The sequence below is a fragment of the Afipia sp. OHSU_II-C1 genome (assembly GCF_000497575.1).
Taxonomy (GTDB): domain Bacteria; phylum Pseudomonadota; class Alphaproteobacteria; order Rhizobiales; family Xanthobacteraceae; genus Afipia.
The window spans coordinates 1-113034 of record NZ_APJI01000030.1 but is presented as its reverse complement, the minus strand read 5'-3'; the positions used below and the strand labels follow the sequence as shown (position 1 = coordinate 113034).

Annotated in this window: 113 protein-coding genes, 3 tRNA genes and 2 pseudogenes; 40 read left to right on the top strand and 78 right to left on the bottom strand. The window is 60.4% G+C overall.

Annotation, left to right across the window (positions count from 1 at the left end; genetic code table 11):
* A partial coding sequence (locus tag I554_RS0125110) for a TetR/AcrR family transcriptional regulator (protein ID WP_152527645.1) occupies positions 1-738 on the top strand: 738 nt, incomplete at its 5' end.
* A gap of 441 nt (positions 739-1179) precedes the next feature.
* Here the strand turns inward: I554_RS0125110 and I554_RS0125105 are convergent.
* On the bottom strand, positions 1180-2220 hold the full coding sequence (locus I554_RS0125105; RefSeq protein ID WP_244432859.1) for an iron-containing alcohol dehydrogenase: 1041 nt from the start codon (positions 2218-2220) through the stop codon (positions 1180-1182).
* Between I554_RS0125105 and I554_RS0125100 the strand changes: the two genes are divergently transcribed.
* The gene (locus I554_RS0125100; protein WP_024576242.1) at positions 2219-2608 is read left to right on the top strand and encodes a hypothetical protein; all 390 of its coding nucleotides are present in this window, start codon (positions 2219-2221) and stop codon (positions 2606-2608) included. The two genes, I554_RS0125105 and I554_RS0125100, sit on opposite strands and share 2 nt — an antisense overlap.
* Before the next feature lie 75 nt (positions 2609-2683).
* Here I554_RS0125100 and I554_RS27445 read toward each other — a convergent pair whose 3' ends face one another.
* The 13 genes from I554_RS27445 to I554_RS0125030 all read right to left on the bottom strand — a co-directional run bounded on the left by I554_RS27445 (position 2684) and on the right by I554_RS0125030 (position 15825).
* Complete coding sequence (locus I554_RS27445; RefSeq protein WP_155848259.1) at positions 2684-2824, bottom strand: hypothetical protein; 141 nt, start codon at positions 2822-2824, stop codon at positions 2684-2686.
* A 131-nt stretch (positions 2825-2955) separates the two neighbouring features.
* Positions 2956-4155 (bottom strand): ABC transporter substrate-binding protein, encoded by a 1200-nt coding sequence (locus I554_RS0125085; RefSeq protein WP_024576241.1) that lies wholly within the window; start codon positions 4153-4155, stop codon positions 2956-2958.
* Between the two features lie 53 nt (positions 4156-4208).
* Positions 4209-5189: a zinc-dependent alcohol dehydrogenase family protein gene (locus I554_RS0125080; RefSeq protein WP_244432860.1), complete on the bottom strand. Its 981-nt coding sequence runs from the start codon at positions 5187-5189 to the stop codon at positions 4209-4211.
* A gap of 23 nt (positions 5190-5212) precedes the next feature.
* Entirely contained in the window at positions 5213-6190 is a 978-nt protein-coding gene (locus I554_RS0125075; protein ID WP_024576239.1) for a polysaccharide deacetylase family protein, read from the bottom strand.
* A gap of 66 nt (positions 6191-6256) precedes the next feature.
* Positions 6257-6709, bottom strand: a complete 453-nt coding sequence (locus I554_RS0125070) for a carbon monoxide dehydrogenase subunit G (protein WP_024576238.1) — start codon at positions 6707-6709, stop codon at positions 6257-6259.
* Positions 6706-9129 carry a xanthine dehydrogenase family protein molybdopterin-binding subunit gene (locus I554_RS0125065; protein ID WP_024576237.1) on the bottom strand — a complete coding sequence of 808 codons (2424 nt, stop codon included), beginning with the start codon at positions 9127-9129 and terminating at the stop codon, positions 6706-6708. The genes I554_RS0125070 and I554_RS0125065 overlap by 4 nt, the downstream gene beginning before the upstream one ends.
* Entirely contained in the window at positions 9126-9611 is a 486-nt protein-coding gene (locus I554_RS0125060) for a (2Fe-2S)-binding protein (RefSeq protein ID WP_024576236.1), read from the bottom strand. The genes I554_RS0125065 and I554_RS0125060 overlap by 4 nt, the downstream gene beginning before the upstream one ends.
* 1 nt (position 9612) lies before the next feature.
* On the bottom strand, positions 9613-10482 hold the full coding sequence (locus tag I554_RS0125055; RefSeq protein ID WP_024576235.1) for a xanthine dehydrogenase family protein subunit M: 870 nt from the start codon (positions 10480-10482) through the stop codon (positions 9613-9615).
* Positions 10479-11192, bottom strand: a complete 714-nt coding sequence (locus I554_RS0125050) for an ABC transporter ATP-binding protein (RefSeq protein ID WP_024576234.1) — start codon at positions 11190-11192, stop codon at positions 10479-10481. Before I554_RS0125050 ends, I554_RS0125055 begins: the two co-directional genes overlap by 4 nt.
* Complete coding sequence (locus I554_RS0125045; protein WP_024576233.1) at positions 11179-12939, bottom strand: branched-chain amino acid ABC transporter ATP-binding protein/permease; 1761 nt, start codon at positions 12937-12939, stop codon at positions 11179-11181. The genes I554_RS0125050 and I554_RS0125045 overlap by 14 nt, the downstream gene beginning before the upstream one ends.
* Positions 12936-13808: a branched-chain amino acid ABC transporter permease gene (locus I554_RS0125040; RefSeq protein WP_192817720.1), complete on the bottom strand. Its 873-nt coding sequence runs from the start codon at positions 13806-13808 to the stop codon at positions 12936-12938. Before I554_RS0125040 ends, I554_RS0125045 begins: the two co-directional genes overlap by 4 nt.
* Before the next feature lie 32 nt (positions 13809-13840).
* The gene (locus I554_RS0125035) at positions 13841-14971 is read right to left on the bottom strand and encodes an ABC transporter substrate-binding protein (protein WP_024576231.1); all 1131 of its coding nucleotides are present in this window, start codon (positions 14969-14971) and stop codon (positions 13841-13843) included.
* Between the two features lie 68 nt (positions 14972-15039).
* Positions 15040-15825, bottom strand: coding sequence for a cyclase family protein (locus I554_RS0125030; RefSeq protein WP_024576230.1), 786 nt, complete (start codon positions 15823-15825; stop codon positions 15040-15042).
* 171 nt (positions 15826-15996) lie between these two features.
* Between I554_RS0125030 and I554_RS0125025 the strand changes: the two genes are divergently transcribed.
* Both I554_RS0125025 and fahA read left to right on the top strand, forming a co-directional pair.
* The gene (locus I554_RS0125025) at positions 15997-16764 is read left to right on the top strand and encodes a TetR family transcriptional regulator (protein WP_051358605.1); all 768 of its coding nucleotides are present in this window, start codon (positions 15997-15999) and stop codon (positions 16762-16764) included.
* Positions 16761-18065 carry a fumarylacetoacetase gene (gene fahA / locus I554_RS0125020; RefSeq protein ID WP_024576228.1) on the top strand — a complete coding sequence of 435 codons (1305 nt, stop codon included), beginning with the start codon at positions 16761-16763 and terminating at the stop codon, positions 18063-18065. Before I554_RS0125025 ends, fahA begins: the two co-directional genes overlap by 4 nt.
* 577 nt (positions 18066-18642) lie before the next feature.
* On the opposite strand, the gene I554_RS0125015 is transcribed toward fahA, so the two are convergent.
* From I554_RS0125015 to I554_RS0124955, 13 genes are all read right to left on the bottom strand, one after another.
* The gene (locus I554_RS0125015) at positions 18643-19041 is read right to left on the bottom strand and encodes a holo-ACP synthase (protein WP_024576227.1); all 399 of its coding nucleotides are present in this window, start codon (positions 19039-19041) and stop codon (positions 18643-18645) included.
* A 6-nt stretch (positions 19042-19047) separates the two neighbouring features.
* On the bottom strand, positions 19048-19440 hold the full coding sequence (locus tag I554_RS0125010; RefSeq protein WP_024576226.1) for a hypothetical protein: 393 nt from the start codon (positions 19438-19440) through the stop codon (positions 19048-19050).
* Positions 19437-20435 carry a nucleotide kinase domain-containing protein gene (locus I554_RS0125005; protein WP_024576225.1) on the bottom strand — a complete coding sequence of 333 codons (999 nt, stop codon included), beginning with the start codon at positions 20433-20435 and terminating at the stop codon, positions 19437-19439. The genes I554_RS0125010 and I554_RS0125005 overlap by 4 nt, the downstream gene beginning before the upstream one ends.
* Before the next feature lie 134 nt (positions 20436-20569).
* The gene (locus I554_RS0125000; protein ID WP_024576224.1) at positions 20570-21295 is read right to left on the bottom strand and encodes a hypothetical protein; all 726 of its coding nucleotides are present in this window, start codon (positions 21293-21295) and stop codon (positions 20570-20572) included.
* Positions 21295-21888: a hypothetical protein gene (locus I554_RS26100; RefSeq protein ID WP_024576223.1), complete on the bottom strand. Its 594-nt coding sequence runs from the start codon at positions 21886-21888 to the stop codon at positions 21295-21297. The genes I554_RS0125000 and I554_RS26100 overlap by 1 nt, the downstream gene beginning before the upstream one ends.
* A 14-nt stretch (positions 21889-21902) precedes the next feature.
* Complete coding sequence (locus I554_RS26095) at positions 21903-22709, bottom strand: hypothetical protein (protein WP_024576222.1); 807 nt, start codon at positions 22707-22709, stop codon at positions 21903-21905.
* A gap of 9 nt (positions 22710-22718) precedes the next feature.
* Complete coding sequence (locus I554_RS0124985; protein WP_192819833.1) at positions 22719-23345, bottom strand: C1 family peptidase; 627 nt, start codon at positions 23343-23345, stop codon at positions 22719-22721.
* 5 nt (positions 23346-23350) lie between these two features.
* Complete coding sequence (locus I554_RS25870; protein ID WP_024576220.1) at positions 23351-24370, bottom strand: ImmA/IrrE family metallo-endopeptidase; 1020 nt, start codon at positions 24368-24370, stop codon at positions 23351-23353.
* Entirely contained in the window at positions 24363-24719 is a 357-nt protein-coding gene (locus I554_RS0124975; protein WP_024576219.1) for a helix-turn-helix transcriptional regulator, read from the bottom strand. The genes I554_RS25870 and I554_RS0124975 overlap by 8 nt, the downstream gene beginning before the upstream one ends.
* Before the next feature lie 7 nt (positions 24720-24726).
* The gene (locus I554_RS0124970; protein WP_024576218.1) at positions 24727-25101 is read right to left on the bottom strand and encodes a hypothetical protein; all 375 of its coding nucleotides are present in this window, start codon (positions 25099-25101) and stop codon (positions 24727-24729) included.
* A 213-nt stretch (positions 25102-25314) separates the two neighbouring features.
* Positions 25315-25935, bottom strand: coding sequence for a hypothetical protein (locus I554_RS0124965; RefSeq protein WP_024576217.1), 621 nt, complete (start codon positions 25933-25935; stop codon positions 25315-25317).
* 29 nt (positions 25936-25964) lie between these two features.
* Positions 25965-26252, bottom strand: a complete 288-nt coding sequence (locus I554_RS0124960; RefSeq protein WP_024576216.1) for a hypothetical protein — start codon at positions 26250-26252, stop codon at positions 25965-25967.
* Between the two features lie 442 nt (positions 26253-26694).
* Complete coding sequence (locus I554_RS0124955) at positions 26695-27066, bottom strand: hypothetical protein (RefSeq protein WP_152527646.1); 372 nt, start codon at positions 27064-27066, stop codon at positions 26695-26697.
* Between the two features lie 206 nt (positions 27067-27272).
* Here I554_RS0124955 and I554_RS0124950 point away from each other — a divergent pair, with 206 nt between their 5' ends.
* The 4 genes from I554_RS0124950 (at position 27273) to I554_RS0124935 (ending at position 30145) form a co-directional block, all read left to right on the top strand.
* Complete coding sequence (locus tag I554_RS0124950; protein WP_024576214.1) at positions 27273-27866, top strand: site-specific integrase; 594 nt, start codon at positions 27273-27275, stop codon at positions 27864-27866.
* 86 nt (positions 27867-27952) lie between these two features.
* Positions 27953-28906, top strand: coding sequence for a hypothetical protein (locus I554_RS27710; RefSeq protein ID WP_244432858.1), 954 nt, complete (start codon positions 27953-27955; stop codon positions 28904-28906).
* Between the two features lie 213 nt (positions 28907-29119).
* Positions 29120-29734, top strand: a complete 615-nt coding sequence (locus tag I554_RS25865) for a hypothetical protein (protein WP_034473632.1) — start codon at positions 29120-29122, stop codon at positions 29732-29734.
* Positions 29735-29815: 81 nt separating this feature from the next.
* Positions 29816-30145 carry a DUF3768 domain-containing protein gene (locus I554_RS0124935; RefSeq protein ID WP_024576211.1) on the top strand — a complete coding sequence of 110 codons (330 nt, stop codon included), beginning with the start codon at positions 29816-29818 and terminating at the stop codon, positions 30143-30145.
* Here I554_RS0124935 and I554_RS0124930 read toward each other — a convergent pair whose 3' ends face one another.
* A complete protein-coding gene (locus I554_RS0124930) occupies positions 30146-30436 on the bottom strand; it encodes a helix-turn-helix transcriptional regulator (protein ID WP_244432857.1) in 291 nt (96 codons plus the stop codon).
* Positions 30437-30496: 60 nt separating this feature from the next.
* On the opposite strand from I554_RS0124930, the gene I554_RS0124925 reads away from it, so the two are divergent.
* Both I554_RS0124925 and I554_RS0124920 read left to right on the top strand, forming a co-directional pair.
* Positions 30497-30931, top strand: coding sequence for a hypothetical protein (locus I554_RS0124925; RefSeq protein ID WP_024576209.1), 435 nt, complete (start codon positions 30497-30499; stop codon positions 30929-30931).
* Positions 30932-30982: 51 nt separating this feature from the next.
* Entirely contained in the window at positions 30983-31360 is a 378-nt protein-coding gene (locus I554_RS0124920; protein WP_024576208.1) for a hypothetical protein, read from the top strand.
* Between the two features lie 113 nt (positions 31361-31473).
* On the opposite strand, the gene I554_RS0124915 is transcribed toward I554_RS0124920, so the two are convergent.
* Positions 31474-31854 (bottom strand): hypothetical protein, encoded by a 381-nt coding sequence (locus I554_RS0124915; RefSeq protein WP_152527647.1) that lies wholly within the window; start codon positions 31852-31854, stop codon positions 31474-31476.
* Between the two features lie 1142 nt (positions 31855-32996).
* Between I554_RS0124915 and I554_RS0124905 the strand changes: the two genes are divergently transcribed.
* The 3 genes and pseudogenes from I554_RS0124905 to I554_RS26090 form a co-directional block, all read left to right on the top strand.
* Complete coding sequence (locus I554_RS0124905) at positions 32997-33542, top strand: hypothetical protein (RefSeq protein ID WP_024576206.1); 546 nt, start codon at positions 32997-32999, stop codon at positions 33540-33542.
* A 248-nt stretch (positions 33543-33790) separates the two neighbouring features.
* Positions 33791-34138 carry an excisionase gene (locus I554_RS27705; protein ID WP_244432856.1) on the top strand — a complete coding sequence of 116 codons (348 nt, stop codon included), beginning with the start codon at positions 33791-33793 and terminating at the stop codon, positions 34136-34138.
* Positions 34135-34935, top strand: a pseudogene (locus I554_RS26090) (tyrosine-type recombinase/integrase); the annotation flags it as partial. The gene I554_RS27705 and the pseudogene I554_RS26090, both read left to right, overlap by 4 nt.
* A 176-nt stretch (positions 34936-35111) precedes the next feature.
* Here I554_RS26090 and I554_RS0124890 read toward each other — a convergent pair.
* From I554_RS0124890 to I554_RS0124865, 6 genes are all read right to left on the bottom strand, one after another.
* Positions 35112-35187, bottom strand: a tRNA-Ile gene (locus I554_RS0124890).
* 64 nt (positions 35188-35251) lie between these two features.
* Complete coding sequence (locus I554_RS0124885) at positions 35252-36511, bottom strand: adenosylmethionine--8-amino-7-oxononanoate transaminase (RefSeq protein ID WP_024576204.1); 1260 nt, start codon at positions 36509-36511, stop codon at positions 35252-35254.
* Positions 36511-37149 (bottom strand): dethiobiotin synthase, encoded by a 639-nt coding sequence (bioD, locus tag I554_RS0124880; RefSeq protein ID WP_024576203.1) that lies wholly within the window; start codon positions 37147-37149, stop codon positions 36511-36513. Before bioD ends, I554_RS0124885 begins: the two co-directional genes overlap by 1 nt.
* Positions 37146-38276, bottom strand: a complete 1131-nt coding sequence (locus tag I554_RS0124875) for an 8-amino-7-oxononanoate synthase (protein ID WP_024576202.1) — start codon at positions 38274-38276, stop codon at positions 37146-37148. The genes bioD and I554_RS0124875 overlap by 4 nt, the downstream gene beginning before the upstream one ends.
* 54 nt (positions 38277-38330) lie before the next feature.
* The gene (panD, locus tag I554_RS0124870; RefSeq protein ID WP_024576201.1) at positions 38331-38678 is read right to left on the bottom strand and encodes an aspartate 1-decarboxylase; all 348 of its coding nucleotides are present in this window, start codon (positions 38676-38678) and stop codon (positions 38331-38333) included.
* 91 nt (positions 38679-38769) lie between these two features.
* A complete protein-coding gene (locus I554_RS0124865; RefSeq protein ID WP_024576200.1) occupies positions 38770-40005 on the bottom strand; it encodes an MFS transporter in 1236 nt (411 codons plus the stop codon).
* Positions 40006-40298: 293 nt separating this feature from the next.
* Here I554_RS0124865 and flhA point away from each other — a divergent pair, with 293 nt between their 5' ends.
* Complete coding sequence (gene flhA / locus I554_RS0124860; RefSeq protein WP_024576199.1) at positions 40299-42431, top strand: flagellar biosynthesis protein FlhA; 2133 nt, start codon at positions 40299-40301, stop codon at positions 42429-42431.
* A 301-nt stretch (positions 42432-42732) separates the two neighbouring features.
* On the top strand, positions 42733-42942 hold the full coding sequence (locus I554_RS0124855) for a hypothetical protein (protein ID WP_024576198.1): 210 nt from the start codon (positions 42733-42735) through the stop codon (positions 42940-42942).
* Between the two features lie 132 nt (positions 42943-43074).
* Here the strand turns inward: I554_RS0124855 and I554_RS0124850 are convergent, their stop codons facing one another.
* The 4 genes from I554_RS0124850 to fliI all read right to left on the bottom strand — a co-directional run bounded on the left by I554_RS0124850 (position 43075) and on the right by fliI (position 46743).
* Positions 43075-44061 (bottom strand): anti-sigma factor, encoded by a 987-nt coding sequence (locus tag I554_RS0124850; RefSeq protein WP_024576197.1) that lies wholly within the window; start codon positions 44059-44061, stop codon positions 43075-43077.
* A 1-nt stretch (position 44062) separates the two neighbouring features.
* Positions 44063-44611, bottom strand: a complete 549-nt coding sequence (locus tag I554_RS0124845; RefSeq protein ID WP_024576196.1) for a sigma-70 family RNA polymerase sigma factor — start codon at positions 44609-44611, stop codon at positions 44063-44065.
* A 280-nt stretch (positions 44612-44891) separates the two neighbouring features.
* Positions 44892-45311, bottom strand: coding sequence for a flagellar export protein FliJ (gene fliJ / locus I554_RS0124840; protein ID WP_006021878.1), 420 nt, complete (start codon positions 45309-45311; stop codon positions 44892-44894).
* Positions 45312-45417: 106 nt separating this feature from the next.
* Positions 45418-46743, bottom strand: coding sequence for a flagellar protein export ATPase FliI (gene fliI / locus I554_RS0124835; protein ID WP_024576195.1), 1326 nt, complete (start codon positions 46741-46743; stop codon positions 45418-45420).
* 367 nt (positions 46744-47110) lie between these two features.
* Between fliI and I554_RS0124830 the strand changes: the two genes are divergently transcribed.
* Positions 47111-47812, top strand: a complete 702-nt coding sequence (locus I554_RS0124830; protein ID WP_006021880.1) for a response regulator transcription factor — start codon at positions 47111-47113, stop codon at positions 47810-47812.
* Between the two features lie 204 nt (positions 47813-48016).
* Here the strand turns inward: I554_RS0124830 and chrA are convergent, their stop codons facing one another.
* The 8 genes and pseudogenes from chrA to I554_RS0124790 form a co-directional block, all read right to left on the bottom strand.
* Positions 48017-49354: a chromate efflux transporter gene (gene chrA / locus I554_RS0124825; protein WP_051358610.1), complete on the bottom strand. Its 1338-nt coding sequence runs from the start codon at positions 49352-49354 to the stop codon at positions 48017-48019.
* A 59-nt stretch (positions 49355-49413) separates the two neighbouring features.
* Positions 49414-50244 (bottom strand): sulfurtransferase/chromate resistance protein, encoded by an 831-nt coding sequence (locus tag I554_RS0124820; protein ID WP_024576193.1) that lies wholly within the window; start codon positions 50242-50244, stop codon positions 49414-49416.
* A 132-nt stretch (positions 50245-50376) separates the two neighbouring features.
* Positions 50377-51246 (bottom strand): protein-glutamate O-methyltransferase CheR, encoded by an 870-nt coding sequence (locus I554_RS0124815; protein ID WP_024576192.1) that lies wholly within the window; start codon positions 51244-51246, stop codon positions 50377-50379.
* Positions 51243-52418, bottom strand: coding sequence for a chemotaxis response regulator protein-glutamate methylesterase (locus I554_RS0124810; RefSeq protein WP_024576191.1), 1176 nt, complete (start codon positions 52416-52418; stop codon positions 51243-51245). The genes I554_RS0124815 and I554_RS0124810 overlap by 4 nt, the downstream gene beginning before the upstream one ends.
* 54 nt (positions 52419-52472) lie before the next feature.
* Positions 52473-52838, bottom strand: coding sequence for a response regulator (locus I554_RS0124805; RefSeq protein ID WP_024576190.1), 366 nt, complete (start codon positions 52836-52838; stop codon positions 52473-52475).
* A gap of 72 nt (positions 52839-52910) precedes the next feature.
* Positions 52911-53381, bottom strand: coding sequence for a chemotaxis protein CheW (locus tag I554_RS0124800; RefSeq protein ID WP_024576189.1), 471 nt, complete (start codon positions 53379-53381; stop codon positions 52911-52913).
* An 11-nt stretch (positions 53382-53392) separates the two neighbouring features.
* A pseudogene (locus tag I554_RS25860) lies at positions 53393-56117 on the bottom strand (hybrid sensor histidine kinase/response regulator).
* 187 nt (positions 56118-56304) lie between these two features.
* Positions 56305-56952, bottom strand: coding sequence for a histidine phosphotransferase family protein (locus I554_RS0124790; RefSeq protein ID WP_024576188.1), 648 nt, complete (start codon positions 56950-56952; stop codon positions 56305-56307).
* 163 nt (positions 56953-57115) lie between these two features.
* Here I554_RS0124790 and cysQ point away from each other — a divergent pair, with 163 nt between their 5' ends.
* Positions 57116-57940, top strand: a complete 825-nt coding sequence (cysQ, locus tag I554_RS0124785) for a 3'(2'),5'-bisphosphate nucleotidase CysQ (RefSeq protein WP_024576187.1) — start codon at positions 57116-57118, stop codon at positions 57938-57940.
* Here the strand turns inward: cysQ and I554_RS0124780 are convergent.
* Positions 57934-58431 carry a YHS domain-containing (seleno)protein gene (locus I554_RS0124780; protein WP_024576186.1) on the bottom strand — a complete coding sequence of 166 codons (498 nt, stop codon included), beginning with the start codon at positions 58429-58431 and terminating at the stop codon, positions 57934-57936. The genes cysQ and I554_RS0124780 overlap by 7 nt on opposite strands.
* Positions 58432-58552: 121 nt before the next feature.
* Here I554_RS0124780 and I554_RS0124775 point away from each other — a divergent pair, with 121 nt between their 5' ends.
* The 3 genes from I554_RS0124775 (at position 58553) to I554_RS0124765 (ending at position 60760) form a co-directional block, all read left to right on the top strand.
* A complete protein-coding gene (locus I554_RS0124775) occupies positions 58553-59122 on the top strand; it encodes a DUF1134 domain-containing protein (RefSeq protein ID WP_024576185.1) in 570 nt (189 codons plus the stop codon).
* A 146-nt stretch (positions 59123-59268) separates the two neighbouring features.
* The gene (locus I554_RS0124770) at positions 59269-60564 is read left to right on the top strand and encodes a hypothetical protein (RefSeq protein ID WP_024576184.1); all 1296 of its coding nucleotides are present in this window, start codon (positions 59269-59271) and stop codon (positions 60562-60564) included.
* A gap of 121 nt (positions 60565-60685) precedes the next feature.
* Positions 60686-60760 (top strand) — tRNA-Val (locus I554_RS0124765).
* Between the two features lie 45 nt (positions 60761-60805).
* Here I554_RS0124765 and I554_RS0124760 read toward each other — a convergent pair.
* The 4 genes from I554_RS0124760 to I554_RS0124745 form a co-directional block, all read right to left on the bottom strand.
* On the bottom strand, positions 60806-61921 hold the full coding sequence (locus I554_RS0124760; RefSeq protein ID WP_024576183.1) for an acyltransferase: 1116 nt from the start codon (positions 61919-61921) through the stop codon (positions 60806-60808).
* Positions 61922-62028: 107 nt separating this feature from the next.
* Complete coding sequence (locus I554_RS0124755; RefSeq protein WP_024576182.1) at positions 62029-62190, bottom strand: Flp family type IVb pilin; 162 nt, start codon at positions 62188-62190, stop codon at positions 62029-62031.
* A 165-nt stretch (positions 62191-62355) separates the two neighbouring features.
* Positions 62356-62574 (bottom strand): hypothetical protein, encoded by a 219-nt coding sequence (locus tag I554_RS0124750; protein WP_024576181.1) that lies wholly within the window; start codon positions 62572-62574, stop codon positions 62356-62358.
* 76 nt (positions 62575-62650) lie between these two features.
* Positions 62651-64195: an acetolactate synthase large subunit gene (locus tag I554_RS0124745; RefSeq protein ID WP_024576180.1), complete on the bottom strand. Its 1545-nt coding sequence runs from the start codon at positions 64193-64195 to the stop codon at positions 62651-62653.
* Between the two features lie 287 nt (positions 64196-64482).
* On the opposite strand from I554_RS0124745, the gene I554_RS0124735 reads away from it, so the two are divergent.
* Positions 64483-65055 (top strand): L,D-transpeptidase, encoded by a 573-nt coding sequence (locus I554_RS0124735; protein ID WP_024576179.1) that lies wholly within the window; start codon positions 64483-64485, stop codon positions 65053-65055.
* Positions 65056-65184: 129 nt separating this feature from the next.
* Entirely contained in the window at positions 65185-65994 is an 810-nt protein-coding gene (locus I554_RS0124730; protein WP_024576178.1) for a DUF2927 domain-containing protein, read from the top strand.
* Positions 65995-66117: 123 nt separating this feature from the next.
* On the opposite strand, the gene I554_RS0124725 is transcribed toward I554_RS0124730, so the two are convergent.
* Together I554_RS0124725 and I554_RS0124720 are read right to left on the bottom strand one after the other, a co-directional pair.
* Positions 66118-67290 carry an isovaleryl-CoA dehydrogenase gene (locus I554_RS0124725; protein ID WP_024576177.1) on the bottom strand — a complete coding sequence of 391 codons (1173 nt, stop codon included), beginning with the start codon at positions 67288-67290 and terminating at the stop codon, positions 66118-66120.
* Between the two features lie 213 nt (positions 67291-67503).
* Positions 67504-68985, bottom strand: a complete 1482-nt coding sequence (locus I554_RS0124720; protein WP_024576176.1) for a PAS domain-containing methyl-accepting chemotaxis protein — start codon at positions 68983-68985, stop codon at positions 67504-67506.
* Positions 68986-69216: 231 nt separating this feature from the next.
* On the opposite strand from I554_RS0124720, the gene I554_RS0124715 reads away from it, so the two are divergent.
* From I554_RS0124715 to I554_RS0124695, 5 genes are all read left to right on the top strand, one after another.
* Positions 69217-70488, top strand: a complete 1272-nt coding sequence (locus I554_RS0124715; RefSeq protein ID WP_024576175.1) for a cytochrome P450 — start codon at positions 69217-69219, stop codon at positions 70486-70488.
* Positions 70489-70558: 70 nt separating this feature from the next.
* Entirely contained in the window at positions 70559-71824 is a 1266-nt protein-coding gene (locus I554_RS0124710; RefSeq protein ID WP_024576174.1) for a cytochrome P450, read from the top strand.
* 130 nt (positions 71825-71954) lie between these two features.
* Positions 71955-73121 (top strand): acyl-CoA dehydrogenase family protein, encoded by a 1167-nt coding sequence (locus I554_RS0124705; protein WP_024576173.1) that lies wholly within the window; start codon positions 71955-71957, stop codon positions 73119-73121.
* Between the two features lie 224 nt (positions 73122-73345).
* Entirely contained in the window at positions 73346-74464 is a 1119-nt protein-coding gene (locus tag I554_RS0124700) for a CaiB/BaiF CoA-transferase family protein (RefSeq protein ID WP_024576172.1), read from the top strand.
* Positions 74461-75315, top strand: a complete 855-nt coding sequence (locus I554_RS0124695) for a MaoC family dehydratase N-terminal domain-containing protein (RefSeq protein WP_024576171.1) — start codon at positions 74461-74463, stop codon at positions 75313-75315. Before I554_RS0124700 ends, I554_RS0124695 begins: the two co-directional genes overlap by 4 nt.
* Positions 75316-75469: 154 nt before the next feature.
* Here the strand turns inward: I554_RS0124695 and I554_RS0124690 are convergent, their stop codons facing one another.
* Together I554_RS0124690 and I554_RS0124685 are read right to left on the bottom strand one after the other, a co-directional pair.
* The gene (locus I554_RS0124690; protein ID WP_024576170.1) at positions 75470-76267 is read right to left on the bottom strand and encodes an SDR family oxidoreductase; all 798 of its coding nucleotides are present in this window, start codon (positions 76265-76267) and stop codon (positions 75470-75472) included.
* A gap of 81 nt (positions 76268-76348) precedes the next feature.
* Complete coding sequence (locus tag I554_RS0124685) at positions 76349-77050, bottom strand: hemolysin III family protein (RefSeq protein WP_024576169.1); 702 nt, start codon at positions 77048-77050, stop codon at positions 76349-76351.
* Positions 77051-77250: 200 nt separating this feature from the next.
* Here I554_RS0124685 and I554_RS0124680 point away from each other — a divergent pair, with 200 nt between their 5' ends.
* The 3 genes from I554_RS0124680 to I554_RS0124670 all read left to right on the top strand — a co-directional run bounded on the left by I554_RS0124680 (position 77251) and on the right by I554_RS0124670 (position 80134).
* Positions 77251-78720 carry a YcjX family protein gene (locus I554_RS0124680; protein ID WP_024576168.1) on the top strand — a complete coding sequence of 490 codons (1470 nt, stop codon included), beginning with the start codon at positions 77251-77253 and terminating at the stop codon, positions 78718-78720.
* Positions 78717-79760, top strand: a complete 1044-nt coding sequence (locus I554_RS0124675) for a TIGR01620 family protein (protein WP_024576167.1) — start codon at positions 78717-78719, stop codon at positions 79758-79760. The genes I554_RS0124680 and I554_RS0124675 overlap by 4 nt, the downstream gene beginning before the upstream one ends.
* 119 nt (positions 79761-79879) lie before the next feature.
* Complete coding sequence (locus I554_RS0124670; RefSeq protein WP_024576166.1) at positions 79880-80134, top strand: hypothetical protein; 255 nt, start codon at positions 79880-79882, stop codon at positions 80132-80134.
* A gap of 33 nt (positions 80135-80167) precedes the next feature.
* Here the strand turns inward: I554_RS0124670 and I554_RS0124665 are convergent, their stop codons facing one another.
* A complete protein-coding gene (locus tag I554_RS0124665; protein WP_024576165.1) occupies positions 80168-81733 on the bottom strand; it encodes a glycosyltransferase family 39 protein in 1566 nt (521 codons plus the stop codon).
* A 186-nt stretch (positions 81734-81919) separates the two neighbouring features.
* Between I554_RS0124665 and I554_RS0124660 the strand changes: the two genes are divergently transcribed.
* Both I554_RS0124660 and I554_RS0124655 read left to right on the top strand, forming a co-directional pair.
* The gene (locus I554_RS0124660; RefSeq protein ID WP_024576164.1) at positions 81920-83659 is read left to right on the top strand and encodes an adenylate/guanylate cyclase domain-containing protein; all 1740 of its coding nucleotides are present in this window, start codon (positions 81920-81922) and stop codon (positions 83657-83659) included.
* 159 nt (positions 83660-83818) lie between these two features.
* Positions 83819-84019 (top strand): cold-shock protein, encoded by a 201-nt coding sequence (locus tag I554_RS0124655; protein WP_006021915.1) that lies wholly within the window; start codon positions 83819-83821, stop codon positions 84017-84019.
* A gap of 73 nt (positions 84020-84092) precedes the next feature.
* Here the strand turns inward: I554_RS0124655 and htpX are convergent, their stop codons facing one another.
* Positions 84093-84998: a zinc metalloprotease HtpX gene (gene htpX / locus I554_RS0124650; RefSeq protein WP_024576163.1), complete on the bottom strand. Its 906-nt coding sequence runs from the start codon at positions 84996-84998 to the stop codon at positions 84093-84095.
* 241 nt (positions 84999-85239) lie between these two features.
* Here htpX and I554_RS0124645 point away from each other — a divergent pair, with 241 nt between their 5' ends.
* Entirely contained in the window at positions 85240-86481 is a 1242-nt protein-coding gene (locus I554_RS0124645; RefSeq protein ID WP_024576162.1) for a multidrug effflux MFS transporter, read from the top strand.
* On the opposite strand, the gene I554_RS0124640 is transcribed toward I554_RS0124645, so the two are convergent.
* The 9 genes from I554_RS0124640 to I554_RS0124595 form a co-directional block, all read right to left on the bottom strand.
* On the bottom strand, positions 86478-86711 hold the full coding sequence (locus I554_RS0124640) for a hypothetical protein (protein WP_034461609.1): 234 nt from the start codon (positions 86709-86711) through the stop codon (positions 86478-86480). The genes I554_RS0124645 and I554_RS0124640 overlap by 4 nt on opposite strands.
* A gap of 119 nt (positions 86712-86830) precedes the next feature.
* Positions 86831-87670 carry a hypothetical protein gene (locus I554_RS0124635; RefSeq protein WP_024576160.1) on the bottom strand — a complete coding sequence of 280 codons (840 nt, stop codon included), beginning with the start codon at positions 87668-87670 and terminating at the stop codon, positions 86831-86833.
* Positions 87671-87796: 126 nt separating this feature from the next.
* Entirely contained in the window at positions 87797-89422 is a 1626-nt protein-coding gene (locus I554_RS0124630; RefSeq protein ID WP_024576159.1) for an NADP-dependent glyceraldehyde-3-phosphate dehydrogenase, read from the bottom strand.
* Between the two features lie 296 nt (positions 89423-89718).
* Complete coding sequence (locus I554_RS0124625) at positions 89719-91044, bottom strand: ABC transporter substrate-binding protein (protein WP_024576158.1); 1326 nt, start codon at positions 91042-91044, stop codon at positions 89719-89721.
* 310 nt (positions 91045-91354) lie between these two features.
* Positions 91355-92062: a hypothetical protein gene (locus I554_RS0124620; protein ID WP_024576157.1), complete on the bottom strand. Its 708-nt coding sequence runs from the start codon at positions 92060-92062 to the stop codon at positions 91355-91357.
* A gap of 8 nt (positions 92063-92070) precedes the next feature.
* The gene (locus I554_RS0124615; RefSeq protein ID WP_024576156.1) at positions 92071-92529 is read right to left on the bottom strand and encodes a hypothetical protein; all 459 of its coding nucleotides are present in this window, start codon (positions 92527-92529) and stop codon (positions 92071-92073) included.
* A gap of 3 nt (positions 92530-92532) precedes the next feature.
* The gene (locus I554_RS0124610; RefSeq protein WP_024576155.1) at positions 92533-93396 is read right to left on the bottom strand and encodes a ParA family protein; all 864 of its coding nucleotides are present in this window, start codon (positions 93394-93396) and stop codon (positions 92533-92535) included.
* Positions 93397-93588: 192 nt separating this feature from the next.
* Positions 93589-93663, bottom strand: a tRNA-Glu gene (locus I554_RS0124600).
* A gap of 148 nt (positions 93664-93811) precedes the next feature.
* Positions 93812-94144 carry a hypothetical protein gene (locus tag I554_RS0124595; protein ID WP_024576154.1) on the bottom strand — a complete coding sequence of 111 codons (333 nt, stop codon included), beginning with the start codon at positions 94142-94144 and terminating at the stop codon, positions 93812-93814.
* Here I554_RS0124595 and I554_RS0124590 point away from each other — a divergent pair.
* Entirely contained in the window at positions 94143-95150 is a 1008-nt protein-coding gene (locus I554_RS0124590; protein WP_024576153.1) for an RluA family pseudouridine synthase, read from the top strand. The two genes, I554_RS0124595 and I554_RS0124590, sit on opposite strands and share 2 nt — an antisense overlap.
* 219 nt (positions 95151-95369) lie before the next feature.
* Positions 95370-96269, top strand: coding sequence for an RNA polymerase sigma factor RpoH (rpoH, locus tag I554_RS0124585; RefSeq protein WP_024576152.1), 900 nt, complete (start codon positions 95370-95372; stop codon positions 96267-96269).
* Positions 96270-96533: 264 nt separating this feature from the next.
* Here the strand turns inward: rpoH and I554_RS0124580 are convergent, their stop codons facing one another.
* The 5 genes from I554_RS0124580 to I554_RS0124560 form a co-directional block, all read right to left on the bottom strand.
* Positions 96534-96881 (bottom strand): hypothetical protein, encoded by a 348-nt coding sequence (locus tag I554_RS0124580; protein ID WP_024576151.1) that lies wholly within the window; start codon positions 96879-96881, stop codon positions 96534-96536.
* 488 nt (positions 96882-97369) lie between these two features.
* Positions 97370-98008, bottom strand: coding sequence for a hypothetical protein (locus I554_RS0124575; RefSeq protein WP_024576150.1), 639 nt, complete (start codon positions 98006-98008; stop codon positions 97370-97372).
* 435 nt (positions 98009-98443) lie between these two features.
* Positions 98444-99418 carry a tripartite tricarboxylate transporter substrate binding protein gene (locus I554_RS0124570; RefSeq protein ID WP_024576149.1) on the bottom strand — a complete coding sequence of 325 codons (975 nt, stop codon included), beginning with the start codon at positions 99416-99418 and terminating at the stop codon, positions 98444-98446.
* A gap of 173 nt (positions 99419-99591) precedes the next feature.
* Positions 99592-100086, bottom strand: coding sequence for a hypothetical protein (locus I554_RS0124565; protein ID WP_051358611.1), 495 nt, complete (start codon positions 100084-100086; stop codon positions 99592-99594).
* Between the two features lie 37 nt (positions 100087-100123).
* Positions 100124-100423: a hypothetical protein gene (locus tag I554_RS0124560; protein ID WP_024576147.1), complete on the bottom strand. Its 300-nt coding sequence runs from the start codon at positions 100421-100423 to the stop codon at positions 100124-100126.
* 366 nt (positions 100424-100789) lie between these two features.
* On the opposite strand from I554_RS0124560, the gene I554_RS0124555 reads away from it, so the two are divergent.
* Entirely contained in the window at positions 100790-101008 is a 219-nt protein-coding gene (locus I554_RS0124555; protein ID WP_024576146.1) for a hypothetical protein, read from the top strand.
* A 174-nt stretch (positions 101009-101182) separates the two neighbouring features.
* On the opposite strand, the gene I554_RS0124550 is transcribed toward I554_RS0124555, so the two are convergent.
* The 3 genes from I554_RS0124550 to I554_RS0124540 form a co-directional block, all read right to left on the bottom strand.
* Positions 101183-101815 carry a formyltransferase family protein gene (locus I554_RS0124550; protein WP_024576145.1) on the bottom strand — a complete coding sequence of 211 codons (633 nt, stop codon included), beginning with the start codon at positions 101813-101815 and terminating at the stop codon, positions 101183-101185.
* 4 nt (positions 101816-101819) lie between these two features.
* Complete coding sequence (locus I554_RS0124545; protein ID WP_024576144.1) at positions 101820-103409, bottom strand: hypothetical protein; 1590 nt, start codon at positions 103407-103409, stop codon at positions 101820-101822.
* A gap of 250 nt (positions 103410-103659) precedes the next feature.
* Positions 103660-104952 carry an adenylosuccinate synthase gene (locus tag I554_RS0124540; RefSeq protein WP_024576143.1) on the bottom strand — a complete coding sequence of 431 codons (1293 nt, stop codon included), beginning with the start codon at positions 104950-104952 and terminating at the stop codon, positions 103660-103662.
* 221 nt (positions 104953-105173) lie between these two features.
* Here I554_RS0124540 and I554_RS0124535 point away from each other — a divergent pair, with 221 nt between their 5' ends.
* The 4 genes from I554_RS0124535 (at position 105174) to I554_RS0124520 (ending at position 108674) form a co-directional block, all read left to right on the top strand.
* Positions 105174-106103, top strand: coding sequence for a DMT family transporter (locus I554_RS0124535; protein ID WP_024576142.1), 930 nt, complete (start codon positions 105174-105176; stop codon positions 106101-106103).
* A 119-nt stretch (positions 106104-106222) separates the two neighbouring features.
* Positions 106223-107170 (top strand): DMT family transporter, encoded by a 948-nt coding sequence (locus tag I554_RS0124530; protein ID WP_024576141.1) that lies wholly within the window; start codon positions 106223-106225, stop codon positions 107168-107170.
* A gap of 126 nt (positions 107171-107296) precedes the next feature.
* Positions 107297-108289, top strand: coding sequence for a tripartite tricarboxylate transporter substrate binding protein (locus tag I554_RS0124525; protein WP_029659477.1), 993 nt, complete (start codon positions 107297-107299; stop codon positions 108287-108289).
* A gap of 70 nt (positions 108290-108359) precedes the next feature.
* Entirely contained in the window at positions 108360-108674 is a 315-nt protein-coding gene (locus I554_RS0124520; protein ID WP_024576139.1) for a GIY-YIG nuclease family protein, read from the top strand.
* A gap of 69 nt (positions 108675-108743) precedes the next feature.
* On the opposite strand, the gene I554_RS0124515 is transcribed toward I554_RS0124520, so the two are convergent.
* From I554_RS0124515 to I554_RS0124505, 3 genes are all read right to left on the bottom strand, one after another.
* On the bottom strand, positions 108744-110432 hold the full coding sequence (locus tag I554_RS0124515; protein WP_024576138.1) for a methyl-accepting chemotaxis protein: 1689 nt from the start codon (positions 110430-110432) through the stop codon (positions 108744-108746).
* Positions 110433-110633: 201 nt separating this feature from the next.
* Positions 110634-112322, bottom strand: a complete 1689-nt coding sequence (locus I554_RS0124510; RefSeq protein ID WP_024576137.1) for a methyl-accepting chemotaxis protein — start codon at positions 112320-112322, stop codon at positions 110634-110636.
* 162 nt (positions 112323-112484) lie between these two features.
* Positions 112485-113034: ACT domain-containing protein (locus I554_RS0124505; RefSeq protein ID WP_024578201.1), on the bottom strand; the 550-nt coding region annotated here is incomplete at its 5' end.

Here is a 113034-nt window from a genome sequence, read left to right as displayed (position 1 = left end):
TCATCTGAAGTTACTATTATTATCGAACGGGTGTTAGATTTTTATTATCGAACGATCGTTAGAAAATCAAGCACTGAGAAGAAGAGGTCCTCCATGGCATCGACGACACTGGCCAAGGCCAAAAAAGCCAAATCGAGCAACAAGATGCCAGGTGAAAAGCAGAAGCTGACAAAGGGCGAGCAGGCGCGGGAGCGAATAATTTCTGTCGCCGAGGCGCTCTTTAACAAGCAGGGATTCGACGGAGCGTCGATGCGCGACATCGCGGCCGCCGCCGAAATGCAGCCCGCTTCGATGTACTATCATTTCGACTCAAAGGAGGAATTGCTCTGGGCCGTCTGGGAGAAAGGCGGAGTGGAACTGCTCAGCCGCGTGAACGATGCCATCGCGCTGAAAACCGATCCATGGCAGCGGATGGAAACAGCGTGCATTGCGCATATTACCGGTCTGCTCGACTGGCGGCGCGCAAATCAGGTCCTGTTCGTAATGCCTCCCTGGCACTATCCGGAAAGCATAAAGGCTAGGGTCATTTCCCTGCGCGATGAATACGAAAAGATCTTCACGGATCTGATCGAGGAACTCCCGCTGCGTCCCAAGGTCGATAAACGCTATCTCCGCCTTACGTTGATCGGGGCCCTCTCCTGGTCGTTATTCTGGTACAAGAAGGATCGCGACACGCCGGCATCGATCGCAAGGCAGATTCTCGTCATGCTCCGAACCGGCGTTGATAAACCGAGCTAAATCTGATGCGCCCTATTTCACCAAGCGACCGCGATGAAATCAAATTAGCCGTCCAGCATCGACACGGTTCTCGCCGAAGGCGCACACACCAATGTCGCTTCTAACATCGAGGATGTTCTCGATCGTATAGCGCTTGTCCCACAGTCGGTTTTCTTGGAGCGCAATTTCTCGCCTCTTCCCGCGCTGAAAGGATGGCGTTCGAGTAGATAGCAAACACCGTCAAACGTTGCTCGACAAGCTCTGCTGGCAACGGATCATTCGTTTCAAATGGACAGGGCAAGCGATATATCCAGCGTTCCATTTGTTATTGAGAGCTGCTCCAGGACGCATTCCATAACGGCTCATTATGCGAAGTGAGCTAACGCTGCTTTACATCTCTGGACTGATAAGCTTTCCGCTATTTCCTTTTCAGTGTGATTCCGTAGTCCCTGCCTGACTCCTTCACGCCGCCAGCTTCAAGATTTCTACGATATCGTGCGGCCCTTTGATTGGACGCGGATTTGAACGTGTGAACACCGACAACATCGCGTTCTCGCCAATGAGATTGAATTTGTCTTCGCTGACGCCGACGTCCGCCAGCCGCCCGGGCAGACCAAGTCGCCGGATGAAAGCCGCAAATGCCTCACTCGCGCTACTTTCCGGCGAGCGAAATGCTTCCGCCAGCTTTTTCTGTGCATTGACGGTGGCAGGCTCATTATACCGCAGTACGCTAGGCATCATCACCGCTGTACAGAGGTAATGCGGAACTTCGCACGTTCCGCCGAGCACATGCCCGATGGCGTGGCTTGCACCCATCAGCACACGTGACTGAAGTCCGAAAGCTGACATCCACGATCCGAACTGGCAAAGCTGTCTGGCCTCGAGATCGTCTGGATTATCCTTGCTCTTAAGTAAGCCGTCATAGAGATAGCGCAATCCGCCAAGGCACGCGCTTTCCACCAGCGGGTTGCCATTGACCGAACAAACCGCCTCGATGCCGTGATCCATTGAACGTGTTCCAGAGCCGAGCCACAATCGCTCTGGCGTATGTCGCGTCAATTCGGGGTCGAGAATGATCGAGCGAGGCATCATGAGGGGATGATGGAAGATCTGCTTTAGTTTACGCCGTGTATCGGTCACGAGCGTGCCAGCGTTATACTCGCCTCCCGAAAGTGTGCTCGGAACGGCGATCATTCGAACCTTGGGATTGCGAAAAGGTCCCGGACGTGGCCCCTGTGGGGTTGAAACAACTTCAAAACCATCGAGGCCCGATTCTTCAGTAATCTGGTGCTCGATGCACATCAGAATGATCTTCGCAGCATCAACCACGGAGCCGCCGCCCACCGCGACCACAAGGTCAGCCTTGAGGTCAAGCGCCCGCGCGGCTCCAGCAACAGCGGAGGTCCGCGTGGTGTGCTGAGGGACTTCATCGAAAGTCCCGGCGTAGCGGTCGCCCAGTTCATTGCGGATCTTCTCGATCTCGTCGGTGGTGGTGTTCGTCATGGATGCCAAACGTGAGCAGTCCTTGACCATGGACGAATTCATTTCGGATTACCTCTCGGACGAAGCGCGGAAAGCGCTGGGTTCGACCTGCCCTGCAGCAGCCCTAGCTGGCGAGGTGGTGCGACAGTCCGAGGCCGTTAAGCAGGTATTTGCGGATGGCCTCGATCGCATGATTGTTTCAGTCGCCAACCGATTGCCCGACACACCTGACACGCGAAGCGAGGCGGTGGATTTGGTTTGCCGTATGCTTGGCGCACTGGTGCTCGCCCGAGCGATGCCGATATCAAGCGGTTTGGGCGACGAGCTTCTGACAACAGCGATGGCACGCTGCAAGCAAAGCGCCGCAGCTTTCAATCACCATGCGGCTCAACCCAGAAGCGAGGACTAAACGTCTTTCGTGCCTTGTCACCGTGGGGACAGATGATCTCGTGCATATTTCCCAGCCCAAGGTACGTAGCAACAGCTAGTCATTCGGAAATTTGGCGAAGTGAATCAAAGCTTGCCAGCCTTCTTTCTGGGCCATGGCGGTGAAACAGTCATTTACGCGTTGGCGGTGGTCGCCCTTGCCTTCATGATCTGCCCCAGCCTGCGTCTTGCGATCCATTCTGCGGTCTTCCAGTCTTGCGATGGCGGCTCTTGCCCGCGATCCCCGAATTCGTATCGACGCGTGGCGTGAGACCAAGCATGAAAAGACCGCGTTCGACGCGGAATGCTGACACTAGGCTCTGATCTCTCTCACTTCTTCACAAGGGGGCATCGCGAAAGTGAAAGCGGCTGGAAAGCCTGATCTCCGGGGATAGTCTCCAGAAGCTTGTAATTATCCCACTTCCCCTTCGAATCGGACGGCGACTTGACCTCGAAGAGATACATGTCGTGGATCATTCTGCCATCCTCGCGAATGTATCCGTTCTTGGCGAACATGTGGTTTATGCGTACCCGTTTCATCTCCACCATCACGGCGTCTGAATTAGTCGCTCCCGCTTTCTTCACTGCGTTCAGATAGGTCAAGACTGACGAATAAATTGAAGCTTGCGCCGACGTCGGCTTGCGCCCGATCTTGGCTTCGAAGCGCTTCGAGAACGCGCGCGTTTCGTCGTTCATATCCCAGTAAAAAGCTTCAGTGACGAGCAGTCCTTGGGACGTTTGCAGGCTCAGGCTCTCGATGTCGGTGATGAACGCGAGCAGGGCCACAAGCTTCTGATTTTTGGTGATGCCGAACTCAGCCGCCTGCTTGATCGCGTTGATCGTGTCGCCACCGGCATTTGCCAGGCCGATGACCTTCGCTTTCGATGCCTGCGCTTGCAAGAGAAAGGACGAAAAGTCCGCCGTATTCAGCGGATGACGCACACGCCCGACGATTTTGCCTCCGCCATCAATCACAACGGCCGATGCGTCCTTTTCCAGATCGCTGCCGAAGGCGTAGTCGGCAGTCAGGAAGAACCAGGTATTGTAGCCTTGCTTAAGAGCGGCGAGCGCTGTGCCATGAGAAAGGGCGCAAGTATCGTAGTTGTAATGCACGGTATAAGGACTGCATGCCTCATTCGTGAGAGTGACTGCGCCCGGACCGCTGAGCATAATGATTTTCTTTCGCGATCTGGCGACTTCGTTCGCGGCGAGGGCGGTCGCCGAGGCGGCGACATCGACAAGCGCTTCTACCCCTTGATTATCGAACCATTCGCGCGCGGTGGCCCCCGCGATATCCGCCTTGTTCAAATGATCGGCAGAGAGCAGTTCAACCTTGCGCCCGAGGACTTCGCCGCCAAAATCGTCAATGGCCATTTGCGCGGCCTTGACGCTGCCGTCTCCCGTGATGTCCGCGTAAAGGCCGGACATGTCGAGAATGGCCCCAATCTTGAGAGGAGCCGGATCTTGAGCGAGGACGGCGCTTGATGCAACCATCGCAACCGCCGTAACAAAGGTCCGTATCTTTAGCATAACCTGTTCTCCTGAATAATTGACTGTAAGGCAAGCGCATCGCGCGCGTTAAATTAAATAGACCCGTTCGGCGCTACGAGAATTTTTCCAGCGTGCCGCGACCGCTGGGCGTGGGCGATCGCGCGTCCGATATTCTCGATCGGATACACCTGCTCGATCGGAATCTTGAAATCGAACCGATCGAGATCCTCGATGATCTCCTTGTAGAGCGACCGGATGCGGTCTTCCGAAAGGACGTCCAGATGACGGCCGAGAATGAAGCCCCTCATGTGAATGTTTCGGTATACGAGTTCGGAGGGAGCAATCGTAATGGCATCTCCGGACATTGACCCGTAGATACAAAGAGTGGCTCCGGGCGAAAGGCAGCTCGCCAATCTGGCGGTTGCGCTTCCTGCAACCGCATCGATGCCGAGGCGAAGATCAGCGCCTCGAAGGACGTCATGCACCTGCGCAACCAGATTACCGTTGTCGATAAGGCAGACATCGGCTCCCAGCTTGTACAGCGTCGGGAATGCGTCTTCCGAGCGGACAACGTTGATGGTGCGAATCCCGCGGCTGCGCGCCAACTTGATGGCGAGTTGACCGACCGATGAATTCGCGGCGTTCTGGATAACCCAGTCCCCTTCCTTCAGTTCAACAAAGTCCTCGAGAAGTAGCCGTGCGGTAGGTGGGTTGATCCGCAACATAGCAGCCTGACAAGGATCAATTCCGGCGGGAAGCACGACGACACGATTGGATTTGACCCGGCGTTTCTGGGCCCAGTTCTCGCGGTCCAGGTTGATCACAAGGTCGCCGACTTTTACAGAGCTTACGAATGATCCGACGGCGGTGATCCTGCCGACGCATTCCGCACCGGGGGTTGCTGGCAATGGAGGCTTGAGTCGATAGCGTCCCCGACAGAAAGAGATATCGGCGGGATTGATGGGAAAGGCGAGGACATGAAGAACGACCTCGTCGCCGTCGGGGACTCCCACATCCTCGACTTCCACACACTCAACCACTTCCTCAGGTTCGCCATAGGCGTTGACCACCACTTTCTTCAATGTCTGCTCTCGCTCTAATACGCCTTCGGAACGTAGGCTCCGCCGACTTCGTCGCAGATGCCTTTGAATACCTTAGTCATGACCTCAGGCCGAGAGAGGCCGGTCATCGGGGAAATCCTCTCGATTTCGTCGATTGCCGCCGGCGGGCATTCGTCTAGTCTTAACTTTCGAACTTCCGCCCACTTCTGGATATGATTGAGAAACCTAGCCGTAATCAAAGGCACTGGCCTCTGGTTTACGGGATCAGATATCGCCTGATCCAACCCGACGAACTCGACACCCCCCATCGCGAAACCATCGAGGATCCGATCAATGCACTCGGCAGCAAGGGGAGTTGCGTGAACAAGCCAGATGTAGATAGGGTCGTGGCCGAACATCGCTCTGGCCGCAGCAGACTGAATTCTGAGTTGTTGCCAGGCAGTTTTCGAAAAGACTTTTCGAATGTGCTGAAGCGCGGCGACATCATGAGCCAAGCTTGCACGATAATGCGCTGGCAGGAATTCCGTGTCGTAAAACCAAACGCTGATGGGAGCCGTTCGATAGTCGGCTCTGGTCAAATAAGAAGAAACCTCATCAAATTTCGCCTGGGTATTACCCCAGTTGTCCATCGCATAGCGAAAGAACCGAGTCGGAGATTGGCGCGACCATCGATCAATAATGCTTTCGGTCTTCTCGATGTCTCGAATGTAATGATCCGCTTCTGTCCAATTCAAGTTGGCATGATAGTGCGTGTGGTTCGAGATGTAGTGACCTCGTTCGACCCACGCATCAAACACCTTGAGCAGATCATTATCGCTGTCGGCCGGAGCAGTACCGGAAAAGGCGTAGACACCATGGACCGCGTGTCTTGAGAACGCCCCGGTGAGAGCCTTGCTGACCGAATACGGAGAATGCCCGGGGGCCCAAGGTATTCCCTTCCATAGGAGCAAGTCGTCCACCGTTATCGCAAGTCGTATCTTGCCTGCAGGAGAGAACGGCGCAATTGGCTCCATGGTATCTGCTTCCTACCAGTGTAAAATCCTCGTCGACGCAATCGATGCGAGGCAAAAATCCAACGACTATTCCGCGGCTTCCTTCGAGCAAACGTCCTGAAGCGTGTCGAAAAAGCTGTCGATGTTGCGCTCCACGATGCTCCGGAACAGTCGTTCGCCGAGCGATGCCAGCTTGCCTCCGATATTGACATCCGCCTCGTAGCTGAGGCGACTGCCGCCGTCGCTCGACTGAACCCGGACCAGCGCGCGGCCTTTCGCGAAGCCAGCCACGCCACCCGACCCCTCGCCCGTCAAACGACAGGCCGACGGCATCTCGCTTTCGTCAATGGAAACCTGTCCGGAAAATCTCGCCTTCACGGGCCCGATCTTCGCGACCATGGTCGCGCGATAGGTTTGTCCGTCGGCGCGTTCGAGATCTTCGCATCCTGGAATACATGCCTTCAGCGTGGCGGGATCAAGAGCCAGACGCCAGACCACGGCGGGATCCACCGCAATGATACGCTCTCCCTGTACGATCATCCCTGCTCTCCTACACGCCGCGCACGAAGCGCGTGCAGGAACGAAGGCGTCACGGGCAGTTCATCGACGTAGAGGCCTTCATCGCTGAATGCGTCGTCGATCGCGGATGCGATCGCCGGCATCGCAGCAAGTCGCCCTCCCTCGCCGCATCCCTTCATCCCAAATTCCGTATAAGGCGACGGCGTTTCAACATGGTCGACGATGATGTCGGGAATCTCTTCCGACGTCGGAATCGCATAGTCCGCCAGCGAGCCGCTCAAGAACTGTCCGTTGCTGTCGTAGACTAGTTTCTCGTAGAGGGCGGTGCCGATCCCCTGCGCAATGCCACCCCGAATCTGACCGTCGATCAGTTTCGGGTTGAGCACCGTCCCGGCGTCATGCACGGCGACATAGCGCAGAAATTTGATCTTGTTGGTGGCCTCATCGACTTCCACCACGACGACATGGCAGGCGTGACCGACGATGGGGTAGAATATCCCGAGATCGGAGCGGTCAGGCTTCGGCAGCGTCGTCAGCGGATGATCGTAAGTGTACTGCGCGACCAGACCGCTGTGGTAACGCTCATCGCTTGGGAATGACAGGCGGAAACTATGCGCGGCACGCGCAATCTCAGCGAAGGTCTTTGCTTTCGATGGTTCGGATCGCCGATAGACGCGCTCGTCGTAAATCTCGAGCTCCGCCTCGGCCACTTCAAGCATATGTGCCGCGAACAGCTTGAGCCGCGATTGCAACTCCCGGCACGCTCCCGCGATGGCGCCGGCAAGCATGACGGTATACCGGCTGCCGACCGGCCCTTTCGACATCAATCCGTGTTCGGTTGATCCATAGTTGACGGAAATTCTTGACGGATCGACGGAGAGATTCTCGGCGACGAGTTGCACCGCCGAAGTCTCGGGGCTATTGCCCCAATGAGGCGCATACAGCGTGACCACGACCGCGCCGTCACCCATCATCTTGATCTGCACGCTCTCTGGGCTCGACGTCTGCGGAAACACCGGATCCTTGTCGAGGAACCACAGCTCGGTAACGCTGAGAACGCTTCGCTCGTTGACGGTAGCGAGGCCAATCCCGATCCGCTTGCCTTGTTGCCGCGCGATCCCCTTCATCGAGCGCCAATGATCGAGCTCGGCCAGCGTGAGCGCACGGCCAAGCACGCGCTGGTAGTCTCCGCTGTCGTAGATATTTCCGTTCGGGATGCGATAGGGAAACTTGTCCTTGGGAATGAAGTTACGCTGGCGCAACGCGACCGGGTCGGTTTTGAGCTCGCGTGCGGCGGCGTCCACCAGCCGCTCAATGACGAAGTTTCCGACTTCACCGCCAAATCCGCGGTATGGCGCCTGGTTGGTCTTGTTCGTCAGAACGCATGTCAGGTCATATTCCAGCGCCTCAATGGTGTACGGCCCCGTCGCCTGTGCCAGTGCGTTGCCATGCGAACCGGTGTTCATCAGGAAATATGCGCCGTAGTCGTCAATGACCTTCAGCCGGAGGCCGGTGAAGCGGCCGTCTTTGTCAATCGCGAGTGCCGCGTCATAGATGCGATCGGAGGCATGCTGGTTGCCGTTGGCCAGATGCTCCGCACGATCTTCGGTATACTTGACCGGCCGGCGCGTGACGCGCGCGAGCACGGCTGCGATTATGGGCACATGATAAAGCGTGGATTTCCCGCCGAAGCTGCCACCGACGTCACGCATATGGAAGTTGAGCTGATGGGGTTCGACATGCAGCGAGGCCGAAAGGCGCATACCCAGAACGCCCTGCTGCGACATATTCGAATAAATCGTGAACTTGATCTCGGCGGGATCGAAATCAACCACGGCCGAGCAGGTCTCGATTGGCTGCGGCGACACGCGCGGCCAGCGAAAACGCCGCCGAACGACATGCGCGGCCTCGGAGAAAGCCTGATCAACCGGGCCCCATTTATAATGACTGCGGTGGACGACGTTGGTGCCGCGGTCGGGATGGAGGAGAGAGTCTCCCGTCGCCGTTATCGCCGCTTCCGGGTCCACTACGGCCGGCAGGGGGTCGTATTCGACATCAACCAGCGCAACCGCGTCTTCGGCGATGTAGCGACTCTCGGCCGCGACGATCACGACCGGCTCGCCGACATGCCTGACCTTTTCAACCGCCACACAGTGCTGCACCACGGGCGGCGAGGAAAGTGTCGGCATCGGACCGATAAGTTCGGCGACCTCACGGCCGGTCAACACCGCGAATACCCCCGGCAAAGCGCGGGCGCGGCTGGTGTCGATCGACTTGATGCGGGCGTGAGCGTGGGGCGATCCGAGAGTCGCGGCATGCGCCATTCGGGGCAAAGATACGTCGTCCGTAAATCGCCCGCGTCCCATCAAAAGGCGGCTGTCCTCACGCCTCTGAACGCTACGCCCGACCCAGCGTGCGTTTCGCGCTTTTGGATCGCTCATCGCTGCTCCTCCGCCTGGCGCTGCGCTGCCTTGAAAATCGCATTTACAATCGTCTCATATCCGGTGCAGCGACACAGGTTGCCGGAAATAGCCTCACGGATATTCTCGCGATCCGGTGAACCGTCAGTACGCAGATATTCGCTCGCAGTCATCAACATGCCGGGCGTACAGAATCCACATTGCAAGCCGTGAGCTTCGTGGAACGCCTCCTGGACAACGGAAAGAGAACTGCTTTCCGTTGCAAGACCTTCGACCGTTTCGATCGTGGCGCCGTCGGCCTGCGCCGCAAACATCAGGCAGGAACGCGCCGTCCGCCCATCCACCAGAACGGTGCATGCGCCGCAGACACCGTGTTCACATCCGACGTGCGTGCCGGTCAGCCCAAGTTCCTGACGGATGAAGTCAGACAACAGGATGCGCGGCTCGACCGTCCGTGACACGGGCTCCCCGTTGACGATGAGTTGGATCGGAATGCCTGCCAATTTATCTCCCTCCAACCAACGAAGCGCGAGTGATCGCACGCACAAACAGGGTTCGCGTCAAATCGTGCCGGTACTCCGCGCTGATGGTGGCGGTCCCGTCGAATTCGATGGTCGCAAGTATTGCGGCCGCGGCTTGTGCGATCGACTCCGGCGCAAGCACGCCCCCCACGAGTGCAGCCTCGGCGGCCTCGGCATGGATTGGCGTACCGGCAACGCCGCCGATCGCGATTCCGGCTGAATGGCAGACGCCGCCTTCCAAACCGATGCAGGCCGCGACTGACGAGATCGCGAAATCGCCCTTGCGCAGACTCACCTCCTCAAAGGCAAACCGGTCACCGGCTTGAGCCTTGGGAACCTGAATCTCCGCCAGCAACTCGTCGGGTTCGATTGCGGTCGTAAACGGACCGAAAAAAAACTCGCGCGCGGGGAGCGATCTCGTCGCCGTCTTGCTGCGCAGCACGAATTTAGCGTCCAATGCTACCATCACGCATGGCATTTCCGAAGCGGGATCGGCGTGCGCAAGATTGCCACCCAGCGTTCCGCGATTGCGGATCGTGGCGTGCGCGACATGTTCGTAGGCTTCGCGCACTAGCGGCAAGTGCCGGGCGACCAGCGGATGCGCCTTGACGTCGGCGTGTCGCGTCATGGGACGGATTGAGATGAACTCGTCCTTCTCCTCGACCCCCCGAAGTTCTGTAATGCGTCCCAGATCCACCAGGAATTCCGGTTGCGCGACGCGAAAGTTCATCATCGGAATGAGGCTCTGACCTCCGGCCAACAACTTGATATCGGCATCCTGATACTCGGCGAGCACTTTCAGCGCATCGTCGACGGTCTCGGGCTGAAACAGTTCGAAAGCAGCGGGCTTCATACCGTCTCCTCTTCGAACCCAAGGTAAGCGCTGCGCACGACAGGATCGGCCTTGATCACGCGACTATCCCCGGACTTTACGATGCGCCCCGTTTCGAGCACGTAGGCGCGGTCAGCGACGTCGAGCGCCATCTCGGCGTTCTGTTCCGAAATCAGAATCGAGAGACCACGCTTTTTCAGGGTCAGCACGAGTTCGCCGATCTGATCGACGATCAGAGGCGCCAGACCGAGGGTCGGTTCATCAAGCATCAGAACCTTGGGTCGGGACATAAGCGCACGCGCGATGGCCACCATCTGCTGCTCGCCGCCGGACATGCTTCCGGCCTGCTGGCTGATGCGCTCGCGGAGTCTCGGAAAGATCGTCATCATTTCATCGAGAAGCTCTTTCGTCGCTCCGACGGTACGCTTCACGGTTCCAAGTTCAAGATTTTCTCGCACGCTCATCTGCGGAAAGACGTGCCGTCCTTCCGGCGACAGCGCGAGCCCGCTCGCAACCCGAAGATGCGTGGGCATGCCGGCCATCTCCTCGCCATCGAGCTGGATCAAACCACGGGCCTTCACCAGTCCGAGAATGGCTTTCAAGGTCGACGACTTCCCCGCGCCGTTGGCGCCGACCAGCGCAACGACCTCGCCGGGCGCCACGTTCAGGCTCAGGCCCGAAACCGCCCCAACCGGTCCGTAGCTGACTTCGAGTGCATCAAGCCGCAGCATTTGCTCCTCCCGACCGCTTCTCGCCCAGGTAGGCCTTCACGACCGCCGGATCGTTGCGCACGGCGACGGGATCGCCCTGCGCAAGTTTCCTGCCATGGTGGAGCACGACAAACTCGTCGCACAAGCCCATCATCATGCGAAGATTGTGATCGATGATTACGATGGTCAATCCGTCGGACTTCAGACGGCGCAGCAACACCGCAAGAGCAGCGGCCTCTGTCGCGTTGAGGCCAGCACCGGGTTCGTCGAGAAGGAGGAAATCCGGGCGGGCAGCAAGAGCGACCGCGATGGAAAGCATGCGTTGCTCGCCATAGGCGAGCGTGCCGGCATCCGACTGACTTCTGTCCGTCAACTCCACGGTCTCGATACAGGCCTGCGCCCATGCCTTTCGGGTTGCCTCGCGCTCGACGAACGCTCGGGTCCTGAAAATTGCCGACCAGGGCGTTTCCGGCATGACCAGATGCGTTCCGATCAACACATTATCGAAAGCGCTGAGCGTCGGACAAAGAGTCGTATGCTGAAACGTGCGAACGACACCTTCGGCAGCGACCTGCGCGGCGGCCTTGCCGGAGAGCCAGCCGTTACCGAGGGAAATCTGTCCCGTCGTCGGAGACATGAAGCCGCTGACGAGGCTGAGGCAGGTTGTCTTCCCTGCGCCGTTCGGACCGATCAGCCCGACAATTTTGCCGCGCGAGACCGAGAATGAAACGTCGTCAATGGCCTTGAGTCCACCGAAATGCTTCGACAGGTCCGAGACCACGAGGCTGGCGACTTTTGTCCGGGATTGGCCTGCGGGCGGCACGGCAGCTGATAGCGCCGGCGCAGGACGCGAGCGAGGCAGGAATGCAGCCAGACCATCTGGCTTCACGCGAACGACAACAAGCAGAAGCAAAGCGAAGACTGCGATCCTATAGGTGTCAATCGCGCGGAGAAGTTCAGGCGCCATCGCAAACGCGATGCCGCCAAATATCGGTCCGATCAACGTTCCTTTTCCGCCGAGAATGGCAGCGAGCAGACCCGTAGCTGAAAACATCGTTCCGAAGAGATCGGGGCTTAGAACCAGAATGCGCGGCACGAGCAGCGCGCCTGCGAGCGCGGCAATTCCGCCCGACAGGGCAATCGCGGCGACCCGATGGTTGAGTGGGACGATCCCGACGCTCTCGGCGAGATCCTGTTGATCGCGCAGAGCCAACCACGCACGCCCGTAAGGACTGGACAGGAGCCGCCGCAGAACCTCGAGGACGAGCGCGAGCGCCACGATGCAGATGATCAGGTGATACTGGGCAAAGTTAAGTCCCAAACTCTCAAGAAAAGAGATTCGCGGGCGTGGAACGATGACGCCCAGTGGACCGCGCGTGAGAGAAATCCAGTTCGACGCAATGAGTCGCAGGATTTCGGCCGTCACCAACGTCGAAATAGCGAAGTATGGCCCGCGGACGCGCAAGGATGCGAACCCCACGAGCGCGCCGAGGCTCGCTCCCGGCAGGATCGCAACCAGCGTGGCGGCCCAGAAATTCACACCGCACTTCACGGCGAGAAGCCCCGCCGTATAAGCTCCGAGCCCAAAGAAAGCCGCATGACCAAAGGAGATCAAGCCGAGATAGCCAACAGTGATATTGACGGCCGTTCCAAGGAGCGCCAGCACCACCGCATAGGCGGCGAGGCTCGCATAGTAGGTCGGCAATAGCGTTGCGGCGGCCAGTGCCGCGACGAGAGCTGCGACAGATAAGAGAGAGGAACGACTCATCGTGCCTTCCCCGCGAACATACCCTGAGGGCGCACAAGAAGCGCCACCAGAAGCAACGAATAGACGATGGCGCTGGAGACTTCGGTGGGCATGAAGATACTTGAGAGCGACTCCAAGATGCCGAGTACCACGCCGCAGACGACAGCACCGACGACGTTGCCCATACTGCCGATCACGACAATGACGAATGCGTTGATGACCGCGTGCTGTCCCATCGCGGCACTGAAGGTCACGATCGGAACCACGAGCGCGCCGGCGAGACCCGCAAGCAATCCCGCGAGCGCGAAGCTCAGCAACCCGATTTTCCGGACATCGATGCCGACGATTTCCGCAGCCCATGCGCTTTGCGCAACAGCCCGGAGCGAACGGCCGAAACGTGTCGTCTGCAGCATGATTTCCAGACCGACGACAAGCGCCAGACCGAGCACGATGACGAGCAACCGCTGCGAACTAAGTGCCACCGGTCCGATCGACACCACGCCGCTATCGATGCCAGGGCTCGGTATGGGGCCCGGACCGACGGTCGCGAGCACCGACTCGTTGAACAACATGCTGATGGCAAACGTCGTGATCAGAACGAGGGAATGACCGTCCCGCTGCGGCAATACCGGACGGACGCCTACGCGATCGGCCACGATCGCTGCAACCGTTCCCGCCATGGCGGCAACAGGAACGGTCAGGAGGTAAGGAATCCCTAACCTGCTGGTCAGCAAGACCGAGCAAAGCGCTCCAATCATGTAAAATTCGCCATGGGCGAAGTTGATGACATGGAGAACGCCGAAGACGATGGTCAGTCCAAGCGCTATCAGCGCGTAGACCATACCGGTCGACAAGCCATTCGCAATCTGCTGCAAAATCAGGTCAGACATGATCATCGATTCCCATTAGCCACCCCCAAGGGTCAGCGTTGTGTGGCGACGACATGACCGTCCTTCACCTCGACGCGATAAACGTGGTCGCTGGATGCCTGCCCCGTTGCATCGAAGGACACTGCACCCCGCGGACTCGTCCATTTGTTGGCACGAAGCACCTCCGCAAGCTTCTTCGTATCGGTCGTAGTGCCCGCCTTTTTCATGGCCTGGGCGACGATCCAGACGCTTTCAAAACCGAGCAGCTCGATTTTTCCCGGAGCGCTGTTGTACTTCGCCTCATAGGCCTTGAAGAACTTCTGGTTGAGATCGGTATCGATCGACGGCGAGTAGATGTCTTCTGAGAAAACACCGTTCGCGGCTTTACCGGCGACCTTCGGCACATCGTTATTGAGAAGGCCCGGCATCAGGCAACGCTTCGGCGCGAAGCCGACATCCGCCATACTCTTGAGGAGGTTTCCGGACTGCTCCGGGTTGCTCGCAACGATACAGACCAGATCGGCGCCCGAGCCGCGCGTGTTACTCGCAAGCGACGAGAAGTCGCTCTGCTTGACTTCGAAGATGTCCGTGAAGACCAGCTTGGAGCCGAAGCTCTTCTTGGCGTCCTCGATACTGAGCCGGCCGAGATCATTGTTCTCGGCAAGAAGGGCAACCTTGTTGGGCGCGACGGTCTTCAGCAAATAATCATTGAAGGATGTCGCATCCATTACCGTTGTAGTATTGAGGCGAAAGACGCGGTCGTAATCGCTCTTGGTCACGTCCGGATGCTTTGGCACAGAAAACATCAGAAGCGCATCCTCGGATTTGGCAACCGGAATCGCGGCTAACGCGACCGTGCTGGAGATTTCTCCGACCACGACACGCACGTCATCTTGGGTCAAAAGCCGCTGGATTGCCGCCACGCCTTCCACCGGCGCGAAGTTGGTATCGTAGACGATCAGTTTGATCTGCTTGCCGCCGATGCCACCATCCGCGTTGACGAAGTCAGCTGCGATATTCGCACCCTGAACGCCCTGCCGGCCGATGATGCTCTTGGTCGGGAAGATCACGCCGATTGGAACACTGCCCGATGCTTGCGAGATCGCGTCATGCGATCCAAGCGCCAGCACCGACATCGCAACCGCCGCGCCGAAGCCAAAATGCCGTCTGCTAATTGCCCCCATAATTTCCTCCAAATAGAATTGAATCACTCTTTTGATTGATACGTAGCCAGCCCAGGAAGGAGCGAACGCTAGTCATCGAGGATCGCGACAGCGCGCGTCCAACCCGCCGAAGCGCCCCTTATCTTCACGGGAAAGCACGCAATCTTGAATCCGTGAGACGGAAGCGACTCGAGCGCGTGCAGCTTTTCGATGTGGCAGTAGCCAATTTCGCGGCCGGCTTTGTGTCCCTCCCATATTAGACCATAGTCCCCAGTCGCCGCGACGCGCTTCGCAGTGTAAAGAAACGGAGCGTCCCAACTCCACGCATCGGTTCCCGTGATACGCACACCTGCTTTCAGCAGGTGTAGCGTTGCATCCCTGCCAACGCCGCAACCACTTTCGACATAATCGGCGCAACCGTAACGCTCGCCTGCCCGCGTGTTCACGACCACGATGTCGTAAGGCTTCAGTTCGCAACCGATGCGATCGAGCTCAGCCCTGACATCGTCAGCCGTTGCGACATACCCGTCCTCAAAGTGGCGAAAATCGAGTTTGACGCCAGAGCGGAAACACCAATCGAGGGGGATTTCGTCGATCGTCATGGCACGCTCGCCGCCTGGATAGAGCGCGTGGTTCATCGTTGGATGGAAGTGGTACGGCGCATCGAGATGCGTACCGTTGTGCGTCGTAAGTTCGACGTTTTCGATGGCCCACGCCTTGCCATCAGGCAGGTTGGCACTGGTCAGGCCGGGAAAGAAATTCCGCATCCTATCGATGGTGTCGTCGTGCCCAAGATACTTGATTTTGGGGCGCGAGAAGGCCGGATCGCCCACTATGTCGTTCTCGATATTGATTGACAGGTCGACGATGCGCATTCGCGTCCTTCCCTGCGATCGCGCTTGCGCGACCGCCAGCTCCCTTGACGGCCTCCCTTATCTGACGCCTTCAAAAATAAGTCAATCGATTGCTTGAAACAATCAATTGACTTACTATTTTGTCTTGAATCGTAGTACGGTCTCCCCTCACGTCAGAGGGACGAAAGAACGATGTCATTCGCAGAAAAAACCATGAACGACGTCCGCGAACGGCCCGGCGGCGACACGCGGGAACGGCTGCTGAACGCTGCAGAGCGCCTTTTCGCTGAGCGCGGCTTCAACGGCGTCTCCACGCGCATGATTACGGAAGATGCGGGCGCCAATAGTGCCGCAATGCACTACCATTTCGGCTCCAAGGCAGCCCTGATACGCGCCGTGTTCGAGCGCCGTCTCGGGCCTATCAACAAACATCGCGAACGCCTCATGGCCGAAGCCCTGAATGACACGCCACCGGACCCCGCTAGGGTTCTCACCGCGTTCATCGGGCCCACCCTCGCCCTCGGCGAATCCGAAGGCGAACGACATTTTAAGGTCCTTGCCGCGCAAGCCTCGATGGACCCGTCGCCGGAGGTCCGCAATGTGGTGTTTGACTTCTACGATTCAGTCGGACGGAACTTCGTCGATGCATTGACTGCTGCGTGTCCAGGGCTCTCGCGCGAGGACCTGTTTTGGAAATTGGCCTGCATCTACGGCGCCATGCTGTATGTCCGCGCTGACAATGGGCGCTTGCAACGTCTCCTGGGCGACGATCTGTCCTTCGGGAATCCTGACGAGGCCATGGCTCACATTATCCCGTTCCTGACTGCCGGCCTGCTTAATCCTACCCCTTCGAGCCCCAATCCGCGGGCGCGTTTGAAATCCGCGAAAGCAAAAAGCAAAACGCTCGCAGACCGGCACAAGACCACCAAAACCAATAAAGCAAAGAAAGGCTCTATGTGACTGAGCTGGACGAAACCCACGATGCTGCCCGGCGCAGCTGGGTGGCATCTGCGAATAGTCATCCGGATTTCCCGATCCAGAATCTTCCCTTCGGCGTTGTATCCATCAGCGGATGCCGGCCATGCGGCGCGGTCGCGATAGGCGACATGGTCGTAAACCTCAATGCCGCCCGCGAGTCCGGTCTCTTCGCGGGTGAAGCCGCGCGTGCCGTCGATGCGATGGCCGCTGGCACGCTGAACGGATTTCTCGCTCTCGGATCGGGTCCGCGACGCGCCCTGCGCAAGCAACTCTTTGCGATGTTGAGCGAAGGCACCCCTGAACAACGCCAGATCGAAGGCTTCATTCACCCGGCCGCGGACTGCGCCGTGCTGGTTCCCGCCCGTATAGGCAATTACACCGACTTCTACGTCGGGATTCATCACGCGACGAACACCGGCCGCCTGTTCCGGCCAGAGAACCCACTGCTGCCGAACTACAAGTATGTCCCGATCGGCTATCACGGCCGCGCATCGTCCATCGTACCTTCCGGGAGGGAGATCCGGCGCCCGTATGGACAGATCAAGATCGCGGGCAGCGATGCGCCATCATATGAACCATGCAAGCGACTGGACTACGAACTGGAACTCGGGCTTTGGGTGGGACCGGGTAACACTCTCGGCGAGCCCATTTCGATTGCGGAGACCGAGGAGCATATCGCCGGCGTCTGTCTCCTCAACGACTGGTCGGCGCGCGACATCCAGACGTGGGAGTATCAACCGCTCGGCCCGTTTCTGGCAAAAAGCTTCGCGACAACCATTTCGCCGTGGATCGTCACGCCAGAAGCGCTTGCCCCGTTTCGAATCCAGCAGCCATCCCGACCGCAAGGCGATCCGGCTCCCCTCCCTTACCTCTTCGACAATTCCGACCAGTCAAACGGGGCTTTCGACATCAGGCTCGATGTCCTTATCCTGACTCCCGGGATGAGAGCCGCCGGCCAGGAGCCGTTTCGACTGGCTCGTTCAAACGCGCGGCACATGTACTGGACGGCGAGACAACTCATTGCTCATCACACCAGCAATGGATGCAATCTCGAACCGGGCGATCTCATGGGCACGGGGACGATCTCCGGTTCCGAGCGGGACGGCTGTGGAGCCCTGCTTGAGACGACGCAAGGCGGACGAGACCCCGTTTCGCTACCATCCGGCGAGCAACGGACCTTTCTTGAGGATGGCGACGAAATTATTCTGACCGCGTCTTGCGAGCGGAAGGGTTATGCCACGATCGGATTTGGAGAATGTCGAGGTCAGGTGTCGTTGCAATAGCAACGAGTAATTGAGTCCGCGCCTCATACCCATAACTAGTATAGAGACGATTGCACCTTAGCGATGTACCAAATTCCATAACGCTTCACTACGCGATGAACGCATCAAACTACTGGTAAGCTTTGCAGATTTTCCTTATCAGTCCTCAAACTGACTCCTTTTCTCTTATTTTCGCCAACTGTCTCCGATTTGTCTCTTTCGTTATCAGTCAGCCAACTGCTAGCGACTATAGCCGGATCATTTTCGATTTTTCGCGCGCTGTTTAGCGGTGAGAATCTTGCGATCGCAACTCTGGTCGGATTGAGCGGCGCAACAGTCGTATATCTCGTCGACGTTTATCGATGTTTGCGAGCGTTCACAGACCGACCTGGAAGACGAGGCTAGCGATGTCCTTTCGCGGCTTTTTAACAACGTCAAAACTAAGCATGAGCGAAATTCCAATTCCGCTGGTGCGGATTAATCTAGCCAGAAATGCGCAAAGGGAATCTACCTTGTCGATCTGGCCAATTATCTCGACACGAGCATCGAAGCCGTCCGAAGAGAGCTCTCTGCTATGACACGATGAGTGCAGCGAGTATTACCGCTGCGGGACCGCCGAAAGGGTGACGATGGCCTGGGCGATACCTGCCCCACCCGAGCAAGCGATATGCAGGACAGGTTCATAGCCGGCAGGCGTAAGTGCTTTCAGCTCCTGAAGAGCTCCACCGGACAACCGTAAGGAGGCCGACGGCCCGATTTGCAAGACCTCGATGTCGTGCCAGTCGATGTCGGCGGTCCGCCCCGTACCCAGCGCCTTAAGGCAAGCTTCCTTACCGCAGAAGCCACGGGCGAACAGCAAGGTCGGATCTATGCCTCGCTCGCACAGCTTGCGCTCATCCGTCGTAAACACTTCGTTCATCCAATCGTCACCCAGTTTCTTGAGCGAGCGCTCAATGCGAAACACCTGGCAGAGATCGTGCCCGACCCCGAGGATCATTGCTGCCTACCAAAGGGCACGAAGCGTGAGAGATATGACGAGGAAAAGAACGGCCCAGATGATACAGGTTGCCGCGGCGCCTTCTGATTTCAACCCAAAAAGATCGAATGACATCGGACCATCGAGCGCACGTGTGAGGCTGACGAGCAAAAGCGCAGCGATCGCAGCAATAGGGATCCCGAGAACCGCAGGCCCATGTTGATCGACGAACTTCGAAGGATCGATGGCTGCAGGAAGAGAATAACTTGCGCGAACGACCTGAATTAGGGCAAAGATGAGTGCCACCGCACCGAGCGCGTACACAATCCGCACCAGAGCTGACGCGATGATCGGCAACGCCACCATCCATTTCGAAGTTTTGTTATCCTCGTCGGATTTGGCCTTTCGGTCCTGCGTCATGCGAATAACTCTATTCGCTCCTTCGTCGTCGATATTGGTACCCTCTCATTGGGGACACGCAGGCCCCAACGCGGAGGGAACACCGGCGTCTGCGGCGGTTCAGCAGCCTGACGATAGAGCTGCTTGATGCGGGTTCGTCCAGTGACGCCACGAATTTCGGGATGCGCAACGCGCGCATATTTGGAGATTTCGCAGAAGAGATTTTGACAATCAATGGGCTGCAACCGACGCCCAAAGAGGTCCTGGAATTTGATCCCGGCGGAACGAAACGCCTCCTCCTGCCGATCACAAACCCAATGGATGACGTCTTCTGCGCGCCGGCCGCCCGTGTTGGTAAAGCACTTCGCGATGCCGTCAGCCGCCCCAGGACCGGCAACGACAAAATCACTTTCAGCATGGGTAAGAAAGGCAGCGTAATTCAAGTCAATCGCGTACTGAAACGCGAGGAAGGGACCTATCCCGGGATAGCTGAGGAGTAGTTCGTAAATGTCTTGGAGCGTCGGAGCCTGGCAAATCCGGTCGGGAAGACGATCCTCCATCATCCGCGCCAGCAAGGCAAGATGGTTTGCGTGCTTGCGTTTATGACCAAGCGGGGGCGACGGCATGATGTATGCCGCCGAATAGAGCTTGGTTCCGCGATCCATCATGCGATTGAGCGTCTTTGCAACCACATTCAGATCGAGACGGTCCCAGACGAGCGGGCCAAGGCACCGTTCAAGCTCTTCCCACGTGTCTATCCGATTAAACAACTTGAAGAGGATAGTCCGGAAAAAGACTTCGGAGGGTCTCGATGAGCGATCTGGATGATATTGGATCTCCCGGATCAAATATTGACTCACGCGATCACTTGCACGATAGGCGTTCGTGAATCGAAAGTTCGCGAGAATCGGGTCCTTGGTCCAAGGGCCAACGGGGTCCGCCATTCGTCGAAAGTACATTGCCTGACGCTCGGCTGCAAAGCGCCAATAAGTCTCGAAAACCGGTGTTGGTACCATGGCCCCTGATAACCTTAAGCGCTGGAATAGCCGGCACAGCGCGAACGCACCGATTGGGCGCCGATACGCCTATAAGAATCGCCTGATAGTACCGGATTTTGCGCTCCCCGTTAACAGCTCCGGGCGCGCAGGGGTCACGGCGCACGCGGGGCTGGTGCAGAAATGCCGGACTTCGCTTGGTCCGATGGTCGCGTGAACGAGCAATCGCGCAATCCCACCGAGATGAGAGCGCCGACGGCGAGCGCGATGGCCCATTTCAGGATGGCTTGCTCACGCTCCAGCGTGTTGACGCGGTCAGAAACCTTCTTGTCGTTTTCGTTGATCTTCGACAGCAGGCCAGCAAATGACTGCAATCCGCCCGCAATGGGGCCCGTGAGATTCGACGGAATCGAGTCGTGGCCCTCCTTGACTTTGACGTCCTCTGGCCGATCAAGGGTGGAGTAGAAGATCAGAAAGCACTCCTCTCCCCGCGCGAGATGAACCGGCCCCGGTCCCGCATTGAAGATGGAGAAGATCAACCGTCCATCATAATTTGGGTCGACGTGGAAACCGGATACGTTCACCAAACCCTGGAACTTGTAGCTTGCCCGCATCGAAATGAAGGCGATCGCTGTCGGCGGCACCTTGACGTTCTCTTCAGTGAGGAGGAATCCGAATTGCCCTGCCGGGACTGTAAAGCCTTGCCCAGGACCCAACTGAGTCTTGGGCTTGTTGCGCGGATCATCGGGCTCTCCGGTAGGCGAGACGTAGACCTCCGGGCCAACCCGCAGACGGTAGGCCGCCCCATCGATGCGGTCATCGGTATAGTCGGTGATGAGGTTCGGCAACTCATCCTTCAAACGCGAACCGCCCCAGAACATTACGCTTCACCCCCTGCCCCTTCCCGGAAAAGCTGATCAAAGATCGAACGCGTTTCCACCTGGCGCATACGCGATTGATAGGCCTCAGCTATGTCCAACTGCCTTGCGCTCGCCTCCGCGAGGATCACCTTGAGCAGTTGCAGATTGCATTGCTTCATCTCGTCTCGAAATACAATGCTTTCCAGATGATCCCAGGATTCGCAGACTTTGGCCAGACGCCCTGTGTGACGAGCAAAGTTGCGAACAAGCCAATAATCGTCGCCGTCCTTGCCGAGTTCGTTAGCGAGGCTCGCGCCGAGTGAGGGGAACGACACAGCCGCCTCGGCACCCTCGCCAAGGTCACGACCGATGTCCTGGTTGAGGGTATTGGCACTTGCGAGCACTATGATGAACGCGTCCGTCAGCGTCTTCGTCAACTTGGCGCCGTCGCCTTGGTCAAGGGCCTCGAAAAAATAGGCGACATATTTCGCGTTGTGGAGAGCCATATGCTTGATGCGCTCCGCAAGCGGCATGATTACGACATCCTTATGGTATGCCTCATCATGCTTAAGTTGGGCCCATTGCATCTTTAGAAGATGGTTTTGTGGATTCATCGATCTGAATTCCTTCAAGCCGCAGCAGGTGTGGCCCTGTACAGATCGCGACAGCGAGCGATCAGCATTTCGACATCGCGCTTGCCCCACTTGCCACAACTGTCACTCGAGCCGCTATCGAGACGGGCGAACGTTGAATTGATCGTCAGACCTCCGACCGCGAGGTTTGTCTCTTTTGCGATGAAGTATTGTAGTCGGCCAAGGCCGACCAGGTTGCCGAGCAAGCGGCGCACATAGTAGTGGGACCGATACGTCGCATTCAATCGCACTTTTCCGTCGTGGACCTTGATGCTGAGGTGACTCAAACAAGGGCCGCCATAAAGACGTTTGCGATCGGTCACAGCATCGTAAATTGGAATGTCTTCTTCAATCGGGCGCCCCGCATTGAGCTCAAATGAGGCGCGATATTTCCCGTGTGCCTTGATCTTGGCAACGAGCTCCTCCAAGGGATTAAATATCGCGCCATGCGCGTCCTGCTGCCGCAGGAAGCGATAGGCATAGCTTCCCCAATTGCTGTCGGTGCGTCCTTTCTGGATTTCCCGGATTTTTCCTGGAAACTCATTGTAAACGTTGCTCGCGCCCTTTCGCAGGTACTCGTCGAGAGGGAAGATCGTCTCAGCGACGGTATGGATGCTGAAGGCGCCATGATCGGTGAAGAACTTGTCGACCTCTTGGTAGACAGCGCGATCCGGCTTCGACAGCACTGTCGGATCAGTTACATGCAGGATGACGTCAAAGTCCTCTTGATTTTCGCATTGCTCAAGATATTCGACGGCCGCGAGCCAGACGTTCGGTGCAGTTTGAGCTTTGATCAATTCCATATCGACCTCCTAGGCCAATGTCGCGGTTTCACGCAATTGTCGGGCGATGTAAGCGCGAGACAGCCAGCCGTAGCCGCCAACTCCCCAGGCTGTGCCCCAGCTGTTTCGGATCAACAGGCACTCGATGCCGTCGCGCTGCACACCGTGGCCCACGGCCAGCACCGCGTGACCGCCGCGCTCAGGGTCGGGACTTTGATCTGGTATGCGGCCGATGGTGTCGGGCTGGTAGAAGGCTTGGGTCATGATCAGGCCGCAAACGACTGTTTGCCCTCCATCCAGAACTTTAACGATCTCATCAAAGGTCAGCGCGCCCACCGACATCCGCCGTTTGTAGAGCGGTGTCTTAAGGGCCGGTTGGTTCCACGGGACTACCGGCAGGAGATTGTAAGGCCAGGCAGTCTCGACAGGCTGTCCCTCGTCCCAGAGCGCACCAGCGGCCGCGTGCATCGTCGTGCCTGCAGATGGATTCTTGCCGGGCATTCGCTCCACGGAATGATAAAACAAATACTCGACGCTCAGATGCTCGGTGATGCCTGCCCTGTGTTCGTGCGCGGTCGAACTGGCAAAGGCTAGGCACGACATCCTGCGCCCTTGGAAGCGAACCGGTTGGAGGCCGGGACGGAGATCGGCACGCACGGCTATCAAGTTTGCCTTCCCAAACGACGGCGGTTGGCGCGCGATAGGCCACCGGTTTCTCGACCTTGCAACGACAGAGCGAACGAGAAGGTCGGATCGTCGGCCGCCACGGGATTCCAAGGTTGGGTCTCACGCATTGTCAGCGGGCCGGTCCCGCTCGGGGGCGGGCGAGCGATGAGCGAACGCACCGACGGAGCACCATAATGTACAGGATCGCGGGAGAACGACGATTTGTCCGAAAGGACCTCGTAACCTGCTAACCGAAGGGCCTCCACTTGCCACTGGTGGCCGCTGCCAGCCTCCTCCTCAAGATCGATGCGAAGGAGATCTTCGGGATTGCCGATAATCTCAGCGCCATCGTCCTTACCGGTCAGCCGCCAGACGTCCGCCCAGCTGTCGTTCGGCCGGAATTCCTCGCCAAGCGAGGCCTTCAACTGAGCGACCTTTGCCTTGCGCAGTTCGTCAACCTCGCCCTGAGGGAGTATCTGATGGCCCACGAGCCCCCAACATGTCGCTTCGTAACTTGCCCCCATGCGCAGTGAGAGCTGATAGATAATGTCGGGGTTGCGTAGATGTCGCGCAACAGTCCATCCCTGCGTGCGGATGTGATGGCGATATAGCCAGCGGGGCAAAAGGAACTCGGCTGCGAAAGCATCAGCGGCCACCTCCTGTAGATCCCGCCCTCCGGTCGGCACCAATGGCCCTCGCTCCAAGATGACCTTGTCGATGCTGCCGCGGTGATTAAGCACCACGTGCCCTAGTTCGTGGGCCGCAGTAAAACGTTGAATGTGCAGGCCACGCTTTGTCGTAACCATGATTCCCCGCAATGGCGCCGGTAGGCACAGTCCGAGCGCCGAGTTCAGCGGCTTGAACATAAGCGGAATGCCGAGCTCAGCGATCGCCTCGAAGACATCAATGATGCCCGATCCATGTGTCACGCGAGATTGCAGGCCAAGCTCCTCGTGCACGCGTTTAGCCGCGGCAACAGCATCAAGACGAGTGGCTGCAACGGGTGATCTAGCCACGGGGGGCGCTCCGCGGACTGCGCGCCTGGAGAAACTCGGCGAAGCGCAACAATTCATCGCGGTCGTCGGCCGACAGCTCGGTCGCCGCGCGTGCGAGCGCCTGAACACTCTCAGGCAACGGAGGTGTGCTGGCAGTTCCTGAAAGGGCTTCGATCGTTTGGCTATAGACTTCGGCGAAGCGCGCGAGCTCGACCGCGTCGACCTTGCGTCGACCATTTTCAATCAAGGACAACGCCGACCGGGAGACGCCGACGGCATCGGCAGCTTCTTCCTGCTTCAATTCAAGATATTCACGTGCTTGCCGGAGTCGATCACCGATGAGCTTCCATTGTTCAGCCTCGTCACTCATCTCGTCCTCACGCTGCTTCTGGCTGCTTCACGGGCTTTGGCGTTCTCACCTTGATCTCACCCGTAAACACCTTCTTGAGCTTGGGCACGATGTCATCGATCATTTCCTCGCAGCTGTTGTAACCACCGGGCTTAATGATGGCCGGTGGTAGGGGAATGCCTAGGACCTTCTTTGTGATAACCGTCGCGTCCACGACCCGTTTAGAGTCGATCGCAGGGCGCATTCCGACGATTGATCCGCCCTCACCCGAAGGCACATCGGCTTCATCGACGACGCCGTCGATAGGGGTTGTCTCTTCCTCGAACCAAGCCCTCAATGCCGAAATGAGTTCGGGCATCTTCTTATCGAACGTCTGCTCCAACTCGATCGCGGCCGCGTCCATGCATACGCTCCATGTTCGATTTCCGAACATCATATGGGGCGCCTGCGCGAAAAGTCAACGGACTTATGAGTACCGAATAGCTCAATCTGAGGTTGTTGCGAATATCTTTTGTATTTCAATAGCTTGAACAAATAGCAAGTTATACGAAGCAACAAGAACGTGAGCCCGGCACCCCGCCCGCACCCAAGCTACCCCAGATCGGCGGCGCACCCCCTACTTGAATCCGGAGGCCGTCCTGAACGTCTTGCGGTCCCTGCCGCTCTTGATCGCCCAAAGCTGTCGGCCGTCTTCGACCACGAAATACGCTTCAGCCCATTTGAGCCACGCCCGGCGTACGGGCCGTTTGCCGACCTGACTTTGGACGAATACGAAATCGTCCGGTTGTCCAAGGAAGTTGCCGATCGAGCGCCGCGACCATATGAGGCCGCTGATTAGCGCGTTTGCCGGCTCCTGAAATGCTGTCCTCTGCACAGCTGGTCCTACACCGCGCACAATCTCCGGCGCGACACCGAAGACCGAGTTGAAGCGACGGGCTTGTGGGTTGAACACAACCTGTTCCCCGCCGAAGGGATACACGGAAGTCACAGGCGGCGGCAGCCCAAGGTGAATAGCCTGCAGCGCAAACTGCCCCCCTGAGATAGCGACGACACAAGAATCTCGCTCGTCGATAATCCCCGCATCACGGTAAGTTCTGAACTTGTCGATTTTGCTCGCAAGAGCGGCGGTGATCCTTAGTTCGACCCTGCGGCGCTCGTCCTCGGCATCGACGCGCCCATCTTCAGGTAAGTTGGAGACCTTGTCGAGGTTGTCTTGGTGTCCTTGATCGGGTGACACAGCCTCAATCCAGATTCTCCGTGTTCCTTTCAGATGCAAATGTCCGGTCCGAAGTCCCGTGCCGCGCGAACCACGCCCGCCTTTAGACGCACCTTTTTATCCGCGTCCAGCAGACGGACCGTCAGGTACATCTCCCAGAAACGATTGTCGGGCTGCCGCGAAAACTCCTGGCGAAAATTTGCATCAGCGTAAGGCTCGTACCGTGTCCACAACGCTTCAAGCCCAGCCTTGATTTCTTTTTCAATCGGAAATTCCGCAGTGCGAAGCTTCGTATAATCAGGATGTGCGTCCGGATTATGTATGTCGAAGAGAGCCATGACCGGTCCAGTCGCCTGGAGGAAGAACCAAAAGTGCTATTTGCCGTCTCGGTCACTGTAGAAACGATCGTCAAGATCGGGAAAACCAGCGCCCCCTCGTGAAGCAAAAAAACTCCCGATCGCTCTAACCCTCACCACTGTGCGCGGCGCCCGAGCTTGCTGTCTTTAGCGATCCGGCCTCTGGATCCATCTTCATGCACCAAATGCCGTCGACCTGCAAAATGTCCTCCCGCCGGAGTTGGCAAAGCTCGCATTCCCTAGGAATTTGTTATTCGGATAGAGATGGGGCGGAAGGATTCGAACCATCAGATGGTGGAAGCGACATGCTCAACGGCGTGCGATCAACTGATAAGCATTTCGTCGAAAGCTCTGCAGTTAAGCTGAGCGCACACTCACACATAAACAAGAAGCGAGCGACCAATAAGAACGCTCGCCTCTGTCTTCAGGGTATACGCGTTATGTCTCCACTCACTGTCTCTACGACGTCAAAGTCTTTTGGATCACGCCCAACTAACAACCCACCCTTTTTAATGTTCTTAATAACTTGCTTTAAAGAAGCGATGGCGTCCTTCGCTGACAAGCCAGGGCCGAACAAAACAACCAAATCGTCTTGTAGGGTGAGATCTGATAATTCTTTTACCTTTTTTCCCTTGCACATCCGTTCGATTTGGTAAGCGCGCATTTCCTTCCGTCTCTTGAAAGCTTCGGCAGTTATCTCCACAGTATACTCATAGTACCCACCAAGGCATCCTCCTCTGTGAGCACTAATGCCGTAAGCTATTCCTGCGGCGTATTCCTCATCCACAGTCCTCATATCGTTCTCCTGTTGCATCGCTCGTAACATCACGAACGCGATACTTTACAAGATCGATTTTTCGGACAATTTCAGCTGACCATCACAGAGGGCTCAACTCGATAGCTTCGCGTGAAAAGCTTATCGCTTTGAAATACGCAATATTTCCGTTGCGCAGCGAAAATGCTCAACTAGAATCGCCTCACTGACTCGATTTCGTTGATGAGATGCCCGGCAAACAAGCCAAGATACTTTCTGACGATCATGTCGACGATTTACTGTTTTTCGCCGAGCGCTCTCGCCACCCTCTTCGTAACCGTGTGATCGTCCTGCTTTCAATGAAGGCTGGTCTGCGCGCTGCTGAGATCGCAAAGCTCACTTGGCTAATGATCTTGCGACCTGATGGCGATATCAGCCAAGTTATTGAGCTGCGCGATTACGCCGCGAAGATGGGAGGCGGCCGCATCATTCCGGTGCACGCCGATCTTGGTGAGGCCTTGGTCGCGCACAAGAACGCGATCGTGAGCAAACAGAAATTTCAGGTGAACGGCACCGTAGTAGGCTCGGAACGCGGCGGGCAGATGACGCCGCTCAGCATCGTGGTCTGGTTCTCCAGAGCCTATCAGGCGCTAGGTCTTGAGGGCTGTTCATCGCACTCCGGCCGCAGAACGTTCATCACGCGCGCTGCGCGCTTGGTTCATAAAGCAGGCGGATCGCTTCGGGACGTCCAGTTGCTTGCCGGTCATCGCTCCATCCAGACCACGCAGCGATATATCGACGGCGATAGCGACGCGCAGCGGAGGTTGGTATCGCTGCTCTAGGCAACCAGCGCAAAGGCAAGGCGGTACAAAATGAACAGCCCAAACACCCGCATTCGAAGCTGCCAGCAGATGCCCTTGCTTCCACCGTGGAGATCATCCAGCGCGTTTGCACGCTTAGTGGCTCGCTGACGCTTCTGGAAGATATTGTCGCAAGCGCCAGACACTCCGGGATCCCCGGCGCGATCAGACGACACGACAATCCCAGAATCTTTGACTGGCTGATGGACAGCTTCAGCTTTCAGGGCATTTCGGATCGGGTGGCGCGAGATTATCTCGCTCGCTACGGCAATGCTCGGTGGGTGGATATCAAGGCCGGTTTCGATAGCGAGCCCAGTTGTCCGAAGCTTCGAAGCTATTGGTTGTTTAGCGACTGTCGCTACGACAAGGGCAGTTTTAGCTGCCACGAGCCCGATCACATCGACAACTGCGCTCTTCCGCGGCACCGGCTGCGAAATGGCCGACTCAATCAACTTGCCTACAGCTTCTATTTATTCGTAGGCGATATCGCTCAGGGTGATTTGATCGGCTGGATCGATCAGCAGTTTGCCGCTTGTGCGGGTGGCAGCGGAGCTATGGCCGAAGCTATTGTCGGCCCTCTCAGGGGCATCACGGGCTTATCGGATAAAATCCTGACCATGACGCTGTCTCAACTCCTGCTTGGTGCTGGCCGAGCTCGGCCACGCTGGTTCGCGGTCGGCAAGGACATGATCGCGATTGACACTTTGGTGCATAACTTTTTCCACCGAACGGGAATACTGGACAGGCTGGGCACGGCTCACGCCTACGGCCCAGCCTGCTATGCCCCCGGGAACTGTGCCGACATTCTGCGCACCACGTCGCAGCACATCGATGCACGCCAATTCAACGCCGCCTATCCGACTAATTTTCCGAGATTTATTCAGCACGCCGTTTGGCGCTATTGCGCCGCCGACGGCCTAAACCTTTGCAACGGCAATCGCATCGATGACAAAAAACGATGCCAGATCACCTATTGCTCACTGTTTCAGAAATGCGACAGAAAACGCCTAAAACCGCAGTAAATTCATGTATTTAAGAGGTTATTTTCGGCTTTTTGCCAACGTCAATTTGAGCTATACTTTGATTGCACAGTCGATTCACGACTTTGCAGTTTTAAATACTTGGAGATACTCCGTGACAAGACATCGAAAACACCGGCGCAAGCGCCAAAATCACACGCTATCGACAGATCAAGGGGCCCAATTGGGCCCCTTCTGCTTTTTTGGGAGGCGCGCATGACAAAGCCAAGCGATAAGAAGTCTGAAAAGGTGCCCGTTAGTCCGCTCTTTGCCTTTGGCATCGACGATAACGGCAAATCACGAGGAGCCAGATTCCCGCAGGGCTTACGGGATGACATCGCTTCTGCCGCCTTGGACATGAAGTGCCGGATCGTTCATGACCACTCTGCTGCTTTTACCGAGCTCGGCATGAGGCTGCCAATTGGACGGGTATATTCGTCCGGCAAAGCCTTCATCCCGAATATCCGGCGTGACCTGTATGACAAGCTGGAGGCGGCTCAGAAGCTGCCGCCGGACAAGAAAGCAGGCACCAATCCGGTCAACGCCATGCTGGAGAAATTTGAGAAAGGCGGGACTTCAAAGGCTGCGGCCGATACCCCTGCCGTCGCCTGCAAATCACCGGTGACATCGGGGTTGCCGCGTGACTGGGCCGGCATTGAGCCCGGTCACATGGTGCTGATTCACGAAAGCGTTGACGATGGCTGGTGGGAAGCCGTCGTTTTAAAGCGGGAAGATGAAATCCTGACCCTCAGGTTCAGAGACTTCCCGAAACAGCCGACCTTCCAGCGCCACATCAACACGGTTGCACTGGTCAATCCCGGCCCGGTCTGAGCGTTAAGACTGGCCCTGACAAGATCGGGCCAGTCTCCCTCTCCGACTACCCAACCCATCCCTTACATTCAGGAGACGACAATGACCGTCAACACGGATCGGATACGTGCGCTCAATGACGAATTTCGCCAGCACTTTTCAGGCGGTAAGGCCGTCATGACACCAGGAATAGCCGCTATGGGTCAGGAAGCTGTTCAAAGGCTCATCCTGACGGTCGCTACCTTCAATAACTTCTGCGCTGCCAATGACCCCCACGGAGAACACGACTTCGGTGCGTTTAACTTCGACGGGCACGAGGTGTTCTTCAAAATCGACTATCTCGACTGTACTTTGACATATCACTCACCGGATCCGGCCGACCCAGCTGTCACGGAACGGGTGATCACCCTGATGTTGGCGGAAGAATACTAGTCAGCCGCCCCTAGGACGACCGCGCTTCTTTGACTTGGAAGCCAGATCGGCGGGAGGCGGATCAAACAAAGCGCCGGGCTTGATCTTTAAAGCAACGGCCACGTGCCAGAGGGTCACAGCGGTAGGATTGCGGTTGCCACTTTCCAATCCGCTAAGATAGCTCTGCTCAACACCTACCTTAGCCGCCAAAGCCTCTTGCGAGAGCTTGGCCGCCTCCCTTCTCACCCGAATGTTTTCACCGATCAACCGCCGAATATCCATGGCGGGATGGCAAACAAAACTGCTCGCCACTTCTATACACTAAAGTGTATAATTAAAACCCACTAAACTAGCTTCAGCAACGAGGACAACATGCTTCGCTATTTAATTTGCATTCCGGCCGCGCTCTTCCTGGGGAACGCCGCTGCGGCTGATCCCGCCACACTACCGGCCCGTCTAGATTGCTCGGCTCTGACGGCTAATCCGACCAAAGCCAAGCCATTCACCAGCCCAATAACCCTTTCCTACACTAAAGGTGTTTTGACCGGTGAACGGGCTCTCATGTCCGGCGACGGCGTAGAGAGGTTTGAAGGCCGCATTGACCCGCTCGGCCGGATCGAACTCAACGGCAGCTACGCAGACCGGCGTGCTTGGACCTATCAGCTGCGTGGCCAACTTAGCGACACCAAGCCGACCGTGCTGAGGGGCAGACTACAGGTTACGACGGGCACGCCCGGTCATCGTGATTGCACTCTCACATTCCTCGAAAAGCCAAACAGCCTCATGGCGACGTTCTCGGCCTATTGAGCGCACCAATCCCGATATTGGCACACCAAATTTCGCAAAGGGACTATTTCCATGACTAATCAACCACCACCCATTCCAACCGTTGCAGTTCAGTCAAAGAAGAGCTGGCCATGGTGGCAAATCGTACTGGCAATCATTGTAGGATTATTTCTCCTTCTGAAACTTGCCGGTTCAGGCTCACTGCCGCTAGAAGTGCAGCTTCTCGATCAGGGCTATACGTTCACGGTTACGAACATCGGCGACTCACCGATCACGATCGACGATATGATCGTCAATGACAGGCGGGAGTGCAAAAAGAAGGAAGCGCCAAGAACTCTCAAGATTGGCGAGAAATACATGTGGGGATGTTACGGCCTAGGTTGCAACATTGTTCGAGTAAAATTCGAGACGGATAAAGGCACAGACACTTTTGCATTCGGCAAACGATAGGACTTAGCCCTGGCAATGCGGCGGGCCGTCTAATAAGTCGGATGGCCTGCCGCATCCGATTCCGTTATTAACTCCTAGGTTCTAGCACAATCGTCTACTTTATACCCCGCTGCTCAATTTGGCCATTGAGGCGCGGGATACTCGGGATCGGGACGTTCCCATCCAGTTGGAAAGTAACGAGATCGCTTTCCCCTCAGCTTCGTCCAGAAAATTTCGCTTGGATCCTCAATTTCAAGAGTAGCGCCTGGGAAAATCCAGCCCCAGTGCTTAATCAGCCGCTCCGTGGCGCGGAATTCGTCCGCCTTCTCATCTGCTAGATACGCATGTGTAGCAGCACCATATTTGACCGCGCTTTGAAGAAAACTGATGAACGCGGCATCTCTCGTCGAGTGGTTGCTGGCAGTTGCTTTGTCGAAACCGTCGAGGTTCTGACAAAAGTCAGCTATCATTCTCCCGACATATTCCATCATGACGGCATCAGTTGAAAGTATCACGACACATCTCCCATGTGTTCATCACCGTTGAAACGCAACGGCCTAACCGGCATTTACGAGTTCCTGGGAAGACGCTTTCGTTCAGGCGGAGTGTGCTATGGGCCCATCGAGAGCACTGATAAAGAAAGAAAACAGACTTTCCTCATCAATTGTCAGATCGCCAAAATGGATCGGGTACAGTCGCCTTGATCTGCATCATGGTAGCTGCACCCGAGTTAAGATTATTTATCGCCGAAGCGTATCTCGCAACGATTCCGCGATTCTGATCTCATACGCCAACTCCTCCCGGAAGCTTTCCATACCCTCGATCAAGACGGTCAAACCCTCAGCTATGTCTCTTCGATGTTTCGAGGGCCAGTTCCGTGAGCGAGGAACCGACGCATCAGTAACAGTGTTCTGTTGAGCCTTTTGGCGACTGTTTCTATTTTTCATTTTTCTCTCCTGTATTTCAACTCGCTGCTTGCTGCAGCATCAAGCATTTACAGGTTCGAGAAGAGCCTCCATGGCGTTGGTTACCTCACCAAAATTAGTATTGGCAGGTCGCTGAAGTTGATCTGACTTGCGGGGCAAGGGCCAACTCACCTGCTATTTACAAGTCTGACACTGCAGCTAGCCATGCGTTTTTTGACTTCCCAAGCAAAAACATTGAATTATTCTAACACTTTCAGTGGCGGACTAGGCCGGGACTGAAATTTGAAGAAATACAGCCCCCGTCTTGTCCGCGACTGAATGCGTATTGTAAGAGAGCAATTATTTCAGTCGCGGACAGGTCCGCGACAATTGAGATATTAAATGTCATTTGATTAGGCCGGGGACGCTTGTCTAACGATGTAAAGTTACGATTATCACGGACCAATTCAAAACACGTGCGAGCTCACCTTATGAAATTCCGCTTTTTCGATGAGAACCCGATTTCTGATCTCGATCCTAATCAGAAGCTCCGCGGCTTCGAGACTTTCGATACAGCCTCGGATAGCCGAAAAAATCTGGTCAAGGTCCTGAGAGGAAGATCGGTTGATGCGGATCAACTGGTTGACATTCTTGCGAACTGCAGAAACGGCACTCGCTGTCTCTCGGCAGCGTGCCCCGTATGCGTCAGACGATTCCGAATGGTTTGGTGCTCAAGAATCGCGAGATGTGTGATGAACAATGCAGATCGTTGGTGCGCGGCAAGTATTGTCCCGGCTGAACTTGCACTTCCCCGCGGCGAGCTTGATCGCTTCGAAGTAACTCGTGCCAAAGAACGGCTACGGAAGCAGCTCGAACGGAGTCCGATAAAGCGGGCGGCTATTATCGGTGGCTTCGACTATGCTTTGCAGACATTTGACGGTCGCGCGCCTAAGTGGCGACCACATATGTACCTACTGATAGAAGCGAGCCAAGGACGCATTGAGGTAGCTCTCAAACGGCACTATCCGAATGATCCTGACACTAGAAAGGCGGTCATCATAAAGCCGCTCACGTGGGGAATTCAAAGCTCAATGAAGACTGCCACATATACTTTCAAGGCGGAATTCTACAAACGGGCGCCGGGCACTGATGTGCGCGGCAACAGTGATCCTGAGCAGATGTCGCTATCGCCAGCAGAGCGGACTGAATTGGCGCTCCTCTTGCACAAGCAAGGCTTTCTTGGACGTACCATTCGTAGAGGGCGCCACGCAGATTTTCGAGAACTAACCACGCGCTGATTCCACTCGACAATTCAACGCGTTTAGCATATGTTGCGCTTAAGATGAAAGGTCGCGTGCATTTCTCGCCGACCGAGTAGCTATCTAAATTCCCGACTGAGCGATTGTCCGGTCATCCTCGAAAAATGAAGTCAGTTATGGCTTCTGGATGAACGGCTATGCGCGAAAGAAACCAGACGCGGGAATTTGATCGAGATGCTCCACTACGACTCTCGTTGGCGGCATCCATAGCTTTCCCAGATGGCACGATGACGATCTCCGGTCTGCGCCGGGAGGCCGCGCGCGGCAGACTCGTGATCGAGCGCATCGCGGGAAAGCACTACGTCACACTCAACGCAATCGACCGAATGAGGGAATTATGCCGCGAAGAGCGAAGAGGGCCAGACTCTGGCTTCGACCCGACGTCAGAAACGCCAAAGGAGGCACTGAAAGAGCGGCTGCGTGGGTCGTCCTCGACCGAGGCAAGCATATCGCCACGGGATGCCTTGCGCATGAAACTGCAGCAGCAGAAAAGTTCCTTGCGACCTACATTGCCCAAAAACACCAACCAACTCGCCAACGGCTCGACATCGAAGAGATCGCTATTGCCGACGTGATCTCAATTTACGTTGATGATCGTAAGCTCAGCGAAAGCGAACGCGCTTTGCAGGCTTTCGCTCGGCTCGAGCGAATTAATGACTACTGGGGCCACCGCAAGCTATCGGAGGTCAACGGCGAGACATGTAGAGAATACGTGCGCTTGCGCAAAAATGATGGCTCCGCCCGCCGCGATCTTGAAGACCTGCGCGCCGCGATCAACCACCACGCCCGCGAAGGCTACCACCGCGGCATCGTGCGTGTCGTTCTGCCGGCCAAAGGCAAGCCGCGCGAACGATGGCTGACACGGTCTGAGGCGGCATCATTGATCTGGGCATGCTGGCGTGCACGTGAGACGCAGACGATTCATCGCGGCACTCGAAAGGGCGAACAACTTCTGACGGACAAGCGACCCCTGCGCCACCTCGCCCGGTTCATACTGCTCGGCCTTTACACCGGTACGCGAGCTGCTGCCGTGGCAAGTGCATCGATCGAGCGTGGCGATGGTCGCTCCTATGTGGATTTGCAGAACGGCATCTTTTATCGACTGGCAGAGGGTAAGCGAGAGACCAAGAAGCGGCAACCGCCGGTACCGATACCGCCGCGCCTATTGGCTCATCTGCGGCGCTGGCAGGCCAAAGGCGTCGTGCACCGGTATGTGGTCGAATGGCACGGCGAGCCTGTGAAATCGGTCAAGACCGCCTTCAAGAGCGCCGTGAAGCTTGCCGGTCTCGATGGCCAAGTGACGCCGCATACGTTGCGCCACACCGCCGCGACCTGGCTCATGCAAGCTGGCGTCGATAAGTGGGAAGCCGCAGGCTTTCTCGGCATGTCAGTTGAGATGCTTGATCGCGTCTATGGCCATCATCACCCACAGCACCTGCGTCAGGCGGCTCAAAGCATCGGATATCGCCGCCAAAACGAAACGTTGGCGGTATCGTTGGCACGACCGAAACCAATCGATTCAGACGTTTCACAAACCATTGATATTGTTGGTGGGCCCGGCAGGACTCGAACCTGCAACCAGACCGTTATGAGCGGTCGGCTCTAACCATTGAGCTACAGGCCCCGCCGGTCCCCTTCGGGCAACGGTGCAAACCACCCCATACAATGACCGCAGCGAGTGGGCAACCTCAGGTAACCTCGCTCGTCAGATCATCGATAGCGCTGTACGCTTGGTCCAGATCGTCCGCCGTGCTGCAATAGGGTGGCATAAGGTAGATCGTGTTGCCGAGCGGCCGGATCAGCAAGCCACGCGCGAGAAAACCGCGGTAAAGCCGCGGACCGATATCCGCCAGATAGCCGGCATCCTTCGCCACGATATCGAGCGCCGCGATGGTCCCGATCTGGCGAACATCTGCGAAGCGCTTGTCTCCGCGAAACCGTTCGAGCCTCTCTTTGTGTAACGTAGCAAGCGAATTGATGCGGTCCATCACCGGCTCGCTCTGCCAGACTTCCAGATTGGCCAGCGCTGCTGCGCAGGCAATCGGGTTCGCGGTGTACGAGCTGGAATGAAAAAACGTCCTGCTGCGGTCCGTCGAGTAATGCGCATCGAAAATTTCGGAACGGCAGAGCGTCACCGCCAGCGGCACCGAACCGCCGGTCAGCCCTTTCGAATAGCAGGCGATATCAGGCGCGATCCCGGCGTGCTCGCATGCGAACAACGTGCCTGTGCGCCCCCATCCGGTCATGACTTCATCGGCGATGAACAGAACCTCGTGCGTCTCACAGATGCGCTTCATCTCGGCCAGAACATTCGACGGATAGATCAGCATGCCGCCCGCACCGAGAATAAGCGGCTCGACGATCAGTGCAGCAACATCGCCGCGCCTGCATGCCATTGCCAGCGCATCGAACGTCTCCTGCTCGCAACCGGATGCGGGGAACGGAATTCGCTCTACGTCAAAGAGAAGCGGGTCGTAAGGCGCATTGAAGACGCCGCGTTCACCGACAGACATGCCACCGATCGTGTCGCCGTGATAGGCGCCTTCGAGCGCGAGGATGCGGCTGCGTTTTCCGCCGACGTGACGCCAGTAGCCCAATGCCATCTTGAGTGCGACTTCAACCGAGGTCGATCCGCTGTCGGAGAAGAAAACATATTCAAGCTCTGGCGGCGTGATCGCAACGAGATGCCGGGCAAGCTTCTCTGCCGGCTCATGGGTAAACCCGGCGAAGATGACCTGATCGAGCTTGTCGGCCTGGTCCTTGATCGCCTGCATGATGCGAGGGTGACGATGACCATGGGTCACCACCCACCAGGATGAAATCGCATCAAAAATGCGCCGGCCGTCAGCCGCCTCGAGCCATGCGCCCTCGCCTCGCGAGATCAGCGTCGCTTCGGGTGGCACCGCATGCTGCGTGAACGGATGCCATACCGGAGATCTGGATATCATCAGGCCACGTCCTTCAGAAAGTCACCGGGTGAAAAATGCTGTGCGAACGCCGCGCGCAACGTCTCGTGTGTGAGCGAGGCCAGATGCGGCAGCCTGCCAAGACGCCGCACCTGTCCCATGCTGGCAATCACTGTTTCCGACTCCACATTCTCATCGCCAATGAAAGCTATGCCGAGCAACGGGATGTTCCGCGCGCGGAGCGCTTCGACCGACAGCAGGCTGTGATTGATAGTCCCGAGCGTCGTGCGCGCGCACAGCACGACCGGTACACGCCATTGCGCCATGACATCTATATATGTGAGGCTTGCTGTCAGCGGCACCATCAGACCGCCCGCCCCTTCGATCACCAGCGGCCGATCAACTTCCGGCAAGGCAAGCGCTTCCGGATCGATAGTGATGCCATCGATCTTCGCCGCCAGATGCGGAGAGGCAGGCGTTAACAGCCGATAGGCCTCACGCAGCACGCGTTCCTGGGAGAGACCTGACAACCGCGCGACGGCGTCGCGATCGGTCTCTTCTTCGACGCCGGCCTGAACCGGTTTCCAATAGTATGCATCGAGTGCGCCCGCGAGCGCGGCTGAAAAGACTGTCTTGCCAATTCCGGTATCGGTGCCGGTGACGACGATACGCGCGCTCATGCCGCTTTCCGCATGTCTTCGGCCAAAGCCTCGAACAGCGACGCGACTGTGGCCTCATCGACATTCAACGTCAGCGCGATACGCAGCCGCGCCGTCCCTTCCGGAACAGTGGGCGGACGGATGGCGCGAATATCGAAGCCTCGTTGTTGCAAGGATGCCGCGACGGCGACCGCTGCGCGATCCGCGCCGATGATCACCGGAAGAATTTGCGAACCGGACGGCGCGACGCTGCAGCGGCGATAGAGTTCATCGCCCGCGAACCGGACCAGCCGCGCAAGCCGCTCGCGGCGCTCCGGATTGGTCCTGGAAATATGAATGGCCGCACGGGTGATCGCCGCGATCAACGGCGACGGCGCGGTTGCAAAGATGAAGGGACGTGCGCGGTTGACGAGAAAATCACGGATCGTACGCGGCGCGAGGATGAAGCCGCCGACCGTGCCAAGCGCCTTCCCGCAGGTATGCAATGTAATGACATTGTCCCGTCCCTCGCATGCCGCAGCAAGCCCCCGCCCTTGCGGCCCAAGCACACCGGTTGCATGCGCCTCGTCGATGACCAGCATCCCGTCATGACGATCGGCAACGGCCAAGAGTCCCGCGATGTCCGGGCTGTCGCCATCCATGCTGTAAAGGCTCTCGACCGAAATCCAGGGCCGTCCCTTGCCGCCGGCCGCACGCCAGCGGACGATAGCGGCGTCGAAAGCATCGATACTGTTGTGCGGAATACTCACGGTTTCAGCGCGTCCGCGGCGCATTCCTTCATGGACGCTGGCGTGGATCAGTTCGTCATGGACGACGAGATCGCCCTGCTGCGGCAGCGTTGAAAAGATCGCGAAGTTCGCAACATAACCGCCGCCGAAATAGAGCGCGGTCTCCGCACCGAAATAGGAAGCGGCTTCACTTTCGAGCGCCTCATGCTCGTCCTGATTTCCGCGCAGCAGACGGGACCCGCCGGATCCAACGGGTACGCCGCGCGCGATCGCCTCGGTTGCGGCGCACTTCAGTTCATCGGACTCGGCGAGGCCCAGATAATCGTTCGACGTGAAATCGATTCCGGTGCGGCCACGAAGCGATCGCAATCGGCCCTTGCCCGCGAGATCGCGCAAATCGGCTTCGAACTTCTCATGCATGCATCAAATCCCGTCTGCAACGATGGAGGATGGATGCGGGCACATGCCGCAAGTCTACAGCTTTTGATTCTTTTCATTGACGAGAACCACGCGCGGCTGATGCTGCCGTGCCTCGGTTTCATCAAAATTCGCATAAGCGACGATGATCACCTTGTCGCCCATCATCGCCAGCCGCGCGGCGGCGCCATTCAAGCCGATGATGCCAGAGCCCGCAGGCGCTTCGATCACATAGGTCGAGAAACGCGCGCCGGTGTCGATGTTGTAGATGTCGACCCGCTCATTGACCAGAAATCCGGCGGCGTCGATCAGAGTGCGGTCGATCGAAATCGAGCCTTCGTAGTGCAAATCCGCCTCGGTCACCCGCGCGCGGTGGATCTTGCCCTTCATCATCGTGACTTGCATCGGCCTGCCCTGGTTCCGGCGCGGACGCCTCGCGCGCAAGTCCGTTAGGACGGGCGCTCGCCGGGGTCAAGACTTTAGGAGGAGATAGCTGTCAGGCGAGCGCCATGCGCCGGCGGGCGCGGAGCAATAACGCTACGACAATAGCAATATTCAAAGCGTTCCAGCCTACACCATTCAGAAAGGCGGCGGCGTAGGAACCGGTCGCATCGAAAATCACACCGGAAATCCACCCCCCGAACGACATGCCGATAACCGATGCGAAGATGACGATACCGACGCGGGTTGCGGCCACGCTGGAGGGCATCGATTCCCGGATAATGATGGCGTAGCTCGGCACGATGCCGCCCTGAAACAGGCCGAACATCGCGGAGATAATGTACAGCGACGTCAGCCCATCGAAGAACAGATAGAACATCAGCGCGACGCCCTGCGCGATCGAGCCGACCAGCAGTGTGCGTAACCCGCCGATACGGTCGGCCAGGAAACCGGAGCCGATCCGGCTGACGATTCCGAAGGCGAGCATCAATGACAGCATCTCGGCGCCGCGCGCCACGCCGTAACCAAGATCGCCGCAATAGGCGACGATATGAACCTGCGGCATCGACATTGCCACGCAGCAGGCGATAGCCGCGATGCCCAGCACGGCGGTGAGCGCATTGGTGCCGATCTGCAGATCGACGCGCGGCGGCGGCGCATCTGCGTGCGAGCGCACGGTTTCACTGCCGATCTGCCAGCGCAGAACTGCGACAACGATCGCCATAACGATCGTACAGCCGATTCCAATCGCGATATGTGTGGCGCGCCATCCAGCATATGCCGTGCCGCGTTCGACAACAGTGGGCCAGAATGTGCCGGCGATGTAGTTTCCGCTGGCGGCGATGGTGACGGCCAGCCCGCGGTGGCGATCGAACCAGTGCGATGCCTCGGTCATCAGCGGCCCGAAGGTCGCGGCGGCGCCGAGCCCGATCAGGAAGTGCATCAGGTTGAATTGCCACAGCGCTGCCGCATAGCCGGCACCGACATAGCCCAGCAGCATGGCGACGATACCGATTGCGATCGCAGGCACAATGCCAAAGCGGTCCGACAGCTTGCCCATTACCACACCACCGAGGCCAAACCCGAGCATGGTGCAGGTGAAAGCCAGCGACGCCGCGCCCCGGGTGGCGCCGAAGTCGGCCTGGACGATGGGGATGACCACCACCACCGACCACATGCCGACGCTGCCGATTGATCCGATAATGAGGGCAATACCCAGTCGTGCCCACGCCGCGCGTGAGTCCGGCGTGAAGACCGCTGGATGAGAGGCAGAATCGATGGAGACCGGCACGGAGGCAACTTCGTCGGCCTTGCGTTGCCGGTCAAGTCATTCTCCGAATGGGGGTTATGCGAGAATAACATCCTCCTGCACATGACATTATCGGCCTTCGGCTTTCCCGTTAACTCTTTGCTAACCATAAACTGGGCAAATTTTGCCGGGTGAAGTCGAGTGTCGTCGGTCGCTGAACGGGGGAAATGCCCGTGGATGCCAGTGCGGTGCCTCACTTTAGGAACGGCGGCCCTTCGGCCGCCGCTCAAACCTTTGGGGCTCGCGAGCGACATTCGCGGGGGGAAGCGGCGACAATGGTTGATGTAACGGCGGGCCAGGGCACTGCGGCAACCGGCTCCGGATTTCCCAGCCTCAGCGACATCGGCGGAATGCTCAGGCGCGGCGACCTCGCGCTGGCTTTCGGTGTTCTCACCATTCTTGTGGTTCTCATCCTGCCGCTGCCAGCGGTGGTGCTGGACCTGTTTCTGGCGATCTCGATCACGCTCTCGATCCTGATCCTGATGACGGCGCTGTTCATTCAGACCCCGCTGGAATTCTCAGCATTCCCGACCGTCCTGCTGATCTCGACCATGCTGCGGCTGTCGCTCAACCTCGCGTCCACCCGCCTGATCCTGTCGCACGGCCACGAAGGCACCGCCGCCGCCGGACACGTCATCGAAGCGTTCGGCAATTTCGTGATGGGCGGCAATTTCGTCATCGGCATCATCGTCTTCACGATCCTTGTGATCGTGAACTTCGTCGTGATCACCAAGGGTTCGGGCCGCATAGCCGAAGTGGCGGCGCGCTTTCACCTCGACTCGATGCCCGGCAAGCAGATGGCGATCGACGCCGACCTCTCCGCCGGCCTGATCGACGAGAAAGTCGCAAAGCAGCGCCGCAAGGAACTGGAAGACGAAAGCGGCTTCTTCGGCGCCATGGACGGCGCCTCCAAGTTCGTGCGCGGCGATGCCATCGCCGGCCTGCTCGTGGTGTTCATCAACGTGATCGGCGGCATCATTATCGGCGTCGCACAGCAAGGCATGGGTTTTGCGGATGCCGCACGCACCTACACTTTGCTGACGGTGGGCGATGGCCTTGTCACGCAGGTCCCGGCGCTGATCGTCTCGACCGCTGCCGGCCTGCTTGTGTCGAAGGCGGGCGTCACCGGCGCCGCCGACAAGGCCATGATGAAGCAGTTGTCGGGCTATCCGCAGGCGCTCGGCATGTCTTCCGGCGTGATGCTGGTGCTTGGGCTTCTGCCAGGCATCCCGATGCTGCCGTTCCTGCTGCTTGGTGGCGGTGCGGGCTGGCTGGCCTGGAATGCACGCACGCGCAATCGCGCGGTCAAGGTCGAGGAAGCCCGCGAGGCAGCCGCTCCGGCAGCGGCTGCGGCTGCCGCAGCCGCCGCCGAAGAACCGATCTCGAGTGCGCTGAAGATCGACGACCTCAAGATCGAGCTTGGTTACGCGCTGCTACCGCTGGTCAACGGACCGGACGGCACCGACCGCCTCACCGACCAGATCAAGGCACTGCGCCGCTCGCTCGCGACAGAGATGGGCTTTGTGATGCCGGCCGTGCGCATTCTGGACAACGTCCAGCTCGAGGCGAACACCTACGTCATCAAGATCAAGGAAGTCGATGCCGGCACCGGCCGCATCTGGGCCAACCAGTTCATGGTCATGGACCCATCGGGCAACCAGGTGACCATTCCCGGCACCCACACCACCGAGCCGACATTCGGATTGCCGGCAACCTGGGTCGATGCATCGCTGAAGGAAGAGGCCTCGCTCAAGGGCTATACGGTGGTGGATTCCGCCACCGTCCTCTCTACGCATCTCACTGAGCTGCTCAAGGGCAATATGTCCGACCTGCTGTCCTATGGCGAGGTTCAGAAGCTCCTGCGCGACCTGCCGAAGGAACAGGGCGAACTGGTCAAGGATATCGTCCCGAACCAGATCACGGTCTCGGGCATTCAGCGCGTCCTGCAATTGCTGCTGGCCGAGCGCATCTCGATCCGCGACCTCTCGACCATTCTTGAGGGTATCGCCGACGCACTCGCCTTCTCACGTAATCCGGCAACGCTGGCCGAGCATGTGCGGACCCGTCTGGCGCGGCAGATCTGCGCGCAGAACACATCGATGAACGGCTACCTCCCGCTGATCGCACTCAGCGCGAAGTGGGAGCAGGCGTTCGCGGAATCGCTGATCGGCACCGGCGATGAACGCAGCCTCGCGATGCAGCCGTCCAAGCTGTCCGAGTTCATGACCGCGGTGCGCGACCGTTTCGAACAGGCGGCCCGTGAAGGTGAAGCGCCTGTGCTCGTGACGTCAGCGGCGATCCGGCCTTTCGTGCGCTCTCTGGTGGAACGTTTCCGGGCCCAGACAACTGTCCTGTCGCAGTCGGAAATCCATCCCCGGGCGCGCCTGAAAACGGTCGGAAGCATCTGATCCGGCATTGGATTTCCATAGGAATGCCTGCGACAAAATCGTCACAGACAAGCTTTTCATGGAATTTTGGAAATCTTCACAGCCGCGCGCTTTCCTCATCAACTTGATAAATATTTGAAAGTATTGACATATTTTAGAGTGGTTTACTGACCTCTCGGAACTTCAAGACATTTCACTCGTTTGTGAACGATGCTTGGAAACGAATCCCTGCCAATTACGTTGTTGAGAGCGTGGGGTTGAACCCACGGGCATGCGAGCGAGACAAACGTTCGACTGCATCAAAAGGCGGCGGGAGGTTTTTATGAACCATTCGTTTTACAGTGCGGACCGCATGACTCATTTGAAGATCGTCGTGGTGGCTCTTGTCGCCGCGATCGGTGTTGCGGGTTTCGGAATCTCTGCTCGCCTTTCAGATACCGGCCTCACTCAGACGGCTAAGGTTACAGGTCCGGCGTTGAAGGCTAACAAGGCTGTTGTCATAACCAGTTCGGAGCAGTCGGCCATCCGCTAACGAATCACGAATTCACGAGGCTCTCTTCCCCGCCCCCCGAAGTCGCCTTGTGAGTGCTCAGAAGACCCCAAGTCTGAGAACAGAAAACGCCCGCTCCCCACGGGCGTTTTTTGTTGCGCTCATTTCAAGATATCAGCGCGGCTGCGCAGGAAGCGCTGGCACGCTCTCGATCAGCTTGCCCGTGTAGACGATCGGCCCGGTTGCAACTCCGGTCGGCGAGCCACCCTCGGGTTCAATGGTTACAGCATAGGTGGCCTTGTTGATCGTATCGGTGTCGTACGCTGCCAGCCCCGGGCGGATGGTGAAATCACTGCCGCCGATGACACCGAGTGAGCGCGGACGTTGCAGCTTGTCCGAGACCAGCCAGAGCTCATAGCTTTTGCCCGGCTCCGGCGCAGCGCTAACCTTGCGCACGGTGAAGTTCTTCGTCGCCGTATCCACGGTGAGAATGAAAGCCGGCGCGGCAGCGTTCTGCTGGAGCACAGCGACGAACTGCGCCGCCGGCGCGGGTGGCTGCGCGGGCGCCGCGACCTCAACGACCTTGATCTGCGGCTTGACCCGCAATGGCTCCGGCAGCAATTCAGGCCGGTTGGCCTGAAGCGCGATCACTCCGGCTAGCGATGCTGCAACCGCCGTCATGACCCAGCCGAACGCCGACCCGCCGCGCTCGCGAGCGGCCAGCGGAACGACATTGGACGGCGGGACCACGACCGGCTCCGGGACGATCTCGGGCGACGCCGCAACCGGAGGGGCTTCTGCCGTTACATCGGTTGATGGTGCGACGACGGATTGCTCGGGTTGGGCGGGCTGCTCAGCAACCGCAGGCGTCGGCTCCGGCAGCTCCGCGGCGACAGGCTCTTCCTTGGGTTCTTCAACCGGCTCCGGCTGCGGTCCGACGAGGCCGAGCGCGGCGCTGATGTTATCCCACAGATGCGCCGGCGGCTCGATCGGGGCAACCATCTGGTGCAGCGGACTGAGCTTGCGATCCCACGCATCGACCACCTCCATGAAACCGTGATCGACGATCATCATGGTTTCAACGAGGGCGCGCTCGTCGGCACTCAGTGTGCCGAGGGCATATTCCGCGGCAAGCGCGATATGGTCTTCGCTGTAGTTCATCTCATCCCAAACCAAGACATCCGCGAATTTCAATCATGCTGCGACGTAGCCAGGTCTTCACCGTGTTCAGCGGCGTGTTGAATTTTTCCGACAACTGTTCGCGGCTCCAACCGTTGTAATAGGCCAGCAGCACGAGTTTCTGGCGCTCCGGATCGAGCTGCCCGACGCACTCCAGAATCCGCTTCAGCTCCTCCGTCATTTCCCGCCGCGCCAGCGGATCCGGAATATCCGACGCGATCTCCATGGCAGACGGCTCGTCTTCGATCGACGCCTCGCTCCGTTTACGCACGACATCGATCGCCCGGTTACGCGCGATCGAAACCATCCAGGTAATCGGAGAAGCCAGCGAAGGATTGAACTGGCCAGCACTGTGCCAGATCTTGACGTAGGCTTCCTGGACCACCTCCTCGGCAAGATCCTGACGCCTCAATATACGGAGCACCACGCCGAAGAGTTTCGCCCGTGTGGCGGCGTAAAGGCGCTCAAATGCCGCCTCATCCCCCTTCGCAACCGATGCGAGCAGCCAGATCAACTCAGCCGGCGTCAGCATTAAACGTCCTCAAATATACGTCGCTCTATCGTACCCGGCAGAGTCGAAAATCGAAGTCACTCTCGCCGTCGTATCACATCTTGCCAGTATCGGGTCCAGCGTCCCGCCATGAGATAAGTCGCGAAAAAGCAAAACCCGGGCTTGCGGCCCGGGTCTCATATCACGGAAACAACTCACAAAAGCCAGCCTTGTGAGCTGAGACTTTAGAACCTGCGGCAATCAGGCAGGTTCAGCGAGGCGAATGGGTTCCGGCCGCTGTAGCCACCGGACGCGCCAGACCTCAGGCCATCGCTCCGATCCGCGAGCGCATCAAACCGATGCTGTCGAGATCAGCCTGCTCCCGGGCGCTTTCCTCGGCGCGTTCGCGTGCCTGGTCGCGCTCGTCCAGCAGTTCCACCTTTTTGAGCTCCTCGAACGCCTCGCCGAGCACCGCCTTCGCATCTTCGAGCTGAACCCGCAGTTCGTCGGCGGAGCGGGTCAGATTTTCGCGGCGCTGAATGGCTGCCTTGGCATAGGTGGGATAGGCGAAGTGTGTGGGATCATTAATGCCAGCGCGGTCCTGCTCGTGCTGGATTTCGCGCTCCAGGTCGACCGACATGCGCTGGAAGTCGGCGATCATGCCTTCGATCTGCGCAACCCTTCGGCGCTTTTCGTCGACCTGAAATTTCTTCAGGCGGATCAGCGTTTCACGTGACTTCATCGACTCGTACTCCCCAGAAGTCCCAACCACAAAGCGGGACGGAACCGGCATCCCCCCAAGGGCCCCTCCGGTCAAACACAGATGGCGGGATCATGGCGCGACAAAGTTAGCGTTCCGTTTCCAAGGTTTGCAGGATTTGCTCCAATCGGCGATAGCCCTCCCCGATCCCGGTGGATTCATCCTTGGCCTGCCGCAGGAAGGTTTCGAGCGGCTCGTGCAGCCGGATGGCCTCATCGACCTCAGGGCTCGATCCGGCCCGGTAAGCACCCAGGCGGATCAATTCTTCCATGTCCGCATAGGTCGCCATGACCTGCCGGGCCCGGGTAACGCTTGGGAGGAAAGCCGGATCGGCAGACCGCGGCATGGTTCGGGAGACTGACTTCAGGATGTTGATCGCCGGATAACGGCCGCGCTCGGCGATCGAGCGCTGCATCACGATATGGCCGTCGAGGATACCGCGCACCGCGTCGGCCACCGGCTCATTGTGGTCGTCGCCGTCGACCAGCACCGTGAAGATACCGGTGATGGTGCCCTCGCCCAGTCCAGGCCCTGCCCGCTCCAGCAGCTTCGGCAGTTCGGTGAACACCGTCGGCGTATAGCCTTTCGCCGTCGGCGGCTCTCCGGCGGACAGGCCGATTTCACGCTGCGCCATCGCAAAGCGTGTCACCGAGTCCATCATGCACATGACGTCCTTGTCCTCATCGCGGAAATATTCCGCGATGGCCAGGGTCAGGTAAGCCGCCTGCCGCCGCATCAATGCGGGCTCGTCGGACGTCGCGACCACCACCACCGAGCGCGCCAGGCCTTCCTCGCCGAGATCATCCTGCAGGAACTCCTGCACCTCACGGCCGCGTTCGCCGATCAGGCCGATCACCGAAACATCGGCATCCACATTGCGCGCGAGCATCGACAGCAGCACCGACTTGCCGACGCCGGAGCCTGCGAAGATGCCCATGCGCTGGCCGCGGCAACAGGTCAGGAAAGTATTGAGCGACCGCACGCCGAGATCGAGCGGCGGACCCACCCGCTTGCGGGAATGCGCAGGCGGCGGCGCGTTCCGGTAGGTCATCGGCGACGGGCCCTGAACCAAAGGTCCCTTGCCGTCGATCGGCTCGCCCATGGCATTGACGACACGCCCGAGCCACGCCGCCGACGGACGCACCTGGCTGGCGGCGTTGGCAATCACCGCGCGGCAGCCGCGCCGGACACCTTCCAGTCCCGCGAACGGCATTACCACGGCATTGTTGCCGGTGAAGCCGATCACCTCGCATGGGATGAAACGATTGTTGCCGGTCTCGACCACGATGCGCGCGCCGACCGACATCGCATGGATCGGTCCCGCGATCTCCACCATGAGTCCGCGCACACCGACAACTCGGCCATAAATATTGACGCCGTCGATATCGGAGATCTGTTCCGCGAGGGCCTTCATTGCGAAAACCTTAAGTTTCCGCGATTTCGCGGCATCCCCTTAACCCTGTGTTTACCCGCATCGTTAATCATTGCGTCACTGTCTTTGATGACTGAGAGCGCTTGACCTTCAGAACGAAGGAGCGAGTCGCAGGAGTCGGTTAGGCCCGGCTCTTAATGTGGAACTTGAACGACGCGGGTGCGAAAAGCTTCTTGACCGCAATATCTTAGTGCGATTCGACAAAAATTGCACGATAGAGCTTGCAGACACGAATCAGCATTTGTTAACCATATGTCGTCAGGATCCGAATCAGTTGTTCAAAGGCGTTTCCAGTGCCGCGAGTAGGCGGCCGGCCTGACGCCCGGAGCGGCGACTATAGGGGACTGGCATGCGCGTATTGCTGATAGAAGATGACAGCGCCACTGCGCAGTCGATCGAGCTGATGCTCAAATCCGAGAGCTTCAACGTCTACACGACGGATCTCGGAGAAGAGGGCGTCGACCTCGGAAAACTTTACGATTACGACATCATCCTGCTCGACCTGAACCTCCCGGACATGTCCGGCTATGATGTTCTCAAGCAGCTGCGTGTCTCGAAGATCAAGACACCGATCCTGATCCTCTCCGGCCTCGCCGGCATCGAGGACAAGGTCAAGGGTCTCGGCGTCGGCGCCGATGACTACATGACCAAGCCCTTCCACAAAGACGAACTGGTCGCCCGCATTCACGCGATCGTCCGCCGTTCCAAGGGTCACGCCCAGTCGGTCATCCAGACCGGCGATCTGGTGGTCAATCTCGACACCAAGACCGTCGAAGTCGGCGGCCAGCGCGTCCACCTGACGGGCAAGGAATACCAGATGCTGGAGCTGCTCTCGCTCCGCAAGGGCACCACCCTCACCAAGGAGATGTTCCTCAATCATCTCTACGGCGGCATGGACGAGCCCGAACTCAAGATCATCGACGTCTTCATCTGCAAGCTGCGCAAGAAGCTTGCGAACGCTTCGGAAGGCCGTAACTTCATCGAAACCGTCTGGGGCCGCGGCTATGTGCTGCGCGAGCCGCACGACGACGAAGTGCGCATTCCAGCCTGACACCGGGTTGTATCGAGAGCCAGTGCGGCTCTCACCTCCCAGACTGAACCCCGCCGCGAATGGCGGGGTTTTTGTTTGGAAAAAGCACAATTCCGCCGCGCCGCAGCCGGCTTTTCGACATTTGCCCGATAAGGCGAACCGGTGGCGATCTCCGGCCGATAAGGCAATGCGCGCCGGTTCTCTCCAGAGGCCCTGTAATCAGACTCAGAGAGCTCCGGCGAAATAGAGCAGCACCCCTGCCGAGGCACAGGCGGCCAGCGTCTGCAACATTCCTGCATTGAAGCGAAAGATCGCGGTCGCCGCCGCGACGGAAAGGGCGAGCGCCCACGGATCAACACTCCACAGCACCGGAGCATCGAACGACATTCCGAAACTGCGCACCGGAAATGTTTCCCGGAAGACGGTGTGAATCGCGAACCAGATCGCAAGGTTGAGGATCACGCCAACCACCGCCGCCGTGATCGCCGACAACGCACCGGCGAGAGCCTTGTTTCCGCGCAGGACCTCGATGAACGGCGCGCCGAGGAAAATCCACAGGAAGCACGGCGTGAACGTCACCCATGTCGCAAGTAGTCCGCCGAGCGTTCCTGCCACCATCGGCGGCAGTGTTCCCGGATCGCGGAAAGCGGCCATAAAGCCCACGAACTGCAAGACCATGATCAGCGGACCGGGCGTGGTTTCCGCCATGCCCAATCCGTCGAGCATCTCATGCGGCCGCAGCCAGTGATAATTTTCCACGGCCTGTTGAGCGACGTAGGCCAGCACCGCGTAGGCTCCCCCGAACGTCACCATGGCCATCTTGCTGAAGAACACCGCGATCTCGGAGAACACGCTGCCCTTTCCAAGCATCAGGACGAGCAATGCCACCGGCGTCAGCCACAGAAGGAGCCAGACCGCGGCGACCCGTAACGAGCGCGCGACAGTCGGGTGCGCATGCTCGGGCAGTTCATCGCCCAGCAACGCATCGACCAGAGCGGTCGGCGTCTTGTTGTCATGCCCGCCGCCCGCTGCAAACGCGGGCAGCCCGGCCCGGCCTCCGAAATAGCCGATCAGCCCGGCGGCCAGAATGATGATGGGAAACGGCACGTTGAAAAAGAAGATCGCGATGAACGCGGCCGCCGCGAGACCTTGCAGGACCCGGTTCTTGAGAGCCCGTTTGCCGACACGGACAACCGCCTGGATCACGATCGCCAGCACCGCCGCCTTGAGACCGAAGAACAGCGCGGCGACAAATCCCACATTGCCGAAGGCGGCATAGATGTAGCTCAGCGCCATGATGGCGATAACGCCGGGCATGATGAAGAGACCGCCCGCCATGATCCCGCCGCGGGTACGATGCATCAGCCAGCCGATGTAGGTGGCGAGCTGCTGCGCCTCGGGACCGGGCAGCAGCATGCAGTAATTCAGGGCGTGCAGGAATCGGCTCTCGGAAACCCAGCGCTTCTCCTCCACCAGAATGCGATGCATGACCGCGATCTGTCCGGCAGGGCCGCCAAAACTGAGCATCGCGACCCGAAGCCAGACCCCGAAAGCTTCTTTCATGCCCGGAAAGCCCGGCGTGCTCCGTGGAGCGGGAATCGCCGACGGCGTCGTGACGTCAGTCATGCTTTGACCTTTGCCTTGGCCTTATGCGAGGGCCAGTTATGAGTTTCATCGGTCGCATCTCTGGACCAGCGATAGAACGCATCATAGAGCGCGAGTCCAGCATCGAGCTGTTCGAGATCGTCCGAATACATCCGCGACAGGCCCAGAGATGCCGCGAGCAGGCCGGGCGCTTCCGGCGAAAGATCGGGACGTGCGGTATCGGCCGCGCGCACGATAGTCGCCAGACGCTTGAGCGGCTCTGTATCAAGACCGAACTCCTCGACCATGACATCAAAGGTGCACAGTTCACCGCGATGGCTCCAGAACACATTTTCAATGTCGAACGGCGCCGCGCCAAAGCGCTGACCGACCTCTTCCACTTCGGAAGCCGTCACAAAGAGAAAAATCGCGGACGGATCGACAAAGCGCCGGATCAGCCATGGGCAGGCGATGCGGTCGACTTTCGGCCGCGAGCGCGTCACCCAGAGCGTGCGCCCCTGCCGATCGCGCGGCGGTAGTTTCGCAGCAGGCACCAATGGAAGCTTCGCGTTCGCCCAGGCTTCATGGCCCCCTTCCAGAACGTCGGCTGACGCTCCGGCGTGACGGAGCCAGGCGGCGACTCCCTCGCTCAGCTTCCCGCCTCTCTTGCATATGACAACGGCGGCACGGCCGGCGAACTCTGACGCCCAATCGGCAACCGACGCATGGTCCCGGTGACATGCGCCCGGAACGAATTTCGGCTCGGCGGCAAGATCGTCGGCAAGGCGAACGTCGATAAGGGCCGGACACTTGGGCGTGCCGGTCAGCCGGGCAAGTTTTTCGGGTGAGATCGAATTGATGGAAGACATGATGCGTCCCTCTCAAGAGAATGGACGCGATTCTTGGGCATGTCGCCTCGTGGGGAGATCGCTTTCCCCATGCCCTATCTTACACCCCGGCGCGGGACGGTTGTCAACGACACGCGCCTCGACGATGAACCGTCAGCTTGCCGCGAATGCCTTCTGGCTACGTATCATCCCGGGCGCCAGAGAGGGCGAGGACACGCGTGCAGGATTCGGCATATAGACGCCGCGCAGGTCCGGGGCGGCACGGTAGGCATCCGTCAGTCCGATAACGGTCTCGGCTGCGCCAAGGAAAAGGAAGCCGTCCGGCTCATTCACCTTCTGCATGCGGCCGAACACGTCGATCTTGGTCGGCTGATCGAAATAGATCAGAACGTTGCGGCAGAAGATGATGTCGAAGACGCCGAAGTGCGAGAAGTCCTGCAGCAGGTTGGCCTGCTGGTAGCGGACCATGGCGCGGATATCCGGATTGAGCTGCCAGACATCCCCGACCTGCTTGAAATGTTTCACCAGCAGCTGGATCGGCAATCCGCGCTGAACCTCGAACTGGCTGTAGATCCCCGCCTTCGCCTTTTCGAGAACTTCGAGCGACAGATCGGTCGCAACGATTTCCGCGCGCCAGTCCGGCGGCAAGGCTTCCTTCAAAAGCATGGCGAGCGAGTAAGGCTCCTGCCCGGTCGACGCCGCCGCGCACCAGATGCGCAGGCTGCGGCGGCTGGCGCGCGCCTTCAGCAAATTGGGAAGCACCGTATCGCGGACATTTTCGAACGGAACCTTGTCGCGGAAGAAGAACGTCTCGTTGGTCGTCATCGCCTCGACGACATCGACGGTCAGGGATTCCGAACCCGACTTGATCTTCTGCACAAGTTCGCTGATGCCAGAAATGCCGGCTTTGCGGGCAAGCGGCAGCAGACGGCTTTCGATCAGGTACTGCTTGTCCGAAGACAACAGCAGACCGGAGCGATCCTTCAGAAGCTTGCGCAGATACTCGTAATCCAGTGGCGTCACCCGCGAACTCCTGAAAACACGCGAACAATTTTGGGAGCGATCTGGTCGAGCGGCAGAATCGCCGCGCAGACACCTGCATGGGCCACGGCGCCCGGCATACCCCACACAACGCTGGTGGCTTCGTCCTGTGCGATGACGTTGCCGCCGGCGGCGACGATGGTCCTGGCGCCCTGCGCGCCGTCAGACCCCATCCCGGTCAGCACCACGGCGAGAATGCCGGCCTGCCAGACTTCCGCTGCCGAGGCGAACAGCGGATCGACCGCCGGCTTGCAGAAGTTGATCTGCGGCCCGTCATCGAGAGCGATCACCGTATTCGTCCCCGAGCGCACCACGCGCATATGACGCCCGCCCGGCGCAAGATAGATTTGTCCCGCCTTGACCGTCTCGCCATCGACCGCCTCGTGAGCGGGACGCCCGCTCGCGCGCGCCAGATGTTCGGCGAGAATGGTGGTGAAGGTCGGCGGCATATGCTGGGTGATGAGAACCGGATGCTGGTCGACCACCGGACCGATACCGGCGACCAGATTCATCAGCGCTTGCGGTCCGCCGGTCGAGGAACCTATCACCAGGACGCGCGGGATAACTGCACTGAACGGCCGCACCATCAGCTTGGGCTGCGCGACCAGCGGCAGCGTGGCCGTGGAGGTCCGCGGCAGCGGCGTCCGCACCGGCTGCGCAACCGGCGACAGCGGCGGACTGGCAACGACAGCCGGACGGCGCAGACGCGCGCCGAGGTGGCGGATCTTTTCGATCAGATCGTGCTTGAAGATGTCGGCCGCGGCGATCTCACGCGTGCTCTCGGGCTTGGGGATGTAATCCGACGCGCCGAGCGACAGCGCCTTGAAGCTGATCTCCGCATTCCGGCGGGTCAGCGTCGACGCCATGATGATCACGAGGTTGCGCTTCTTCTCCAGCAGCAGCGGCAGCGCCGAGATGCCGTCCATATCCGGCATTTCGATATCGAGCACGACAACATCGGGATCGACGCGCGCGACCTGGTTGACCGCATCGAGCCCGGTGCGGATCGACGCGACGACCGTGAGATCCGTCTCAGCCTCGATCCAGCGGGAAATCAGACCGCGGATGACCGCGGAGTCGTCGACGACCATGACGCGCAGCGGCTCGTGCCGCTGTGCGGACGAACCCGGTGGGGTCAAAACTGCAACGCTCATGAACAACCAACTCTACGCAACGAACAACACAACACGCGGCTTCAGAGCGCGAGCCTAGATCAGACCGACTTCATGAAATTTCGCCGTCACGATTTCCTTGTCGAACGGCTTCATGATGTATTCATTGGCGCCGGCATGGAGCGCACGGGCGATGTGGGCGACATCGTTCTCGGTGGTGCAGAACACCACCTTCGGCCTGTCGCCGCCCGGCATCAGACGCAGGTTGCGGAGGAATTCGTATCCATCCATCACCGGCATGTTCCAATCGAGCAGGATGGCCTCCGGCATTCCGCGCTTGCAGACTTCCATGGCCTTCTCGCCGTCCTCGGCTTCGACAATCTGGAAATCCAGCCCTTCCAGAATGCGCCGCGCGACTTTCCGGATGACGCTTGAATCGTCAACAATCAGACATGTTTTCATCTTAGCCTCTTTTTTCCTCAGTTCCCGTGTGGGCCGCTGTCACGGGGCTTGCGTTGCTTCCCAAAATATTTTTTAGGCGGCGAGCATATCCGGATTGATTTCCAGAACGCGGTCGACGTCGAGAACGACCATCAACTGCCCGTCGAGCCGGTGAACGCCGCCGGCCATCTTCGCCATGCGCGGGTCGAGGTTGACGGGATTCACCTCGCGGCTTTCGTCCGCGAGCTTGAGGACCTCACCGATGCTGTCGATCAGCAGGCCGTAGGATTCGCCGCGCAGGTCGACGCCAACCGCCATCGGCGGACGGCCGTCTTCGTTCTTCGCCAGTCCAAGACGGGCGCGCATATCGATCGCGGTGACGATCCTGCCGCGAAGGTTGAGAACACCCGCGACGTCCGCGGACGCGAGGGGAACCCGCGTCAGCCGCTCCGGCATGAACACATCCTGAACCCGCGAAATCGGCAGTCCGAACAACTGTCCGCCGATCATCGCGGTGACGTATTCGGTGATACCACGGTCAGCGCCGTCAACATTCGTATCCATTGTCATGTTCCTTACGCCGCCTGCCTGACGTCAGCGGTCTGTTCCTTCAGCGCGGCGATCAGTCCCGGCCGGTCGAATTTAGCGACATAGTCATGGAAGCCAGCCTGGCGGCCGCGTTCGATGGCCGCGGGCGACACCACGGACGACAGCGCGATGATCGGCATCGACTCCATCTTGCGGTCGGCGCGGATCGCTTCGGCGAACTCGAAGCCATTCATGTCCGGCATCTCGATATCGGTCAGAACGACGTCGAACTGATTGCCGGAGCGCAGCACCGACAGGCCTTCGTGGCCGTTCTGCGCAACCGTGACACGATAGCCCGCCGCCTTCAGAACGGGCGCCAGCATGTTGCGGAAGAACGCGGAGTCGTCGACCAGCAGAACGGTCTGCGCCGTGGCAGACAGACGCATTTCCTTGCGGCTGAACCAGTCGGCGAACGCCATCGGCAGGAAGTGCCCGACGTCGATCACCTCGGTCGCCTGGCCCTTCACGACCGCAGAGCCAAGCACGCCTTCGCGCGTGCTCGCCACTTCGATGCTGAGCTGCTCCTCGACGATATCGATGATTTCATCGACCACGAGTCCCATCGAGCGTCCATCGTCAGCGAAAACGAGAATCGGCTGAACGCCGCTTTCGCGGATCGTCACGCCTTCCATCTCGACCAGCGGCATCAACTGCTCGCGGTACTGGACCATGTGACGGCCGTTCGAGAGTTCGATCTTGTCGACCGAAATCTCCTCGAGCCGTGTGACCAGAGCCAGCGGCACGGCCTTGGGCTGGGACGAGCCGGACCGGAACACGAGAAGCGAGGTGAGCTGGGCATCGGAGCTGGAGCGCGCCGCGGCGTTCTCGTCGCCGATCTCGCTCTGGGTCGCTGCCGCCGTACCGAGCGACTGGGCGATGCCGTTCGGATCGATGATCATGATCACGGCGCCGTCACCGAGAATGGTGTTGCCCGAGAACATTCCGATATGGCGCAGCTTGGTGGACATCGGCTTGACTACGATTTCCTCGGTGTGGAAAACGCCGTCGACCACAATGCCGAAGGTCTGGCTTCCGACCTGGGTGACCACGATGAAGCCGTTCTCCGGATCGATCGACGCGCCGTCGTCGATCTTGAGCAGCTTCTTCAGATGCATCAGCGGCAGCAGCTTGTTGCGCAGCCGCAGAACCGGCGTGTCCTTGATCCGCTCGATGCGATGATCGGAATTGGAGCGCGCGCGCACCAGTTCGACCACCGACAGCTGCGGGATCGCGAAGCGGTCGCCGGCGGCTTCCACGATCAGCGCCGACACGATCGCCAGCGTCAGCGGAATCTTGATGGTGAAGCTCGAACCCTCGCCCGGCACCGACTTCACGTCGATGGTGCCGCCGATCTGATCGATGTTGGTGCGCACCACATCCATGCCGACGCCGCGCGCCGGACACGCTCGTGACCGCCGCAGCCGTGGAGAAGCCCGGCGCGAAAATGAACTTGTGGATCTGCGCCTCGGTCATCTTCTCGACTTCGGCTTCGGTGACCAGACCGTTCTGCACGGCCTTCTGCTTGATGCGCTCGGTGTTCAGGCCGCGCCCGTTGTCGGCGATGCAGATGATGATATGGCCGCCCTCATGATAGGCGGACACGCGGATGGTGCCCTGCTCCGGCTTGCCGGCAGCAACGCGATCCGCCGTAGTCTCAAGGCCGTGGTCTGCGGAGTTGCGGACCATGTGCGTCAGCGGATCCTTGATCAGATCGAGCACCTGGCGATCGAGCTCGGTGTCGGCGCCGTGCATTTCCAGTTCGATCTGCTTGCCGAGTTCGCTCGACAGGTCGCGCACGATGCGCGGCAGCTTCTGCCAGGCGTTGCCGATCGGCTGCATGCGCGTCTTCATGACGCCTTCCTGCAACTCGGCGGTGACGTTCGAGAGCCGCTGCAACGGCACCTTGAACTCGGAATCCTCGTTACGGCGGCTGATCTCGAGCAACTGGTTGCGCGTCAGCACCAGTTCCGAAACCATGGTCATCAGATGCTCAAGCGTATCGACATTGACGCGAATGGACTGGTTCGCGATCTTGTCGCTCTCCGTCGTCTCATTCTCGATGACCGGCTTCTTTGCCTTTACCGCGGCCTTCGTCGCATCGGCCTTTGGAGCTTCGGCCTTTGGGGCGGGCTGCTCAACCGGCGCAATCGATGGCGATGCGACTTCGATTTCGGTTTCGCGGAAAGCGCGCTCAAGTTCGTCGAGCGAAACTTCACCGGGACGCAGTTCGCGTTCCAGCGTCTGATCGACCATCATGCCGACGGTCACCGGCTTGGCTGCAACCGGCGCAGGTGCGGCTGGCGCAGGCGCAGCAGGCGCGGCTGCCATCGCGGCCATGCCCTGCTCGACCATATGGTGAAGCGCGTCGATCAGATCGACATCGGCGCCTTCCGGCTCCGCCTCGGTTGCCTCGAGCTGGCCGAGAATCTCCTTGATGCGGTCGATGGTGCTCAGGATCAGCGTGACGGCTTCGCCGGTCACCGGCATGCCGTCGCGGAATTTGCCCATCAGCGTCTCGGCTGCGTGAGCGAGCGCTTCAAGACGCGGCAATCCGAGGAAGCCGCACGTGCCCTTGATGGTGTGAACAAGCCGAAAGATATTATCGAGAATCTTCGCGTTATTCGGATCCTGCTCGAAACGAACCAGTTGGTTGTCGACAGTATCGAGACTCTCGTTGGTTTCGGTGAGGAATTCCCGCAGCAAATCGTCCATGAAGCCGGCCTTCTGGCAAGGGAGGCATGAACGTCACGCCTCCTAGATTCCGGCCAGTGTCGGGGCAAAGCGTTTAATATTGGTTGAGCAATCAGAAAAGAACGCGCTGAATAAACGCCTAACGCAAATGCCGGCGGGCACCGGCATTTTCCGGCGCCCGCATCATTAAGAGTTCATGAAGATATCGTCAGGCCGCGGTCAGAACCACGGCATCCGGCTCGGCGGCCAGCGACACCTTGAGCCCGCACGCCTGCGCCAGCAGCGCCGTGTAGTAGGGCTGTACCGCATGCGCGGAGACCGATCCGGCATTGTCGAGATTCAGTTGCGCCGCGACGTTCTGCGGCTCGCGCGCATTGGTGCCAGCGGCGCGAAGACGGAATCCCATCGTGTCTCCCTCGCCGATCGGATCGACGATGAGCTGACCTCCGCGCGGAATCGCCTGCTGCGCGATGACGAACATGTTCAGCAGCAGCTTGACCCGGTTTTTCGCCATCAGGACGTGCGGCAGATTCCAGACGATCTTGGTCTTCTCGTCCTCAAGATGATTGCGCGTCATCTTCTGCGCCTCGCCGAGATCGATCTGGGAACCGGCAGAGCCCGCGGCGCCGTAGGCGATGCGGCAGAACTGCAGCCGTGCCGAGGTGGATTTCGCGCTCTTGCGGATCAGATCGAGCGCAAACTCCTTGTCGTCTTCCTTGTTGCTGCTGTCGAACACCTCAAGGCCGTTGACGATGGCGCCCACCGGGTTGATGAGATCGTGGCAGACGCGCGAACACATCAACGCGGCGAGTTCGAGAGCATCGGGTGTAGGACCGGGAGTTGACGTGCCAGACATGAATTTCCTCGGATTTTCCAGCGATTTCCTGCAATCACGGGGGCCACAGGATGCTGACGCGGCGAATCAAGCGTGCTTTATGATTTGATACACTGCGGCTGGCCCTGCGGCCACCGACCACAGCGGAATTGAAGGCTGACATGTACGCAACCGAGACCCATCCATGACCAGCCCTGCGATCGACCGCGACGCCGCCGCCCTCTTGATGGAGCCGCTGACCGACATCGTGGTGGCGGCGGGCGCGGCGATCCTCGGCGTCAGCCGGTCCACCATGCAGGTGACCGGCAAATCCGATGGCTCTCCCGTCACCGAAGCGGACATGGCAGCCCATCACATCATCGCGGAAGGCCTGAACAGGCTCGTGCCAGATGTTCCGGCCCTGTCCGAGGAGCGAACCGACCTGGCCGCACGCCCCTACAAGAACAGCTTTTTCCTGGTCGATCCGCTGGACGGCACCAAGGAGTTCGTGGCCGGGCGCGACGAATTCACCGTCAACGTCGCGCTCATCACCAATGGCTCGCCGGTGCTGGGAATTATCGCAGCCCCCGCCCTCGGGCTGGTCTGGCGGGGAATTGTCGGCCGGGGAGCCGAGCGGCTGATGATGACCAAGGACGGCAAGGCCCGCTCGGCCCAGCCGATCCACACCCGCCCTCATCCGGGCCCTCGCACGGCCTGGATCGTGGCCGTGAGCAGGTCCCACGGCGACAAGCGCACCGAAGCCTTCATTGCGGCCCGCCCCGGAGCGATCCGGCAGGCCCTCGGATCGGCGGTCAAGTTTGGCCGGATCGCCGAGGGCGGCGCCGACATCTACCCCCGGCTGTCCCCGACCTCCGAATGGGACGTGGCGGCGGGGCATGCGGTGGTAACCGCGGCCGGCGGGCTGATCACGGACAGCAAGGGCGCCGCGCTGTGCTTCGGGGAAGCGCGCGAGGATTTTCTGGTGCCCGAGTTCATTGCGTGGGGCGATCCCGCCGCAGTCGATCAGTAAGCGGAGAGCGTTTCGACCAGCGCCGGCCATTTGCCGGCCGCCTGTTTGAGGACAGCATCCGGATCGGCGGCAAAGGCGTTGAGGTTGTCTTCGCGGCTGAACAGATACAGCCGTTCACCGGACACCAGCCATAGCCGCGCCTGCCCGGCGACGGTCTTGCCGCGCGCCACGTCGACCGGGTCATAGCCGCCGAACCGGGGTCCGTAGATATCCGGATGGCTGAGGAAAACGGCGCGGTTGGCTTCGTTCCGGAAACGCCAGACGGCACCATCCCTGGACGCCTCGATGTCGGGCTGCCCCTTGGCCGCCTCAGCGTCGGTGAAATAGGCCACAGGGTCGAAGCCATCGATGGCAAGGCCGCTATGGCGGTTCACGACCACCCGCTCGGTGACCGCCGATGCGCTGGTATACGGTCCGGCCAGCCCGGCAAGGACCGCAAGACAGGCGATTCCAAGGCGCTGCCCTTTATTTTCTTGCCGCCGTGCCGTCATAGTTGATGCCGATAAACAATCGAGTCGGGGACGTGGGACCGCAGCTTATGCCATTGCTTCTCAGCAAGGCGTTAAGCGATGGACATGCAACTCGGCCATCTGTGGTCCAAGGGGTTCTTTCATGACCTTTGCTTTGCGCATCGCGGCGCTGGTGTTTGCGGCGACGATTTCCCTGGCCGTGCCGGCCTCGGCCCAACAGCGCGCCCCAAATACCTATGGTCCGGACGAACTGGTCGGCGCGGGCCACCGGTTCTTCGGCAACGTGTCGCGCGGACTGGCGTCCGTGATCGAGCGCGCAGTGAGCCAGTGGGGCCTGCCCAACGGCTACGTGCTCGGCGAGGAAGGCAGCGGTGCTTTCGTCGCGGGACTGCGCTACGGCGAAGGCACGCTCTACACCAAGAATGCCGGCGACCTGCGGGTCTACTGGCAGGGACCGTCGGTCGGCTTCGACTGGGGCGGCGACGGCGCGCGCACCATGGTGCTGGTCTACAACCTGCCCGCGACCGACGCGATCTATCAGCGCTTTGCCGGCATCGACGGCTCTGCCTACATTATCGGCGGCTTCGGCATGACGGCGCTGACGGCGAACGGCATCGTGCTGGTCCCGATCCGCTCAGGCGTCGGCCTGCGGCTCGGCGCCAATATCGGCTACCTGAAGTTCACGCCCCGCGCGACCTGGAACCCTTTCTGACACTTTCCTGACTGCATAATCGCGGCGTAAACCCGCCTGCCTCCGGCGGCGGGCGGATTCACGTTAACGCGCTGTCCCGCTAGCTTTTTCCCGGCCCGCCGTGGCATGGTGAAACAGTTAATATTTTCTCACGCAGGGGTACGCATATGGTCGAACCGATCATGTATTTGGCGATCGGTTTTCTGGTCTCGATGCTGTTCGGTCTGATGATCGTGCCGCTGGTCCATAACCGCGCAGTCCGGCTCACGACCAAGCGCCTCGAAGCCGCGACCCCGCTCTCGATGGCCGAGATCCAGGCCGACAAGGACCAGTTGCGGGCCGAGTTCGCGATGTCCGCCCGCCGGCTCGAAATGAGCGTCGAGCAGCTCAAGAACAAGACCTCGAGCCAGCTCGCCGAACTCGGCAAGAAATCGGATGCGATCAACCGCCTCAAGATCGAACTCGGCGAAAAGAACGCGGCGATTTTCGCGCTGGAAGCGCGCGAGAAGGCGCTGAAGGATCAGCTGCGGGCGACGGAAGAAGAATTCAGCGCCAAGACGCAGGCGCTGCGCATCGCAGAACAGCAGCTCGCGGACAAGCAGGGTGAACTCGGCAAGCTCAACAGCGAGCTCTCCCAGCGCTCGATGACGGCGGAAAGCCGTCAGGTCGAACTGCTGGCGGTCCGCAGCCAGATCGAAGCCCTGCAAAGCCGCGTCAACGACGCCGAGAAGGAAGTTTCCAGCAGTCAGCAGCGCCTCACCGATCATCGCAACGAGGCCGAGATCGCGACCCGCGAACTCAGCGATGCGCGCGGAAAGGTCGAGGACCTGAGCGGGAAGGTCACCGACCTCGATCGCCAGCTTGTGGTGCAGACCAAGGAAACCGAGATGCTGTCGACGCGGGTCACGGACCTCGAAAACCGTCTTGCCTTGCAGGGCAAGATTCTCGCCGAGCGCGAATACGAGAACACCCTGCTCCGCCAGCAGGCCGAGGCCGCGAAACAGACCGAGCAGAAGCTGCGCGAGGACATGGCATCCGGCACCGGCAATTCAGCGGCGGTGGAGAAGCTTCGCACGGAGAAGGCCGCGCTGGAGGAACAGCTCACCGTCGCCCGGGATGAGCGCGCCAAACTTCAGCGCGACATCAATCTCATTCAGCAGCAGGCGGAAAGCTCCTGGTCCACAGAGCGCATGGAAAACGCGCTGCTGCGCGAGCGCATCAATGACATCGCAGCCGAAGTCGCCAAGCTTGCTGTGACGCTGGAAGGACCGGACTCGCCGATCGAGGCGATCCTGGCGTCCGAAGAGCAGAAGCCCGCCATCAGCACGATCGTCAAGGCAACGACCACAAACGGCGCGGCCCCCAACGGAGCGGCACCGGCGGCGACAGAGCCGCGCGGCACGCTGGCCGAACGGATTCGGGCCTTGCAGGCCCACGCCTCGCGGGCACGTCAGCCGGGCTAACCTGATTATCCAGCACATCGGCTGGATTTGAGCCGATTTCTCAAGCACACGGGCCGACTGCGCTTGACACCTGTGCCCCTGCTTTCGTAAATCGCCGCTCCGAAAGATATCCGGTGGTTCCGGGCGCATAGCTCAGCGGGAGAGCGTTCCCTTCACACGGGAGAGGTCCAAGGTTCGATCCCTTGTGCGCCCACCATTTTCTCACCAGACGTTTTCGGCGCCTTCACAGAAATCAGACCCGTTACCCGGCCAGCGCCGCCTCACGCGCGCGCATCGATGCGGTCAGCCGATGACCAAGCCGGATGAACGGCTTTTCAACGAAGCGATACGACAGCGCTGCGAGCGGCAGCACGGCCGCGCTCGACACGACAAGCATGATCAGGAGAGCCAGCCATGGCGGGCATCCGGCCTGCAGCGCCGCGCCAAGCTCCTTCTCCATCTGCCAGCAGATCATCAGCGTCAGCGGATGCAGCAGATAGAAACTGTACGACACCCTGCCGAGAAACCTGAGGACGGCATTGTCGCGCAGGACCGTCAGCCATCCACGCAAGCCCAAAGCGCCGCCGGCAATCATCAGGCACGAGGCGATCGTCACCCAGGCGTCCCTGACGTTGAAGTGACGCGCGAACAAGGTCACGCCGGCGAAGAACAGCACCACGCCGAGGCCGAACAGCGCATTGGCATGGCGGGGCTGCGCACGCGGCAGGAGAACATGGGTGAGCGCGCCGAACAGAAAACAGTAGAGGAATATCGCCCGCGGCTCGCCGCCCTCCAGCGGCAGGATCACCTTCATGGGATTTGTCAGAATGGCCATCACCGAAGCGATGACGAGAATCCTGAAAATCTTCCCGGCGGCGATCCAGTGGAGCGCGATGAGAAGAACGGGGATCGCCAGCAGCTCGGTCTGGATCGACCAGCCGACACCGTCGATCGAGACCGACAGCAGCAGGATGTTCTGAATTGTCTCCGCCAGCGACGGAACGACACTCAATGTTCGTCCCGTCAGCCAGTAGACTCCGACGAACATCAGGATGGCGAATATCCACGCCGGGTAAATCCGGAAAATGCGCGCGATCGCGAACGGCAAGGCGATTTCAGCGACGGGGCGCGGCGTCCTTTGCAGCGAGGCCGTCAGCACAAAGCCGCTCAGCACGAAAAAGAACACCACCGCGGGCTGGCCCTGAAACAGGATCTTCAGCACATCCATGGCCGCCGACGGCATCGCCTTCAGGATGACGGACTCGCCGCCCACCAGCGCAGGCGATTGGGAAATGTGGAATCCGGCAACGGACAACGCGGCCAGCCCCCGGAGGCTTTCCAGCTCCGGGTGGAAACGTCGCGCGCCCGCCTCGCCCATGTGCATCCTCGCCCAAGACCCGTTCTGTCTTAGGCTGTCTGCACGCCGGAGCGAAAGGCAAAATTTGCTGGCTGGAATGGCGCCGGCGGAACGCGCCGACCGTCGGATCAATCGAACGCGGCCTTGACCGTGGCGTACTTGCCGCCGAGCGTGGTGCCGAGACCGTTGACCGCAGCAACGATCGCTACCGCGATGCCCGTTGCGATCAGGGCATACTCGATCGATGTCGCAGCCTTCTCGTCACGGATAAAACCAAACACCGTCTTCATCGGATCAGCCTCACTGCATTTCTTGCACATGACGGCTTCGCCATACGAGTGCTCGCTGAAGCCACGGCTAACCTAGCGGCAAGAAGCTGCCGAAGACTTAACTAAACCTTTCCATGATACCGCCCGCACCATCGGAAATTCGCAGACGTTTCACGGGCGCGGCCCTCAGTCGTGCGGGACTGACTTCAGCGCCAGCAGGGCCAGCAGCTTCATGCGCTCCGGGTCACGCTCCCCCTGCGACGCAAGCTCGATGATGTTCTTCGCGAGCGCCTGAACCCGCGCCGACCCCACCGGGAATGGCAGGGTCTCGACGGCCTCCTCGAAGGCCTGCGTCATGGCGGCAATGGTGTCGGGGCTGAAGGACGAGCCCTGAAAGACTTTCATCTCAGAACCCCCCGCGAGAATGCTCTTGCGTATTCAACGCAAAAGCCTCGCGCAGGGTTCCTTCTCTTGTTGTCGGTTACATCACCACTTCGATCAGCCGCGGACCCTTTTCGCGCACCGAATTGGTCAGTGCGTTCGAGAAGTCCTCCGCCGTGGTGACCGACTGCGCGGACACGCCCATGCCCTTGGCCAGCGATACCCAGTCGAGGGCGGGATTGTCGATGTTCAGCATGTCGAGCGCCTTGCGGCCGGGCTCGCCCGCATCGACGCCGGCGAACTCACCCTTGAGGATCTGATAGGTGCGGTTGGCAAACACAATCGTGGTGACATCGAGTCCCTCCCGCGCCTGCGTCCACAGCGATTGCAGCGTGTACATCGCGCTGCCATCGCCGACCATGCAGATCACCTTGCGGTCCGGACAGGCGACCGCGGCGCCGGTCGCAACGGGGGTCGAGAAGCCGATCGACCCGCCCATGTTCTGAAGCCAGTCATGCGGAGCGGCTGCCGCCGTCGGCGGAAAGAATCCGCGGCCGGTGGTGATCGATTCATCGACCACGATGGCGTTCTCCGGAATGGCCATCGCAATCGCCTGCGCGATCGAGGCGTGCGTCAGCGCGCCGGTGGGTTTGGACAGCTCCATCAGCTTCTGAGGCTGCGCATCCGCCGCCTTGGCGCCGAGCGCATCGGCCAGCGCGTGCAATGCCGCCACCGAGTTCTCGCCGGATTCGCACATGCGATGCACCTCGCAGCCTTCCGGCTTCAGCAGGCTCGGCTTGTTCGGATAGGCGAAGAACGCCACCGGGTCGTTGGTCTCGACCAGAACGATGTGGCGGAAATCCTTCAGGATCGGCAGCGCCTGCTCGATCACATAGGGAATGCGGTCGATGGAGAAGCGGCCGCGGCCACGCGCCATGCGCGGATTGTAGGTCTGGCCCATGACCTTGCATCCGGTCTTGCCGGCGATGCGCGCGGCGAGCGCCAGTCCTTCTTCCGTGAGCGCCTTGCCGGTCAGCAGCAGCAGCGTCTGCTCACCGCTGCGCAGAACGCGCGCGGCTTCATCGACCGCCTGCGGCGAATAACTGGCGCGCTGCGAATCCTCGGGCACCTGCGCGATGCCATCGGCTTCATTCCAGGCTGTGTCGGCGGGGAGAATAAGCGTCGCGATCTGGCCCGGATGGCTTCGCGCCGCCGCAATGGCGGCAGCGCCGTCGCGCGCAATGGACTTCGAGTCCGGCGAGGTGCGAACCCACGCCGACATCGGCCGCGCGAGACCTTCGATGTCCGAGGTCAGCGGCGCGTTGTATTCGATGTGATAGGTCGCATGCTGACCGACAATGTTGACGATGCCGGAATGCGCCTTCTTGGCGTTGTGCAGATTGGCGAGGCCGTTGGCGAGGCCGGGCCCGAGATGCAGCAATGTCGATGCCGGCTTCCCGGACATCCGATAATACCCGTCGGCGGCGCCGGTCACGATGCCTTCAAATAGCCCGAGCACACATCGCATCCCCTCGACACGATCCAGCGCGGCGACAAAATGCATCTCCGATGTTCCCGGATTGGTGAAGCAGACATTCACATCGCCCGCGACCAATGTTCGCACCAGACTTTCCGCGCCGTTCATCATTCCACTCCCGTTCGAGGCTTTTTGTTGAAGTATCGCTAGATGAACCATCCTTATGACAGTTCGTCAAAGCCTGCGGTAGGTTGGAACAGCAGCATGACTGTGCGGATGTGGCATGTCTCGCAGAAGTCACGCCTCAGGCAGATAATGGGCTGCCCCGAAGCCTTTCACGCGTCCGTGGGTTGCGAAAACACGCAAATTGTGGCCTTTCTCGCGATGTTCTTGGCACCTGTGATTTGGTTCGCCAGCATTTTCGCCCCGGTCTGACGATCTCTATGAGGATTCTAATGACGCGCCTATTGTCCGTAATTCTTACCGCAGCGACCTTGTTGGGCAGCAGCAGCCTTGCGATGGCGGATCAGGAGTTCAATCCGCTGCTTCAGCTTTTCGGCGGCGGCGGAATGGGAGGCGGCTCCGGCCCGATTCCGCGCACCACAGTTAGTTTCCAGGGCAACTATGCGCCGGGCACCATCATCGTCGATACCAGGGAACGCCGGCTGTATCTGGTTCAGGAAGGTGGCCGGGCGCTGCGCTATGGCATTGGCGTCGGCCGCGACGGCTTCCGCTGGGGCGGAGTCCATCGCATCACCGCGAAGAAGGAATGGCCGAGCTGGACGCCGCCGGCACAGATGCTGCGCCGCCGTCCCGATCTGCCGCGCCACATGGTCGGCGGACCCGACAATCCGCTCGGCGCACGCGCCATGTATCTCGGCTCGACGCTCTATCGCATTCACGGCTCCAACGAGCCGGAGACGATCGGTCAGGCTGTCTCGTCAGGCTGCTTCCGCATGGTCAATGACGACGTCATCGACCTCTACAACCGGGTGCAGGTGGGCGCGACGGTCATCGTCAAGAACTAAGGTCCGGATGGCCCGCTCGGGTCCTGCCGCAAGCTCTTGAAGGCCGGCCCCTGTGGCCGGTCTTCGCATTTGTTGACTGGCCGCGAACGCTCTTGCGCGCGAGCGGAGCGACGGCTAGCTCAGGTTGTCATGGAAACGTCTTCAACAATGCGGCGGCTGATACCGGGCATCGTCCTGCTGGGCAGCCTGACGCTCAGCACGACATTGTGGTCGCCGACCCTTGCCGAAGGGCCCAATATCAGCGCACGCCAGCGCAACGAAAAGAAGACCTTCACCGACAGCCAGATCATCGACGGCTTCATGAAGACGGCGTTCGGCGCGGAGTATCATCTGGCCGGGCGCGTCGACCGCATCCGCAAATACCACATGCCGGTGCGCGTCTTTATCGACGGCTCCCGCGCCGACCGGAAAAAGCAGATCGGAAAGGTTGTCGGCGACATCGCAAGGCGGGTTCAGCATCTCGACATTGCAGTGACGAACAAGCGCGACGAGGCCAACACCATCATCACGCTGGTTCGCGACCGCGATCTTCAGAAAACCATCACGTCGTTCTACGGCGCTGAGAAGGCCAAGGAAATTCACGACACGCTGGACCCGCAATGCCTGTCCGGATTTCGCAAGAACGACAACTACGAGATCCAGCACTCGGACGTGATCCTGACGGTCGATAACAGCGACTTCGTGTTTCTCGACTGCGCCTATGAGGAATTGCTGCAATCCCTCGGGCCGATCAACGACACCGACTCGGTGCCATGGACGATGTTCAACGACGACGTCTCGATGGGCTTCTTCGACGTCTACGACCAGTACATCATGAACATCCTGTACGATCCCCGCATCAAGGCAGGCATGACCGTCGATGAAGTCCGCGATGTGCTGCCGGCCATTCTGCCAGACGTGCGGGCATGGGTCGCCAAGGTCAACATCCTGCCACGGTAGCCTTGCATCGCCCGAGCGCGGCTTTGCGCTTCGTCATTGCGAGGAGCTCTTGCGACGAAGCAATCCAGCTTCTTCTTTTTAGAATGGATTGCTTCGCTTCGCTCGCAATGACGTCGAGGTCGCCTAAGCCGTCTTCTCGAACAGTTCGCGGCCGATCAGCATGCGGCGGATTTCGCTGGTGCCCGCGCCGATCTCATAGAGCTTGGCGTCGCGCAGCAGCCGCCCCGTCGGGTAGTCGTTGATGTAGCCGTTGCCGCCCAGCAACTGGATCGCATCCAGCGCGCACTGGGTTGCGCGCTCCGCCGCGTAAAGGATCGCGCCAGCCGCGTCCTCGCGCGTGGTCTCACCACGATCGCAGGCCTTCGCGACCGCATAGACATAGGCGCGGGACGCATTCATCGTGACATACATGTCGGCGACCTTGCCCTGCACGAGCTGGAAGCTGCCGATCGGCTCGCCGAACTGCTTGCGCTCGTGGACATATGGCATCACGACATCGAGGCAGGCCTGCATGATGCCGAGCGGTCCCGCCGCCAGCACGGCGCGCTCGTAGTCGAGGCCGGACATCAGCACGTTGACGCCGCGCCCGACGTTGCCGAGGACGTTCTCCTCCGGCACTTCACAATCCTCGAACACAAGCTCCGCGGTATCGGAACCGCGCATGCCGAGCTTGTCGAGCTTCTGCGCCGTGGAGAATCCCTTCATGCCCTTTTCGATCAGGAATGCCGTCATGCCGCGAGGACCGGCTGCCGGATCGGTCTTGGCGTAAACAACAAGCGTCTCGGCAACCGGACCGTTGGTGATCCACATCTTGTTGCCGTTGATGATGTACCGATCGCCCTTCTTGTCGGCGCGGGTCTTCATCGACACGACGTCCGACCCTGCGCCAGGCTCTGACATCGCCAGCGCGCCGACATGTTCGCCGGAGATCAGCTTCGGCAGATACTTACGCTTCTGGGCGTCGTTGCCGTTGCGGCGGATCTGGTTGACGCACAGGTTCGAGTGCGCGCCATAGGACAGCCCCACCGAGGCGGACCCGCGCGAGATTTCCTCCATCGCGATGCAGTGTTCGAGATAGCCCAGCCCCGAGCCGCCGAATTCCTCTTCAACCGTCATGCCGAGCAGGCCCAGTTCGCCCATCTTCGGCCAGAGGTCGCGCGGAAACTGGTTGCTCTTGTCGATCTCGTCGGCACGCGGCGCGATCTCGTTTGCCGAGAAATCGCGGACGGTTTCGCGGATCGCATCCGCGGTCTCGCCGAGATCGAAATTGAACATGCTGTGCGCGTTCGGAATCATCAGGTTCTCTCCCCGGGGGTCGCCCCTTTAACGAAGGCCGGCCCTTGTTTGGCGGACAATGCCACGGGCCGGTTGCGGGGAGAAGAGCGGAAGCGCCGGAACATGCCGGCACCTTCCCGACAGCAATCCTGCCCCGAGTCTGCGGGGAGATGGCCATAAAGCGGGATGCCGAAATGTCTTGTGGCTGACATTTCGGCGGCAATTTCGCAGGCGTTACGCCAGAGCGCGCGAAGCCTCCCGCACCTTGCGGGTCGATTCATCGACCGAGCGGGTCGCCTCCGCGATATCGGTCATGTTGGCGTTGATATCGGTCACACCTTTCGCGGCGACCTGCATGTTGGACGAGATGCTCTGGGTCACCGACGCCTGTTCCTCGACCGACGCCGCGATCGCCGCCGAGATTTCGTTGATGCGGGAGATCGTCTGCGTGATGGCCTCGATAACACTGACAGCGCTGGTGGTGGTACCCTGCACCTCGGCGATCTGCGCGCTGATTTCGTCGGTCGCCTTCGCGGTCTGGGTCGCCAGGCTTTTGACTTCCGACGCGACGACGGCGAAGCCCCGGCCCGCCTCGCCCGCACGCGCCGCCTCGATGGTGGCGTTGAGCGCGAGCAGGTTGGTCTGTTCGGCAATGTTGTTGATGAGCTTGACCACATCGCCGATCTTTTGCGCCGCGATGGCGAGACCCGAAACGATGGCGCTTGTCTCGTTGGCCTGTTGCACCGCCTGAAGCGAGATGGAGAGCGCATCCGACGCCTGGCGGCTGATTTCACTCACCGAAGCTGCAAGTTCCTCCGCACCCGAGGCAACGGCCTGCATGTTGGACGACGTCTGTGTCGAGGCACTCACCGCCGACGTCACGCGCTCGGAGGTCGAGGTCACAGCCTCGGTGATCTGTCCGAGGTCGAGGTCGATGGACTTCTGCAACTCGCCGCGGCGGATTCGGTCCTCGACCTGCGCCGTGGTGTCGGTGGCGAATTTCACCACCTTGACGAGCTTGCCATCCGCGCCCCGGATCGGATTGTACGACGCCTGAATCCAGACTGCCTTGCCGCCTTTGCCCACGCGCTTATATTCGGCGGCCTGATAGTCACCTCGGCGCAGCGAATCCCAGAAATCGCGGTAAGCCGCGCTGTCGCGATACTGAGGCTCGACGAACATGCGGTGATGCTTGCCCTCGATCTCGTCCAGCCGGTAGCCGAGCGTTTTCAGGAAATTCTCGTTCGCTGTGATGACAGTGCCGTCGAGATTGAACTCGATCACGGCCTGCGACTTGTGAATGGCCGCGATCTGGCCTTCGTAATCGGCGCTCTTCAGCTTCTGTTCGGTGATGTCGGTGGCGAACTTCACCACCTTGTACGGCTTGCCGCCGCGGCCCAGCAGCGGATTGTACGACGCCTGGATCCAGACCTGGCGCCCGCCCTTGGCGATGCGGAGAAACTCGCGCGACTGGTGCTCTCCCCGGCGCAGCGCGTCCCAGAATTCGCGATATTCGGGCCGGTCGCGCAGTTCGGGATCGACAAACATGCTGTGGTGCTTGCCCTGAATTTCGTCCAGCCGATAACCCATGGTGTTCAGGAAATTGGGATTTGCGGTCACGATCGTGCCATCGAGGTTAAACTCGATGACGGCCTGCGATTTATTGAGCGCGTCGAGCTTTTCGGTAAGTCCATGAGAAGATTTGAACAATTGCATTTCCTGTGCCCCTGACTCAGATCGACGCACCAAGGCTAGGGTTAACTGGTTAAGCAACTTTTACGCGAACATCTTCGTAATGGTTCCCTCCGATGGCACCGGCATGCTCCTACCGTGGCCGCGCCGGGGCGGCAAAACTGCGACTTGCCGGGCTGCCAGCGAAGCTGATGTAATTCCCCAAAACACATGCGTCAGGGATCAACCCGTGAGCGCAATCAGGGAGAAGCGGCGATGCACGGGAGCCTCGATTCTTCACACGATTCCGCATTGAAGGCGGCGCGAGACGAGGCCTATTCGACGCCGCTTGCGGAGCTCAATCCCGGCGATCCCGACCGTTTCCGCAACGATACGTTCTGGCCGTACTTCGAGCGGTTGCGGAAGGAAGACCCTGTCCATTACTGCAAGGACAGCGAGTTCGGCGCGTACTGGTCGGTCACCAAGTACAACGACATCATGTATGTCGAGACCAATCATCAGATCTACTCCTCGGAGTCGAGCCTCGGCGGAATCACCATCCGCGACGCGCCGCCCGAGTTTCGCCGCCCGATGTTCATCGCGATGGATCAGCCGAAACACAGCGCGCAGCGCAAGACGGTCGCGCCGATGTTCACGCCAACCCATCTCGACCAGCTCGCCGGCACGATCCGCCAGCGCGCCGCGCAGTGTCTGGATTCGCTGCCCCGCAACGCCACCTTCGACTGGGTCGACCGGGTCTCCATCGAACTGACCACCCAGATGCTCGCGACCCTGTTCGATTTTCCGTGGGAGGAGCGCCGCAAGCTGACGCGCTGGTCCGATGTCGCGACCGCCCTTCCCGGCAACACCGAGATCATCGCATCCGAGGATGCGCGGCAGGCCGAACTGCAGGAATGCGCCGCCTATTTCTCAAGGCTCTGGAACGAGCGGATCGATGCCGAGCCGAAAAGCGATCTCATCTCGATGATGGCGCACGCGGAAGCGACCCGCGACATGGATCCCAAGACGTTTCTGGGGAACCTCATTCTCCTGATCGTCGGCGGCAACGACACCACGCGCAACTCGCTGTCCGGCGGCCTTTACGCGCTGAACCAGAATCCGCGCGAGTATCAGAAGCTGCGCGACAATCACGCCCTGGTCGACAGCATGGTGCCGGAAATCATCCGCTGGCAGACGCCACTGGCGCATATGCGCCGCACCGCGTTGCAGGACACGGAGCTGCGCGGCAAGCAGATCAGGAAGGGCGACAAGGTCGTGATGTGGTACGTCTCGGGCAACCGCGACGACGAGGTGATCGAGAACCCCGACAGTTTCATCATCGATCGCGCCCGGCCCCGTCAGCACCTGTCGTTCGGCTTCGGCATTCACCGCTGCGTTGGAATCCGCCTGGCGGAATTGCAACTGAAGATCGTCTGGGAGGAAATTCTCAAGCGCTACGACAACATCGAAGTGGTCGAGCCGCCGCATCGGGTGTATTCCAGTTTCGTCAAGGGCTACGAGACCCTTCCGGTACGGCTGGCGTCATAGCAAGCCGGCATCCGGCGATAAGAATTCTGGCGTCAGACACACTCACGCCTTGGGATAAGGGAAACGAACGATGCATGGAACGATCAGCATGGCCCGCGACGAGCGCCAGAAGGCGGCGCGCGAGAAGGCCTATTCGATGCCGCTCTCGGACTTCCATGTCGGCGCGCCTGAACTGTTCCGGAGCGACACGCTGTGGCCCTACTTCGAACGGCTGCGCAAGGAAGAGCCGGTGCACTACTGCACCACCTGCCCGGTCGGCGATTACTGGTCGGTGACCAAGTACAACGACATCATGCATGTCGACACCAATGCCGGGATTTTCTCGTCCGATGTGAAATACGGCGGCATCAGCCTGCGCGACGTCGGCGAGAATTATAACTGGCCGAGCTTCATCGCGATGGACGAGCCGAAGCACGGCCCGCAGCGCAAGACCGTGCAGCCGATGTTTACGCCGGTGCATCTCGACCGCCTCGCCGTTCTTATTCGTGAGCGCTCGGCCACCATCCTGGACAATCTGCCGCGCAACGAGACGTTCAACTGGGTCGATCGCGTCTCCATCGAGCTGACGACGCAGATGCTGGCGACGCTGTTCGACTTCCCGTGGGAGGACCGCCGCATGCTGACGCGCTGGTCCGACCTCTCCACGGCGCTGCCGAAGAGCGGCATCTACGAGAGCGAAGAGCAGCGCCTGCGCGAGCTTGGCGAATGCGCCGACTACTTCACCCGCCTGTGGAACGAGCGCCTCAAGAATCCGGGTAACGATCTGATCTCGATGATGGCGCACAGCGACGCCACCCGTGAGATGAACCGGGATGAACTGCTCGGCAACCTGATCCTGCTGATCGTCGGCGGCAACGACACCACCCGCAACTCGATGAGCGGCTCGGTGCTGGCGCTGAACGAGAACCCCGACCAGTACGACAAGCTGCGCGAGAACCATGCGCTGATCGACAGCTTCGTGCCCGAGGTGATCCGCTGGCAGACGCCGCTGGCCCACATGCGCCGCACCGCCCTGCAGGACACCGAACTCGGCGGCAAGAAGATCAGGAAGGGCGACCGCGTGGTGATGTGGTATGTCTCCGGCAACCGCGACGGCGAGATGATCGAAAACCCGGACAGCTTCATCATCGACCGCGCCCGGCCGCGAACCCATATGTCGTTCGGCTTCGGCATCCACCGCTGCGTCGGCATGCGGCTGGCCGATCTGCAGCTCAAGATCATCTGGGAAGAAATCCTCAAGCGGTTCGACAACATCGAGGTGGTCGGCGAGCCCAAGCGGATCTATTCGAGCTTTGTGAAGGGCTACGAGGAACTCCCGGTGCGCATCAACGCGTAACCGCGTCTGATGCCATCTTTCGTGGCGGGCCTCTTGTGGCCAGTGGCTGCGCCACGGATGCAATTTCGGAATATGGCTGCGCGTCCCAAACCGCTGGAATACAGGCTGGCGATCTGCCAAACACACCCTCATGACACATCACGAGCAAGACTTTTCCGACATCCGCGAATCCGTTGCCAAGCTCTGCGCGCAATTCCCCGGCGAGTACTGGCGCAAGCTGGACCGCGAGATGGCCTATCCGAAGGAATTCGTGCAGGCGCTGATCGACGCCGGTTACCTCTCGGTGCTGATCCCCGAGGAATACGGCGGCTCCGGCCTGAAGCTGTCGGCGGCGGCCGCGATCCTTGAGGAGATCCAGCGCTCCGGATGCAACGGCGGCGCCACCCACGCCCAGATGTACACCATGGGCACCCTGCTCCGGCATGGCAGCGAGGAGCAGAAATCCAAGTGGCTGCCGCGCATCGCCAGCGGCGAACTCCGCCTGCAGGCCTTCGGCGTCACCGAGCCGACCAGCGGCACCGACACATCCTCGCTCAAGACCTTTGCCAAACGGGAAGGCAACGACCACTACGTGGTCAATGGCCAGAAGATCTGGACCAGCCGCGCCGAATATTCCGATCTGATGATCCTGCTCGCCCGCACCACGCCGAAGGACCAGGTGGCCAAGCGCACCGACGGCCTGTCGGTCTTCATCGTGGACATGCAGGAAGCGAAGAAGTCCGGCGGCCTGACCATCCGCCCGATCCGCACCATGATGAACCATGCCACCACCGAAGTGTTCTTCGACAACATGAAGGTGCCCGCCGAGAACCTGATCGGCGAGGAGGGCAAGGGCTTCCGCTACATCCTGTCGGGCATGAATGCAGAGCGCATCCTGATTGCTTCCGAATGCGTCGGCGATGCCAAGTGGTTCATCAAGAAGGCCAGCGACTACGCCAAGGAGCGCATCGTGTTCGGCCGCCCGATTGGCCAGAACCAGGGCATCCAGTTTCCGATCGCCAAATCCTACGCCAACATGCGCGCCGCCGAACTGATGGTGAAGGAAGCCACCCGCCTTTATGAGGCCGGCAAGGATTGCGGCGCGGAAGCCAACATGGCGAAGATGCTCGCCGCCGATGCGTCGTTCGAGGCGGCCAATGCCTGCATTCAGACCCACGGCGGCTTCGGCTTTGCCGAGGAATACGATGTCGAGCGCAAATTCCGCGAGACGCGGCTCTATTCGGTCGCGCCGATCTCCACCAACCTGATCCTGTCGCATCTGTCCGAGCATGTGCTCGGCATGCCGCGGTCGTATTGATCAACATGCCGTCATTGCGAGCGAAGCGAAGCAATCTTGCGCCTTCTTCTCCCTCTCCCCTGTGGGGAGAGGGTTGGGGTGAGGGGCTCTAAATGTCCGAATTGAAATTCGCCCCCCCTCACCCGGATCGCTGACGCGATCCGACCTCTCCCCCTCGGGGAGAGGTAATTGCTTCGCTTCGCTCGCAATGACAAAAGCAGGACCTGAGCTTTGGGACATTCATCATGCTGCCGCTTGAAGGACTGACCGTCATCGCCGTCGAGCAGGCGGTCGCCGCCCCCTTCTGCACCTCGCGTCTCGCTGACGCAGGCGCGACAGTCTACAAGGTCGAGCGGCCGGAAGGCGACTTCGCGCGCGGCTATGACGCCGCCGCCAAGGGGCAGAGCAGCTACTTCGTCTGGCTCAATCGCGGCAAGAAGTCCGTGGTGATCGATCTTGCTACCGACGAGGGCCGCAAGACACTGGAGCGCCTGATCGCGGGCGCGGACGTGCTGGTGCAGAATCTCAAGCCCGGCTCGATGGACAAGCTCGGCTTCACCCGCGAGCGGCTGCGCAAGGATTATCCGGGCCTCGTCATCTGCACCATCTCGGGTTACGGCGATGAAGGTCCCTATGCCGAGCGCAAGGCCTATGACCTTTTGATTCAGGCCGAGAGCGGCCTTGCCTCGATCACCGGCGGCCCGGAGACACCTGCGCGCGTCGGCCTCTCCATTGTCGACATCGCCACCGGCGCGACCGCTCATGCCGCGATCCTCGAAGCGCTGATCGGGCGCGGCAAAACGGGACAAGGCGCGGACATCCGCATTTCGATGTTCGACGTGATGGCTGACTGGCTGACCGTGCCGCTGCTCAACGCCGAGAACGGCCAGCCGCCGAAGCGCATGGGCCTCGCCCATACCTCGATCGCGCCCTACGGCGTGTTCCGCTCCAAGGATGGCCGCGACATCCTGATCTCGATCCAGAGCGAGCGCGAGTGGAAAAAGCTCTGCGCCGATGTGCTGAGCATGCCGGACCTGCCGAACGACCCGCGCTTCGCCAGCATGGTCGAGCGCGTGAAGAACCGCAAACTGACCGATGACACCGTGGCCGGTGTGTTCGCGACCATGACGCGCGACGACCTGCTCAAGCGGCTGGACGATGCCGATATCGCCTTCGCCGAAGTGAACACGATGGACGATTTATCGACGCATCCGCATCTGCGCCGGATCGAGGTCGCAACGCCGAACGGCACCGTCGCCTATCCCGCGCCCGCATCCATTGTCGTCGGTGAGCAGCGGCACTACGGCGCCGTGCCTGCTGTCGGCGATTCCACCGGCGAAATTCCGCGAGGCAAGACATCATGAGCGCGAAACCCGATATCGATCATCTGCGCCAGTGGGTCGGCCGCACCCAGGAAGCATCCGACGTCATCACGGCGCAACTGGTGAAAGGCCTGCGCGCCACGCTGTTCCTCGACATCGGCAATCCCGCTGAGGGCGACGCCGCGCCGCTCACGACGCACTGGTGCCTCGCGCAGCCGGTTGCGCCGATGAGCGAAATCGGCGCCGACGGTCACCCCGCACGCGGCGGCTTCCTGCCGCCGGTGCCGCTGCCGCGCCGGATGTGGGCCGGCGGCCAGATCGAGTTCATCGATCCGCTGCGCGTCGGCGATGCCGTGACGCGCTCCTCGCGCATTTCCGATGTGAACCTGAAGACCGGCTCGACCGGCACACTGTGCTTTGTCTCGGTGGAGCACACCATCACCACGCCGCGCGGTGTCGCCATCCGCGAGCGCCACGATATCGTCTATCGCGACATGCCCGCGCCGGGCGACCAGAAACCCGCCGCTGCGCCAGCACCTGCGCCCGCCGGAAAGATCCGCGAAACGCACATGGCCGATCCGGTGCTGCTGTTTCGCTATTCGGCGCTGACCTTCAACGGCCACCGCATTCACTACGACCGCGATTATGTCACCAAGGTCGAGGGCTATCCCGGACTGATCGTGCATGGGCCGTTGCAGGCCTCGCTGCTGATCGAATTCGCCGCCCGTCAGCGCGGCGGCAAGGCGCCCGCAAAGTTTGTTTATCGCGGTGTCAATCCGCTGTTCGATGGCGCAGAATTCAGCGTCAACGGCAATGAGACCGATGCAGGACTTGAGGTGTGGACGGCGAATGCTTCAGGCGCGCCGACCATGAAGGGCACCGCGAGCTGGTGATCGCAGGCATGATTTACTCCCTCTCCCCAGCGGGGAGAGGGTTGGGGTGAGGGGCTCTAAATCTATCGAGAGATTCTACGCCCTCACCCGCCCGTCTTCGCTCGCTGCGCGAGCTTCGCCGGACGACCTCTCCCCACGGGAGAGGTAAAGAAACCTACTTCTTCCCGAAGGTCTCGCGCATCGCGGCTTGAATCTTGGCCATGCCGCCGATCCAGCGATCGTAGTTGTCGGTCTTCTTGCGCATGTAATCGAGCACCTGCGGATGCGGCAGGATCAGGAAGGTCTCGCGGTCGATGCCCTCCAGCGCGCATTGCGCGACTTCTTCCGGCGTCAGATTGCCGTCATGAGACTGCGGCCCCTTCGGCATGCCCCGGATCATGTTTGTCTCCACGCCCTGCGGGCAGAGGATCGAAACCTTGATGTTATGCGCCCGGTGCGAGATTGCGAGATTTTCCGCAAACCCGACGGCAGCGTGCTTGGTGGTCGAATAGGCAGCGCTGCCGACCTGCGACAGCAAACCGGCGGCCGAAACGGTGTTGAGGAAATATCCGCCGCCGCGCGCTCTCATGCGCGGGATCAGATGCCGCGCCGCATAGACATGCGCCATGACGTGGATGGCCCAGCTTCGCGCCCACGGCTCATCCGACGTGCCGCCGGCATTCTCCGACATCATGTCAAAGCCGCCGCCGATGCCTGCGTTCGAGCAGAACAGATCGATCGGGCCGAACTGCTGTTCGGTTTCGTCGATGACACGGAGAATGTCGGCTTCCTTGCCGACGTCACAGGCGAACGATGCGCCGCCGATGGCGTCGGCCACCGTCTTGGCCCGCGCGCCGTCGAGATCGGCGACCACGACCTTGGCCGCGCCTTCGCGATGGAAAATTTCAGCGAGCGCCTGGCCGATGCCATTCGCGCCGCCGGTGACAACGACAACTTTTCCAGCAACTTTCATACAAATGTTTTAGATGGGAAAAGCGGCCAGATCAATCGATCTGAGGTCTCGCCAGACATGCAACCGCTGGAATCAAGGCGCTCAGGCCGCGACCAGAACCATATCGAGCACCGCAGTGTAGTGCAGCGCGGCGGCGAGCAGCACGAAGGCATGCCAGATCGCATTCTGAAACCGCAGCCGCTCCCAGGCATGGAAGATCACGCCGAGCGAGTAGATCAGGCCGCCTGCCGCGATCAGCCACAGCGTCGAGTTCGGCAGCGAAGCCACCAGGCTGTCATAGGCGATGACACCGCTCCATCCCATGGCGAGATAGAGCCCGACCGACAGACGATCGAACCGGCCGGGCAGAAAGATCTTGAGCGCAATACCGGCGGCGGCGACCGACCACACACCGATCAGCAGCACTGTCGACATGAAACGATCGTGCATCTGCGCGAGGAACGGGGTGTAGGTGGCGGCGATCAGAATGTAGATCGCGGAGTGATCGAAGCGGCGCAGCAGCCACTTGGCGGGCGAGACCGGCCACAGATTATAGGTCGCGGACAGGCCCAGCATCGCAAGCAGCCCGGCGACGTAAACCGACACCGAAACGATTTCCTTGGTGGAGGCATACAGCGCGGCAAGAACGACAAGGGCAATCGCGGCGATCAGCCCGAAGGCGATGCCGAGAACATGAACGACGCCATCCGCAATCAGCTCGGCGCGGTCGTAGTCCCAGCGCACCACACCACCGCCCGCGACGCGGGCATGAGAACTGAGCTGCTTCAACCGGAAGATCGTCATGTGCACAGCCGGGTTATCGGTCCACCTTACATAAGCACCAATGATAACTTGGTGACGGTCAACGAACCCTGAAAGGGACGGGATCAGGATTCAAACCGGTCTTAAACTTGATTTTCGCGCCGTAAATCGCCAGCTTCATAAAACTGTCGCGCCTTGTTTCTCTCATTGATCCCTCAGTCCGATAAAGTCTTGATCGAATTATGGCACCCAGCTTTTCGGACATTATCGAAGACACCCGCCTTTCCATCAGATCTCTGATCGACTACGGCGAAAGCCTGTTCAATCCCACCGTGCGGCTTGGCGTCACAGGCCTGTCACGGGCCGGCAAGACCGTCTTCATCACGGCGCTCGTCCATGGCCTCTTGCGCGGCGGCCGCTTTCCGGTGTTCGATTCGCTGGCGACGGGGCGCATCGCCCGCGCCCGCCTAGAACCGCAGCCCGACGATGCCGTGCCGCGCTTTGCCTACGAGGGACACGTCCGCACCTTGATCGAGGATCGGCGCTGGCCGCATTCGACCACCGACATCAGCGAACTGCGCCTTGTGATCGAGTACCAGCGGCAGAACACGGCGACACGCACGCTGACGCTCGACCTTGTCGACTATCCGGGCGAGTGGCTGCTCGACCTGCCATTGCTGAACAAGAGCTATGAGCAGTGGTCGGCGGAGAGTCTTGCACTGTCCCGCCGCGATCCGCGGGCGCGGCTGGCGAAGCAGTGGCACGCCCATCTCGCCACACTCGAACCGAAAGAGCGCGAGGATGAGCAGGCGACACTCACCGCCGCGAAACTGTTCACCGACTATCTGCGCGCCTGCCGCGACGAACGCTTCGCCATGAGCCTCTTGCCGCCGGGCCGCTTCCTGATGCCGGGCAATCTCGCAGGCTCGCCGGCGCTGACATTTGCGCCGCTGGATGTTCCGCAGGACGGCGCGGCGCCGGACGGCTCGCTGTGGGCGATGATGAGGCGGCGCTATGAGGCCTACAAGGACGTGGTGGTGCGGCCGTTCTTCCGCGATCACTTCACGCGGCTCGACCGCCAGATCGTGCTGGTGGATGCGCTCGCCGCATTCAACGCCGGTCCCGAGGCATTGAAGGATCTCGAAGGCGCGCTGTCCGGCATCCTCGACTGCTTCAACATCGGCCGCAGCACATTCGTCAGCTCGCTGTTCCGGCCGCGCATTGATAAAATTCTGTTCGCGGCCACCAAGGCCGATCATCTTCACCACACCAGTCACGACCGGCTCGAGGCGATCCTCAAGCGCATGGTCGAGCGCGCCGCCTCGCGCGCCGAATATGCCGGTGCATCGGTGGACGTGGTCGCGCTCGCCGCCGTGCGCGCGACACGCGAAGCCATGGTGCAGCAGGGCCGCGAGAAGCTGCCCTCGATCCTCGGCACGCCGGAAGAAGGTGAGATGTCTGGCGACGAAGTCTTTGACGGCGAGACGGAAGTGGCGACCTTCCCCGGCGACCTTCCGGTGAAACTCGACGATCTGTTCAGCGGGGACAGCGCATTTCGCGGCCTGACCAACACGGCATCCAACCAGACGGACTTCCGGTTTCTGCGATTTCGCCCGCCTTTGCTCGCCCGCGAGGGTGGCGAAGAGCCCGCGCTGCCCCATATCCGCCTCGACCGTGCGCTTCAGTTTCTGATCGGAGACAAGCTGCAATGAGCGACAAGCCGCATCACCGCAAGCCGGCGGCATTCAAGCTCGACGATCCCCGCGTCATCCTGATGGATGCCGAGGACGATCCCTCGCGCCCCGCGCGGGGCAAGGTCCACATCACGCCGGAAACCGATCCCGCCCTGCTTCCGGTCCCCATCGACGAACCGGCCGTCCCCGCGCGCAGGGGCTTCGGCTGGGGCGGCGTGTTCTGGACGGCGCTCGCCGGTCTGATCGTGCTCGGTCTCGGACTCGGCATTTCCAATCTGGTCGAGGACCTGTTCAACCGCAGCACCAGCCTCGGCTACATCGGGCTTGTGTTCGCGATCTTCGCCGTCGTGGCGCTGGTGGTCATCATCGCGCGCGAGGCTTTAAGTCTGGCGCGGCTGGAAACCATCGAGAAGCTGCACGCGCGGGCCAATGCCGTGCTGCTCAGCGACGACCGTAAGGAAAGCGACGCCATCGTCCGCGATCTGCTCAAGATCGCCCACGACAATCCACGGCTGGCGCGCGCCCGCGCCGCGCTCGAAGAGCATGGCCGCGACATCATCGACGGCGCCGACATGGTTCGGCTCGCCGAGCGCGAACTGATGACGCCGCTCGATCAGGAAGCGCGGCGGCTGGTGTCGAGCGCCGCGCAGCGTGTTTCGCTGGTCACCGCCGTCAGCCCCGGCGCGGTCATCGATATGCTGTTCGTGTTCGCCGCAGCGTTACGGCTGGTGCGGCAGTTGGCGCGGCTCTACGGCGGACGGCCCGGCACGCTCGGCATGATCCGGCTGATGCGCCATGTGATCGCGCATCTGGCGCTGACCGGCGGCATGGCCGCCAGCGACAGCCTGATCCAGCAGATGCTGGGGCATGGCATCACCGCGAAGCTGTCGGCCAAGCTCGGCGAAGGCCTGCTCAACGGGTTGCTCACCGCGCGGCTCGGCCTCGCCGCCATCGACGTGACCCGGCCGCTGCCGTTCGAGGCGCTGCCGCGCCCGGCGCTGTCGGACCTCGCCAAGGACCTGCTGAAGCGCGCGGGCGGCGACGATCAGAAATCCTAAAACCTGAGGCATCTCAACGCCGGAAATACCGGTGAACCTGTTTCCTGACCGGCACGACCAATCTGCAAGGGGTGGATTTCGATCAACCCGCGCAGATCGCGCACTTCAGGAGAACGACCATGTTTCGCAAGCTCACTCTCGCACTCGCCGCCGCCGCAGCCCTCGGCGCAGCCGCCCTCGCTCCCACTTCCGCGTCCGCAGGCGGCTGGCATGGGCATCACTGGGGTCATGGCTGGGGCCACGGCTATGGCTTCGGTCTCGGCTTCAGCCCCGTCATTGTCAGCGGCGGTTATGCCGATGACGGCTGCTATGTGCAGCGCCGTGTGCGCACGCCTTACGGCATCCGCTGGCGGACCGTGAACGTCTGCTACTGAGTTCAGCTTCGTCTGAATCGGAAAATCCCGTCGTCAGTTGAGCAACCGCCATTTGTAAAACGGCGAGTCCGGAGGTGGCGACAACTCAGGCGTCCATCCGGTGACCGTCTTGAACGCGAACGGCTCGATCACCACGCCGCGCCACATCCGGTCGGCCTGTCCGACCAGTTTCAGGACCGCGGGCGTTTTCGTCTCGATCACGTTGCCGTCGTTGGGTGCGCTGTCGACATAAAGCCCGATGCCGGATGTCATCGCCACGCTCGCGGAATCCCGGAAGCCGATGAAGCGGCTGCGCTCATTCACCTGCACCACCGGAATGCTGTCTTTCAGATGCCAGCGCAGTTCCGCGTAAATCCGGTAATCGAGCGTCGCGATCCATGTCGCGCCAACTTTATCGGCGGCGGCTTTTGCCTGTCTGGCGATCTCGCCATAACCCGCCTCTTTTGCAATCGGGTCTTGTTTGGCCGCGACCGCGAAATTGCTGACGCTGTAGTAATAGAAAATCGCAACATTCAGCACCACGCCGAGGATGATCGCAGCCCTCGCCCATGGTTCAGCGGTGCGAAGAATCCAGTTTGAGCGCTGCTCCTTGCCGATCTCGGCAAGATTGATCGCTGCCGCAGCAAAGGCGAACGGCCAGATCAGCATCGGCCAGGTGTCGCCGATCCGCAGCGAGAACGATTTCCAGAAGAAGTAGGCGAACGGCGCCAGCGCACAGGTCGAGATCAGAATGGACGCCGGATTCTGCTGCCGGTAGCCGCGCCATGCCAGCATCACCGATCCGGCGAGCACCACCGGAAACAGGATCGGCCCGACCAGCGCGAGCTGGAGCCCGAAGAAATCACCGACGGTCCGCGCCGAGATGCCATGATCCGCACCGGCACGGATGAACTGGAATTTGAACGACGCCCAGTCGTGCTGCCAATTCCAGATCAGAACCGGCGAAAACACCAGGAGCGCAATGACGACAGCTGCCCATGGATAAATACTGCGCAGCCAGCGCCATCGCCACGGCGGCACCAGCAGGAACGCAGCAATGGCCGGCGCGAAGAACACCGCCGTGTATTTCGACAGCAGCGACAATCCGCCGAACAGCCCGGCCGCCAGCCACCAGCGCCCGTCATTGCCCTGCGTCAGCCGCACCAGCGACCAGACCATCGCCAGCGAAAACGGGATCAGGGCCACGTCGGGCAGGATGCGCGATGCGAACAGGCCGTATTCAGGCGCCGCGAACGGCATCACCACGGCGAGAACCACCGCACGCCGGTTCCGCGTCAGACGCCAGACAATGTCGCCCAGGATGGCGACGGCGATCCACATCGCCAGCAGTCCGCCAAAGCGCGCGCCAAAATTGGTGTCTCCGAAAATCGCCGTTCCGAACCGCACAAGCCAGGCGATCATCGGCGGATGATCGAGATATGACAGCACGTTTTCTTTTGAGAGCGTCCAGTAATAGGCCTCATCCGTACGCAGATCGGCGGTCGCGGCGTAGATCACCTGCAACGCCACAACAACAGCCATCGCAGCCGCCGCAGCCAGCATCACGCGCGGCGTCAGACGCCCTGTTTCCGTCGCTCCGGCAGCGTTGGTTGTCCCCATGCGGCTAGCTTTTCCGCGACCCCGCCGGTGAAGTCAAACACACGCTCGCTTCACCGTCTTGTCAAACGGCGGCACGACCATCGGCCATGGCGCTGCCGCAACATCTCCGTTAGGATTCCGCCGCCTCCGGACGATCCGGAGCGCGGTATCATCCGGTTGCATTCACCGGCTTCGGACCCTTGACGCATGGCAGAGATCGCCGCATCGCCCTTTCGCCGCCTCATCCGCGGCATTGGAATCCGGCAGGTGCGGCTAGCCACCGGCCTTGTCCTGTTTGCCTACATCGTCAGCCATTTTGCCAACCACGCCCTCGGCAATATCTCGGTCGGCGCGATGGACGACGGCCTCTATTATCATGCGGTGTTCTGGAAGAGCTGGCCGATGACCATCGTGCTCTACGGCTCGGTGGCGATACATCTGGGCCTGGGAATCTGGGCGCTCTATGCGCGCCGGCACTTTCGCTGGACCGGCGTCGAACTGACACAGCTCGTGTTCGGCCTCAGCATCCCGGTTTTCATCATCAGCCATGTGATCGGTGTCCGTCTCGCTGCATCCTTGTTTGGCCATGAAAAGGATTACCCGCAGGTCTTTTTTGCCTACTGGGTGTATCGCCCGGAGATGCAATGGTCGATGTACGCGGTGCTGCTGGTGTCCTGGATTCATGGCTGCATCGGCATCTACTTCTGGGCGCGGACCAAGCCCTACTTCAGGAAAATATCGTCGCTGTTGCTCGCGCTCGCGGTTATCCTCCCGACCTTGTCCATGCTCGGGCTCTATCAGGGCGGCCGTGCAGTCCAGAACGCTAGCACTGCTCCCGAATGGCGCGCAGAGATCCTGTCGCGCGAAAAGGTCGGAACCGGAGCCGAACAGGTCACCCTCGAACAGATCAGCTCCGCCGTGCTTTATGGATATCTCGGGCTGATGGGCCTCGCCATTGCCGCACGGGGCGTGCGGGCGCTGGTGGAACGCCGTCGCGGCCTCGTCAGGCTGTCCTATGGCAACGGCAAGACAGTCCGGGTCCCGGTGGGCCTGAGCGTGCTCGAAGCAAGCACCCGCTTCAACATTCCGCATTCGAGTGTCTGCGGCGGCCGGGCGCGATGCTCGACCTGCCGCATCCGCATCATCGGCGATTGCACCGCGTTGCCCGAACCATCGAACCGCGAGACCTTTGTGCTGGATCGCGTCGGCACCGGCGGCGATCCCGCCATTCGCCTGGCCTGCCAGCTACGGCCTCACACCGATCTTGCGTTCTTCCAGATCTTTCCCGCGCATACGGATGCGTCCTCGGCTGCAACCATCAGACCTGCGCTTCCGGGCCGGGAGCGCTACGTCGTCAGCATGTTCGTAGACATGCGCGGATCGACCAAACTCGCCGAAAAACTTCTGCCGTTCGATACCGTTTTCATCATCAACCGCTTCCTGACGGCTGTCTCCCAGGCCGTGGTCGAATGCGGCGGACAGCCGAACCAGTTCGTCGGCGACGGCCAACTGGCGCTGTTCGGCCTGTCCACCAATCCGCAGACGGCCTGCCGGCAGGCGATCGAAGCCGCGTCGCGGATCGCGATTCATGTCGATGCGCTGAATGAATTCCTCGGTGACGATGTGCCGGAACCGCTGCGGTTCGGGATCGGCATTCATGCCGGCGAGGTCATCATCGGCGACATCGGGTCCGAGGAACACACCGTCTTCACGGCGCTGGGCGATTCCGTGAATGTCGCTGCGCGACTGCAGGACATGACCAAGGCCCTGTCCTGCGAGGTCGTGGTGTCCGCGGACGTGCTGAAAACGGCAAACCTTGCGGCAACCAATTTGCCGCAGGTCGAGGTCCCCATCCGCGGCCGGGTCGAGCCGCTGATCGTCTACACGGCCGAAAAAGCCGGAATGCTGTCGGATCTGGTCGCCGATTTCGCAGTTGCAGCAGCGTAAAACCGGCGAATTCGAGCAAAGTTTAAGCGAAAGCGACCGGCCCAAATCGCCATTTTCGCTATCAAGGCTCGCACTTACCGCGTATCGTGCGCGCCGTTGGACACGCCCATCCGCGGGGTTCGACACTTACTATGGGTCTTACCCTCTGGAGACTACGGAATGGCTAAAGGTACTGTGAAGTGGTTCAACCCGACGAAGGGCTACGGTTTCATTCAGCCCAGCAACGGCGGCAAGGACGTGTTCGTTCATATCTCGGCAGTTGAGAAGGCAGGTCTTTCAACCCTCAACGAGGGACAGTCGGTCGAGTACGAAGAAGTCGCAAACCGCGGCAAGACCTCCGCGGAAAATCTCAAGGTTTGATAGGAAGGTCCGATTCAGAAGAACTGGATCGGACCTTTGATTGTGATCTGCGACGCGTGATCAGCCCTTCTCGTTAACCCCAGGGGCCACGCGGTCTGCCACTCGCATTTGCCGGCGCGGTTGCGAAGTTTCCGCGCGGCCCGAGTTCGCCAGCAAGGCGCTGCAACTCGCGGACACGGTTCTCGGTCGACGGATGAGTCGAGAACAGGTTGTCCATCCCCTGCCCCGACAACGGATTGATGATGAACATGTGCGCGGTCGCAGGACTGCGCTCTGCATCCATGTTCGGGATCTGATGCGCCGCGTTGTCGATCTTGACCAGCGCCGACGCCAGCCACATCGGCTGTCCGCAAATCCGCGCGCCCATGTTGTCGGCCGAGTATTCGCGCGTGCGGCTGATCGCCATCTGCACGATGGTCGCGGACAGCGGCGCCAGGATCATCATCGCCAGCGAGCCGACGATGCCCGGTCCATTGTCGCGGTTGCCGCCGAAGAACATCCCGAACTGCGCGATCATCGAAATCGCACCGGCGATGGTCGCGGTGATCGTCATGATCAGCGTGTCATGGTTCTTGATATGCGCCAGTTCGTGCGCGATCACGCCCGCGAGTTCTTCGCGGCTCAGCATCTGCATCAGCCCGGTCGTCACGGCCACAGCGGCGTGATGGGGATCGCGCCCGGTCGCAAACGCGTTGGGCTGCGGATTGTCCATCAGGTAGACCTTGGGCATCGGCAACTGCGCACGGCCCGCAAGCTCGGCCACAAGCCGCACCAGTTCCGGCGCACTGCGCTCGTCGACTTCCTGGGCGCCGTGCATCGACAGCACCATGCGGTCCGAGTTCCAGTAGGCAAACATGTTTGTGGCGGCGGCGATCACCAGCGCGACCACGGCGCCGCCCGCTCCGCCGATCAGATAGCCGACCCCCATGAACAGGGCCGTCAATCCGGCAAGCAGAACCGCAGTTTTGAAATAACTCATTTCCTCCTCCCGACCGGCGTTTTGCCGGGGATATTTTCTCCACCGTCATAAATGGTGAGGACATCGGTCCTTCTTCAAGATGGACCCCTGCGGCGGCGCGTCGCGCGCCGCGTTCCTGAAACCCCCACTGCCATGTTCCTGCCGCAACCGTCACCCGGCGAAAGCGGGGAGCTCCGGGCGAGTTTCGCTTTGATTGAATGATGATCGTCATATAAACGAAGGCCAAAGAAGGGGTGGCCAGATGACCGTTCAAAATGCCGACGCCGGAGACGAACTGATCTCCGCTCGCGCGCCGACATCCATTTCCGTTGACATCGTCGTTCTGGCCGCACTCGCCGCAGTCGGCTCTTTCGCAACCAGCATTTTGCTGCCCTCTTTGCCGGCAATCGCGAAGACGCTCAATGTCTCAACGGCTGCCGTAGCTTCGGCCATCAGTGTCTATCTCGCAGTCTTCGCGATCGGGCAGTTGATCGTCGGGCCGTTGTCCGACCGTTACGGACGCTGGAAACCGGTGATGTTCGGCCTCGGCATCTTTGTGGCCGGAAGCATCTGGTGTCAGTTCGCCACCGACCTGCCCATGCTGCTGATCGGGCGCACGATCCAGGCGCTCGGCGCCTGCTGTGCATCGGTCCTCTCGCGCGCCATCGCCCGCGATCTGCTGAGCGGCGAAGCGCTGACGCGCGCACTGGCCTTCATCATGGTTGCCATGTCGGCGGCTCCCGGCTTCTCACCGCTGATCGGCGGTCTTCTGGACACGACCTTCGGGTGGCGCTCGGAATTCTTCGCTGTCGCCGTATTTGGGGCGATCGTCGCGCTCGCCTATTACCGTTATGTCGGAGAGACGCATCGCGCCGATGCAAACGTGTCGATACATTTGCCGGCCATCCTGCGCGGGTACCGGGGTCTGCTCACCGATCTCCGGTTCATTGCACCGGCAGGCGCCATCGGGCTGTTCATGGGCGCCCTCTTCGCGATGTTTTCAGGAACGCCGCGCGTCCTGATCGACGGGCTCGGTTTCTCGCCGGTCCAGCTCGGCCTGTTCTTCGCAGGCACCGTGTTCGTCGTCTTCGGATCCGGGATGGCGGCGCCGCATCTGGCGATGAAGATCGGCCATGCCCGCGCCACGGTGGTCGGGCTTGCCATCGCAACTGCGGGCGGCGCCCTGCTGCTGCTGACTCATTGGGTCACCCCGACGATCTGGAGCTATCTGGTCCCGGTGACCTTGTTCCTTGCCGGGTTCGGCATGGTCACGCCGCTCGGGACTGCGACCGCCCTGCAGCCGTTCGGCGACCGGGCCGGCCTCGCCTCGGCATTGCTTGGCTTCCTGCAAATGGCGGGAGCATCGATCGGCGTCATGCTGACCGCGTCGATCGCCAGCGCCACGCTCGCCATCGGCGTCGTACAGGCGGCGCTAACCATCCTCGGACTGATTTTGTATCTCGCCGGTCAGCGCGCGGTTCCCGCGCGCCAGAATCCCGCTTAGCAGGACGCGCCCCACCCTTTTGGGAACGGGATCATCGGCCAGGCACCGGAATCGGCACCCGAACCGGAACAATCGGACGCCTTGTCACCCGGCTCGAGCACGCCGCCGCAATACGGGCAATTGTTGTCGTTCGCTGCCGACGGCACGCCATCAGATACGTCGGTCACCTCGTGGGCGAAAAAATTAACCACATGGAGGCGCGGAATCACTCGATATGCAGGCATGCTCATCCCTCTTCATCAGAGGCTGCATCATGCCCGCGAGATCATGCCGGTCCGTTCAGGGGAACGCTCAAATTTTAGCGGTCCCGCGCTTTCTGACAGGAAGATGAAACGGGTTCCCGACAGTCTTAACGCGAGATAATCAGGCCGCGGCTGGTCACGACGACCCAGCGGCCGTCCTGACGGCGGATCGCATCGACCCGGCCGACGCCCGGAAGCGGATCGCCCGGAATCACATCGAAGATTCCCTGTCGGCCGGTCACCGTTGCGATGCCATCCGACACTTCACGCAGTGTCCAGCCTTCAACCACCGGAAGCCGGCCCGGCTGCGCAGCGGCAGGCTTGATCGAGCCGGTGGTTTCCGGAGCAGCGTTCGCTGTCTGCGCAGGCGCCTTCAGCTTTTCAACGGCCTCGCTCAGCTTCGCCAGCTTCGCGGCAGGCTCGGCCTGGGCTTTTTCGACCCGGTCGATGCGTTCGGCGATCTTCGCCGATTGCGCAGCGCTGCTGGTCTTGAGAGCAGAGATATCGGCATTGATCTTTGCGAGCGCGCTTTCGACTGAACGTGCCTGCTCGGCAGCGGTGACGGCCGCAACCGAAGCGGTCTGATCGTTCTTCAGGTAGTGGCCGGCGCTCACGGTCGCCAGCGAACCGCCGATGGCGCCGACCGCTGCTGCGATAGCGACGATGGCGGCGATCGAGAGACGGCGGCCTGTGGCAGGCGCGGCGTTGAACTGCTGCTCGCGCGCGGCGCTTTCGTTGACAATGTCTTCCCAGGAGCTGTGCGGCGTCAGACGCTGCAGGGTGATTTCCTTGGACGGCTGCCTGGCGGGATGCGCCGCTGCGCTTTCCTGCGGCGCATCCGCCGCCTTCGTCTCATGCGCAGCCATATCGCCGGCATCCGGCACCAGCGATGCTTCGCTGTGATTGCTGGAATCCTTGATCTCGCCGTCGGCAGTGTGGTCGGTCATGAGCGCTAACTCCGAATAGGTTTACTATTTGGTAACCACGAATTGGTTGAGAATTCGTTACCTTCCGGAATTCGCGCCGATGTCACGCCGCAAGCGCCCGGCAGGCTGCTTGCGACGTTGTATCGATTACAAAATGAACCCAGTATTTATGAAGTTCGATTTGTGGTCGCGCACGATGTCGTCGAGCAGCCGTTTCGAGTCATCGGTCTGCTTCGCCGCGATCATCGAGCGGATCGAGAACGAGCGCAGCGCGTCGGTGACCGAGAGCGTGCCCTCCGCCGAATCCTTGCGGCCCGTGAACGGGAAGACATCCGGCCCGCGCTGGCACTGACAATTGATGTTCACCCGGCAGACCTGATTGACCAGCGGATCAACGAGTCTCCCGATGGTCTCTGCGTCCTCGCTGAAGATCGACACCTGCTGGCCATGTTCGGACGTGATGACGTAGTCGAGCGCCGTATCGATGTCGTCGAACGCCATCACCGGAACGATCGGACCGAACTGCTCCTCGCGGTAAAGCAGCATGCCTTCCTTCACCGGATACACTACCGCAGGATAGAACAGCGTGCCGGCGCTTGTGCCGCCCCCTTCGTTGATGACCCTGGCGCCCTTCTCCATGGCGTCGGCAACAAGACGTGTCATGTGCTCGACCTTGCCGAGTTCCGGCAACGGCGTCAGCGTCACGCCCTTGTCCCACGGCATGCCGGCCTTCAGCCTGGCGAGCTCTTCGGTAAAGCGTGCGAGAAATTTGTCGACGATGGAGCGGTGCACGATCAGCATCTTGAGCGCCGTGCAGCGCTGGCCGTTGAACGACAGCGATCCGAGCAGGCACTCCTTCACCGCGAGTTCGACATTCGCATCCGGCAGCACGATGGCCGCATTCTTGGCATCGAGGCCGAGGATGGCGCGCAGCCGGTTGACCTTCGGGTGCATCTTCTTGAGATGATCCGCGACGCGGCTCGATCCGATCAGGGTCAATACATTGACCTTGCCCGACTCGAGCAGCATCGGCACGACCTCAGAGCCTTTGCCGTACACCGTGTTGATGACGCCTTTCGGGAAGGCGCTGCGAAACGCTTCGAGCAGCGGCTGAAACAGCAGCACGCCGAACTTCGGCGGCTTGAATACCATCGTGTTGCCCATGATCAGCGCCGGGATCAGCGTCGCGAAGGTTTCGTTGAGCGGATAGTTGTACGGCCCCATGCAGAGCACGACGCCGAGCGGCGTGCGGCGGATCTGACCGATGGTGCCTTCGACAATGGTGAAGCGCGAATTGTCATTGTCGAGATGTTTCAGCGCCTCGATGGTCGCCTTCATGTATTCGACCGTGCGATCGAACTCCTTCTGCGAATCCGGCAGCGTCTTGCCGATCTCCCACATGATGAGGTTCACGATCTGCTCGCGGCGCGCCACCATCTGCCGGGTGAAATCCTGCATGCAGGCGATGCGCTGCGCGACCGTCATGGTCGGCCATTCGCCGCGCCCGCTATCGTAGGCGGCGACCGCAGCATCCAGCGCAACCTTCGCCTCGGGAATGCCGCCGACCGGATAGCTGCCGAGTTCGACCTGCTCCAGCGAGCCGTCGGCCTTGCGCACGCAGATCGCCGAATGCACGGTCTCCACCGGCCCCGTCCACGGCCTCAATTCTCCGTTCACGAGGGTCTCGCGCTGATGGACCGGCGGCGGCAGGCCGCAATCCTTCAGACGGTTTTCCTCGGGGAACAATTCCTTCAACTGCTGCGACGTGAGCATCGGACACCTCATCGATTTGGCGTGGTCCGCACATGCCTGGCGAAAATTTGCCGGGATTGAACAAGGCGGATGACCGGCGTGAATCGTCCGGTCTTTTGAAGGGACCAGACTAGTCTGCCAGACGAATGAGTCGAAATGATTATGTGGCTGACTTTTTTATGAGCAGCTACCGCCGTCATTGCGAGCGAAGCGAAGCAATCCACTTTTTTGGAGAAAGCGTGGATTGCTTCGTCGCTTATGCTCCTCGCAATGACGCACACGAGAATGTGAGCCTATCGCCGACAAATTCAGCGCGCCTAGCCGCGGTAGATCCGCTTGAACTGACGTTCCGCCGATGCGATCGCGCCCTTGAGGTCTTCGCGCCCGGAGCAGTAGTTGGCGAACATGTCGACGACGACGAAATCCGCAATCGCAGCCGCCGCGCTTTCGTTGAGCGTGCCGATGCCCGCCGGTGTCGACGCCAGTTTGGCGACATCGCGATACGGCGTGTTCTTGGGATCGGCGGTCCAGATCGGATTGGCATCGTAGGCGAGCAGGAAGTGCGACAGATACCCCTGCGCCGCCTCGATCCACGGATTGAACTGGGGCCCTTCCATCAGGAATGCAGTGAACGCCTTGCAGGCCTGCGGATATTTGGTGAAGTTGAAGATCAGGATCGGAAAGCCGAGATGCTGCTCCCGCACCTGACCGCTGATGCCGACCGGCAGATGCGCGTGATCCATGTCCGCCGCGATCGCCGGGTTCTCCTTCTTCGCCGCGACATAGATCGAGATGCCGTTGGTGGTGAGATGAAGCTGGCCGGCCAGGAACGCCTTGTTGTTGGAGCTGTCGTTCCAGGAGATGACGCCGGGAATGAAGTTCTCATAGAGCGACTTGACGTATTCCAGCGCCTTCGCCGTCTCCGGCGAGTTGATGATCACCTTGTTGTTCTTGTCGACAGTGTAAGCGTTGTGCGCCCACATCGCCCAGGCGAGCCAGCCGTTGGCGTCGCCGGTCGCATGGCCCAGCGCCATGCCTGCCGGCGTTCCGTTTGCCTTGAGGCCCTTGATCAGTTCGCGGAATCCGCCGAGGTCTTTCGGAAATTCCTTGAAGCCGCACTTCTGCATGGCGGCGACGCGGTAGTTCACAAGGCCGCCGCTCGCGGCCACCGGAATGCCGAGCCACTTGTTGCCGCGCTTGCCGTAGGCCACGCCGGACGGCGCCCAGCCACCGTATTTCTTGCCGAGATATTCTGCGACGTCGGTGACATCGACACACTTTTCGGGAAACAGATGCGGCAGCGAGTAAAGCCCCCACACCATGTCGAGCCCCTGCCCGGTGTTGGCCGCGACCGAGGCCTTGGGCTGGATGTCGTCGAAGGATTCATTGGAGACATTGATCTTGACGCCAGTCGCCTTCTGGAAGGCATCGACGATCTTCATGAAGGCGACGTCCTCGGCCTCCACAAAGCGTTTCCATCGCAGCATGTTGATGGTCGCGCCGGCTTCCGGCTTCCATTGCGCGGTCTGCGCCCAGGCCTTGGCGTAGCCGAGCATCTGGTCGGCTGACATGGTCGCCGCAGCAGCCAGAGCCGCGGCGCTTCCTTTGAGCAGAGATCGTCGATCCGGCGTAAACTCGGTCATGTGCGTCTCCTCCCTGATGATTGGCCGTTAGCCGGCCAATGTTTTTCAAATCGATGTGGTCGTGAGCGAATTCCTTCTTGAGTGAGCTCGGGCAACCCGCGCCCCAGCGCGCCGATGTAATCATCTGCCCGATGCGCGATCAATGCGCGCAGGATGAGAGTGCAGAGCAGCAATCCCGACAGATAAAGTTACGTTAAAGAGTGCGCTCTCTTTGAGAGCGAAGGGTACGAGTAATCTGGCATGTCTACCAATGACCACCAATGACCGGACAGGCGTTCGGATAGTTCTGCAATTTGGAGCGGGATTCAATCTAGGCAAGGTCCAACGCGAGTGTCGTTCGCAGCTTTCCTGATAGACCATGCAACAATTTCTGCTTCGCAGGCGGCGAGAATGTGTCCCACATTTGTTTGCCTGCGGTACATAGAAGCAGACGGTGCACGATTTCCTCACCCTCCCTAAATTTCATCAAAACTAGCTGTTGGGTTGTTTTTATTGGAGCGATTTCTGAAAGTGACTTATGCTCCAACCACGTTCCGGGAATTTGCCCATGAACGACCGAAGATACCGCGCTATACCAAGCTTCTATTCTCGAGTTTAATCCCAATGCCTTCTGCAATTTTGGATAATCGGGCGTGTGGCGCTTGTGATATTCGAGCAATTCGCGCTTATCGACAAAATATTCAGAACTTCTAACTAGGGTGACGAGCTCGGACGGATGACTTCGAAAATAAGTATAGTAGAGCGCCGTCTCAAACATCGTTCTCATTGAGGCCGCGGCTGGTTTGTATAACGCCAGTGAGACCAAAGCAGCAACGTGCTGACCCGCCATTTGCATCTCGCGAATAAAGCACAGCGCGGGATTTCCCTTATCAGAACTCTCAAGCTGCTTAGCCCAAATCGCTATTCGAAGATTTTTCTCTGCTATCGACTTGGCCGCAGCTCCATCAGAAAGAAATGCTGCGACGTTCTTATTCCAATCCACAGCCGTCAGTGCAGCACTTAGCTTCGAGAGCGGCATGTTAACTCCTAACTACGTCTTACAATGCCCTTGAGATACGGGTCTTGCGATCCATCGTTGACCAAATTTAAGAGTTGGGCGGCTTGAGAAGGAGACGCCTTTTCAAAGAACAGCTCTAGCAACTCTCGCACTGTACCGTTCGGCGGACGGCTCCTCTGAAACAGCTTCGGCGCCACATCTATCATCATTTTGATCAAAATTTTTTTCGGCATTTTACGTCGTTGCACCGTTTCGTAGGCGACATTAGCAAACCTGAATACGTCATCCTTTTCTGACGATAAGTGCCTCGCGGTGGGTTCGTCGCGAATTATTCCCGAAGCCTCTCTTAGTGCCTCGGCAATTTCTCTTCCTAAACTTCCATAAGACAGATCGTCTATCACTTCGTAGATCTCGAACTTTGATAAATTAGAGATCAAAATCGACGCAACGAAGTTACGAATAGCTCTACGGCGCGACCTTTCATTCATGATTTATGCCCCCGTCCGCTTCATCAGCTCCATTCCAACGTTCAAAAGATTGCTCAGAGCCTCCGTGCTGTAGGGTTTGCTGCTCGTCCACGTAAATCCTTTTCCTTCTTCTGGCTCAGCCAACGCTGCATATTTCTTTAATGTTGCCGTCATACAGAATTTTCCAAAATCCTTCGCGCCTCGAATGTCCAACTCCTGCTGAGACACTTTTACGCGAGACGTCGAGTTAAATAGAATATGCGGTGTCGGTGCACTCTTGCCAGCCTTCTTGGAATCGATAAAATTCATCATCAATCCAATACCACGAACGGCATATCGCTGAGGCACCACCGGAATCACAACATGATCCGAGTTTTTCAACGAAGTTTTCGTAAAGAGTGAGCCAGCGGGATGACAATCAATGAAAATGACATCGTACAAAGATTTGCATTCCGAGATAAATTTTTCGAACCGCTCTTCTATGGGAGCGGTGTTTGCATGCGCTTGCCCCAAAGCCACGTACATCAAGTCCAAGGTCGAAGGCAGCAAATCCAAATGAGCATCCGAGTAACTGTATATCCTGCTCACTAGGTCTTTCACCTTTGGCGGCGTGTGATTTCCAGGGACCTGCAGCTGGTAAGGATTCAAGTTTACGTCGTCGTCAAGCAAGACTGACAAGATTGTTTTGCGCGCCTTTTCGAGTGCGAAGTAGTTTTTCGAAGGTAAGAAAGCCTGAGAAAGATTGAATTGTGGATCGTAGTCGATCACCAAAACCTTTCGAGGCTTCCCATTTAATGCATATCGGGAAGTAATGCCGGCCATATGGGCTGCGACTGTGGTTTTACCGACGCCTCCCTTCATATTCATAATTGTTATTACTGACCCCATGTGCCCCCCCTTAACTTCCGGTTGCAATTGTTCCTTTCTGGAACTTCAAGTGCAAGCAATTCTGTGGGCGAGTCGATGACTGTTTATGGTTTTTTTAAAAAACCGCAGGGATAAGGCGCTGGAAGGGAAGGATGTCGGGGGCAAACAGCCCGGTACTTGTGCCATGCTCTTGAACTATGCGGTTCAGAGCGTTGGCGCTCCCTAGGGGAATCGAACCCCTGTTTCAGCCTTGAGAGGGCCGCGTCCTAACCGCTAGACGAAGGGAGCAAGCGCTGGAGAGGGAATAGCCTCGAACGGCCGCACCTGCAAGGCTTGAGAGCCGGCGAAATCCACATATGCGCCCGCTTCACGGCCATCGTCCGGTGGCCAGCGTGCGAACGAATGGAACGACGGTTAACGACCTCGCGCGGAACGCTTACGGCTCGGCCGCGAATTTCAGCCGCCCCACCGGTTTCAGCGTCTTCGCGTCATAGGTGCGGATTTCGGTCGCACCGCCGATCTCGACAGTCACCGCCAGCCGCTCGCCCGCGCTTGCCGTGGAGACGATCCGCGCGCCCTTCGGGAGCGTGGCGGTCACATCGGTGATCTGAACGCTTCCATCGCTGCGGAAAAGGCGGTAGCCGATAGCGACCAGCAGAGCCCCCACCCCGATCGCCGTGGTCAGGCCGGCAATCAGCATCATCCGGCGCACCCGCGCGATCAGCGCGGCTTGCTCAGGGGTCGGATCGGGCGCAACAGTTTCAGTCATGCAGCAGTCTTCCGAAAATACGCGTCACAAGGTTACGGTCGAGGGCGATGAAGGATCGCAGCGGCTGGATCGCGTGCTGGCCGTGCGCAGCCCCGACCTGTCGCGCTCGCGCCTGAAGGCGCTGATCCTTGCGGGCCAGGTCAGCGTCGGACCTGCCCCGGTTCGCGACCCCGCTTATCATGTCAAAGCGGGCGATACGATCACAATCGACGTTCCGCCCGCTGCGCCCGCCGAGCCCGAGGGCGAGGATATCCCGCTCGATATCGTGTTCGAGGACGACGACATCATCGTCATCGACAAGCCGAAAAACCTCGTCGTCCATCCCGCCGCCGGACACGAGACCGGCACAATGGTCAACGCGCTGATTGCCCATTGCGGCGCAAGCCTGTCCGGCATCGGCGGGGTCAAGCGGCCCGGCATCGTCCACCGGCTGGACAAGGACACCACCGGATTGATGGTGGTCGCCAAGAACGACCGCGCGCACCAGTCGCTGTCGGCGCAATTCGCCGACCACGGTCGCACCGGCGAAATGCGGCGCGGCTACATGGCGTTTGTCTGGGGAGCGCCGGCCTGGAGCCGCGGCACCATCGATCAGCCGATCGACCGCCATCCCTATTCGCGGGACAAGATGGCGGTGCGGCAGGGTGGCCGCGACGCGGTCACCCATTGGGAAACCATGGAGAGCTTTACCGGGCGGGACGGCAAACCGGTCGCCTCGCTGCTCGCCTGCCAGCTCGAGACCGGACGCACCCATCAGATCCGCGTCCACCTCGCCCATCTCGGTCATCCGCTGCTCGGCGACGACGTCTACGGCTCCGGCTTCAAGACCAAGGCCCGCCAGCTCGGCCCGCAAAGTCAGGCGGCGCTCGCCGCTCTTGGCAGGCAGGCCCTCCATGCTTATTTGCTGGTCCTGGAGCATCCGGCGTCCGGAGAAATTCTTCACTGGGAATCGCCGTTGCCGGAGGATTTGGTCCTCCTTGAGGCCGCCCTCCGTAGCACAGACTAAAGGTGGTGCGCTAAAAAGCCGCATGGTTACAAACCTTTAACCCGGGTCACGGGTTCGTGACCCCGTTTTGTTCTTCCCTCCCCCTCGGGTTTTGGAGTATGCTGCACCTGCGCTCGGGATCGTCCCGGCGCGGAACATTGCAGTGCTTCTGGCTTTGACACAGCAGATGGCCTGCCTCGCCCGCCGCTATCGGGGGCGTGAACTCTGGAGGGGCGCAACATGGCCCGTGCCGCTACTTTACCGGTTCTCAACGGAGAATCCGGCCTTGCACACTACCTGACGGAAATCCGCAAGTTCCCGATGCTGGAACCGCAGGATGAGTACATGCTCGCCAAGCGCTGGCGCGAGCACGATGACCGCGACGCCGCGCACAAGCTCGTCACCAGCCATCTCCGGCTCGTGGCCAAGATTGCCATGGGTTATCGCGGCTATGGCCTGCCGATTTCCGAGGTTGTCTCCGAAGGCAACGTCGGCCTGATGCAGGCTGTCAAACGCTTCGAGCCCGAGAAGGGCTTCCGCCTGGCCACCTACGCGATGTGGTGGATCAAGGCGTCGATCCAGGAATACATCCTGCGTTCGTGGTCGCTCGTGAAAATGGGCACCACCGCGAACCAGAAGAAGCTGTTCTTCAATCTCCGCAAGGCGAAGAGCAAGATCTCCGCGCTTGAAGAGGGCGATATGCGCCCCGAACAGGTGAAGCAGATCGCGACCCGCCTCGGCGTGACGGAACAGGACGTGATCGACATGAACCGCCGCCTCGGTGGCGACGCGTCGCTCAACGCTCCGATCCGTGACGACGGCGAACCCGGCGAATGGCAGGACTGGCTGGTCGATACCTCGCCCAACCAGGAAGCCATCATGGCGGAGAACGAGGAGTTCGATCATCGCCGCAACGCGCTGACCGGCGCGATGGGCGTGCTCAACGACCGCGAGCGCCGCATCTTCGAGGCGCGGCGTCTCGCTGAAGAGCCGATGACGCTGGAAGACCTTGCCGCCGAATTCGGCGTGTCGCGCGAGCGCGTGCGGCAGATCGAGGTCCGCGCGTTCGAGAAGGTGCAGGCGGCGGTGAAGACCGCCATCGCCAAGCAGGAGCACGCCGCACTGGAAGCGGCGTACTAACCTCTCGCGCATCACGAAATACGAAAGCCGGCCTTCGGGCCGGCTTTTTTGTTTTGCGGTTACGAACCGTCGGATTCCGCGCATGCCTGATAGCTCCCTCTCCCCGTGGGGGAGAGGGTTGGGGTGAGGGGGTTCCGATCTCAAAACTGGCATGCGATCCCCCTCACCCGGCGCTACGCGCCGACCTCTCCCCGCCGGGGAGAGGTGAAGAAACATCGTCTGCGCGGGGACGACACCGAAGATGTAGCGACACACACGCCCTCATCATGCCCACTCCCGCTCCCTCATTTGCTTTCGCAGCAATCGCATCCGCTGCAATTCGTCATAGGCGAAATCGATCGCAGCGCCCTGTTCGAGAAATCCGAGGAGGCGCGGATTGCTGTTGTCCGCGCGGCAGGAAAATTCCGGCCCAAGACAGCGCCGCGCGCGGCGGCACGCGCCGTCAGGACACTTGCGATATGCGCGGAGGAAATCCATCTCCGCGCGCGCAACAACGAGTTCGCAGTATGCGAAATCTCGCGCCGTATGCTCGGCGCACGTCTCGCCGGTCAGGCGCGCATTCTCCGCGCCGCTGAAACCATAAGGACCTTCCAGCCTGAACCGCGCCGTCATGGGCAACGCTCCCGTTGATGGATTTGATGACGTGGAATGAGCGCGCATGCGCCGTCTGTCGCACGCATCGCGCACGGCGGCCTCGCGTCACATGGCCCCCTCGCGAGCATGAGGGGACGGAACGCCGAAAGGCGCACTTGAGTGGAGTGACGCGCAGCGGACATGCCGCAGCGCGCATCGCCTTTCGGCGCTCCGCCGCGGCGATTTTTGGCGACGGGATCGTTCTTCCGGGACAGGACGGACGCTTTCACGCCCCGATCCGGCGGGCTTTCGCCTGCCTTCATCCTGTCCGCGTCCAGCCACTGAAGGCGGGGCCACGTAGTTGGCCCGGACGATGACCCGAAGCCTCCCGGACACGAGGGAGAACGTCTCTCCCGCGCGCGCAGGCGCCGCATCCCGCCCCGCGCTAACAAGCGTCCCTGGCAACGCCCCTCAAGTGAGGCGGGATGGCGTGAAGATGGATCAGGGCCGGGAAATTGTCAAGGAATTTATTCCTTGATCAATTGATAGTATTCCGTGACTAAATAGAAGTGCCCATCCACCTTCTGAATATCGACAATATGGCTTGGCGGATCGGGCTGCAGGATCGAACACATTTGCGTACCTGGACAGTAACTTCTCATCCGACGCGACCATTGATCGGATCGCTTTTCCGGAGGCAATGCTATTTCGTCGCTCTCATCGAAAATTAAATTGAAGAAGACGTTGACCACGCCTGCTCCACCTGTCCCGCCCCAGTTGAAGATTTTGAAGCGCGGCTCTCCGTTCCGAGGGAGGCGTTCCACCTCCGCTAAGTAGTGTCGCTTTCCAACCTCAAAACGAATCCATCCCGGTGTAAATCCCAGATGTAGGACCAACTGTATCAGGGCATATGCAATGACAGGCGCAACAATTGCAGATGCTGCCCGCTTCCAGAGACGATACCAAATGCTCGAGAGTAGGCTTCCCAACACCCACAATACGAATGCCAAACCTGGGAAGAAGATAAACGGAACGATAAGAAAATAGAGATTGAATATCCTATCGAACTCATTGAGCGCCATGAACCATGCAGCAAGCAAAATCAGTCCGATTCCAAAGGATGCGGTGAATCCGTCATTCTTGGTAACAGTAGTTGTTTCAGTCATTTTTCTTCCGATGAAGCTCCTTCGCGGCCAGCAATCGTAGCCCGGATAAAGCGAAGCGCAATCCGGGAATGGTGCAAGCGATTATGGATCGCGCTTCGACCGGCGCGACACAGCTTCCATCACAATCAACATCGCCCTATTGCGCGTGACCACCCCGGATTTCGCTCCGCTCCATCCGGGCTACAAGCTTGCTGCAACATCGTCATTGCGAGGAGCGCTTGCGACGAAGCAATCCAGCTTTCTTCAAAAGAATGGATTGCTTCGCTTCGCTCGCAATGACGGAGCGATTTTCACCTCGCCCCGTTCTTACGGGGAGAGGTCGCGAGCGAAGCGAGCGGGTGAGGGGCAGCTTCGTCGAGAAACGCGCCATCGCATATGCTGAAATCTCGCCCCTCACCCCAACCCTCTCCCCGCAAGAGCGGGGCGAGGGGGAATCTACTCCACCCTCGCGCCGGCGAACTTCACCACTTTCTCCCACTTCTCCGTTTCAGAGACGATGATCTTGCCGAAATCCTCCGGCGTACCGACCAGCGCGACGCCGCCCATGTCCGCGATCTTCTTTTTCATCTCGGGCTCGGCGAGGATCGCGTTGATCTCCTTGTTGAGCTTGTCGATGATCGGCTTCGGCGTCTTGGCCGGCGCACCCATGCCGAACCACGCGGAGGCTTCATAGCCCTTCACCGTGTCGCCAACGGTCGGAACATCGGGCAGTTCAGGCGAGCGTTTCTCGGTCGTCACCGCCACCGCGCGCAGCGTGCCTGCCCTGATGTGCGAAATCGCGGACGGCATGTTGTCGAACATCACCTGCACGCGTCCGCTCAAGAGATCGGTGATCGCGGGCGCCGAGCCACGATAGGGAACGTGCAGCATCTCGACGCCGGTCATCGCCTTGAACAGTTCACCGGACAGATGGATCGAGGTGCCGTTGCCGCTTGAGGCCATATTGACCTTGCCGGGATTGGCCTTCGCATAGGCGATGAATTCCGTCACCGTCTTGGCCGGGAAATCGTTCGGCACGATCATCACGTTCGGCACGCGCGCGAGCCCGGCCACCGGCGCGATGTCGCGAATGAAATTGAAGCTCAGCTTCGCGTAGAGCGAGGCGTTGATGCCGTTGGCGGGATTGACCAGCAGGACCGTGTAGCCATCGGGATCGGCGTTCACCACGGATTCGGTGCCGACATTGTTGCCCGCGCCCGGCTTGTTCTCGATGATGAACTGCTGACCGAGCCGTTCCGACAATCGCTGGCCGATCAGCCGCGCGAGAATGTCGGTCGCACCGCCGGGCGGATAACCCACCACCCACTTCACGGGACGCGTCGGATAGTCCTGCGCCGAAGCGCCGCCTGATGAGAGGAATGCAGCAAAGCCCATCGCGATCAGCCCGATCGCGGCGCGTCGTGAAGCCATTTTTGTTACCCTCTTGTTTCCCCGGCTGCCGCGACTTGGCGCGCGGTCAGCATGTGTTGATGGACAACACGTGAAGCGTAACAAAGAAAAACGAGCGCGAACAAGCAGCGTGATGCGCGCTGCCTGCTTATGGCAGCGCACAACAGGCGTACCAGGTTACAGATGGTCCGAAGCTACAGATAGTCGCGGAAGTAATCCGCCAGGCTGTCGTTATCGTTGGTCATGCCGAAGTCGATCGGCTGATCCAGCAAAAGCGCGCTGGCCTGCGTCTTGTAATCCGGCGAAACATCGTCAGCGCCCGGAAGCGGCTGCCGCAGGATATCCAGATAGGATTTGTAGTTGTCGAGCGTGCCGCTGAAAATGCAGTTGCACATGCCGGGATCGGCATAGACATACCGCGGCGTGCCGCCGGCCTTGTGGATCACGAAGCGATGCGGCGGCAGCGCCTTGAGTGCGCGCTGTCCCGCCGCGTCGTTGGCGAGCTGGATGCGGAACCCGGCCGAGCGCAGATAGAACGCGTTCTTCTCGAGGAACGGCTTGCTCGGCGTGACTTGCTGCGCCGCAAGCGGCCATGCCAGCAGCACCATGGTCAGCGCCCCACACAACGCAAGCACGCGCCACGCGGCTCGGGACATCGTGGCTGGAACCATCATTGTCGTCGAAAGCATCTCAACCTCGCAAAAAATATCAGAATCAAATTCCCGATCAGTTCGTCCGGCCTTCGGGCTTCTGAACCGGCATGCCCATCGCGAGCGCATTGTTCAATGTGTCACGCAGATTCACCGCGGCGGCGGCGGTCATGCGCAGATGCGCCACCGCTTTCACACGGCTTGCCACTTTTCCATGGGGGGCGGAGTCGATCAGGCCGGTCGCAAGCATCAGGTTGATCAGCCCGCCGTTGTTCCCGAATGTCGGGCACACCTCGAAGAAGATGATCGGCGCCTCCATCGTACCTTCGATCGGCACGAAATGCGGATCGGCTTGTGTTGCGGGCGTATCGGCCATCACGTCTCCTTGTGTGTTGCGTGAATTGTGGCGCGGGAACACGGGCGCATCACCCGTTCGCATTCACGGTTTCGTCGCAGGTGTGAAAGCATGCATTGCATCGCGCAAATTGTCGAATCGCAGACACAAGATGTGGTGCGATTCCCATGACAAATCGTCAAAGTGCGCTGCGGAATCTTCATCACCTTGAAAGAAATGTGACTGGAGCCTTTCCAATTTCACATCGATGCATGCGCATTGCAAATCGCGATGCTGACTCACATCTGCCCCATTGCGGAAGCATGGTCCGCCCGCTCACCGAAGGCGCGATCGCAGAGATAAAGTCCGATGCAATCACGCCTTGAAATGTCCGAAGAGGAGAAGCGCATGGTCAATCGCCCACCGGAAAAATTCGATCCGGATTACGTCGCCACGTTGAGAAAAATTCTCGACATCGCCGTCGAGCAGATCGCGCTGGAGAACCGCACGCCCGCGACCAAGGCGAAGATGGCACAGACAATCGTTCGCCGCGCCGCCGACGGCGTCACCGACGCCAACGACCTTGTGTCGAGCGCGGTGCGCGCCGGCGAGACCCGCGCGGCGTGAGTCTTGATCCCTCCCCCTTGCGGGGAGGGTCGACCGGCGAAGCCGGTCGGGGTGGGGGTACAGTCACAACGCTATTCGACTCGAAAAATATGGATCCCCGCTTTCGCGGGGATGACATGGGGTGAGATGCGATGTGGTTGAAAAAATTCGACGGAGAACTGAAGACGCCGGAACTTACGATCCCGACGCCGCGCTCTTGGGCGCGGCGTGAGGCTTTTCCCTGTCGAGCCGCGGCGCGTTGGTCGCGAACTGCTCGTCCTGCGGCATCGACGGCAGATTGCCGCTGGTCTTTGCCTGATCGATCACCTGCGCCAGCAGCCTGAGCCCGAGCGGCGCCAGCGCCCGCTCCCACAGTTCACGCGCGGTCTCGTTCTTCTTGACGAACACCCAGTCCTGCGCCGCAATCGCCCCCGCATCGAGCCGGTCCGACAGATGATAGATCGTGCCGCCGGCAATCGCGTCGCCTTCCTTGATGGTCCATTCCACCGCGGCGATGCCGCGGTGACGCGGCAGCAGCGAGGGATGGTAACCGATGCCGCCATGCCTGGCCGCCTTCAGCGCGCCATCGCTCACCATCGCATGGCTGTGCGCGGTGACGATCAGATCGGTGCCCGGCGCGATTTCCGAAGCCACGATGAGCTTGGGCTTGGCCTGCACCACGACCTCGATGCCGGCGGCGCGGGCCGCTGCGGCGAGACGGTCCTCGCCGTCCGCGACCACAACACGGATCACCTCGATGCCATGGCCGCGCATCATGTTGAGCGTCTCGACGCCGAAATGACGCGAGCCTGCGAGTGTTATTTTCATCGGATCACTGCCCCCAGGCCGTGAATGCTTCGTTGAATGCACGCTCGCCCGGCGCGCCCTTCTCGATGGCGATGATCGAACGGCGCTGGTTGGCGTAGACCAGCGGAATGTCGAACCACGACCGCTCCTTCAGAAGCTGAAGATTGCGCGCCTTGTCGGCCTCGACATTCGACAGTCCGACCAGGAAGAATCCGTCGGTGACCTTCACCGCGAGTCCCGCCAGCGGCGTACCGCGCGCCTGCTCGTTGGACTTCATCAGCACACCAGGCACGTTGGCGATGGTGGTGCCGAAATCCGGCGGCAAAACGAAAGTCAGCTCCGCCGTGTGGCTCGCGGGCAGCGACGCATCGGTGTTGCGGCGGATCGAGAGCGACATCTTGATCTTGCGCTCGGGAATATCGATGTCGGCGCGCACGCCGATATCCGGCGGCTGGCCGGCGGGCACCTTGACCGCTTCGGTGCGCCAGATCACCGAGCCGACATACTGCTTGCCCTGCGGCGCCGAGGGGTCCTCGTCATAGAGCACCACGCGCTGCGCCACCGGCGCAATCTGCGTCGAGCCCGGCTGCCCCACCCGGTCGGTGATTTTCGGCCGCGTTCCCGCCGCATCCTTCGGCGCGGTGTCGGCCTGCTGCGCAGGCTTGGTGAGCGACTTGAACAGCGAATAGGCTTTCGGCCCGCCCCAGACCGCGCCGCCGATGGCGATGATCGCGACACAGACCGCAATAGCGGTCTTGAGCGGAAAGCCGCGCTTCTCCGTCTCGGGTTCGTCGCGGGAGGCACGCGCGCGCGGCGAGCCGTTCGGCTGGTAGCGTCCGGCTTCCTCGATGGATTCGTCGTAGCTGTAAGGCGCCGTACCACGCTGATCGGGAAAATCCTGCGCCTGGCTGCGCCGCGCGGAACGGGTCGCGCTGCCGAGATCGTTGGCATCCGCGACCACATCGCGCATGCCCGAACCCTGCGGCGGGCGGCGCTGCGAACGCGCGTCCTGTGTGAACTCATCGAGCATGCGGGTGTCGTCGCTGCGCTGATCGCGCGCACGGACATCGCGCATCGACGACGGCAGGCCCGGCTGAACCGGCGGCTGCGGGCGGGCCAGCGGAGGCGGCTGATCGCCGCGCAGATTCCGCGGCGGGCGCTGGTCGGGTGCTCCATTGGCCTCGGGCCGTGGAGCGGGCCGGCCGGGGGCCGGCGGCGGAGCGTTTCCGGTTCGCGCGCTGCGGGCGCTTTCACGCAGCGCATCACCCGGACGCGGCCCGTCCCGCCGGCCGGGCAGCGGCGCGCGCGGCTGGCCCGAGGGCGGCGGTGCCGCGGGTGGCGGCGGCGCGGCCGGACGCTCGGGCGGCGCTTCGCCGGACGCGGCCTGATGCGCGGCGGCGCGGCGGACGGCATCGGCCTCGACCCGGCGCACCGCGTCCTCGAGCGCCAGACGCTCGCGGGTGATTTCGGCTTCGCTCAAGGCAGGCTGCACGCCGCGCAACTGGGAAATCAGGGCTGTGCGCGCACGCTCATAGAGCGCACGCCGCTGCTCGCCGGGGGCACTGGGGTCCAGTCCGGCGATGGCGCGGGCTATGAGCGGGTAGTAATCAGCCATCGTGGTCTAGTGTCCCGAATCCGACGTTCGCTTCCTTTTGCAACGCCTTCCGAACGAACGTCGGATTCGAAAGGACACTAGCAAACTGTAGTTCCAGTGTGGCTTCGGTTCGCAGGTCCGTAAATGCCCGCCGGAGAAATGATACGGACCTGCGAACCGCCACACTAGTTTGCAGGATTCTCCGCGAACCCTGTACTTAAAAAACGTCAATCAACAGAACACAGTCCACCCATGACAGGCCATGTTTTGTTCAAGCTTCGAACGGGTTTTGCACGAGGATCGTATCCTCGCGTTCCGGGCTGGTGGAAAGCAGCGCGATCGGACAACCGACCAGTTCCTCGACCCGGCGAACATATTTGATCGCCTGCGCAGGCAGATCGGCCCACGACCGGGCATTGGCCGTCGGCTCCTTCCAGCCTTCGATGGTCTCATAGATCGGCTCGACCCGTGCCTGCGCGCCCTCACCGGCAGGCAGGTGGTCGATCTCCTTCCCGTCGAGCTTGTAGCCGACACAGACCTGGATCTCGTCGAAGCCGTCGAGGATGTCGAGCTTGGTCAGCGCAAGGCCATGAATACCGCTGGTCCGGGCCGTCTGCCGCACCAGCACCGCGTCGAACCAGCCGCAGCGGCGCTTGCGTCCGGTGTTGACGCCAAATTCCTTGCCGCGGCGGCCGATTTCCTCGCCGATCTCGTTGTTGAGTTCGGTCGGAAATGGTCCCTGCCCGACGCGCGTGGTGTAGGCCTTGCAGATGCCAAGCACATAGCCGACTGAGCCCGGCCCCATGCCAGTGCCCGTCGCCGCCTGAGCAGCCACGGTGTTGGACGAGGTGACGTATGGATAGGTGCCGTGATCGACGTCGAGCAGCGCCCCCTGCGCGCCCTCGAACAGAATGCGTTTGCCTTCGCGGCGCTTGTGGTCGAGCAGATTCCAGACCGAGTCCGCGAACGGCAACACCTTCGGCGCGATCGCTGACAGTTCCTTCAGGATATCCTTACCATCGACTTCAGGAAGGTTGAGGCCACGGCGCAGTGCATTGTGATGCGCCAGCAGGCGATCGATCTTGTGCGGCAGCGTCTGCGGATCGGCGAGATCCATCAGCCGGATGGCGCGGCGGCCGACCTTGTCTTCATAAGCAGGGCCGATGCCGCGCTGGGTGGTGCCGATGGCGTTGGCCTTGGCAGCGTTCTCGCGGATCGCATCGAGCTCGCGGTGCAGCGGAAGGATCAGCGTGACGTTCTCGGCGATGCGCAGATTGTCGGGCGAAATCTTCACGCCCTGTCCCTGCAGCTTCTCGAGTTCGGCGAGAAACGCCTGCGCGTCGAACACCACGCCGTTGCCGATCACCGAAAGCTTCGACGGCCGCAGCACGCCCGACGGAAGCAGCGCCAGCTTGTAGGTGTTGCCGTTGATGACAAGCGTATGGCCGGCGTTGTGGCCGCCCTGAAAGCGGACGACGATGTCGGCCTGCTCCGACAGCCAGTCGACAATCTTGCCTTTTCCTTCGTCGCCCCACTGGGCGCCGACGACGACAACGTTAGCCATTTCGAGACATTCTCCCGCAACCCGCAAATCCGCTGGAAACCCAGCGCCTTGCAGCAGGGCGCGCGCTTGCGAGGCATGTCACCGGATAACGGATGCGCGCATGGGACGCAAGCTCCAACGGGTGTTGACGGCTCTGCTGAAAGGGGCGCAAATCATTGATATCCCCAAATAATTCCGGCCAGTCCCGGCCTTCCTGGTAAAGCCCATAATCTGCCGCCGACATGAACGAGCCCGCCCCGCGACCCGCCGCACACTGGCTGATGAACCGGCCCTATCTGCTATTGACGCTGTCATCCCTGTTCTGGGCGGGCAATGTCGTGCTGGGACGCTTTATCGCAGCGGATTTTCCGCCGATGGCGCTGTCCTTCCTGCGCTGGGGCTTCGCCTGCCTGCTCGTTCTGCCCTTCGCATGGCCCCATCTGAGGGCCGAGTGGCCGATGATCCGCAAGCATCTGCCTGTCCTGACGCTGCTGACCCTCACCGGGCTCGCCGGTTACAACGCCATCGCCTATCTCGGGCTGAAATACACCGAGGCGCTGAATGCGCTGCTGATCCAGTCATCGGGGCCGCTGATCGTCGCCCTGTGGTCGCTCGTGCTGCTCGGCATTCGTCTCACCTGGCCGCAGACCATCGGCATCGGAATTTCGCTGCTTGGCGTCCTCACGATTCTGACGCGGGGCGATCCGGCTGCCCTTTCCTCGATTCACCTGAACAAGGGCGATCTGATCTTCACCATCGCGCTGATCATCTTCGGACTCTATTCCGTGCTGGCCGTGAAACGCCCGGCGATTCATCCGCTCGCCTTCATGGCGTTCACCTCCGGCTACGCGACGGTGTTGCTGATTCCCGCCGTGATCATCGAAGCTCTGAGCGGGCTGACGCCATCGCTCAGCATGAACAACGCGCTCACGCTCGCCTATGTCGCAATCTTTCCATCGATCCTCGCCTATGTTTTCTTCAACCGCGGCGTCGAACTGATCGGCGCCAACCGCGCCGCACCGTTTTTCCATCTGATCCCGGTGTTCGGATCTGTGCTCGCCATCGCCTTCCTCGGCGAGCGGCCGCAACTATTCCATTTTGCGGGCTATGCGCTGGTGCTGACCGGTGTGATCGTCGCCGCGCGGCGCACGTCGGCGGTCGCGGAAGCCTAGCAGGAAGAAGCAAACACCGCGCTGATGCCCGTCTGGCGCAACGGAGCAATCCGGGTTTGGCGGTTGTGAAAGGTGCGAAACACCGGCACAACTTCACACAACCTCTTTCCCAAAGCCCCATGACCGTCGCCGATCCGCCCTTGCGCCAGTCCTCGCTTGCCTCACGGCTGGCGAACCAGCCCTATCTGCTGCTCAGTCTGATGGCGCTGTTCTGGGCCGCCAATATCGTGCTCGGGCGCTTCGTCGCCGGCCATGTCCCGCCGTTCACACTGACATTCCTGCGCTGGGCCGGAACATCCCTCGTCGTGTTTCCTTTCGCGTGGCCCTATCTGCAACGCGACTGGCCGGTGATGCGCAGGCACTTGCCGCTGCTGCTGATTCTCGCGCTGACGGGCTTCGCCTTCAACAACGCCCTGTCCTATTGGGGACTGCAACATACCCAGGCGCTGAATGCGCTGCTGATCCAGTCGTCGGGACCGCTGTTCGTGGCGCTGTGGGCGCTGGTGCTGTTCGGCGTACGGCTGTCATGGATGCAGACGGCCGGCATCCTCGTCTCGCTGCTCGGCGTGCTCGTGATCGTTCTGCGCGGGAATCTCGGCGCGCTGGCAGACATCCAGATCAACGCCGGCGATATCAGCTTCGCCGCCGCGCTGTTCGTGTTCGGACTGTACTCCGCCCTCATGACGCGGCGCCCGAAGATCAATCCGCTCTCGCTGATCGCTTTCACCACCGGGTCCGGCGCGCTGATGCTGGTGCCGCTGGTGGGATGGGAAATCTCGGTTGGCGACAGGCTGATACTCGACACGCTGACGATCGCCACCCTCGTCTTCGTGGTGATCTTTCCCTCGACACTGGCCTACATTTTCTTCAACCGTGGGATCGAACTGATCGGGCCCAACCGGGCCGCGCCGTTCTTCCATCTGGTGCCGGTGTTCGGTTCGGCCATGGCGATCGTGCTGCTCGGCGAGAAGCCGGAGCTGTTCCACCTGGTCGGCTACGTGCTCGTGCTGGCGGGCGTGATCACCGCATCGCGGCGCGGATCGGCCGGGAAACGTCCCACCTCCTAAAATCGCATCGCTCGCTGGCAATCCCGCGCAACTTCGCGCAATCTCTGCCCCAAGCGTTCGGCGCAGTCACCGCCCGGTGACATGACGACCGGCGCATAAAGAAATGACAGGGCGGAGACACCATCCATGAACTTCCTGAAATCAACGATATCACCAATGACCTTGGCGCTGGCCGTCACGGCGGGCGCTCTGGCTGCCGGGCCATCGGCTGCGCAAACGGCGTGGCCCGCACCGGGCAGGAACATCACGCTGGTGCTGCCGTTCGCTGCAGGCAGCGGCACGGACACCACCACGCGCCTGATCTCGAAGGAACTCGCCACCGGTCTCGGCGCCAACATCGTGATCGAGAACAAGCCCGGCGCCAACGGCTCGATCGCGGCGAGCTACGTCGCGCGCTCCGAGCCGGACGGCTACACGATCTTCGTCACCACCAACACGTCGCATTCGGCAAATCCGTATTTGCTGAAGAACATGACGTACGATCCGATCAAGGACTTCACCCCGATCGCGCGCACCGGCGACCTGCCGTTCATGCTGGTGATCGATCCGAAGCTGCCGGTCAATTCGGTCGCCGACCTCGTTGCGCTGGCCAAGAAGGAGCCGGGCAAATACTCCTACGCCAGCGGCAGTTCGTCAGCCATCGTCTCCGGCGCGACGTTCGCAACGCTCGCAGGCATCGACCTGCTGCATGTGCCCTACAAGAGTTCGCCGCCGGCGCTGACCGACGTCATCGCCGGCCGCGTGAGCATGATGTTCGTCGACGTCCCGACCGGACTTCCCCATGTCAACGCGGGCGCGCTGAAGGCGCTGGCGGTGACCACGATCAAGCGCTCCGCACTGCTGCCGCAGCTACCCACCATGGACGAAGCCGGCGTGAAGGGCTTCGACATCACCTCATGGCAGGGCTATCTCGGCCCGGCCAACATGCCGAAGGATATCGTGACAAAGCTGAATGCGGAGATCCGCAAGGTGATCGAGCGGCCCGACATGCAGAAGGAACTGGCCGGCCGCGGCATGGAAGCCTTTTCCGGCACGCCCGAGAGCTTCGACAAATTCCTGAAGGAGCAGCTGGTGGTGTGGGAAAAGCTGATCCGCGAAGCCAAGATCGAGAAGCAGTGAGTTGCTGACCTCGAGCAACCCACGATGTCGTCCCCGCGAAAGCGGGGACCCATAGCCTGTAAGCGAACTTGTGGTGACCGAAGACGGGGTGACGTACCACGTCTACATTCTCGCGAGCCAACCCAACGGCACGCTCTATATCGGCATTACAAACAATCTCGCTCTTCGGCTATCTCAGCACAAGGGCGGACGCGGATCGGAATTCGCGCAACGCTATGCCGTTAATCGTCTTGTCTATGTTGAAGGATACGACACGCCCTCAGATGCCATTCGCCGGGAGAAGCAACTCAAGAAATGGAACAGGGCCTGGAAGATCGAACTCATCGAAAAGAACAATCCGGATTGGCGAGACCTGTCTGACCTCGCCATCTCAGGAATTTCCTAGAAAAGGTGGGTCCCCGCTTTCGCGGGGACGACATCTTGTTTGTAGTAGCAATACTTCGCCACCGAGGCATCACGCCGCCCGCACCTTGCCGAGGAACTCATCCACCGCCGAACGCAGCATGCCCGATTGCTGGTCGAGATCGCGGGCGCTGGTGAGAACGACCGACGCCGCATTGCCGGTGGCCGATGCCGCCGCGCTGACGCCGCCGATGTGATCGCTGATCTCGGCCGAACCTGCCGCCACCGACTGGATGTTGCGCGCGATTTCGCGGGTGGCAGCGCCCTGCTCTTCAACGGCGCTGGAGATATTCATGGTGATCTCGCTCATGCGCGTGATCGTCTCGGTGATGCCGCCGATCGACACCACCGCATCGCTGGTGGTCGCCTGCATCGCCGCAACCTGAGCCGAAATCTCCTCGGTCGCCTTGGCGGTCTGCGTCGCCAGCGCCTTCACTTCGGACGCCACCACGGCGAAACCACGGCCCGCCTCGCCGGCGCGCGCCGCCTCGATGGTGGCGTTGAGCGCGAGCAGATTGGTCTGCGCGGCGATCGAGTGAATGAGCTGCACCACCTCGCCGATCTTTTCCGCGCCGCTGGACAGCACCTGCACCGTCGCATTGGTGCGCTCGGCATCCGCCACCGCCTTGGAAGCGATTTCATTCGACTGGTTGACCTGACGCGAAATCTCCGCGACCGAGCTGGACAGTTCCTCGGCGGCAGCCGCCACCGTGCCGACGTCATTCGACGCCCTCTCCGAAGCCGAGCCCACGGTCGCCGCACGGGCGCTCGCGTCCGTCGCCGAATGGGTCATCGATTGCGCCGTGGACTGCATGCCGGCCGCGGACGAGGCCACCGAACGCACGATGCCGTTGACGCTACTCTCGAACTCCAGCGCGATGGCATGCATCGCGGCCTTGCGCTCCTCCGCCGCGCGCTCGCGCGTCGCGGCTTCGGCGCTTTCAAGATCGCGCATGCGAACGGCATTGTCCTTGAACACCTGCACCGTTTCCGCCATCGAACCGATCTCGTCGCGCCGGCCGATGCCCGGAATCTCCTGCTCGAGCTCGCCGTCGGCCAGCGTCTTCATGCGCAGGCCGAGCAGGCCGAGCGGACGAGTGATGCTGCGGCCGACGAACCAGGCCACCGCGCCGGAGATCACGCCGATGCCGAGGATCGCCGCGCCCAGCGCCATCACGATCTGCATCAGCTTGGCGTCGAGATCGTCGACGTAGGCGCCGGTGCCGACGAACATATTCCAGCCCGGAATTCCGGCCGCGTAAGATATCTTCCGTGACAATTCCGGAAGGCCCGGCTTTTGCCAGAAGTAGTCGATCGTGACATCGCCCCTCGCCGCAACACCGTCGCGCATTTCGCGGGTGGACTTGCGGCCGTTCACTTCGTTGTCGAGGTGACTGGTGCCGATCTGCTTCGGGTTGAGCACTGCGACCGCGATACCATCCATCGTATAGGCGAACATGTAGCCGGCGCCGTTGTCGTAGGTCATGTTCTGGATCCGCTGAACCCACTGCTCGATCGCGGCATCCTTGGTCAGCTTCCCCGCTTCGACCTGCTTCTGGTATCCGATTGCCATATTCTTCGCGGTATCGACGATCGCGCGGAGTTGCTCCTTCCGCGCGCTGAACATTTCATTCTGCATCATGCGTGCGGCAAAAAAGCCCGCCGCACACAAACCGATCAGGGTCACGCACACCAGAACGCCAAGCTTCAAGGCGACGGGCCAGTTGTTCAGGAATTTCACGCGGCTTCTCCGGGAAAATCGGCGCAGGCTCGCGCCAGAAGTAAGAATTCACTTCTTTTATAGAAAGACTGTTGAATCTTTCTTACCCGTCGTCCGCCTGACGCCCACAGGTAACGCCGCACGTACTGAGACAAAAAAGCGCGGCTGCCTTTCAGCAGCCGCGCTTCCTGTTCGTTCGATGGTATTCGATGCTTCCGGAGATTAAGCCGCCCGCACCTTGCCGAGGAATTCGTCCACTGCAGCCCGCAGCATGCCCGACTGCTGGTCGAGGTCGCGTGCGCTGGAGAGAACGTCCGACGCCGCCGTACCCGTCGCAGCCGCGGCCGCGCTGACGCCGCCGATGTGGTCGCTGATCTCGGTCGATCCCGCCGCCACCGACTGGATGTTGCGTGCGATCTCGCGGGTGGCAGCGCCCTGCTCTTCGACGGCGCTGGAGATGTTCATCGTGATCTCGCTCATGCGCGCGATGGTCTCGGTGATGCCCTGGATCGAGACGACCGCATCGCTGGTGGTCGCCTGCATCGCCGCGACCTGCGCCGAGATTTCCTCGGTGGCCTTGGCGGTCTGGTTGGCCAGCGCCTTCACTTCCGATGCGACGACCGCAAAGCCGCGGCCAGCCTCACCGGCGCGCGCCGCCTCGATGGTGGCGTTGAGCGCGAGCAGATTGGTCTGCGCCGCGATCGAGTGAATGAGCTGCACCACCTCGCCGATCTTCTCGGCGCCGCTGGACAGAACCTGCACCGTCGCATTGGTGCGCTCGGCATCGCTGACAGCCTTGGTGGCGATCTCGTTCGACTGGCTGACCTGACGCGAAATTTCCGCGACCGAGCTGGACAGCTCTTCCGCAGCGGCGGCCACGGTGCCGACGTCGTTCGAGGCCTTCTCCGAAGCCGAGCCCACCGTAGCGGCGCGGGCACTGGCATCGCGGGCCGACGAGGTCATGGATTCCGCCGTCGTCTGCATGCCGGCCGCCGATGTCGCCACCGAGCGGACGATGCCGTTGACGCTGCTCTCGAAGCTGCTGGCGATATTGTTCATCATCTCCTGGCGCTCGGCGGCGGCGCGGTTCTGGCGCTCCGCTTCCTGCTCCTCCAACCCGCGTATGCGGATGGCATTGTCCTTGAACACCTGAACCGTCGCCGCCATCTTGCCGATCTCGTCGCGGCGGTCGAGGGCCGGGATAGCGTCGTCCAGCTTGCCGTCGGCGAGCGACTGCATGCGGGCGCCGAGCTGGCCCAGCGGAACCGTGATGCTGCGGCCGATCAGCCAGGCGATGGCGCCGGCGAAGGCGGCAATGGCGAGAATGGCAAGACCAAGCGCAATCACAATCGGCATCAGCTTGGCATCGAGATCGTCGAGATAGGCGCCGGTGCCGACGAACATGTTCCAGCCGGGAATCGCCCCCGCGTAGGACACCTTGCGGATCAGGTCCTTGGTACCAGGCTTCTCGTATTCATAGCGCAGCGTGACATCGCCCTTGGCGGCGACGCCGTCGCGCAGTTCGCGCGCCAGCTTGCGGCCGCCGGTTTCGATATCGAGACGGTTGGTGCCGATCTGCTTCGAATCCGGCGTCGCCAGCGCGATGCCGTCCATGGTGTAGACGAACATGTACCCGGTGCCGTTGTCGTAGGTCATCGTCCGCGCGAAACGGCTGAATTCCTCGATGGCGGCTTCCTTGGTCATTTTCCCGGCTTCTACCTGCTTTTGCAGCCCGATCGCAGCGTTGCGTGCGGTTTCCACCAGCGCATGGGTCTGCGCCTCGCGCGCGCTGAGCAGTTCGCTCTTCATCATGTAGGCGGCAAACAGGCCGGCCACGCACAGACCAACGACGGCGACACCCACCAGGATACCGAGCTTGGGGGTGATCGGAAGATTCTTCAGAAATTTCACGGGGCTTCTCCGATGCGGGACCGCGCTTCTGCACGGGTTCGACACATCAGTTACCGAAACTTCCTTTCGTGTTGGTTACCCCGTACCGCCTTCGGAAAACGCCCAAACGCAAACGGGCCGGAGAACTCCGGCCCGTTCATATCCGGTGCTGCGATATCCCGCTTAGAACGACAGCGCCTTGGCCTGCTTGACCTGCGGCAGCGCCGCCACCTTCGCGAGAACATCGGCCGGCACCGCGCCGTCAACCTCGACCAGCGCGATGGCATCGCCGCCCTGCTCGTTGCGGCCGAGATGGAAGGTCGCGATGTTGATCTTGGCGTCACCGAGCAGCGAAGCGAACTTGCCGATGAAGCCCGGCTTGTCCTCGTTGGTGATATAGATCATCGACTTGCCGAACTCGGCATCGACGCGGATGCCCTTGATGTCGACCAGGCGCGGCTTACCGTCATGATAGACCGTGCCCGATACCGAACGCTCCTGCCGTTCGGTGGCCACCGTCACCGTGATGAGGCTTTCATAGTCGCTGCGGGCGGCTCGGGTGACTTCATCCACCACCATGCCACGCTCCTTCGCCACCACCGGCGCGGAGACGACGTTCACGTCGCCCAGCATCGGACGCAGCATGCCGGTCAGCGCCGCCGAGGTCAGCGCCTTGATCTTCATGTCCGCGACAGCACCTTCATCGCACATCCGCATCGTGGTCTTCCACAAG

What these genes read in the sequence shown, in the direction of transcription:
- I554_RS0124710 (WP_024576174.1), top strand. Translation starts at nt 70,559, where the DNA reads ATGCATGGAACGATCAGCATGGCCCGCGACGAGCGCCAGAAGGCGGCG.
- I554_RS0124805 (WP_024576190.1), bottom strand. Translation starts at nt 52,838, where the DNA reads ATGAAAACATGTCTGATTGTTGACGATTCAAGCGTCATCCGGAAAGTC.
- I554_RS0124770 (WP_024576184.1), top strand. Translation starts at nt 59,269, where the DNA reads ATGGTCGAACCGATCATGTATTTGGCGATCGGTTTTCTGGTCTCGATG.
- I554_RS0124855 (WP_024576198.1), top strand. Translation starts at nt 42,733, where the DNA reads ATGAACCATTCGTTTTACAGTGCGGACCGCATGACTCATTTGAAGATC.
- I554_RS0124625 (WP_024576158.1), bottom strand. Translation starts at nt 91,044, where the DNA reads ATGACCGAGTTTACGCCGGATCGACGATCTCTGCTCAAAGGAAGCGCC.
- I554_RS0124535 (WP_024576142.1), top strand. Translation starts at nt 105,174, where the DNA reads ATGAACGAGCCCGCCCCGCGACCCGCCGCACACTGGCTGATGAACCGG.
- I554_RS0124655 (WP_006021915.1), top strand. Translation starts at nt 83,819, where the DNA reads ATGGCTAAAGGTACTGTGAAGTGGTTCAACCCGACGAAGGGCTACGGT.
- I554_RS0124665 (WP_024576165.1), bottom strand. Translation starts at nt 81,733, where the DNA reads ATGGGGACAACCAACGCTGCCGGAGCGACGGAAACAGGGCGTCTGACG.
- I554_RS0125075 (WP_024576239.1), bottom strand. Translation starts at nt 6,190, where the DNA reads ATGGAGCCAATTGCGCCGTTCTCTCCTGCAGGCAAGATACGACTTGCG.
- I554_RS0124690 (WP_024576170.1), bottom strand. Translation starts at nt 76,267, where the DNA reads ATGAAAGTTGCTGGAAAAGTTGTCGTTGTCACCGGCGGCGCGAATGGC.
- I554_RS0125040 (WP_192817720.1), bottom strand. Translation starts at nt 13,808, where the DNA reads ATGTCTGACCTGATTTTGCAGCAGATTGCGAATGGCTTGTCGACCGGT.
- I554_RS0125000 (WP_024576224.1), bottom strand. Translation starts at nt 21,295, where the DNA reads ATGTTCTGGGGCGGTTCGCGTTTGAAGGATGAGTTGCCGAACCTCATC.
- I554_RS0124580 (WP_024576151.1), bottom strand. Translation starts at nt 96,881, where the DNA reads ATGACGGCGCGGTTCAGGCTGGAAGGTCCTTATGGTTTCAGCGGCGCG.
- I554_RS0124800 (WP_024576189.1), bottom strand. Translation starts at nt 53,381, where the DNA reads ATGGATACGAATGTTGACGGCGCTGACCGTGGTATCACCGAATACGTC.
- I554_RS0125035 (WP_024576231.1), bottom strand. Translation starts at nt 14,971, where the DNA reads ATGGGGGCAATTAGCAGACGGCATTTTGGCTTCGGCGCGGCGGTTGCG.
- I554_RS0124590 (WP_024576153.1), top strand. Translation starts at nt 94,143, where the DNA reads ATGCAGCAGTCTTCCGAAAATACGCGTCACAAGGTTACGGTCGAGGGC.
- I554_RS0124730 (WP_024576178.1), top strand. Translation starts at nt 65,185, where the DNA reads ATGGAAACGTCTTCAACAATGCGGCGGCTGATACCGGGCATCGTCCTG.
- I554_RS0125065 (WP_024576237.1), bottom strand. Translation starts at nt 9,129, where the DNA reads ATGAGCGATCCAAAAGCGCGAAACGCACGCTGGGTCGGGCGTAGCGTT.
- rpoH (WP_024576152.1), top strand. Translation starts at nt 95,370, where the DNA reads ATGGCCCGTGCCGCTACTTTACCGGTTCTCAACGGAGAATCCGGCCTT.
- I554_RS0124790 (WP_024576188.1), bottom strand. Translation starts at nt 56,952, where the DNA reads ATGTCTGGCACGTCAACTCCCGGTCCTACACCCGATGCTCTCGAACTC.
- I554_RS0124735 (WP_024576179.1), top strand. Translation starts at nt 64,483, where the DNA reads ATGACGCGCCTATTGTCCGTAATTCTTACCGCAGCGACCTTGTTGGGC.
- I554_RS0124950 (WP_024576214.1), top strand. Translation starts at nt 27,273, where the DNA reads ATGCCCGGCAAACAAGCCAAGATACTTTCTGACGATCATGTCGACGAT.
- I554_RS0124810 (WP_024576191.1), bottom strand. Translation starts at nt 52,418, where the DNA reads ATGAGCGTTGCAGTTTTGACCCCACCGGGTTCGTCCGCACAGCGGCAC.
- I554_RS0124925 (WP_024576209.1), top strand. Translation starts at nt 30,497, where the DNA reads ATGCTTCGCTATTTAATTTGCATTCCGGCCGCGCTCTTCCTGGGGAAC.
- I554_RS0125085 (WP_024576241.1), bottom strand. Translation starts at nt 4,155, where the DNA reads ATGCTAAAGATACGGACCTTTGTTACGGCGGTTGCGATGGTTGCATCA.
- I554_RS0124755 (WP_024576182.1), bottom strand. Translation starts at nt 62,190, where the DNA reads ATGAAGACGGTGTTTGGTTTTATCCGTGACGAGAAGGCTGCGACATCG.
- I554_RS0124935 (WP_024576211.1), top strand. Translation starts at nt 29,816, where the DNA reads ATGACCGTCAACACGGATCGGATACGTGCGCTCAATGACGAATTTCGC.
- I554_RS0125045 (WP_024576233.1), bottom strand. Translation starts at nt 12,939, where the DNA reads ATGAGTCGTTCCTCTCTCTTATCTGTCGCAGCTCTCGTCGCGGCACTG.
- I554_RS0124845 (WP_024576196.1), bottom strand. Translation starts at nt 44,611, where the DNA reads ATGCTGACGCCGGCTGAGTTGATCTGGCTGCTCGCATCGGTTGCGAAG.
- I554_RS26100 (WP_024576223.1), bottom strand. Translation starts at nt 21,888, where the DNA reads ATGAATCCACAAAACCATCTTCTAAAGATGCAATGGGCCCAACTTAAG.
- fliJ (WP_006021878.1), bottom strand. Translation starts at nt 45,311, where the DNA reads ATGAAGTCACGTGAAACGCTGATCCGCCTGAAGAAATTTCAGGTCGAC.
- I554_RS0124725 (WP_024576177.1), bottom strand. Translation starts at nt 67,290, where the DNA reads ATGATTCCGAACGCGCACAGCATGTTCAATTTCGATCTCGGCGAGACC.
- I554_RS0124700 (WP_024576172.1), top strand. Translation starts at nt 73,346, where the DNA reads ATGCTGCCGCTTGAAGGACTGACCGTCATCGCCGTCGAGCAGGCGGTC.
- I554_RS0125050 (WP_024576234.1), bottom strand. Translation starts at nt 11,192, where the DNA reads ATGCTGCGGCTTGATGCACTCGAAGTCAGCTACGGACCGGTTGGGGCG.
- I554_RS0124595 (WP_024576154.1), bottom strand. Translation starts at nt 94,144, where the DNA reads ATGACTGAAACTGTTGCGCCCGATCCGACCCCTGAGCAAGCCGCGCTG.
- I554_RS0125025 (WP_051358605.1), top strand. Translation starts at nt 15,997, where the DNA reads ATGTCATTCGCAGAAAAAACCATGAACGACGTCCGCGAACGGCCCGGC.
- I554_RS0124565 (WP_051358611.1), bottom strand. Translation starts at nt 100,086, where the DNA reads ATGCTTTCGACGACAATGATGGTTCCAGCCACGATGTCCCGAGCCGCG.
- I554_RS0124820 (WP_024576193.1), bottom strand. Translation starts at nt 50,244, where the DNA reads ATGTCTTCCATCAATTCGATCTCACCCGAAAAACTTGCCCGGCTGACC.
- I554_RS0124920 (WP_024576208.1), top strand. Translation starts at nt 30,983, where the DNA reads ATGACTAATCAACCACCACCCATTCCAACCGTTGCAGTTCAGTCAAAG.
- I554_RS0124780 (WP_024576186.1), bottom strand. Translation starts at nt 58,431, where the DNA reads ATGACGGCACGGCGGCAAGAAAATAAAGGGCAGCGCCTTGGAATCGCC.
- I554_RS0125100 (WP_024576242.1), top strand. Translation starts at nt 2,219, where the DNA reads ATGGATGCCAAACGTGAGCAGTCCTTGACCATGGACGAATTCATTTCG.
- I554_RS0124760 (WP_024576183.1), bottom strand. Translation starts at nt 61,921, where the DNA reads ATGGGCGAGGCGGGCGCGCGACGTTTCCACCCGGAGCTGGAAAGCCTC.
- I554_RS0124550 (WP_024576145.1), bottom strand. Translation starts at nt 101,815, where the DNA reads ATGAAAATAACACTCGCAGGCTCGCGTCATTTCGGCGTCGAGACGCTC.
- I554_RS0124530 (WP_024576141.1), top strand. Translation starts at nt 106,223, where the DNA reads ATGACCGTCGCCGATCCGCCCTTGCGCCAGTCCTCGCTTGCCTCACGG.
- I554_RS0124850 (WP_024576197.1), bottom strand. Translation starts at nt 44,061, where the DNA reads ATGAACTACAGCGAAGACCATATCGCGCTTGCCGCGGAATATGCCCTC.
- I554_RS0124610 (WP_024576155.1), bottom strand. Translation starts at nt 93,396, where the DNA reads ATGGGGTCAGTAATAACAATTATGAATATGAAGGGAGGCGTCGGTAAA.
- I554_RS26095 (WP_024576222.1), bottom strand. Translation starts at nt 22,709, where the DNA reads ATGGAATTGATCAAAGCTCAAACTGCACCGAACGTCTGGCTCGCGGCC.
- chrA (WP_051358610.1), bottom strand. Translation starts at nt 49,354, where the DNA reads ATGAAAGAAGCTTTCGGGGTCTGGCTTCGGGTCGCGATGCTCAGTTTT.
- htpX (WP_024576163.1), bottom strand. Translation starts at nt 84,998, where the DNA reads ATGAGTTATTTCAAAACTGCGGTTCTGCTTGCCGGATTGACGGCCCTG.
- I554_RS0124750 (WP_024576181.1), bottom strand. Translation starts at nt 62,574, where the DNA reads ATGAAAGTCTTTCAGGGCTCGTCCTTCAGCCCCGACACCATTGCCGCC.
- I554_RS0124680 (WP_024576168.1), top strand. Translation starts at nt 77,251, where the DNA reads ATGGCACCCAGCTTTTCGGACATTATCGAAGACACCCGCCTTTCCATC.
- I554_RS0124675 (WP_024576167.1), top strand. Translation starts at nt 78,717, where the DNA reads ATGAGCGACAAGCCGCATCACCGCAAGCCGGCGGCATTCAAGCTCGAC.
- I554_RS0124635 (WP_024576160.1), bottom strand. Translation starts at nt 87,670, where the DNA reads ATGACCGACCACACTGCCGACGGCGAGATCAAGGATTCCAGCAATCAC.
- I554_RS0125005 (WP_024576225.1), bottom strand. Translation starts at nt 20,435, where the DNA reads ATGGTACCAACACCGGTTTTCGAGACTTATTGGCGCTTTGCAGCCGAG.
- I554_RS25865 (WP_034473632.1), top strand. Translation starts at nt 29,120, where the DNA reads ATGACAAAGCCAAGCGATAAGAAGTCTGAAAAGGTGCCCGTTAGTCCG.
- I554_RS27445 (WP_155848259.1), bottom strand. Translation starts at nt 2,824, where the DNA reads ATGGATCGCAAGACGCAGGCTGGGGCAGATCATGAAGGCAAGGGCGAC.
- I554_RS0124575 (WP_024576150.1), bottom strand. Translation starts at nt 98,008, where the DNA reads ATGACTGAAACAACTACTGTTACCAAGAATGACGGATTCACCGCATCC.
- I554_RS0124975 (WP_024576219.1), bottom strand. Translation starts at nt 24,719, where the DNA reads ATGAGTGACGAGGCTGAACAATGGAAGCTCATCGGTGATCGACTCCGG.
- I554_RS0125010 (WP_024576226.1), bottom strand. Translation starts at nt 19,440, where the DNA reads ATGACGCAGGACCGAAAGGCCAAATCCGACGAGGATAACAAAACTTCG.
- I554_RS0124620 (WP_024576157.1), bottom strand. Translation starts at nt 92,062, where the DNA reads ATGCCGCTCTCGAAGCTAAGTGCTGCACTGACGGCTGTGGATTGGAAT.
- I554_RS0124955 (WP_152527646.1), bottom strand. Translation starts at nt 27,066, where the DNA reads ATGAGGACTGTGGATGAGGAATACGCCGCAGGAATAGCTTACGGCATT.
- I554_RS0124555 (WP_024576146.1), top strand. Translation starts at nt 100,790, where the DNA reads ATGGTCAATCGCCCACCGGAAAAATTCGATCCGGATTACGTCGCCACG.
- I554_RS0124670 (WP_024576166.1), top strand. Translation starts at nt 79,880, where the DNA reads ATGTTTCGCAAGCTCACTCTCGCACTCGCCGCCGCCGCAGCCCTCGGC.
- I554_RS0125070 (WP_024576238.1), bottom strand. Translation starts at nt 6,709, where the DNA reads ATGATCGTACAGGGAGAGCGTATCATTGCGGTGGATCCCGCCGTGGTC.
- I554_RS0124775 (WP_024576185.1), top strand. Translation starts at nt 58,553, where the DNA reads ATGACCTTTGCTTTGCGCATCGCGGCGCTGGTGTTTGCGGCGACGATT.
- I554_RS0124905 (WP_024576206.1), top strand. Translation starts at nt 32,997, where the DNA reads ATGAACAATGCAGATCGTTGGTGCGCGGCAAGTATTGTCCCGGCTGAA.
- I554_RS0124640 (WP_034461609.1), bottom strand. Translation starts at nt 86,711, where the DNA reads ATGAGCATGCCTGCATATCGAGTGATTCCGCGCCTCCATGTGGTTAAT.
- I554_RS0124525 (WP_029659477.1), top strand. Translation starts at nt 107,297, where the DNA reads ATGAACTTCCTGAAATCAACGATATCACCAATGACCTTGGCGCTGGCC.
- I554_RS0124540 (WP_024576143.1), bottom strand. Translation starts at nt 104,952, where the DNA reads ATGGCTAACGTTGTCGTCGTCGGCGCCCAGTGGGGCGACGAAGGAAAA.
- I554_RS0124695 (WP_024576171.1), top strand. Translation starts at nt 74,461, where the DNA reads ATGAGCGCGAAACCCGATATCGATCATCTGCGCCAGTGGGTCGGCCGC.
- I554_RS27705 (WP_244432856.1), top strand. Translation starts at nt 33,791, where the DNA reads ATGACGATCTCCGGTCTGCGCCGGGAGGCCGCGCGCGGCAGACTCGTG.
- I554_RS0124645 (WP_024576162.1), top strand. Translation starts at nt 85,240, where the DNA reads ATGACCGTTCAAAATGCCGACGCCGGAGACGAACTGATCTCCGCTCGC.
- I554_RS0124545 (WP_024576144.1), bottom strand. Translation starts at nt 103,409, where the DNA reads ATGGCTGATTACTACCCGCTCATAGCCCGCGCCATCGCCGGACTGGAC.
- fliI (WP_024576195.1), bottom strand. Translation starts at nt 46,743, where the DNA reads ATGAAGGCCCTCGCGGAACAGATCTCCGATATCGACGGCGTCAATATT.
- I554_RS0124885 (WP_024576204.1), bottom strand. Translation starts at nt 36,511, where the DNA reads ATGATATCCAGATCTCCGGTATGGCATCCGTTCACGCAGCATGCGGTG.
- I554_RS0125105 (WP_244432859.1), bottom strand. Translation starts at nt 2,220, where the DNA reads ATGACGAACACCACCACCGACGAGATCGAGAAGATCCGCAATGAACTG.
- I554_RS0125030 (WP_024576230.1), bottom strand. Translation starts at nt 15,825, where the DNA reads ATGCGCATCGTCGACCTGTCAATCAATATCGAGAACGACATAGTGGGC.
- I554_RS0124960 (WP_024576216.1), bottom strand. Translation starts at nt 26,252, where the DNA reads ATGGCTCTCTTCGACATACATAATCCGGACGCACATCCTGATTATACG.
- flhA (WP_024576199.1), top strand. Translation starts at nt 40,299, where the DNA reads ATGGTTGATGTAACGGCGGGCCAGGGCACTGCGGCAACCGGCTCCGGA.
- panD (WP_024576201.1), bottom strand. Translation starts at nt 38,678, where the DNA reads ATGCAAGTCACGATGATGAAGGGCAAGATCCACCGCGCGCGGGTGACC.
- I554_RS0124630 (WP_024576159.1), bottom strand. Translation starts at nt 89,422, where the DNA reads ATGCTCACGTCGCAGCAGTTGAAGGAATTGTTCCCCGAGGAAAACCGT.
- cysQ (WP_024576187.1), top strand. Translation starts at nt 57,116, where the DNA reads ATGACCAGCCCTGCGATCGACCGCGACGCCGCCGCCCTCTTGATGGAG.
- I554_RS0124660 (WP_024576164.1), top strand. Translation starts at nt 81,920, where the DNA reads ATGGCAGAGATCGCCGCATCGCCCTTTCGCCGCCTCATCCGCGGCATT.
- I554_RS0124875 (WP_024576202.1), bottom strand. Translation starts at nt 38,276, where the DNA reads ATGCATGAGAAGTTCGAAGCCGATTTGCGCGATCTCGCGGGCAAGGGC.
- I554_RS0124570 (WP_024576149.1), bottom strand. Translation starts at nt 99,418, where the DNA reads ATGGCTTCACGACGCGCCGCGATCGGGCTGATCGCGATGGGCTTTGCT.
- I554_RS0124970 (WP_024576218.1), bottom strand. Translation starts at nt 25,101, where the DNA reads ATGGACGCGGCCGCGATCGAGTTGGAGCAGACGTTCGATAAGAAGATG.
- I554_RS0124615 (WP_024576156.1), bottom strand. Translation starts at nt 92,529, where the DNA reads ATGAATGAAAGGTCGCGCCGTAGAGCTATTCGTAACTTCGTTGCGTCG.
- bioD (WP_024576203.1), bottom strand. Translation starts at nt 37,149, where the DNA reads ATGAGCGCGCGTATCGTCGTCACCGGCACCGATACCGGAATTGGCAAG.
- I554_RS0124830 (WP_006021880.1), top strand. Translation starts at nt 47,111, where the DNA reads ATGCGCGTATTGCTGATAGAAGATGACAGCGCCACTGCGCAGTCGATC.
- I554_RS0124720 (WP_024576176.1), bottom strand. Translation starts at nt 68,985, where the DNA reads ATGCAATTGTTCAAATCTTCTCATGGACTTACCGAAAAGCTCGACGCG.
- I554_RS0124685 (WP_024576169.1), bottom strand. Translation starts at nt 77,050, where the DNA reads ATGACGATCTTCCGGTTGAAGCAGCTCAGTTCTCATGCCCGCGTCGCG.
- I554_RS0124705 (WP_024576173.1), top strand. Translation starts at nt 71,955, where the DNA reads ATGACACATCACGAGCAAGACTTTTCCGACATCCGCGAATCCGTTGCC.
- I554_RS0124560 (WP_024576147.1), bottom strand. Translation starts at nt 100,423, where the DNA reads ATGGCCGATACGCCCGCAACACAAGCCGATCCGCATTTCGTGCCGATC.
- I554_RS0125015 (WP_024576227.1), bottom strand. Translation starts at nt 19,041, where the DNA reads ATGATCCTCGGGGTCGGGCACGATCTCTGCCAGGTGTTTCGCATTGAG.
- I554_RS0124715 (WP_024576175.1), top strand. Translation starts at nt 69,217, where the DNA reads ATGCACGGGAGCCTCGATTCTTCACACGATTCCGCATTGAAGGCGGCG.
- I554_RS0125055 (WP_024576235.1), bottom strand. Translation starts at nt 10,482, where the DNA reads ATGAAGCCCGCTGCTTTCGAACTGTTTCAGCCCGAGACCGTCGACGAT.
- I554_RS0124745 (WP_024576180.1), bottom strand. Translation starts at nt 64,195, where the DNA reads ATGAACGGCGCGGAAAGTCTGGTGCGAACATTGGTCGCGGGCGATGTG.